This is a genomic window from Pantoea sp. SM3, from assembly GCF_000963995.1.
Classification (GTDB): domain Bacteria; phylum Pseudomonadota; class Gammaproteobacteria; order Enterobacterales; family Enterobacteriaceae; genus Pantoea; species Pantoea rwandensis_B.
This window is the reverse complement of sequence record NZ_JZRD01000016.1, coordinates 1-115343: the sequence shown is the minus strand read 5'-3', so window position 1 is coordinate 115343 and position 115343 is coordinate 1. Positions and strand designations below refer to the sequence as shown.

The following is a 115343-nucleotide window of genomic DNA, read 5'->3' as shown; positions in this document are numbered from 1 at the left end:
GACGCATTGGTCAGCGTCACGCCCTGCGGCAGATGTGCCAGCCACTGCTCGACGCCGGCTGACATCACCTGCACCCAGCCGAGGCGCGGTGCGCTGAAGGTATCGAGCGCCAGCTTGCGTCCGCTCCACAGAATGTCGCTGGTGGCGAGGAAGTCTGCGGTATGCGCGGCATGGCTGTTTTCGCTCAGGGTAAAGTGACCGCGCAGTTGCGGATGGGCATCCAACTGCTGTTGCAGATGCAGCATGCTCAGATGCAAGGCCTGCGGTGCGCTGGCGTCGTTTTCGATATGAATATGCATTAGCGCATCGCCGTGACTTCCATCTCGACCAGCAGGTCAGGATGGTTAAGTTGAATGCCGACGGTGGCGCGTGCCGGGAACGGGAACTGGAAAAACTCGCTGTAAGCCGCGTTCATCTCACTGAAGGTGCTGAGGTCGGTGAGATATATCGTCACGCGCACCACGTTATCGAAGGTCATTTGTGCTTCGCTCAGCAGGTCGCCGACGTTTTTCAATACCTGACGCGTCTGGCTGGCGATGTCATTGCCCTTGATCTCACCGCTGTAGGGGTCAATCGCCACCTGGCCGGAGATAAACAGCATCGGTTCGTGCAGTACGGCGGCGGAAAGCGGAGCCGGGCCCATGGGGCGGTCACTGGCGTTCATTCCTGGATAAGCAATCGCGGTCTTCATGGTGAAATTCCAAGCAAAACTGTTTCACCGCAATTTCGTATACGATTATACAAGTGTCAATGTGCGATTTTTGACCATCGGGTCGAAAAGGTGATGGGTGTCACGTAATAGGATTTGATTATAGTGTGGTTATTTTTATGAAATTTAAGGGTTAAATTAAGCGATGACGCGTTCGTGGCGGTGTTGGATTGAATCGTATACGATTTTCTTATCTCAAGGTTTTAGCCGGTTAAACCGTGGCAAAACCACTCCCCGGCACGCCAGGATTTCCGGCTGCACAATCCGCGGTCAAAGGGTATACTGTCGCACTCTTTTTTAATCGACCCTTATCGCGTACTCAACATGCAAAAGTTTGATACCAAGACCTTTCAGGGCCTGATCCTGACCTTGCAGGATTACTGGGCGCGTCAGGGCTGCACCATCGTCCAGCCGCTGGACATGGAAGTGGGCGCTGGCACTTCACACCCAATGACCTGCCTGCGCGCCATTGGCCCAGAGCCAATGGCTACCGCCTATGTGCAGCCTTCACGCCGTCCTACCGATGGTCGCTACGGTGAAAACCCGAACCGTTTACAGCACTACTATCAGTTCCAGGTGATGATCAAACCTAACCCGGACAATCTGCAGGAGCTGTATCTGGGTTCACTGCAAGAGCTGGGCCTGGATCCGACCGTGCACGATATTCGCTTCGTGGAAGATAACTGGGAAAACCCTACTCTGGGTGCCTGGGGACTGGGTTGGGAAGTGTGGCTCAACGGTATGGAAGTGACGCAGTTCACTTACTTCCAGCAGGTGGGCGGCATGGAGTGTAAGCCAGTGACGGGTGAGATCACTTACGGACTTGAGCGTCTGGCGATGTACATCCAGGGCGTCGACAGTGTTTACGATCTGGTGTGGAGCGACGGCCCATTTGGCCAAACCACCTACGGTGAAGTGTTCCATCAGAACGAAGTCGAACAGTCGACCTATAACTTTGAATACGCGGATGTGGACTTCCTGTTCTCCTGCTTCGAGCAGTACGAGAAAGAAGCGCAGCAGCTGCTGGCGCTGGAAAAACCCCTGCCGTTGCCAGCTTATGAGCGCATCCTGAAAGCGGCACACAGCTTTAACCTGCTGGATGCACGCAAGGCGATTTCTGTAACCGAGCGCCAGCGCTATATCCTGCGTATCCGCACCCTGACGAAAGCCGTGGCGGAAGCCTATTACGCGTCTCGTGAGGCGCTCGGTTTCCCAATGTGCAATAAAAACAAGTAAGAGGCAGCCATGACCGATAAAACTTTCCTGGTGGAAATTGGCACCGAAGAGTTGCCTCCGAAAGCCCTGCGTAGCCTGGCAGAAGCCTTTGCTGCGCACTTTACCGCAGAACTGGACAGCGCCGGTTTAGCACATGGCGAGGTGAGCTGGTTTGCCTCTCCACGCCGTCTGGCGCTGAAAGTGGCCCAATTGGCCACAGCGCAGGCCGATCGTGAAGTGGAAAAACGTGGCCCCGCGATTGCTGCCGCGTTTGATGCCGATGGCAATGCCACCAAAGCCGCCGAAGGTTGGGCGCGCGGTAACGGCATCACCGTGGATCAGGCTGAGCGTCTGAGCACTGATAAAGGTGAATGGCTGGTGCATCGTGCATCGGTGAAAGGCGAAAGTGCTCAGGCACTGCTGCCCGCGATGGTGGCAACCGCGCTAAGCAAGCTGCCGATTCCAAAACTGATGCGCTGGGGTGCAAGCGACGTGCAGTTCGTACGTCCGGTACATACTGTGACGCTGCTGTTGGGTGATGAGTTGGTCCCTGCGACGATTCTCGGTATTCAGTCCGATCGCGTGATTCGCGGCCACCGCTTTATGGGCGAGCCAGAGTTCACCCTCGACAACGCCGATCAGTATCCGCAATTGCTGCTGGAGCGCGGCAAAGTGGTGGCTGATTTTGCAACCCGTAAAGCCAAAATCAAAGCGGATGCGGAAGCGGCGGCGCAGCAGTTGGGCGGTATCGCTGATCTGAGCGACAGCCTGCTGGAAGAAGTGGCCTCGCTGGTGGAATGGCCAGTGGTGCTGACGGCTAAATTCGAAGAGAAGTTCCTCGCGGTGCCTTCTGAAGCGCTGGTTTACACCATGAAGGGTGACCAGAAGTACTTCCCGGTGTACTCCGCTGACGGTAAATTGCTGCCAAACTTTATCTTCGTCACCAACATCGAATCGAAAGATCCGCAGCAAATCATCTCCGGTAACGAGAAGGTGGTGCGCCCGCGTCTGGCCGATGCCGAGTTCTTCTTCAACACTGACCGTAAAAAGCGTCTTGAAGATAACCTGCCGCGTCTGGAGACCGTACTGTTCCAGAAAGAGCTGGGTACGCTGCGGGATAAAACGGACCGCATTCAGGCGCTGGCCGGCTGGATTGCTGCACAGATTGGTGCCGATGTGAACCACGCCACCCGCGCGGGCCTGCTGTCGAAGTGTGACCTGATGACCAACATGGTCTTCGAGTTCACCGATACGCAGGGCGTGATGGGCATGCACTATGCGCGTCATGACGGCGAAGCCGAAGATGTGGCGGTGGCGCTGAACGAGCAGTATCAGCCGCGCTTTGCCGGTGATGCGCTGCCATCGAACCTCGTGGCTTGTGCTGTCGCGATTGCCGACAAGATGGATACCCTTGCGGGCATCTTCGGCATTGGTCAGCATCCGAAAGGCGATAAAGACCCGTTCGCACTGCGCCGTGCTGCGCTGGGTGTGCTGCGTATTATCGTTGAGAAGAACCTGCCCCTCGATCTGCAAACCCTGACCGAGGAAGCGGTGCGTCTCTACGGCAGCAAGCTGAGCAACGGCAAAGTGGTGGATGAAGTGATCGACTTCATGCTGGGTCGTTTCCGTACCTGGTATCAGGAAGAAGGCCACAGCGTTGACACCATCCAGGCCGTGTTGGCGCGTCGTCCAACCCGCCCGGCGGACTTCGATGCGCGCATGAAAGCGGTTTCCCACTTCCGTACTCTGGAAGCGGCATCGTCGCTGGCTGCGGCTAACAAGCGTGTATCTAACATCCTGGCAAAAGCGACTGAAACCCTGAACGACAGCGTGCAGGCATCGTTGCTGAAAGAGAACGCCGAGATCCAGCTGGCGACCTTCGTGACGGCGCTGGGTGACAAACTGCAGCCGTACTTCGCGGAAGGCCGTTATCAGGATGCGCTGGTGGAACTGGCGCAGCTGCGCGAAGCGGTCGATAACTTCTTCGACAACGTGATGGTTAACGCCGATGAAGCGGAAGTGCGTATTAACCGCCTGACGCTGCTGGCGCAACTGCGCGCACTGTTCCTGCAGGTAGCGGATATTTCACTGCTGCAGTAAGTGATGTACTGAAGTGAACCGAAGGGACGAGAAATCGTCCCTTTTTGTTTTTAAAATGAGGTGTCCCAGGTGATATGGGATGGATAATCTTGAGAATGATGCAGAATACGAGCAATGACGATCTGCTCAGGCTCAATACGGTAAATGACGATATGTTCACTATGAATGATGGAGTAAAAATCGCGGCCATAATCTGAGCGGCGTCGTCCCAGATTATTTACCTGAAGGCTGGAAAATAATTTGTTTATTTTCAAGGCATAGCGATCAGCCTGAGTTTCTCCAAAATTCCAGCATCCATAAAGCCATATGGTCAGTAAATCTTCACTCGCTCTCGGTGTTATCACTATTTCTTTTTTCATAAATGCCTGCCCTGGCTTTCGCTCTCCGAAGAAAATCGTCTACGTCCCAGGGAATGGGTTCTCCACTGTCCATCCCCTCCTGAATCAACCTTCTTAAATTCTCCAGCTTCGACGCCGCCTGCTTCTCCCGCAGTAAACGCAGCGAGTCGCGCACCACTTCGCTTTGGGTTCGGTAGTCACCGGACGCCACCAGAGATTCAACAAACTCGCGCAGTTCATCACCTAAATCGATTGTCATGGTACGTGCCATCATCGTGTCCCAATGTAAGAAATATTCTTACATCCTGGCACATTTTTGAGCAATGCGGAATCGGCGTTGCAGCGCAGTTACAGTGAGAACTGCGAAGCAACGCGAAGGATTAAGTGCGGGTGTCGAACAGGCGGGCGTCGCGCAACAGGTGATCGTTGCCACGACGGCGGGTGAAGCCGCTGCGGTCGAAGAATTCCAGAATCTGTACCGCGATTTTTCGTCCGGTGCCGAGTTGGTTGCGGAAATCGGCGGCGCTGGTGCTGCCACCGTTGGCGTCACGCTGGCGAATCAGATCGGCGAAGATCTGGATCTGGTCGCTGCGGTAGTAGCGATCGCGGACGATCGCCGTGATATGACCGAGGCGCGCGGCGGTGAGCAGCAGGCTGCGAATGGTTTCTTCATCTTGCTGGGTCGCCAGTGCAATGTCGCGTACCCATAGCGGCTGGTCGCTGAACAGTGGGTCGACCTGCTGCCACAGCGTTTCTTCCTGGGGATTGAAGCGCGGTTCGAAGTCAGGCAAATGCAGCCAGCCTTGCCGGTGCTGCAACTGGCCTTGTGAAAGCAGCCGATCGATCAGTGCGATAACCTGTTCCGGCGGCTGGTGGGGGAGAGCCACGCGACGCAAGCGATCGCGACCAATGCCCGGCACTTCAGGGTGCTGCTGATGAAACGCGGTGAGCGCTGCCAGCAGTCGCTGCTGCCAGTCATTGGCCTGTTCTGCAGCCATGATGGCGCTGCCGAGCCGCACGGGCGCCACCTTGTCCAGCAGGTTGGTGAGTGCAACGTCACTCAACTGGCGTGCCCAACTCAACTCGGCCATGTCGACGGGTTGCTGTGCCAGGTGCGCCTGCAAACTCTCTTCATCGGCTTCCGCTGCCGCCAGCTGTTGCAGCCAGCCAAGATAATCAGGATGACGCTTGCCGCGTTTCTTGCTGTTCAGCAGCAGCACCCGTCCGCCACCGAGCGTGAGCTGTGCATTGCTGTCGCGGATAATCAGCCGATCGTTTTCCGCCACCCACAGCGGCTCGTTGAGCACCAGTTCCGCCAGTTCGCCTGCAATCAGATTCAGTCTGCCAGTCACATGGCTGGCGGCATGGTGAAGATGGACTGGCTGCGAGGGATTTTTTAACGGCTGTAGCAAACGCAGCGCCACGATCAGTCGCAGGGTGCCCGAGGGTTGTGGTTGTGCCAGCAGCCAGTCACCGCGCGCAATCTGGTCTTTCTCCACATCGCCAACGATATTCAATGCGATGCGTTCTCCGGCCTGCGCACGTGTGACTTGCTGATTCTGCGCATGCAGAGAACGCACGCGTACGGGTCGATTGAGGCTGCTGAGCCATAAGGTATCGCCCACGCTGACTTCACCCGAAAGGGCGGTGCCGGTGACCACTAATCCGCTGCCTTTGAGGGTAAATGCACGATCAATGGCGAGGCGAAAGCGGCGGTGCGTGTCGATAGACGGTGCGCATAGTTGACCCAAATGCTGGCGCAGCGCGTCGATGCCTTGCTGGGTGGTGCTACTGGTGACAAACTGCGGTACCGCCAGCCAGCCCAGCTGCTGCGTTAACTCCGCCACCTGGTGCTGTACTTCGGCTATGCGTACGGCGTCCACGCGATCTGCTTTGGTCAAGGCAACGCTGAGTGGAGGTTGCCCGGCCAGACTCAGTAGTTGCAAATGCTCACGTGTTTGCGGCATCACACCGTCATCGCACGCCACCACCAATAAGGCATGATGAATACCGCCGATGCCCGCCAGCATATTGGCGAGGAATTTCTCGTGTCCGGGCACATCGATAAAGCCCACAACGCGGCCATCCGGTTGCGGCCAGTAGGCGTAGCCGAGATCGATAGTCATGCCGCGCCGTTTCTCTTCAGGCAGGCGATCGGCATCGACACCGGTGAGCGCCTGTAGCAGCGCGGTTTTACCGTGATCGACGTGTCCAGCGGTGGCGATAATCATGTGGTTAAGGTCCGTATCAGCGCCGCTTCATCTTCAAGGCAGCGCAAATCCAGCCACAGTCTTCCTTCCTGGATGCGGCCAATCACCGGTTGTGATAATGCACGCCAGCGTTGCGCCAGTGCATCCAGCGAGCTGCCGTGAGATTCACGTGGGCTAAACGTGATGGCAAAACTCGGTAAGCGCTCAACGGGTAATGAACCGCTGCCGATTTGCGACGAACAGGCGGCGATATTAATGGAAAAATCAGCGCCATAGGCATGTTCCAGCGCAGGCATCAGTCGTTCGGCCTGCTGCAAAATCTCGTGTGGCGATCGCGTCAACAAACGCAGCGTGGGCAGCGCTTCGCGCAAAGTTTCCGGTTGGCGGTAAAGCTGCAAGGTGGCTTCCAGCGCGGCCAGCGTCATCTTATCCACGCGTAAAGCACGCTTAAGCGGATGCTGTTGCAGCCGATCGATAAGCGCCTGTTTGCCGACGATAATCCCTGCTTGCGGACCGCCCAGCAGTTTATCGCCGGAAAAACTCACCAGATCCACACCGGCGGCAATCAGCTGTTGCGGCATCGGCTCGGCGGGCAAATGAAAAGCGGTCATGTCGATGAGCGAACCGCTGCCTAAATCAGTGATCACCGGCAGCTGATGTTGCGCCGCCAACGCCACCAGCTCGGCTTCCGCAACCGCATGGGTGAAGCCCTGAATCTGGTAGTTGCTGGTATGCACCTTCATCAACAAACCGGTGTTGTCGCTGATGCCAGCACGATAATCTTTCAGATGGGTGCGATTAGTGGTGCCGACTTCAACCAGCTGGCAGCCCGCCTGGCGCATCACATCGGGGATGCGGAACGCACCGCCGATTTCGACCAGCTCACCGCGTGAGACAATCACTTCGCGACCTGGCGCCAGTGCTGCCAGCATCAGCAACACGGCGGCGGCATTGTTATTCACGATACAGGCCGCTTCAGCCCCCGTCAGTTCACACAGCAGCGCACTCACCGCACGATCGCGATGGCCACGTGACGCATCATCCAGCGCATATTCCAGCGTGACCGGCTGGCGCAAGCAGGCAGTGACTGCCTCAATCGCGCGCGCGCTTAACTGCGCACGGCCCAGGTTGGTGTGCAGCACGGTGCCAGTGAGATTGAACACCGGACGCAGCGCGCTTTGTTGCTGCTGTTGCGCGCGGCGCTGCGCTTCCTCTGGCCAGTTAAGATGCCAGCCGGGTAAAGTTTGATGCTGTTGAATATGCGAGCGTGCTTCTTGCTGCATGGCGCGCAGCTGACGGGTGGTAAACGCGGTGCCCGTTTGCAGCAGCAGCGGCTGCATCGCGGGATCGCGCAGCAGGCTGTCGATAGCAGGCAGTTGTGAATACAGTGTTTTCATCGGGTGGCTTAGCTTAGCTGGAAGGCGGAACGGTGCGGGCAAAACTCTCCCGCGCAAACAACGTATCGGCCAGCTTGATCAAGGCCGGGCGGTTCACGCACCAGTTAGGCAGCACCCGACGGAAGTTGAGATAACCGATCATGCAGCCAGTGGCGATGTCGGCCAGATTGAGCGTACCGCTGTTCAGCAGTTCACCCTGAGCCGCTGCCGTTTCCAGCGCATCCAACCCTCGCAAAATTTTCTCGCGATTACGCATTAGCACTTCTTCGGATTGCTGTTCGCCGGGGCGCATTTGTTCGCGCACAATCATCACGGCGGCATCGTTGATGCCATCGGCGAGCTTTTCCAGCTGACGTACCTGCAGAGCGAGCAGGGCGTCATCCGGCAACAGAGCAGGGGCGTCACCGCGTAGCTCAATGACCTGGGCGATAATCGAAGAATCAAACCAGGTGAGATGGTTATCGTCGACCAGTGCAGGTACTTTGCCCAGCGGGTTGTAGTGCGGCACGTGGCTGTCTTCTACCCAAGGCGACTGGTTAACAAATTCGAACACCAGGCCTTTTTCCAACAGGATCACCGAAATTTTGCGGACAAAAGGGCTGGTGTAGCTGCCAATCAGTTTCATCAGGCGTTTCCTTTGCGACAGTGATAGGTACGCAAATTGTAGCGGCGCGATGTATCGCACGTTGTTGTATGGCTCAAAATCAGCGCGATAAATCGTGCCGCGACAGTTCGTAGGACAGCGACAATTTGCTCAATCCCCAGGAAACATAAACGGATTCAGGCTGCTGCGCGCAAAGCCTTCCTGCTCCATACGCGCATCCAGCACCAGCGAGGCCAAATCATCGGCCACCGGTTCCACCGCCGGATCCTTCTCCTGATACAACATCTTCAAATAGGTGCCACAGTCACCACAGCTTTCGGCTTTCACCGCGGCTTTTTCGCTGTCGAGTGACCAGTAGTGCAGGTCGCGCGTTTGCTCGCAGTTGGAGCACTTGCTGCGCACCACATACCATTCACTTTCACACAGATTACAGTGTAGATAACGCAGCCCCTGCTGGCCCACATCCATATGCACCACGCTGGTCACCGGCACGCTGGCGCACACCGGGCAGAATTGACGATGCTCGCCGTATTCTGCGCGGGCTTTGCCGGGGATCAGCGCTGCCATCTGCGCCCAATAGATCGAAAGCGCTGCCCAAATAAACGGGGCTTTATCGCTGCTGACCTGCGCAAAATCCCCCTCCAGTAGCGCGCTGGCCAGGCCTTCCAGCTCGGAAGAGGAGGCTTTTTCCAGGTTCTCCAGCACCGCTAATGCCTGGCCGCTCATCTCGGGCTTCAGCTCGGCAATCAGCGAATGCAGCAGACGCTGCCAGTGGGCATCGCGGGGATAGGTGTGAATATCGAGCGGAGGTTTGCCCTGTTCGGCGCTTTCGGCCAAACGCTGGCGCAAATCGAGTTGCAGCGGGTGATCGTACAGCACGATGTCTTGCGCCTGCGCGATCACTGCAGCAAAACGCAGATAATCGCCCAGCGGATTCTTCGCTGCCAGCTCACGTAAACGCGCTGCACGGCGGCTGTACAGATTTTTCAGCCGAGGGAAAAGTAACGGCGGAACCTGTTCCGCCGTGTTTTTTTCGCCTTTCTCCAGCTGGTCCTGCGGGATAATGCGAATACTCATCAGGGACGTTTTTCCTGTTGTGTTTGGCGTTGGCGCTGCTCACGATACCAGCGTGGATGATGTTTCTTTGCCCACGCGGCCGGCACCCAGCCCTCAACCATGGCAGTAATAGTGCCTTTGACCCACAGGGCCGCATAAATGTGCACCATAATCACCACGATCAATGCCACAGCTGAGACCGAATGCACCACCAAAGCGGCGCGAATCAGCGGAATCGCAAAGGCCCCGGCGAAGTAAGGACGCCAGATAACAATTCCGCTCGCCAGCAGCAAGACTAAGCTGATGATAGCAGCCCAGAACACACACTTCTGCCCGAAGTTGTATTTGCCGGTATCACCCACCTCTTCATTGCGCACGATCTTATTGATGTTTTTCGCCCAGATCAGGTCTTCGCGATTGATCAGATTCTGTTTCCAGTAGCGCAAGAACATGATCAGAAAAGCGGCGAACATCACTACACCGACAAACGGATGCAGGATGCGCGCCAGTTGTGGCGTACCCAGCACGTGCATCAGCCAGTTAAAGGATGGGAAGAAGAAACCCAGCCCGCTCAGGGCTGCCAGAACAAAACAGAACGCCACAATCCAGTGATTGATGCGTTCCGGTGCGCTGTAGCGCACCAGACGATCGCGCTTTTTCATCATTCGCGCTCCTCTTTTTCGTGCAGGTTCTCGTCCTCATCCTCTTCCACCCGGTTCGGCCCGACGCCGACATAGTGGAATACCGAGGCAGCGAAGGTGGCGGCGAAACCGATCGCCGCCAGCGGTTTCCAGATGCCTTTCCAGAAAGTGACCGCCGGACTGATACTCGGGTTTTCCGGCAAACCGTGATACAGCTGCGGTTTGTTGGCATGGTGCAGCACATACATGACATGCGTGCCGCCGACGCCTTCCGGATCGTACAAGCCCGCATTGTCATAGCCGCGCGTATTCAACTCCGCCACGCGTTCTGCCGCCAGCGCCTGCATATCGGTTTTACTACCGAAATGGATGGCGCCGGTCGGGCAGGTTTTCACACACGCCGGTTCCTGACCCACATTGACACGATCGACGCACAGGGTGCATTTATACACGCGGTTGTCATCTTTATTCAGGCGCGGCACGTCGAACGGACAGCCGGCAATGCAGTAGCCGCAGCCAATGCACTGCTCGGACTGAAAATCGACGATGCCGTTGGCGTACTGAATAATCGCGCCTTCGGACGGACAGGCTTTCAGGCAGCCGGGATCGGCGCAGTGCATGCAGCCATCCTTGCGGATAAGCCACTCTAACTTGCCGTTCTCCTCCACTTCTGAGAAGCGCATCACCGTCCAGGATTTGGCGGTCAGATCCGCTGGGTTGTCATACACCCCAACGTTATGCCCAACCTCATCGCGGATGTCGTTCCACTCTGAACACGCCACCTGGCAGGCTTTGCAACCGATGCAGGTGGTCACGTCGATCAGCTTCGCCACCTCCTGCTGATGATTACGCGCCTGCGGGGCAGGCGTGAAACCATTGGTGGCGGAGCGGCGGATAATGTCTTGTGATTGATAAGCCATCTACGTTCTCCTACACCTTCTCAACGTTAACCAGGAACGCCTTGAACTCTGGCGTTTGCGTGTTGGCATCACCGACAAACGGCGTCAGGGTATTGGCGATAAAGCCTTTCTTCGCAATGCCCTGATAGCCCCAGTGAATCGGAATGCCGACGGTATCGACGGTTTTGCCATCCACATCGAGTGGGCGCAGGCGTTTGGTGACCACCGCTTTGGCTTTGATAAAACCGCGATTGGAGCTCACTTTCACCGTATCGCCCTGCACGATGCCCAGCTTGTTGGCCAGCTTCTCACCAATCTCCACAAACTGCTCCGGCTGCGCGATGGCATTGAGCAACGCGTGTTTGGTCCAGTAGTGGAAATGCTCGGTGAGACGATACGTGGTGCCGACATACGGGAACTGCTCGGCTTTCCCCATCGCCGCCAGATCGTCTTTGAACACGCGTGCTGCCGGGTTCGAAATGACGTTCGGATGCAGTGGATTCGTGCCGAGTGGCGTTTCAAACGGCTCGTAATGTTCCGGGAACGGACCTTCGGCCATTTTATCGAGTGCGAACAGGCGGCCCATGCCTTCTGGCTGCATGATAAACGGCCCGACATTGCTGCCCGGTGCGGCGGTGCTGTAGTCCGGAATATCCATACCGCCCCATTTGCTGCCATCCCATTTGAGGATTTGCCGTTTCGGATCCCACGGGTTGCCCTGTGGATCGGCCGATGCACGGTTGTAGAGGATGCGTCGATTGAGCGGCCATGCCCAACTCCAGTTCAGCGTATTGCCCAATCCACTCGGATCGGTGTTATCACGCCGCGCCATCTGGTTGCCATCTGGCGTCCAGCTGCCTGCAAATATCCAGCAGCCGCTGCTGGTGCTGCCGTCATCTTTCAACTGGGCAAAACTGCTGAGCTGCTGGCCTTTTTTCACCAGCAACGTGCCTTTGTCATCGAACACATCCGCCAGCGCTTTGCCGTTGCTCTCCATCGCCACTTCTTCCGAAGCCGGGTTATCAGGCGTCTGGTAGTTCCATGTCATGTTCAGCACCTGCTCCGGCAAGGCACCGCCTTCGCTGGCGTACATTTTGCGCAGACGGCTGTAAATACCGGAGAGTATTTCACCGTCATTCAGCGCTTCGCCCGGCGCATCCTGACCTTTAAAGTGCCACTGCAGCCAGCGTCCGGAGTTGACGATGGAGCCATTCTCTTCGGCAAAGCAGGTGGAGGGCAGGCGGAACACTTCGGTCTGAATCTTCGCCGGATCAACATCGTTGAACTCGCCGTGGTTTTGCCAGAAGGTCGAGGTTTCGGTGTTAAGCGGGTCGATGGTCACCAGGAATTTCAGTTTCGACAGCGAATCGATCACTTTGCGTTTGTTCGGGAACGACGCGACCGGGTTAAAGCCCTGGCATAAATAGCCGTTTACTTTCCCCTGCGACATCATCTCGAAGTACTGCAAAACGTCGTAGCCCTTGTCCCACTTCGGCAGCCAGTCGAAGCCCCAGCTATTCTCGGCCTGCGCTTTGTCGCCAAAGAAGGCTTTCATCATGCTGACAAAGAATTTCGGGTAGTTACCCCAGTAGTTCACCTGGCCGGGTAGCGTCGGTTTCGGCGTATTGGCCGCGAGATAGGTTTGCAGATCGGTCTGTTTCTCCGACGGCAACGTCATATAACCTGGCAAACTTTGCGACAGCAGGCCGAGATCGGTGAGCCCCTGAATATTGGAGTGTCCGCGCAGCGCATTGACGCCGCCCCCAGCCATGCCCATGTTGCCGAGCAACAGCTGGATCATCGCCATGGTGCGGATGTTTTGCGCACCGACCGAGTGCTGCGTCCAGCCCAGTGCATACAGGAATGAGGTGGTGCGATCGCGCGCGCTGGTTTCACCGATCAGCTCGCAGACATGCAGGAAGTCGTCTTTTGGTGTGCCACAAATACGTGACACCATTTCTGGCGTGTAACGGCTAACGTGCTGTTTCAGCAGATTCCACACGCAGCGCGGGTGTTGCAGGCTGTCATCGCGTTTGGCAAAGCCGTCATCGCCCAACTCGTAGTTCCAGCTGGTTTTGTCATATTTGCGATTGGCTTCGTCGTAGCCGCTGAACAGGCCGTCATCAAAATGATAGTCCTCGCGCACAATCAGGCTGGCGTTGGTGTACGCCTGCACATATTCATGCTGGATTTTGTCATTTTGCATCAGCCACAGCAGCACGCCCGACAGGAAAGCAATGTCGGTGCCGGAACGAATCGGCGTGTAAAAGTCTGCCACCGATGCCGTACGCGTGAAGCGCGGATCGATAACAATCAATTTGGCTTTGTTGTGAATCTTGGCTTCCATCGCCCAGCGGAATCCCACAGGATGCGCTTCAGCGGCGTTACCGCCCATCACAACGATCAGATTGGCATTACGGATGTCGACCCAGTGGTTGGTCATCGCACCGCGACCAAATGTTGGAGCAAGACTTGCTACCGTTGGTCCGTGTCAAACGCGTGCCTGGTTGTCGACCGCTAACATGCCGAGCGATCGGGTAAATTTCTGGGTTAAATAGCCGGTTTCATTGCTGGACGCGGAGGCGCACAGCATGCCTGATGAGAGCCAGCGGTTCACGGTAACGCCTGCAGCGTTTTGCGCGATAAAGTTGGCGTCGCGATCCGCTTTCAGCAGTTTAGCGATACGATCAAAGGCGTCATCCCAACTGATACGCTGCCATTTATCTGAACCTGGCGCGCGGTATTCGGGGTAGTGCAGGCGGCTTTCACTGTGGACAAAATCCAGCAGGCCAGCGCCTTTCGGGCACAATGCACCGCGGCTCACCGGATGGTCTGGATCGCCTTCAATGTGGAAAATGGTCTCTTTGGCGTTTTTCGCGCCGTCACCGAGGCTATACATTAATAAGCCACAGCCCACTGAGCAGTAAGTGCAGGTGTTGCGGGTTTCGCGGGCACGCAGCAGCTTGTACTGTCGCGTTTCCGCCAGCGCCACCTCTGGCGTAAAGCCGAGGAGTGCTGCCGATGTCCCTGCCATACCGCCAGCACAGATTTTGAAGAATTTTCTTCGGCTGACGTTCATGAATAATCCTTGAGTCGACATTGCTACAATTTGCCTGCGTCATCCAAATGGTCGCTGCATGACCTTCACCCATTCGTTTCTGTCGCTTACGGGTGTAAGCTCCCGACTTGAAAGGGCTTGCTGCCTTGTCACCATCCGAATGACGGGCAAAAATTTTTTTGTGATGCGTTGGGCCGAGGTTCACAATGACCCAACTAACAGTGTGAGAATAGCAGCAGAATAATACCACTGCTTTAATATGGTTGTTGTCCGAGGCGAGCAAAGTGAAAGTCAAAGCACAGGAAAGTCATCAGAGTGTGATTGAGATCTCAGGCGCAGTGCAGGCGCAGGTGCGTCAGCGGCGTGATATCAGCACGTCTGAAACCGACTGGCTGGCACAAGAGGTGCCGATCGCGCTGGTGTATAACGGCATTTCCCATGTGGTGATGATGGCCACGCCCAACGATCTCGAGGCGTTTGCGCTCGGTTTCTCACTCTCAGAAGGCATTATTGAGAAGCCTGATGAGATCTTCGGCATGGATGTGGTGCCCGGCTGCAACGGTATCGAAGTGCAGATCGAACTCTCCAGCCGCCGTTTTATGGCACTGAAAGAGCAGCGTCGTGCCATGGCGGGGCGCACCGGCTGCGGTGTGTGCGGCGTGGAACAGCTCGACCAGATTGGAAAACCGCTGCAACCGCTGCCGTTTACCCAAACCTTCGATCTGGCGAACCTCGATAGCGGGCTGGCGCAACTGCGCAATTACCAACCCATCGGCAATCTTACCGGATGCACGCACGCGGCGGCATGGATGTCGCCGCAGGGGGAATTGCTCGGTGGCTGCGAAGACGTGGGCCGCCATGTGGCGCTGGATAAACTGCTGGGGCATCGCAGTCAGCAGCCGTGGCAACAAGGTGCTGTGTTAGTCTCCAGCCGCGCCAGTTATGAGATGGTGCAGAAATCAGCGATGTGCGGCGTAGAGATATTATTTGCGGTATCTGCTGCGACCCAACTTGCCGTTGAGGTCGCCGAGCGTTGTCACTTAACGCTGATAGGGTTTAGTAAACCGGGACGCGCTACGGTGTATAGCCATCCACAGCGCCTGATTTAAACCACCTGTACCTGTGGCAGCGCCTGTTGGAGCGCGGCTAATGCGCCGGGTTTGGCGGGGCCGCTGTCGCAAATCAGCAAATCCACGTCTCCAATCGGCGCATATACCGTGCGACTGATCACTCCCAGCTTGCTGTGATCCGCCAGTAAAAAGGTGCGCGAAGCCTGCTGCACCATGGCGCGGGCGATCGCCGCTTCGTGTGGATGGAAACTGCTGGCACCATTTTTGGCATCAATGCCAACCGGTGACAGCAGGGCAACGTCGGCGCGATAGCGGTAAATCTCGTTGACCGTGATTTCACCGCGCGTCTGCTGTGCACCTGCCATCATCATTCCGCCCAGCAAAATCACCTGATTATTCAGCGTTTCATGTTCTTCGGCGGCGCTCAGCGCCAGCGCAGCCTGCAAACTGTTAGTGATAATGGTTAAGCCGGCCATGCTGCGCAGCTGCTCCGCCAGCATGGTGGTGGTGGTGCCGGCATCGAGAAACAGCGTTTGGCCCGGCTGCAAATGCTGCGCAGCCGCTATGGCAATCGAACGCTTCTCTTTTGCCTGGGCACTGCGGCGCACTTGCAGCGGTGCTTCCGGCTGGCTATCTACCGCTACTAAACCGCCATGCACCCGTCGGGCTAAACCCTGCGCTTCCAGCTCAATAATGTCTCGCCGTGCCGTTTCCCGCGAAATACCCAGCTCATTGATAATGCGCTCGGTGCTGACCTGATGCTGCGTGGTCAGCAGGGCTCGAATGCGGTGTAAGCGGGTTTCCTGCAGCATGACTTTTCCCTGTAGCGTAATAATCTGGGCCTAAGCTTACCTGAGTGTCATTATGGCGTCATGTGTATTTAGTTGTATTTGTGTATTTGGTTGCATTTCTCGTTAAAGCAGGCATGATGGTGACAACGGTCACACATCATGCACCCCTTTCACCTTCGCAACGGGAGTTACCATGGCTACACGTTCCACCATCATGGACACCAACAGTTTTCGTGCTGAGCACGCCGACGGTCTGGATGCAGCAACCCGCCAGCTGACGGACAAGCGCAGCAAAGTGTTGGGCGAGTCGTATCGCCTGTTTTATCGTAAGCCGGTGCATCTGGTGCGCGGTGAAGGGCAGTATCTGTGGGATGCCGCAGGTAACAAATATCTCGATGTGTACAACAACGTGGCCAGCATTGGCCACTGCCATCCGGCGGTGATCGAAGCGGTAAACCAGCAGATGAAGATGCTGAATACCCACACCCGCTATCTGCACGAACGCATTCTTGATTACACTGAAGAGCTGCTGGCAACCACGCCAGACGCTATCGACCGTGCCATGTATATGTGCACCGGATCAGAAGCTAACGATTTGGCCATTCGCGTGGCGCGTGCTTTCAGCGGCGGTACAGGCATCATCGTGTCGCAGGAAGCCTATCACGGCACCAGCGATCTCACCTCTGGCGTCTCTCCGGCACTGGGCAGCGGGCAGCCACTGGCGGCCACGACACGCCTGGTTTCGCCGCCGGATGCTTATCGTGTCAATACACCGGATCTCGGTGAATGGTTTGCCAACGAAATTCAGAAACAGATTGATGACATGAAAGCGCACGGCATTAAGTTTGCTGGCTTCCTCGCCGATTCAATCTTCTCTTCCGATGGTGTTTTGCCGAACCCTCGCGGTTTCCTGCAAAAAGCGGTGGATGTGGTGCACGCTAACGGCGGTATTTTCATTGCCGATGAAGTGCAGCCAGGCTTTGGTCGTACCGGTGATGCATTCTGGGGCTTTGCCCGTCACGGCGTGGTGCCGGATGTGGTCACCACCGGTAAACCGATGGGTAACGGTATTCCGGTTTCCGGCCTGCTGGCGAAGAGTCATGTGCTGGCGGCGTTTAGTGACGATATCCCTTACTTCAATACCTTTGGCGGCAACCCGGTTGCTATGGCGGCGGCGCAGGCGGTCCTGACGGTGATTAAAGAAGAGGGCTTGCAAGAGCACAGCCGCGTGGTCGGAGCTAAACTGCTCGCCGAGTTGCAGAAGCTGATGGATCGCCATGAAAGCATTGGCGATGTGCGCGGAGCAGGGCTGTTTATCGGCTTTGAACTGGTGCAGGATCGGGAGAGCAAAACGCCGGATAAAGCGCTGGCGCTGGACCTTACCGAGAAGCTGCGCGATCACCATGTATTGACGTCGGTGGCCGGGCCGTACGGCAACGTACTGAAGCTACGCCCACCATTGGCGTTCCAGGAATCGGATATTGATTGGCTGGTGGGTGCGCTGGATAAGTCACTGACTGAGCTGGGTCGGTAAACCAGGACGGTTGGCTTAAGGCGGTTTCAGGATGATGAACCGGGTCGCCATTCATGGCGACCCGGCTGATAATCAGCACAATTTACTCCGGGTGCATACCTGCAAAGAGTCAGGCGGCTGCGGTCTCGGTCGCAAAAATGCTTTCCATCTTCTGCCATGCCTGTGCGACATCGTCATCCAGATTGAACAAACCTGATGTGCCAACGATAAACACATCCACCCCTGACGCGGCAATCTGCTTAAAGGTGCGCGCATTGCAGGAACCATCAATCTCGGTCAGATAGTGATAACCGTGCTCTTCGCGCAGGGCAATCAGCTGGCGAATCTTGTTCAGTGTTTCCGGGATAAATTTCTGCCCCGCAAAGCCAGGGTCCACCGACATCACCGTAACCTTATCCAGCAGATGTGCATACTCACGAATGCTCTCGGCAGGTGTTGCCGGATTTAATACCACGCCGCAGCGACGGCCCGCTTCTTTGATCTGATTCAGCAGACGGAATATTTTGTTATTCGCTGTTTCTGGATGGAAGCTAATAATATCCGCACCCGCTTCGATACACATCGGAATAATATCTTCCGGGTGGTTCACCATTAAATGCACATCAATCGGCACATCGGTGATCTTACGCAGATTCTCGATAAAGAACGGCGATAACGTAATATTTTTAACGTAGCTGCCATCCATAATATCGACATGATAAAAAGCCGCAGTGCTATTCATCGCTTCGATCTGTTCACGAAAGCGGGTGAGATCCATGCACATTAATGACGGTGAAAATTGAGCGTTCATTGTTTATTTCCTCATTACATAATCCAGCGCCCGCAGGCGCTGTTTATGACATCAATGGAAGAATGAAATAATGTGGCCGAGTACGATGCCGACAATACCGAAGTCCGCGTCGCCAAAGGTGGTGGAAGCAAAGCCCAGGTCGCCCATCAGCGGCAGCAGAATCGCAGGCAGGAAGGAGATCAGCAGCCCTTGTACAAAGGAGCCGACCACCGCGCCGCGACGTCCACCCGTAATGTTGCCGTAGACACCCGCGGTGGCACCGCAGAAGAAGTGGGGCACCAGACCAGGAACAATCACGCTCAGACCAAACAGTGGGCACAGGAACATGCTGATCAGACCGGCGGAGAAACTGCACAGGAAGCCGATGATCACCGCATTCGGCGCAAACGGGAACACCGTTGGGCAGTCCAGCGCCGGTTTGGCGTTAGGCACTAACTTATCCGCGATGCCTTTGAAGGCGGGCACGATCTCGGCAATCACCATACGCACACCGGCGAGAATGATATAAACGCCCGCCGCAAAGGTGATGGACTGAATAATCGCGAACACGATGAAGTTCTGACCGCCGCTCACCTGACTTTCGGTGAACTCTTTACCCGCCACCAACACCAGCGCGATAAACAGAATCATCATGGTCAGCGAAATCGCGACCGAGGAGTCACGCAGGAAGTTGAGGGTTTTCGGCACCTTCAACTCTTCGGTGGATGGACTGCCTTTGCCCACCGCTTTACCGACCAGCGCAGACAGCAGGTAACCGGTCGAGCCGAAGTGGCCGAGCGCCAAATCGTCCGAATTGGTGATTTTACGTGTGAACGGCTGCAGAATCGCCGGGCACACCACCATCATGGTGCCGAGAATCAGTGAGCCGATGAGCACCAGCCAGAAGCCATGTACGCCGCCGACGGAAAGAATCACTGCCAGCATCGCCGACATATAGAGCGTGTGATGACCGGTCAGGAAGATGTACTTCAGCGGGGTGATACGCGCCAGCAGGATGTTCACCAGCATACCGAACACCATGATCATCGCGGTTTCAGTGCCGTAACTCTTCTGCGCCAGCGCGGCCATCGCATCAGTATTCGGCACGACACCCTGAATATTGAACGAGTGCTCAAACAGCTGGCTGAAAATAGTCAGTGTTGCCGCAATCAGGTTGGCCCCGGCGATAAGAATCACAAAGCCCATGATGGTTTTCAGCGTGCCGGAAATCACATCCGACACCGGTTTCTTTTGCAGTAATAAACCAATCAGGGAAAAAAGGCCGACAAGTATTGCGGGTGTTCCGAGAACATCCTTGATGATAAATTGCAGCATAATTACTCCATGTGAGTAAAATCGGGCTATTACAGATTTTCCGCCAGGATTTCTTTAATTTTGGCGTTATCTAATAAATTCGTCAGACCAAATACCTGCGCGCTATGCCCGGATAACTGATCGGCAATATCTTTGGCGCTGATGATTAAATCAGCCTGCTCAGATTTCGCCGTGGTTAAATCGGTATGGCCCACTTCAGCCTCTTTACCTAATTCCGCCACAATTTTCTTCACGTTCATTTCCACAATAAAGCTGCTGCCTAAACCATTACCGCACACAATCAGGACTTTTTTCATAATAGGATTCTCTGGTGGTTAATTTGTAATAACAGCTTCAATCGCTGGTAGGGTTGCCGCCGTCAGCAATTGCTGCAGGCGAGATTCGTCACTGAATACTTCGGCCAATGCTGTGATCATCTGGATATGATCGTCGCCGGAAACGGCGCACAGCATAATCACCACATGCACCGGATCGTTTTCATCCGCTGCAAAACTCACACCGTTCTTCACATGCAGCAACGATAAGCCGTTCTTACGCGCGCCCTGTTCTGGACGGGCATGCGGCATCGCCAGCCCGGGTGCCAGTACATAGTAAGGCCCCAGTTCGGCATGCGAAGTGAAGATGGCATCGAGGTAAGCCGGGGTGATCGCCCCTTCGGCCAGCAGCGGCTCAGCGGATAAACGTACCGCGTCCTGCCAGTCGCTGACCTGTTCTACGATGCGAATATGTTGCGGTGTCAGCCATTGAGTGAGCATCAGTAATTCCTGGTTATTCGTCGATGGAGTGCACTTTAGGTGATTTTATCACCGCTTTTCTGTGATGATTGTCGCAAAAGTTAGCGCTAACACCGGTGTTGTTAAAAAATGTGTTATCGCTAACATTTTTGTGCAGCCCATTTGTCATCGTTGCAAGCACCTGACATGCTCGGAGATTCTGAAAATACTCAGCAGGTGAGGCGTGCCCGAATCTGTGGTGATTAACGTGGCACGTTGGCGCATTTGGTTTTAAGCTGCGTGCGGGTAATGGTGGTAAGTCAGCTAGGAGAAGGCATGGCAGAGAAAAAACGGCGCGGTACCGGCAAAAGCACACTGGCCGATGTTGCCCGTTTGGTCGGCGTGAGCACCATGACGGCATCACGTGCGTTACGCATGCCGGAAAAAGTCTCGCCTGAAATCCGCGCCAAAATTGATGCGGCCGTCGCCGAACTGGCCTATGTGCCAAATATTCAGGCGCGTAATCTGGCGTCGGCATCGTCTAAGCTGATCACCATGGTGGTGCCTTCGTTCGCCACGCCGGGCAGTGCAATTGTGTCGGAAGCGCTGCAAGAGATTCTGCGTCCGCAGGGTTACAACATGATGCTGGCGGAAGCCAACCACTCGGCGGCGGAAGAGAGCGAGTTGATCGAGATGCTGCTCTCCTATAATCCGGCGGCGATGGTACATTTCAACTTCGACAATGCCGCCGAAGCCCATCGTTTGTTGAGTAATTCCGGCCTGCCAGTGATGGATATCGGCGGTGTGCATCAGGAATCTGCGGGAATTAGTATCGGCGTGGATTTTGCCAAAGCGATTCGCCAGCTGGTGCAAAGTTTGGTCGAGCGCGGCTATCGTCATCTCGGCTTGTTGTGCACGCAAACCAATACCACGATTTTCCGCCAGCTGCTGAATGGCTGGCACAGTGGCATGCTGGCAGCGAATCAGGCGCCGCACCGCGTGGTCACCTCGCCGAAAATGCCTACCTTTGCCGCCGGGCATAGCCTGCTGGCTCAGATCCGGCTCACCTGGCCTGAGCTGGATGTGCTGATTTGTACCAGTGACGAAGTGGCGTGTGGCGCCATCATGGCTTGCCACGCCGCAGGCATCTCAATTCCCAGCCAGCTGGCGATCGCCAGCATCGGTGGTGGCCCACTGGCGGCGGTTTGCTCGCCGCCGCTGACCAGCGTTGTACTGCCCTATGAAGAGATGGGGCGCATGGCAGGCAAGCGCTTACTCGCCGCATTGAAGGGAGATGAGCCACCCGCCCTCAACGAACTGCCGGTGCAGCTGAAGTTGCGTGCCAGTACGCACAAGATTTAACCCTGCGGCCCAGCTAACAGACGATGTCACGCTATGTGCGGTGCTTTTCCCAGATTGATCAAATCCTTATCATTACTAAGGCATTGATAACCCTTTTACCGATCATGATTTTAACTATAATGATCCGACTGCTTACGCGGCACCCTGTTGAGGTGATGCTGCAAAACACTAAATGGAGAGGAAGAACATGAGTTATTCACTGCCATCCCTGCCTTACGCGTACGACGCACTGGAACCACACTTCGACAAGCAGACGATGGAAATCCATCACTCTAAACACCACCAGGCTTACGTTAACAACGCGAATGCAGCGCTGGAAGGGTCCGAATTCGCTAACCTGCCGGTTGAAGAACTGATCGCTAAACTGGATCAGCTGCCAGCAGACAAAAAAGGTCCACTGCGTAACAACGCGGGCGGCCACGCAAACCACAGCTTCTTCTGGAAAGGCCTGAAACTGGGCACCAGCCTGCAGGGCGAACTAAAAGCTGCTATCGAAAAAGATTTCGGCAGCGTTGAAGCTTTCCAGGCTGAGTTTGAGAAAGCCGCTACCACTCGCTTCGGCTCAGGCTGGGCGTGGCTGGTGAAAAAGGGCGACAAGCTGGCTGTGGTTTCAACCGCTAACCAGGATAGCCCGCTGATGGGTGAAGCCATTTCTGGCGCATCCGGTGAGCCAATCATCGGTCTGGATGTGTGGGAACACGCTTACTACCTGAAGTATCAGAACAAACGTCCTGATTACATCAAAGCATTCTGGAACGTGGTGAACTGGGACGAAGCGGCTGCACGTTTCGCTGCTGCTAAGTAAGTTCAGGCGAGAGCCAACGCACAAAACCGGTGAAGCTGCTTCACCGGTTTTTTTCTTTACGAAAGTTAAACACTTCTTAAACCACTTCAAGATTATCTCTTCTGACAATACCGTTACGGTCGTTATTAACCTGCCGTTGATAATTTGGGGCATACAGTAGCCGCAGTTGATCACACGAAAGTAAAATAATTATGTCTACTATCACTACCCCTGTGGCGAATAAAGATTCGTCGGCATCTCTGTTTTTGCCGTTAATTAGCGGAAAAGTCAGACCTGATAAGTTATGGAATAGCAGTATGTTCCGCTTTAAATTTGCTTTAAGGTCTTTAATCTTTCCCGTTACAACATTTAATTACCTCAACGCATTAGCGAAACTGCCATTTCTACCCCAACTGCTGAAAATGCAGGGTTTGCTGCCGGCTAAACCGCATCGCCCTTACCTGCGCGCAGGCTTTAGCGTGGCACAACGTGCGCAGGCACTGCTTGACCATTACACGCTGATGGATCAACTGGATAATGCCAAACTGCGCCAGTTACTGCTGAGTCCGGTGTTAAATGTGATTGCCACCTTTAACGGAAAAAATGATGAGGTGTTTGCTATTAATTGCTGCCCAGGACATTTTGACCGCGAAGGTGAAATAACCCTGACACTGCATTATCAAACTCTGAATATTGCCTCGCTCTCATTTTCCATTATTCAGGAAAAGGGCAAGCGCACATTATTGATTGGTGGATTGCAGGGGCCGCGAAAACACATCTCAAATGATGTGATCCGCGATGCAACCAAAGCCGCACATGGCGTATTCCCGAAACGTCTGTTAATGGAAGCGGTATTTATTCTGGCGCAACAATGTGGCGTGCAAGCGATTTGCGCGGTAGGAGATACCACGCATGTGTTCCGCAGCATGCGTTATCGCCACAGTAAAGGTGATAAGTTCTTTGCCAGCTACAGTGAGTTCTGGCTGTCACTGGGCGGTGAAGCCCGTGCCGACGACCTGTTTACGTTGCCGCTGCAGATGGAAAGGAAAGCTCTGGAAGAGATCGCCAGTAAGAAACGCGCGGAGTATCGCCGTCGCTATGCACTGTTGGATGCGTTGAACACCCAGGTATTGCTGGCAGCAGGGGTTGAACCCGTGGCAGGGGCTGAACCAGTGCAGGAAGAGAGCGTAGAACGCGACGTATCACACGCCGCGTAATCGGGTATCAGAACGGCTGCTTCGCGTAGCCGGTCATCACCTTCAGCCCCATCTCACGCCCCAGCGCGGTCATTGGATGCACCACCACCAGGCCGCGCACGCTCTTCTTAAATGCGCCCATGTTGGCTTGTTCTTTCTTGGTGATCTCACGGCTGAAACCCAGCTTCTGCAGCTGTTGCGCTTCTTTGCTCAGCTTCTCATCGCGAACACTGCGCAGACGTTCAATTTCCTGCACCAGCTTCTCTTTTTCACGCAGCAACTCGCCGAGTTTTTCGGCATCGCCAGATTCCAGCAGCTGGGGTTCTTTGCGATTCAATGCGTCCAGTTGATCACTGAGCAGTTTGATCTCGGCTTTTTCTTGTTCTTTCATCAGGGGAAACTCGTTAAGGAAAACAGGCAAAGGATACATCAAAACGGGGCGATTTTGCAGCGGGGCGGATTCGACCGCGACAGTGCCCCTAAACGGCCGGCTTCTTAAAGGCTTGCTTGTGGGAGATGCGCGATATCAGCTCGGTGAGCGATAGCACCATGGTCGAGCGCACCATCTGCAGATAGCGCTGTTGCTGCATACTGCGTAATGCCTCGTCGTCTCGGGTGAAGTCAGGTTGTGGCGGCCATGCTACGACGCAGTGCAGTTCACCAAACGGCCCCAAAATCTCATCGTCAGTAAAGCGGTAGTCGCTGGTGTCGTGATCGAGTTCTTCACGCAGCGCCAGCAGCAGCTCACAATCTTCATATTCATGGCGATTAATCACGCCCAAGCCGTAAATCAGTTTCAAACGCACCGACAGCTCGCCCAGCGGACCGTCGCCGAGCAGCAACGGCTCAACCGCGTATTTCACGGCATAATCGTCTTTACGGAAAACCTGCAACACCAGCAGGTTGACCGCTTCAGCCAATAGCTCAACGGCGGCGATCAGGAAGCTTCTCACCGATCGACCGGCGTTCAGGCGCTCAAGCACCCGGTTTTCAAAAGCTTGCTTCTCTTCCATTATTGCCTGCATCGTTCCGCTACCGCCGACGGGCACGGTTGGCACCGCGCCCGAGTGAGCTATTAAAAGGTGCGCATTATGCCATAGCGTTGTAAGCACTCACCACTGAGGTGACCACTTCGCTATTGGCTTCCAGTCCAGAGATCTCGGCCAGTGTTGCCTGTGGGCCTTTCTCAGCCAACAGGGCAGCCAGTTCCTGTGCCTGTGGATCGGCTTCGCTGCGGTAGTGCATCGCGGCAGCGATACCCTGCACCAGGTTGGCGTGTGGCAAGTGGTACTCAAGGGTGCCGAGCGTGGGTTTGATCAGACGATCGCCCGCGCTGAGTTTACGCAGCGGCTGGCGGCCAACACGTTCAACATCATCTTTCAGGTATGGATTTTCAAAACGAGTGAGGATTTTCTGGATGTAAGCGGCGTGCTTGTCGGCATCAAAGCCATAGCGCTTGATCAGCACCTCGCCGCTCTCCTGCATCGCACCCTGCACCACGGCACGCACTTTCTCATCCAGAATCGCATCACGGATGGTAGCGTGGCCGGCTAACTGGCCAAGATAGGCGGTGATGGCATGGCCGGTATTCAGTGTGAAGAGTTTGCGCTCGACAAATGCCATCAGGTTGTCGGTCAGCTCCATGCCAGGAATGTTTGGCAATTCACCTTTGAACTGAGTTTTATCCACAATCCATTCGCTGAAGGTTTCGACTGTCACTTCCAGCGGATCGTTGCTGCCGGCCTCAGAAGGCGGCACGATGCGGTCAACGGCGGAGTCGACGAAGCCAACGTGCTCTTCAACCCACGCGTGATACTGCTCTGGCAGCGCTTTCAATACGTGCTGCTTCAACTGACTGGTGCCGCGCACCATGTTTTCACAGGCGATGATATTCAGCGGACGGACATTACCGTTGTCGCTGCGTTTGGCCAGACCTTTCGCCACACCGCCTGCGATGCGCTCCAGAATTTGCGGACCAACCGCCGTGGTAACGATATCAACCTCAGCAATCAGCGTGACGATGTCGTCGCTGGTGCTGTTCACTGCGCTAACGCCGGTAACGATTTCGACCTTTGCCTGCTCGCCAACTACATGAACCGGATACTCATGACGGGCGTTAAGGGCATCCAGAACCACCTGATTCACATCCGCGAAAACCAGTTCGATACCGGCATCAGCCAGTAACTTACCGATAAAACCGCGACCGATGTTACCTGCTCCAAAATGTAACGCTTTCATAAATTTGACCCATATCAAATGACGAAAGGGCGGGCAAATCCGCCCCGGAAATGTGGGACGGGCTTGCCCGCCCCAGGGAAGTTAAAACGTGGTATTACGCTTTCGCGGTGTTACCTGACAGCAGATCCAGCACATCCTGAACGCTGGTGGTGTTCGCCAGCTTCTCAATCACGCTGTCATCATCCAGCGCGTTGGTCAGGCTGGTAATCACCTGAATGTGTTCGTTATTGCGAGCGGCAATACCAATCACCAGGCGCGCTACATCATCGGCTTCTTCACCAAACAGCACACCTGCTGGGTACTGGCAGAACACCACGCCAGTTTTCAGCACGCGATCTTTGGCTTCCACGGTGCCGTGCGGCACAGCGATAGACTCACCGAGATAGGTCGGGGTCAGCTTTTCACGTTCCAGCATTGCTTCAACGTACTCTGGCTGGACATAACCGCCTTTCACCAGCTGCTCACCAGCAAAACGAATCGCCTGCTCTTTGTTGCTGGCGCTCAAGCCGAGGAACACGTTGTCCGCGCCCAGTTTGAACAAGTTAGCGCTGCCATCGTCATAGCTGTCTGCCAGCGTGGTCTGCACGGTTTCACGATGTGCTTCACTGCGGTTAGCGGCGATCAGACGTTCAGTCAGATTGCTGTACAGCGCGCTATCGAGGAAGTTATTCAGTGAAATATGCTGCGCCTGCGGTGCCTGACGCATCGCACGTTCCGTCAGATCGCGGTGGGTAATCACCAGATCCACATCGCCCGGCAGTGAGTTAATCGCACTGTTGGTTACCGAGATATTGCTCAGGCCAGCATCCTGCACTTTCTTACGCAGCACACCTGCACCCATGGCGCTGGAACCCATACCGGCATCACAGGCCACGATGATTTTACGCACGTGGCTCACATCAACACTGTTGGCATCGGCGATAACCGGAGAACCCGCAACGGCCTGACCTTTCGACTGCGCTTTCATATCACGCATACGCTGAGTCGCAGCTTCGATATCGTCATCTTCTTTCACTTTGCTGGTTTTCAGCAGGATAGAAGAGACCACGAAGGAGACGGCAAACGCCGCGATGATGGCCGCGATGTTAGCGAAGTATGCGCCTTTTGGCGTCATCGCCAGTACTGCGAGGATTGAACCCGGAGACGCTGGAGACACCAAACCGCCGTTCAGTACGGTCAGGGTGAACACGCCTGTCATACCACCGAGGATCACCGCCAGCAGCAGACGTGGCGCCATCAGCACGTACGGGAAGTAAATTTCGTGGATACCACCAAGGAAGTGGATGATGGCCGCACCGCCTGCAGACTGCTTGGCGCTACCGCGACCAAAAATCATGTAGGCAACCAGCACACCCATACCTGGGCCTGGGTTAGCTTCAATCAGGAAGAAGATAGATTTACCGGCTTCGCTGGCCTGCTGGATACCCAGTGGCGAGAAGATACCGTGGTTGATGGCGTTATTGAGGAACAGGATTTTCGCCGGTTCAACAAAGATAGAGGTCAGTGGCAGCAGGTTGTTCTGCACCATCAGATTTACGCCCGCCGCAAGGATGTGTGACAGACCTTCAACCAATGGACCGATGCCGATGAACGCCAGCAGCGCCAACAGCATACCGATGATACCGGCTGAGAAGTTGTTAACCAGCATCTCAAAGCCGCTTTTGATTTTACCATCAACCATACGGTCAAAGGTTTTGATCGCCCAGCCGCCCAGTGGACCGGCAATCATCGCGCCGAGGAACATCGGCATATCTGCACCGACAATCACACCCATGGTGGTAATGGCACCGACCACGCCGCCGCGATCGCCGCCCACCAGACGTCCACCGGTGAAACCGATCAACAATGGCAGCAGGTAAGTGATCATTGGGCCGACTAGTTTCGCCAGCGTTGCGTTTGGAATCCATCCGGTTGGGATGAACAGTGCTGTGATGATACCCCAGGCGATAAACGCACCGATGTTTGGCATCACCATGTTACTCAGAAAGCGACCAAAGCTCTGGACCTTGACCTTCGCTGATGAGGACATAAACCCACCCCTTATTGAGACGCGCTGCAATAAGAGCGCGGTTGTTTTTGTTAAGACTTTTATTGAGCCGTTCCGGCGCGGGCCGTGGCATCACTGTATGCACGCGGACTCTAGCACTAGTTTATTACGCTGCGTAGCATCCGGGATAAGTGTGATGCAGATCACTCAAAATTGGGGTGGTCAGGGTGCTATAAGGTGATGAAGATCACATAAATAGAGTGTAAGAAAAGTACGAAGGCGAAATTTCAAGCAAAACAACGGGATAAATGTGACTTAAGTCACCTTTGAAGCGCTGTGGTTTGTTTCATAAGTGTGATTGAGATCACAAATTATTTTTGGTCGAAAATGCGCCAGATCACACAATAGCGATGCAGATAAGTGAGGTGTAAGGAAGTGACGAAAAATCTGAAAGGTGCAATAAAGAGTATGTCAGGAAAAGGGCGACCTTTAGTCGCCCCTGAACGCATTAAAAACGAGGTTACAAACCACCCTGCACAGCATTCTGTGCCTGAGTCAGGGCTTGAGCATTGCTGGAAAGGTTGCTCATCAGGGTGTTGTACTGCGTGGCCTGATCCTGCGTTGGGAACTGAACGCCACCGTCATTGAAGGTCACACGCGTGCCCTGCGACTGCAGATAATCACCGGTTTGCACCGCCGCCTGGCTCAACGCCTGCAGCTGAGGCAGCAATGGAATCAGCGTACCTGCCGGCTGCGTCACCACTTTGGCGTAGACGCTGTCATACACTTTCTTCAGATCGTCTGGCTGCTTCAACGTGGCTTTGCTGCTGTCGGCCTGCATTTTGGCGCTCTGAATCTGCTGTGACAGCACACTGAGGTTGCCGCTCGCCTGACGCAGACTGTCGCGACGGGTCAGATAATCTTGTGGCACACGAATCGCGGCCAGTTCATCAACCACAGGGCGCATGCCTTGCTCAACCGCCTGATTGGCCTGCTGAGAGAAGCCATACAGAATGGCGTAGTCGCCCGCGTAGTTACCGAAGGTCTGCTTCTGGTTTTCGCTCAGGCTAGGCAGATGCTCGCCGCTGCGCATCGCGGTATTCTGCAGGAAATCGGTGAAAGCTTTGCGCTGATCGCCTTCTTTATCGCCACAGGCGGTAAGTTGCAGCACAACCAGTGCGCTGACCATAAGCATGCCGGTACGCATCCAGATGCGGGATAATCCTGACGCCATGTTGAACTCCTGTTATGGCTAATTTCGATTCGGTGGGAATGGTCCTAAAGGATAGTGCAATGGCCTGGTGTGTACAACGGGTTGAGAGGCGGCAAACTGTGGCAAAGCGCGCACCCTGGTGCGCCGGATAGAGGTAATGAAAGAAATGTGCTGGTGGTCAACCCTAAAGGTTGTGCTCCACCGACACCAACGAACGCAGGCAACAAACTGAACCTAAAGGCCGAAATCGCCTGGCGGCATCAGGCAGGCCGCACTGATGCCGCCAGGTTGTGATTTAAAACACCAGCGCCTGCCCATCCTTCCGGCTTTCAGTGGCGGCAATGTAGAAGCCTTGCGGGTCACGCACAATCGCCTGCGCACCGCCGAAATTGTAGCTCTGTAACGGATCTTCTACCGTAATCTGGTGACCCATTTCGCGCAGTTTCGCCAGCACATTACGATCGATACCCGGTTCCACTACAACCGCGCGACCTTGCTCAACACGCCAGCGCGGTGCATCTATCGCCGCCTGCGGATTCTGCTTGTGCTGCATGATGCGGAGCGCCAGTTGCAGATGTCCCTGCGCCTGCATTGGGCCACCCATTACGCCAAACGACATCAATGGCTGTCCCGCCGCATCCAGCGCAAATGCCGGAATAATGGTGTGGAACGGGCGTTTGCTGCCGGCCACCACATTCGGATGCTGCGGATCGAGTGAGAAGCCGCAGCCGCGGTTCTGCAAGCTGATGCCAGTATCCGGCACCACCACGCCCGACCCGAAGCCCATATAGTTGGACTGAATAAACGAAACCATCATGCCGCTGGCATCGGCAGTCGAGAGATACACGGTGCCGCTCTGCTGCGGGGATCCGAAGGTAAAATCACCGGCCTGATCAGGATTGATGAGCTGGGCGCGCTGTTTAAGATAGCTGTCGCTCAACAGCAGTTCTGCCGGGAACTCCAGATGGTCGTAGTCGGTGACGTAGCGATCCAGATCGACTAACGCCAGCTTCATCGCCTCAATGGATAAGTGCAGCCACGGCACGGAATCCGGCGTGTAGCTGCCGATGTCCCACTGCTCGAGAATTCCGAGCGCAATTAAGGTGGCGATGCCCTGACCGTTGGGTGGCAGCTCCTGCACCGAACCGTTGGCAAACGGGCGTGATAGCAGATCCACCCAATCGGCACGATGGTTGTTGAGATCGGCCATGCTGAGTGCTGCGCCGTGCTGTTCGGCAAATGCCACTATTTTCTCGGCTAGCTCACCCCGATAGAAGGCTTCACCCTTGGTTTCGGCGATTTTCTGTAATGTCTCGGCCTGCGCCGGGTTACGGAACAGCTCACCGGCACGCGGCGGTCGGCCGTCTGGCGCAAAACACTCAACAAAACCCGGCTGAGACTTCAGTTTGTTGTAGCCGCGCTGCCACAGATGGGCGATCAGCGGCGAAACCGGGAAGCCGTCACGGGCGTATTCGATAGCCGGTTGTGCCAGCGTGGTCAGCGGCAATGTGGCAAAGCGCTCGGTCAGCGTCACCCAGGCAGAAACCGCGCCCGGCACGGTCACCGCTTCCCAACCGATTTCCGGCATGGCGCTGTGTCCGGCAAAGCGTTCTGCATTCCAGCTGGCGGGGGATCGGCCGGAGGCATTTAAGCCATGCAGCTCTTTGCCATCCCAGATAATGGCAAACGCATCGCTGCCAATGCCGTTGCCAGTGGGTTCCAGCACCGTCAGCGCCATCGCGCTGGCAATCGCTGCATCCACGGCATTGCCGCCCTGTTGCAACATGCGCATCCCCGCCTGTGCCGCCAGCGGCTGTGACGTGGCGACTGCATTGCGGCCCATCATTGGGGCACGGTGCGAGGCATAACTAACGTTGAAATCCAAATCGCTCATAACGGTTCCTTAATGTGAGTCATTGCGCGGATCAAGCGCGTCGCGCAGTCCATCGCCCAGCAGATTGAAGCCCTGCACGGTGAGAAAAATCGCCAGCCCAGGGAAAATAGACATCCAGGGTGCCTGCTCCAGGTAGCCCTTAGCGGTGTTCAGCATCGCGCCCCAGGAAGGTGAGGGCGGCTGTTGGCCGAGTCCGAGGAATGACAGGCTGGCTTCGGTAATAATGGCGGAAGCAATCGCCAGCGTGGCCTGCACCAGAATCGGTGATAGCACGTTGGGCAACACATAACGCAGGATGATCCAGCGGTCCGGCAAACCGATGGCGCGCGCCCCGTCGATATACTCTTCATGGCGGATGGCAATCACCTGGCCGCGCGTCAAACGGGCAAAGATCGGCATGGCGGAAAGCCCAATGGCGATCATCGCATTGGATAAACTCGGTCCAAGAAACGCACCCAACGCAATCGCCAGAATCAGAAACGGGCAGGCAAGCAGCGCTTCGATAAAGCGCGAGATAATGCCATCGCACCAGCCCTGCCAGTAACCGGCAATCAAGCCCAGCGGCACACCAATCAAAATGGCAATCATCACGGAGATGCAGCCTGCCAGAAGTGAGGTGCGCGCCCCCCAAATCAGACGCGACAGAATATCGCGGCCCAGCTCATCGGTCCCCAACCAAAACAGCGCGGAAGGGACTTTGCGCACGGCAAGGAAGTTTGCCTTGATCGGATCGGCCGGTGCCAGCCAGGGGGCCAGCAACGCCACGGCTACAAACAGCAGCACGATCACTGCGCCGATCAGCGCACTCTTATTACGCAGAAATTTCTTCAGCACCCGGCGGTTGGGCTTTGCAACTGCAGGCACTGCGCCTGCTGTTAACACCTCGCTCATGGTTAGCCTCGCATTTTCGGGTTGATTAACAGATAGAGCACATCCGCCAGCAGGTTCAGTAGCAGGAAGCCGATCGCCACCACCAGCACCACGCCCTGTACCACCGCGTAATCACGGTTAAACACCGCATCGACAATCATCTTGCCGAAACCGGGCAGGGTGAAAACCTGCTCGGTTAACACCGCACCGCCCAGCAGCTCACCAAACAGCAAGGTGGTGAGCGTGACGATCGGCATCAGTGCGTTACGGAAGGCATGCTTCAGCACCACTTTGGGGGCCAGCAGACCTTTGGCGCGCGCGGTGCGGATGTAATCGGCCTTTAGCACGCTGATCATTGATGCCCGCGTATGGCGCATCAGTGTGGCAGCAAGACCCGTCCCCAGCACTAAAGCGGGCAGCAGCAGGGTTTTCAGGTTCTGCGCGACATCTTCACTGATGGGTACAAAGCCGGAGGCCGGTAACCATTGCAGATGCACCGAAAACAGCAGGATCAGCAGAATGCCCAGCCAGAAATGCGGCACCGATATGCCGGAGAGCGCGACAAAATTGGTGGTGTGATCGACCCAGGTGTCTTTGCGCACCGCCGCGATAATGCCCATGCTGATGCCAATCCCCAGCGCAATCACCATCGCCAGCAGCGACAGCTCCAGCGTTACCGGCAACTTGCTGGCGATCAGCGAAGTCACCGGCTCTTTGGTGCGCAGTGACATGCCTAAGTCACCCTTCAGCGCATTGCCGATCCACGCGAAATACTGCGTGGGGATCGGGTCATCCAGATGATATTCCGCCCGCAGCTGCGCGATGACCGCGGGATCGCGCTCCTCACCCGCCATCGCCAGCACCGGATCGCCCGGCAGCAGCTTTTGCAGCGCAAACACCATGATGCTCACCAGCAGCAGCGTGGGGATCGCCAGCAACAAGCGTTTAACAATCAGTTCCAGCATCATCGCTCCTCAGCGGTTTACTGCGCCAGGCTCACACCCGCGAGGCGTACTAAGCCATCAGGCCAGGCTTTAAAGCCCTGCAGTTTTTTCGTCATGCCGAAGATGCGCGGCTCGAAGTAGAGATAGGCAATCGGCATATCGGTTTGCAGCTGATTCACCACCTTGGTGTACAACGCCTGGCGCTGCGCCTGATCGTTGGTGAGGCGTGCGGCGCTCAACCACTCATCAACCTGGGCATTGCTGTAGCGACCGTCGTTGAGCGTGCCTTTGCTGTTGATAAATGAGTAGATGCTGCCATCGGGATCGGGACGGCCGGACCAGCCGGATAAGCTAAGCTGGTAATCGCCACGCTGCTGACGATCCAGCAAGCTGGCGAACTCACTCATCTGCAAGTTGAGGTTTATGCCCGCTTCACCGACCATTGCCTGAATCACCTGACCAACCTGCTGTGCGGTTGGGTTGTTGGTGACCAGCAGCGTTAGATTGAGCGGCGTGGTGACGCCCGCCGCCTTCAGCAATGCTTTGGCTTTCTCCACATCGCGCGTACTGACTGGGGTGTTAACGTGATAGGGACTGACCGGTGAGAACGCCTGGTTGGACGGGGTATATAACCCTTCAAACGCCACCTGATTCAGCGCGTCGCGGTCAATCGCCAGCGAAAAGGCTTCGCGTACACGCGGATCTTTCAGTGGACTGTTGGCGTCTACCTTGCCGTTATTGATATTGAAAGTGATGCCCTGATAGCCGAGGCCGGTGACTTTGGCCAGCGCCAGCTTGCTGTCGCCTTCTACCGTTTTCACATCGCTGGCCGCGACGCCTTCCGTCAGGTCGAGATCGCCTGCGCGCAGGTTGGCGAGACGCACCGAGGCATCCGGAATCGGCAGGAAAATCACTTTATCGAAGTGATAAGCGCTCTTATTCCAGTAGTTTTCAAACCGCGTCAGCACGATACGGTCCTGCTGTACGCGGCTGGCGAATTGATACGGGCCGGAGCAGACCGGATGCGTCGCGAAATCTGGTTTTTTGGCCGCTTCCGGTGCCAGCATGGCGCCCGCACGGTCGGTGAGCTGGCTGAGCAGCGCGGCATCGGGCGTTTTCAGGTGGAACTTCACCTGCATTGGCCCACTCACTTCCACGCTGTCGATAGAGGAGATTTCGCTTTTACGCAGCGAACCCGGCAGCGTTAGCGCGCGCTCGATATTAAACTTCACCGCGTTGGCATCAAACTTCTCGCCATCCTGGAAGGTCACGCCCTCGCGCAGGTTCATGGTCAGGGTTTTGCCGTCATCGCTCCACGCCCAATCGGTTGCCAGGCCGGGCACCACTTTCAGGTTCTCATCCACATCTACCAAGCGGTCACACATGGCGGCAAACACAAAACGTCCGTAATAGGTGCGCGCCAGATGTGGATCGAGCATGTCCGGGTCGGCACCGAGGCCAATACGAATCACGCTTTCCGCCTGACTGTGTGCACTGGCACCGAGCAAGAGCAGGCCGCTTAAGGCCGTGATTAACGTAATACGAGCTTTCTTCACAGGCGAATCTCCAGAGGGTTAGGCTTGTTGTTTGACCGCCTGCTCAAACAGCGCGCGGCGACGTAAAAAGGCGGCAGAAGGGGGGGCAATCACGATGACGCTGCGATCGCGGTTAATCTCCTGCCAGCGATGACAGGCAATCTGGCGGCCACCGCTCAGCACCTGGTTAATCGGTTCAAACTGACGGCAATCCGATGTCGCCCATGGGCAGCGGGTGTGAAAACGACAGCCACTGGGCGGATTCGCTGGATTGGGCAAATCGCCCTGCAGCATCGGAATCTGGCGGCTGACACCCGGTTGCATCTGCGGCGCGGAGGCGATCAGCGCTTGGGTGTAGGGGTGCAGCGGCGCGTCAAAAATCTCGTCCACGGTGGCGACTTCAACTATCTGTCCGAGATACATCACCGCCACGCGATCGCTCATATGGCGAATCACCGCCAGACCGTGCGCCACGATGATCATCGTCAGGCCAAACTGCTGTTTCAGGCTTTCCAGCAGATTCACCACCTGCGCCTGCACGGAAACGTCTAAGGCGGAAACCGGCTCATCGCCCAGCAGTAGCTTAGGTTGGGAGGCGAGGGCACGGGCGATGCCGATACGCTGACGCTGACCGCCGGAGAATTCGTGCGGATAACGTTCTGCCCAGGCCGCAGGTAAACCCACGGTGCGAAGCAGTTCCGCAACACGAGCATGGCGCGCCTCTCGGCTCAGTTTTTCATGCAGCCACAGCGGCTCGCCGACAATCTGTTGCACCGTCATGCGTGGATTCAGCGAGGCAAAGGGGTCCTGAAAGATGATTTGCAGCTCACGGCGTAGTTGATTAAGGCGTGCGCCGCTGGCATCGGTAATGCTTTCACCCTGGTAGAGTACTTCCCCGGCGCTGGCGGCCAGCAGACGCAGCAGCAAACGTCCCAAGGTCGATTTGCCTGATCCTGACTCGCCGACAATGGCCAGCGTTTCGCCCGGCATCACCTGTAACGAGACCCGATCCACCGCCGTGACGCCGCGATTGCGTTTGAATAAGCGGTTGGGCCCGGCGAAGGTTTTGCTTAAATCGCGGCACTCTAAAATCGGTTTCATGCGGTCTCTCCCAGCGTGACATGCTGTTCCAGTGGGGCGCGGAAACAGGCGACCTGATGATCGTTCGCCACTGCACGCAGCGCTGGGCGGTTGTGCTGACAGCGGAGTTCGGCAAACGGGCAACGATTGGCAAAGCGGCAGCCCGCAGGCATGTTATCCGGCAGCGGAACCTGGCCGGGAATGGTCGCCAGTGCGCCGCTGCGCGCGCTCAGGCTAGGGATCGACCCCATCAGGCCAATGGTGTATGGATGTTGGGGATCGTTGAAAATCGCTTCCACGCTGCCGGTTTCCACCACCTGGCCGGCGTACATCACCGCGACGCGCTGCGCGACTTCGGCCACCACACCAAGGTCGTGGGTGATCATTAATACGGCGGTACCGGTTTCCTGCTTCAGGGTGTTCAGCAGCGCCAGAATCTGTGCCTGAATGGTGACGTCGAGTGCGGTGGTCGGCTCATCGGCAATCAGCAATTTTGGATTGTTAATCAATGCCATGGCGATCATCACACGCTGGCGCATGCCACCAGACAGTTGATGCGGATAGGCTTTCAGGCGCATCTCCGGCGCGGGGATTTGCACTTTTTGCAGGATGGTCAGTGCCGCTTCCATCGCGGTGCGGCGATTAACATGGCGATGGCGCATCACTGCTTCACTCAGTTGGTCGCCCAGGGTAAAGGCCGGGTTGAGCGAGGTCATTGGCTCCTGGAAAATCATCGCCAGCTGATTGCCGCGCAGGCTGGCGTAGTCGCTGGCGCTGAGATCGCGCAGGCTGCGCCCGTCGAACTGCATCTCGCCCTGTAAGATCTCAGCACTGGCAGGTTGCAGGCCCATCAATGTGAGTGAGGTGATGCTTTTGCCGCAGCCCGATTCCCCAACCAGTGCCAGCGTTTCACCGGCATGCAGCGTCAGAGAGATATCGTCCAATACCGTGACGGGCGAACCGCGAAACTGCACGCGCAGGTTGCGAACGGCAAGCACCGGGTGATCGTTCATGGCGTCTCCTCTTGATGGCTGTACAGTGCTTCAAGCAGCGCCTGTTGCAGCGCCAGTAAGTGTTCGCGCATTGCGGCAGCGGCTTCATGCGGCTGGCGTTGCGCGATGTGATTCACCAGGCGCTGGTGATGGTCGTCGTAATTGTTGAGGCGGGCGGGCGTGCGCGCCTGCACACGCAGATGCTGCCAGCCCGGATCGCGGCGTACGGCGTCTACGGCGTCGAATAATCCCAGCATCAGGCGATTCCCGGCGGCTTCGGCGATGGCGCGATGAAAGGCGCTATCCCACAGTTCGTGCTGATCGCCATCCTCCGGGGCTGTGATGCCATTCATGCGTTCCAGCAGGCGCTTCATCAGTGCGATCTGCTCTTTACTGGCGCGCAGGGCGGCCAGCCGCGCCAGTCCGGGTTCCAGCTGCAAGCGGGCTTCCATCACCTCCAGCAGGTTCGACTGCTGCGGCAGATCGTGCAGCGCCAGCGGCTGTACCGGTGCCGCCGGGCCAACAAAGGTGCCTTTGCCCTGCTTGCGCCAGATGCGTCCCTCCTCTTCCAGCACATCAAGCGCGCGTCGGATCTCACGACGCCCAACGCCAAAGCGCTCCGCCAGTTCACGCTCGGTAGGCAACGCGCGATCGGGCTGCTGCTCGTGTTGCTGGATCAGTTGACGCAGTTGCTCCAGAGCGGAGCTGGAGTTGCGGGCGTTATCTGACGTGTGACTCATGATTGGTTCGCCTGTTTAAGCATCAGAAAAAGATCGGTAATCCCGGATTAACCAGCAATTTTACTGATGAAAGGCTGAGCAACCGGCTTTCTCAGCTTAGGCAAGAAGTGAACCAATATTGAATTGGTTCAAAGATGACAACCACGCGACAGAAATAACCCTTTGAAGAGTAAGTAAAAGTTTTTTCGGGCTTCGTTTAAATCTGAGAGGTGCATCAATATTCGCCCTAGGGTGTGCGCTTCAAGTTGGTGCGCCTACGCTGCATGACTGTGCAATACACAAGAGGGAAAAGGAGTCGTTCAGCTAAATAGTGTTAAATTTCAATTTCTTGAAATATTGGCACTTTTTTTGAATGTGCAAAAGCAGATGCAGGAGCGATAGCGGGTAACCGACGTCGCCAGACAATTTGCAATGGGTCACTAGGGTTCCGGTCGAAAGATGCTGGTCCGAGAGTGACCGACCGTCCTCTGACGGTTACACGGCGGGACAAAAGCCCGGGAGGAAAGCGAGATCGTTGCTCGCCGCCTCCTGCTTGTTTTCGCCCGTTAACGCCAGAGGAACCATCATGATCAAAGCCTGCCTTCGCTTGCTGTTGCTTTGCACCGTCGCACTGTTCAGCGTCAATACGCTGGCTGCCGACAAACCCTCCTTCAAGATCTGTTGGTCCATTTACGCGGGCTGGATGCCATGGGATTACGCCCAGCAAAGCGGCATCGTGAAAAAATGGGCCGACAAATACGGCATCGACATTCAGTTAGTGCAGGTCAACGACTACATCGAATCGGTGAACCAATACACCGCCGGAGGGTTTGACGGCTGCACCATGACCAACATGGATGCGCTGACGATTCCTGCCACCGGCGGCGTGGACAGCACGGCGCTGATTGTTGGCGACTATTCCAACGGCAACGACGGTATTCTGCTGAAAGGCAAAGGCAACATTGCCTCGCTGAAAGGCAAACCGATCAATCTGGTCGAACTCTCTGTGTCTCACTATCTGCTGGCGCGTGCACTGGAGAAATCCGGCATGAGCGAGAAGGATGTCAAAGTGGTGAACACCGCGGATGCCGATCTGGTGGCGGCGTTTGGCACCTCGGACGTGCACTCCATCGTGACCTGGAATCCGCTGCTGGCGGAAGCTGAGAAGCAGCCGGACAGCCATTTAATTTTCTCTTCAGCACAAATCCCCGGCGAAATCCTCGATCTGCTGGTGGTGAATACCGCCACCTTGAAAAAGTATCCGCAGCTGGGCAAGGCGCTGACCGGTGCCTGGTATGAAACCCTGAAAACCATGTCCGGTGCGAGTGACAGCGCCAAAGCTGCCCGCACGCAAATGGCGCAGGCTTCCGGCACCGATCTGGCGGGCTTCGATCAGCAGCTGGCCGCCACTCACTTGTTCAGCGATGCCAAAACCACCCTCGATTTTGTCGACAGCCCGCAGCTGAAAGCCACCATGCAGCTGGTCGCAGAGTTCTCCTTCAAGCATGGATTACTGGGAGAAGGCGCACCAAGTGCTGATGTGGTGGGCGTGGAAACGCCAGCAGGCAACTGGGGCGATACCAATAACCTGAAACTGCGCTTCACCGATGAGTTCACCAAACTGGCCGCTGCGGGTCAGCTATAAGCGAGACGATGCCGATGCGTAAATTGATCAACTACCAACCGCTGCCGCTTGGTCGCCTGCTGCTTGGCATCCTGCCGCTGCTGGCGCTGCTGCTGGTCTATCTGTTCGCGTCGGATGCGCGTCTCAGCCTGAACGCCGCAGACAAACTGTTGCCGGGGTTTAACGCGATGGGGGACGCCATCAGTCGCATGGCGTTTCAGCCCAGCCCGCGTACCGGGGAATACCTGCTGTGGACCGACACCGCTGCTAGCCTGATGCGTCTGCTGAGCGGCGTGGCGATCAGCGCACTGCTGGCGCTGGCGATTGGCCTGTTCACCGGCGCGCTGCCGGTGGTGCGGGCAGTGCTGGCACCGCTGGTGACGGTCGTCGCGCTGGTGCCACCGCTGGCGATTCTGCCGATTCTGTTTATCTGCTTTGGCCTGGGAGAAGTGTCGAAAGTGGTGCTGATCGTGATCGGCATTACCCCGCTGATTGCACGCGATTTACAGCTGCAGGTGGAGAAAATCCCGCGCGAGCAGTTGGTGAAAGCGCAGACACTCGGTGGGCACAGCGCGCAGATTTTGTGGCGCGTGATCCTGCCGCAGCTGATGCCGCGTCTGCTGGATGCGGTGCGTCTGTCGCTGGCGTCGGCGTGGCTGTTCCTGATTGCTGCCGAAGCGATTGCCGCCACTGAAGGGTTGGGTTACCGCATCTTCCTGATGCGCCGTTATCTGGCGATGGATGTGATTTTGCCGTACGTGGCGTGGATCGCGCTGCTGGCCTTTGTGCTCGACCTGCTGCTGCGGCTGATCAGCCGTCGCTGCTGGCCGTGGTATCACGCGAAATAACGGGAGATCGAGCGATGCCATTACTGCAACTGAAAAATCTGGAAAAACACTACGGCGAACAGGTGGTGCTGGAGCGACTCAATATCGATGTGGAAGAGGGAGAATTTGTGGCGATTGTCGGGGCATCCGGCTGTGGCAAAACCACTTTTCTCAACATGCTGCTCGGCACCGAATCGCCCACCAAAGGGCAACTTCTGCTGGACGGCGAACCGATCCCCGATGAACCCGATGCCCATCGCGGTGTGGTGTTTCAGCGCTACTCGGTGTTTCCCCACTTGACGGTGCTCGGCAACGTGATGCTGGCGGAAGAGTTCAGCACCGCCCGCTGGCTGGGACGTGTGTGGGGTAAAAAGCGCCAGGTGATACGTCAGCGTGCGCAGGCAATGCTGGCGCAGGTTGGCCTGGAGCATGCGCAAAACAAATACCCGCACCAGCTCTCGGGCGGCATGCAGCAACGCCTGGCGCTGGCACAGGCGCTGATGAAACAGCCGCGTATCCTGCTGCTCGACGAACCCTTTGGGGCGCTCGATCCCGGCATTCGCAGCGAGATGCACCAGCTGATTACCCGCCTGTGGCAGCAGCATAACTTGACCATTTTTATGATCACGCATGATTTGAAAGAGGGCTTCAGCCTGGCTTCGCGCCTGCTGGTGTTCGACAAACTGCGTCATGACCCGCACGCGCCGCAAGCCTGGGGCGCGACTATCACTTACGATCTGCCACTCGACCGCGACCAGCCCGCTGCTGGCCTGCCGTCTGAGCCGCAGGTGGCTTAAAGGAGCACCACATGAATGCTTATCAAACCCTGTTACCGGCGGGATCGCATTGGTCGCTGGTGATGCGCAGCGGCACCGCACTGACACTGACCGATATTGAAGGCGGCGCCAACGTCGGCATGCTGTTCTACAACCCGGAAAATCTGCTGGAGCGCTACAACGCGCCCGATACGTTGAAGTGCCAGCACACCTTCCGTCTGACAGCCGGGCACTGCCTTTATTCCGATATGGGGCGCATTTTTTGCGGCATCGAAGAAGACAGTTTCGGCTGGCATGAGAGCGTTTGCGGCACCTTAAATGCTGAGCAAACTGCCGCACGCTTCGGCACCAGCGACTATCAGCAGGCGCGCAATCTGCGCCATCAAAACGGCTACGACAGTTTCCTCGTCGAGCTGGCGAAATACGGCCTCGGCCAGCGTGATATGGCCTCTTGCCTCAACCTGTTTGCCAGGGTGCGCGCCGATGATAACGGCGCGCTGCAACTGGAGCAGCAGGGTGCACCTGGCGCACAGGTGCGGCTGCGCTTCGCCATGGACACGTTAGTGATCCTGCACACCTGCCCGCATCCGCTGAATGCCAGCAGCGAATATCCGCGCCAGCCGGTGCAGATCGCACTGAACGCCCAGCGCGCGCCACTGCCGGAAATTTGCCTGGCGCGTGGTGAGAACCAGCGCGGTCTGCGCAACAACGCGCTCTATCAGCTGCAAGGAGAAATCTGATGATCACTGAAAGCTTACTCAATCCCGCCGAAGCGCCATTCCAGCAGCAGGTGAATGCCGGTGATTACTGGTTGCAGCGTATCGAAGCGGGCCAGACGTTGCGTATCACCGATCTGGAAGGTAATCAGGCTGCCGATACACTGTTTTTCAATGCCGACGACACTGCCGAACGCTACAGCATGAGCGATACGCTGCGCGGGCAAAAAAATGTGTTTCTGAGTGCAGGCAGCGTGCTGCGTTCCAACTTAGATCGTCCGATGCTGACGATCACCGCCGATACCTGTGGCCGCCACGATACGCTGGGCGGTGCCTGTTCCTGTGAGAGCAACACCGTGCGCTACGACCTGGAGAAGCGTCATATGCACTCCTGCCGCGATAGCTGGATGCTGGCAGTGGCCGAAAAACCGGAATTCGGCCTGACGCGCCGTGATATCACCCACAACATCAACTTCTTTATGAACGTGCCGGTGACGCACGACGGCGGTCTGACCTTTGCCGATGGCATTTCTGCACCGGGCAAATACGTCGAGATGGTGGCGCAGATGAACATCCTGGTGCTGATCTCAAACTGCCCGCAGCTCAACAATCCCTGTAACGGTTACAACCCGACGCCGATCTTAGTCAGCGTGTGGTGAATCTTTGACGCAACGGGACGACCCGTTTTAAAGCCGTCATTGTCCCTGCAGGACGACCTGCCGTAATAAGAGATTTTACTCATGATTAATCGCGTATTGATTGCCAACCGTGGCGCGATTGCCGTGCGCATCATCCGTACCTTGCAAGCCATGAACATCCGCGCGATTGCGGTGTATGCCGAAGCCGATCGCCACGCGCGCCATGTGCGACTGGCCGATGAAGCCTGGTCGCTGGGCGAAGGGCAGGTGCGAGACACTTATCTCAATCAGCAAAAAATACTGGAAATTGCCGCACAGAGCGGGGCGCAGGCAGTGCATCCCGGCTACGGTTTCCTCAGCGAAAATCCCGAGTTTGTGACGCGCTGTGAAGCGGCCGGCGTGCAGTTCCTCGGGCCGAGTGCCGGGCAGATGGCCGCGTTCGGTTTAAAACATCGTGCACGTGCGCTGGCACAGGAAAATCAGGTGCCGCTGTTGCCCGGCAGTGGTTTGCTGACTTCGCTGGACGAAGCGCGAGTGATGGCGGAACAGATTGGCTATCCGGTGATGTTGAAAAGCACCGCCGGTGGCGGCGGAATTGGCATGCAGCGCTGTGATGATGTCGAACAGCTGAGTGCGGCATTTACGCGTGTTAAACGTTTAGCAGGCAATAATTTCGCCGACGATGGCGTATTTTTAGAGAAGTTCATCGCCCGCGCGCGCCACATTGAAGTGCAGATTTTTGGCGATGGGGCCGGCAACGTCATCGCCCTCGGCGAGCGTGATTGTTCCGCCCAGCGCCGCAACCAAAAAGTGCTGGAAGAAACACCCGCGCCGGGACTGAGTGCGGCCGTTCGCGCCGAACTGCAAGCCACGGCGGTGCGTCTGGCGTGCGCGGTCAATTATCGCAGCGCAGGCACCGTGGAGTATGTCTACGATGATGCCAGCCAGCAGTTCTGGTTCCTCGAAGTGAACACCCGCTTGCAGGTTGAACACGGCGTCACCGAAATGGTGTACGGCGTGGATTTGGTTCGCTGGATGGTGGAGCTGGCGCAACAAACGTTGCCGCCGCTGCACACCTTAACGACTGAGGCGCAGGGCCATGCGATTCAGGTGCGCCTGTACGCCGAAGATCCGGCCAAACAGTTCCAGCCCAGTGCCGGTTTGCTTAGCCACGTTAAGTTCCCCGCAGAGATTGATGATGCCACGCTGCGCATCGACAGCAGCGTGGAAACCGGCATGGAGGTGTCGCCGTTCTACGATCCGATGCTAGCGAAGGTGATTGTGCATGCGGCTAACCGTGAAGTGGCATTGCGCAGCATGGCGCAGGCGCTGGACGCCACCGAGCTGTACGGCATCGAAACCAATCTGCTGTGGTTGCGCCATCTCTGTTCCCTGTCGGAAGTGCAGCAGGGCCGCATCATCACCGCCACGTTGGGCGGCGTGCAGTGGCAACCGCCTACGCTGGATATCCTCAGCGGCGGCACTTTAACGACGGTGCAGGATGCGCCTGGCCGCGTCGGCTATTGGCATGTCGGTGTGCCGCCGTCGGGCCCGTTTGACAGCCGCGCGTTCCAGTTAGGTAATCGCTTATTGAAAAACGACGCGCAGGCGGCAGGGCTGGAGATCACCCTGCGCGGCCCCACGCTGCGTTTTAACCAGGCGTGCAGCTTTGTCATCACCGGGGCACCGATTGCCGCGCAGCTGGATCAGCAGACATTAACGATGCACCAGATTGTCACCGCACAGGCCGGGCAAACCCTGACCTTGGGCGATGTCAGCGAAGGGTGCCGCAGCTATCTGCTGCTGGCGGGCGGCTTGAATACGCCGCGCTATCTCGGCAGCCGCAGCACCTTTACGCTCGGCAAATTTGGCGGTCATGCCGGGCGCGCTTTGCGTGCGGGCGATGTGTTGCATCTTGCCGATCCGCAGGTGCTGGCAACGGCAGACTTGCCTGGTGAGTTGGTGCCGGAACTCAACGGCGAATGGCAGCTGCGGGTGATTTACGGCCCGCACGGCGCACCGACCTTCTTTACCGATGATGACATCGCGGAGTTCTTTGCCGCCGAGTGGCAGGTGCACTACAACTCCAGCCGCACCGGCATCCGCCTGATCGGACCGAAACCGACCTGGGCACGCAGCGACGGCGGCGAAGCGGGTATGCATCCGTCCAATATCCATGACAACGCTTATGCCTTTGGCACGGTGGATTTTACCGGCGATATGCCGGTGATCCTCGGTCCGGATGGTCCCTCACTCGGTGGCTTTGTCTGTCCGGCCACGGTGATCGAAGCCGATCTGTGGAAGCTCGGACAGCTCAAAGCCGGGGATCGCGTGCGCTTCCTGCCGATCGATCTCAGCAGTGCGGATCAACTGGCGCAGGCAGAGCGTGAAGCGATCATCAAACTGCAATCCGTACCGCTTACAGTGAACGCTGCGCTGCCCCTTATTGATCCACTATTGCACCATCAGGCGGCAGAAAATGGCCGCCCATCGCTCAGTGTGCGTGCGGCAGGTGACCGCTTCCTGCTGGTAGAGTACGGCGATTTGATGCTGGATATCGCCCTGCGTTTCCGTGTGCACGCGTTGATGCAACAGCTGCAAGCCCATCCGCTGCCGGGACAGCTGGAATTAACACCGGGCATCCGTTCGCTGCAGGTGCACTACGATGCACAGCGCTGTGCAAGAAGTGAGGTGTTGGCGCAAATTTTGCACATTGATAGAGAGCTGGGCGATCTCAGCGAGGCCGCCGTGCCATCGCGTACCGTGTGGTTACCGCTCAGCTGGGATGATGCGGCATGCCGTGATGCCATTACCCGCTACAGCCAGTCGGTGCGACCTGATGCACCCTGGTGCCCCAGCAATATTGAATTTATCCGCCGCATCAATGGCCTTACCAGCATTGATGAGGTGAAGGAGATCGTGTTCAGCGCCGCCTATCTGGTGATGGGGCTGGGCGATGTCTATCTCGGTGCACCCGTGGCGACGCCGCTCGATCCCCGTCATCGCCTGGTGACCACGAAGTACAATCCGGCGCGCACCTGGACAGCAGAAAACTCGGTAGGTATTGGCGGCGCTTACATGTGCGTCTATGGCATGGAAGGGCCGGGCGGTTATCAGTTTGTCGGGCGCACCATGCAGATGTGGAACCGCGATCGACAAACCTCGGCCTTCACACAGCCGTGGCTGCTGCGCTTCTTTGATCAAATCCGTTTTTATCCGGTCAGCGCCGAGGAATTGCTCAGCATTCGCGAGCGTTTCCCGTGGGGTGACTATCCGCTGCGGAGCGAAGAGGGCGAATTCCGCCTTGCAGATTATCAGGCGATGCTGGTGGAGCAGGCGGAGGAAATCGACGCCTTCCAGCAGCAACGTCAGCAGGCTTTTGACTGTGAACTGGCGTGCTGGCGAGCAGAAGGGCAATTCACCTTCGACAGTCAGCTGCAGGAACAGAGTAGTGAAGAGATTACGGTGCCTGCAGGGTGTAGCCCGGTAGAGAGCCTGGTGGCGGGCAGCGTGTGGCAATGGTTGGTTGACGAAGGCAGTGAGATTGAAGCGGGTGCCACGGTAGGCATTCTCGAATCTATGAAGATGGAAATCCCGATCGTGGCGCCAGTCAGTGGAAAAATCCATAGTTTCTATCGGCAGGCTGGGCAGCAAGTGCAGGCGGGTCAGTTACTTATGGTGATCGATCCTTCTGCGGCATAAGTAAGAATAAAAAATAATCAGTAATCAGGGAGCAAAGCCGGGGATTTGACCCATAATTAGTAACCCGGCTGATTGTTGCATTGCCATGACATCTTTTCGCAGTGTGCAACAGGCTGTGTCCCGTAACGGTTTAATAAAAAATCGAAAAGACCGCTGCGGGATACAGCCTGACTTGGCCGGGTTTCAGCGCCTGGTGGCGCTTACCTCTCTACTTTCACGTGCTTCATAGTGAGTTTTTAAGGAGTTCTCTATGGAAATAAAAGATCCAATGGTCGAGTTATTGAGTAGCCTTGAGCAGATTGTTTTGACACGTGATGCACAGCCTTCCGTATCAGAAATTACACTCAACGCAGTATCCGTTCCCGAGCCACAGCGTTTACGCGAAATGACCGGCATGCAGGTGGATGAGTTCGCCCGCGTGATGGGGGTGAGCGTTTCATCTGTAAAAAGTTGGGAGGCGCAACGCACGCGCCCATCCGCTACGGCACGTAAACTGATGAAACTGCTGCAAGCGAATCCCTACCTGGGGCGGCAGTTGCTCGAGTAAAAAGACTATCGGTTCTCTGACCCGCCTGCACGGCGGGTTTTTTTTAGCTCAATCCGCCGTATTTTGCCGCCTGTTTCACAAACCAACTCTCTGGCACGCTGTGTGGTGGCTGCGCCAACTGATCAATGCCTTGCTGAATGATCTGCTCTGCCTGCTGCCACAATTGCGGATCGCCTTGATTCAACAACTGAATCTGGATCTGTTTTTCAATCAGGTAGATACGTGCAAAGTCGGGATCGAAATGCACAATGGCGCGGGTGTTGTCGATGATATCGGCCAGCTTGATGGTTTGCGCATCGGGACAGGCTTCGGCGGTATGGCGGAAGTGCGCCAGTTTGCGGGCGGCGCGGTTTTTCGCCTCGGGCTGCGCGCTGTCAGTCAGCATGTCGACCAACTGCGCGACGCGCTGTCCAAAATGGCTTTCAATGTCCTGTAACGTGCTCGGGGTATCTTCCACGGTGTCATGCAGCCAGGCGGCGGCAATCATCTGTTCATCATCGGTGACGCTGCGCACCAGTTCGGCCACCGCAGCCGGGTGCACGATGTAAGGCTCATCGGTGTATTTGCGACGCTGACCCGCAGCAGCATGTGCCTGCGTGGCATAACGGCGCGCTTGCTCTTCCAGTGAATCACGCATCTTTAACACTCCGGAATAAAGTTGCTTGCAATTATCTAGCGCGCTATCTATATTGAATCGCATGAACAGTAATCAAGATGACAAAAAAGTGCAGCAGACGCCACTCCAGGTTGATCAACACCTCTGCTTCGCGCTCTATTCGGCGAATCTGGCGATGCACAAAGTCTATCGCCAGCTGCTGGCTGAGCTGGAGATTACCTATCCGCAATACCTGGTGATGCTGGTGCTGTGGAATCAGGATGATGTGACCGTAACGGAGATTGGCGAGCAGCTTTTCCTTGATTCAGCCACGCTGACGCCGCTGCTGAAACGCTTAGAAGCCGCGGGTTTGTTACGCCGTCAGCGTTCGCGTCGCGATGAGCGCCAGGTGGTGGTGACCCTGACAGATGAAGGTCGTGCGCTGCGTGAACGGGCACAAAGCATTCCCGAGGCGGTGCGCTGCGCCACTGCCTGCGACGATGACACATTGATTGCATTAAAAAATCAGCTCGACGAATTGCGCGCCAATCTCAACCGCGCCAAATAAAGTATGCCGGATGTCGTCAAGGCGGCATTCTGACTGTCAATGTCAAAAACTGCGTATATATATAGTGCGCGATTATATAGTGAATAGTGAGGTTATCATGTCTTTAGATAAAGTTGTTTATACCGCAAAAGCCAAAGCCACTGGCGGCCGTGATGGTCGTGCGACTTCTTCTGACAATGTGCTGGATGTGAAACTGGGCGTGCCAAAAGAGATGGGCGGCGCAGGCGGTGAAGTCACTAACCCAGAGCAGCTGTTCGCTGCGGGTTACTCAGCGTGCTTCCTGGGTGCGATGAAGTTCGTAGCGGGTCGCGACAAAATCACCATGCCGAAAGATGCGTGGATTGAAGGGGAAGTGGGTATTGGCCCAATCCCAACCGGTTTTGGTATTGAAGCCAAACTGAATATCCATCTGCCAGAAATGGATGCAGCAGAAGCGCAGAAGCTGGTGGATGCGGCACACATTGTTTGCCCGTACTCTAACGCGACCCGTGGCAATATTGATGTGACCCTGAACATCATTCGCTAAGGTTGCAGCCAGTTGAAAAAAGAGGCTCCGTCAGGGGCCTTTTATCATTTTATGGGGTCAGATCAATTATTGTCTGGTCTTACCATTGGTTAAATGTTCTACTTCTGCGCTGCATGCGCCTTCATTGCCGTTCCGGTTCAGATTCGTCCCGTTCCTGCTCGCTGCTTGCGCTTTTCTCGCTCACGGACGAACTCTATTGACTTTAAATAGTCACATTTAAGGTTGGTTTATTGACACCGGGTCAGGAATGAATAAGTAAATGAATTATATCAAAACGTTAACGCAGCAAAAGCTGTCGCTGTTGCTTGCGCTCTATCTCGGCATCTTGTTGAATTTGCCCATTTTTTATCGCCGATTTGACGGCTTCTTAACGAAATCCACACTCTCTAACTGGCTCTCTGCGGTAGCCGAAGTGACGGCTGCGGTGCTGCTGACGTTTTTCCTGATGCGTCTGCTATCGCTGGGCGGTAAGTGGGTTTATCGCATCCTTGCCACGTTAACCGTGGTGATTTCCGTGGCTGCCGCCTATTACATGGCTTTCTTTAATGTGGTGATCGGCTACGGCATCGTGGCCTCAGTGATGACCACTGATGTCGATCTCTCTAAAGAGGTGGTCGGCATGCGTTTTGTGATGTGGATGGTGCTGGTCAGCGCGCTGCCGCTGCTGATGATTTGGCGCAATAACCTCAGCCAGACGTTGATTGAGCAATTAAAAACGCCGGGTCAGCGTCTGAAGCCAGCGGTGATTATGCTGCTGAGCGTCGCGCTGGTGTGGTTGCCGATTCGCTATTTCGACAAACTGCAAAAAGTGAATGAAGAGATCACCAATATCGATCTGCCAAGCTACGGCGGGGTGGTGGCACATTCGTATCTGCCTTCCAACTGGATTGCGGCGCTGGGGCTGTTTGCCTGGACCAAAGTTGATGAAGAGGTGGATGGAGCGGAGCTGCTCGATCCAGCGAAGAAGTTTACTTACGTGGCACCGCCAGGCATTGATGATACCTATGTGGTGTTTGTGATTGGCGAAACCACGCGTTGGGACCACATGGGTTTGCTGGGCTATGACCGCGATACCACGCCGAAGCTTTCCAAAGAGAAAAACCTGGTGGCGTTCCGTGGTGAGTCTTGTGATACCGCCACCAAATTGTCGCTGCGCTGCATGTTTGTGCGCGAAGGCGGCACTATGGATAACCCTGGCCGCACGCTGAAAGAGCAGAACGTTTTTGCAGTGATGAAGGAGCTGGGCTTTACTTCTGAGCTGTTCGCCATGCAGAGTGAAGTGTGGTTTTACGATAACGCCGATGTGAATAATTTCTCGTTCCGTGAGCAGATTGGTTCTGAGAAACGTAATCAGGGTAAAGCGGTGGATGACATGCTGCTGGTGCCGGAACTGCAGGCCTCGCTGCAACGTTTCCCGAAAGGTAAGCATCTGGTGGTGTTGCACACCAAAGGTTCGCATTATCTTTATTCTCAGCGTTATCCGCGCAGCTTCGCACGTTATCAGCCGGAATGTATGGGCGTAGATGAGACCTGTAGCAAAGCGCAGTTGATCAATGCTTATGACAACTCGATTCTGTACGTCGATACTATGCTGGATAGCGTGCTCGATCAGCTACGTGATAAGAAGGCAATTGTGTTTTATGCCGCTGATCATGGTGAGTCGATCAGCGATAATATGCACTTGCACGGCACGCCGCGTGAGATGGCGCCGCCGGAGCAGTTCCGCGTGCCGATGATGGTTTGGGCCTCTGATAAATATCTTGAAGATCCCACTAACCGCAGTAACTTCGAGCGTTTGCAGGCGCAGCAGCGCGTAGGGAAAACCCATCGTCATGTTGAGTTGTTCGATACCATTTTAGGCTGCCTGGGTTACAGTTCGCCGGATGGCGGGATTAAAGCGGCGAATAACTGGTGTCAGGCACCCGCGGCGACGCCTGCTAAAGCGTTGTAAGGGTTTTCTGGAAGGTGTTGAGCGGCAGGGCTTTTTGCGGTGCTGCTTGCTTTCCAGGCGATCGGGCGGATTTTACGGAAAAGGGATTGACGCTCTCCGGGGGGAGCAGTAATATTCGCCCCCATCGGCGAGTAGCGCAGCTTGGTAGCGCAACTGGTTTGGGACCAGTGGGTCGGAGGTTCGAATCCTCTCTCGCCGACCATATTTGAAGAAACCTGCTTGAAAAAGCAGGTTTTTTTTCGTCTGTCGATCATGGAATCGGTGCTATCAGGATGGAAGATGGTTCTGCGTATGGTTTCAAAGGCGAAGTTGTTGATTCTTTACTGGATTTAAAAGCGGAACCGGTGCAGTCAGGAGTGAATACGGGGCCGCTGCGTAAAGTCGCTGTCTCGTCCCTGATCGCTCGACACACGCCATCCCTGGCGTGTAACGCTTTACTCCGCGGCCCCGCATTCCCTCCTTCGTTAGATTCTGTGCGCGTTTTGGGAAGCTGATATTCGGTTTTGTGTTTATTTCTCGTGGCGAGGTTGTTGATTCGGTGCGGGGTTTAAAAGCGGAACCGGTGCCGCCAGGAGTGAATACGGGGCCGCTGCGTAAAGTCGCTGTCTCGTCCCTGATCGCTCGACACACGCCATCCCTGGCGTGTAACGCTTTACTCCGCGGCCCCGTATTCCCTCCTTCATCTGATTCTGTGCGGGCTTTTGGAAGAGAACATTCGGTTCAGTGCGAGCTGCAAAAAGAAAACATGATGCCGCTTAGGCGCGTGCTGCTTCTCAAAACAGCGGCACCCTTGCTGATGAGCGATGGGAAGGCGGTTCGGGGAGCAAAGCGTCCGCCGCAGGGATGCGGCGGCCGAGGCTACAGGGATGTATTTACGCCGTCTTTGCGATCGAACCGCCTCCCCTGAGCAACGCACCGTTTAAAAGCGATGATGTTTATACCTAACCTTCTAATTCACCCATCCCATCCAACAAATCATATTTACCCGCCATTATTCCAACTTTACCGACTCGACCCCTCGCGCAATCAACCCTGCACGCTTAATTCGCGACACATTCTTCTTATGACCGATTAATGCTTTTTGCTGATTTCTTATGCCATTACACCAGCATATTTCGCTGCCTGAACGTCATAACGCACGACGAATCGTTCAGTTATTCGACGTTTACCAATAACTTTTGTGTGTTTTTTAGCGGTGATAATCACTGTCATTTGGCTGCATAGCCAGACAATCACACGGCATTGCGCGCTTTATCACCTTTTTAAATTTTGGCTCAGCGCCATAACCCTGTTTTTTATCGTTGCTTGCACTTACTCACACTCTGTGTAAATAACCCCACCTTGTATTGACGTTCTTTGCAACTGTTGACAAATTGATGCGTCAATAACATGCAGAGTAGGGCGATTCTGAGGAGCCGTTGGCTACCGGATGACAAAATAAACCACTCGCATGCTGCCCGAACCGCATAAAAAAATTCAGAGGTCGGGCGACGCACACAACATCACATCACAATGGAGCAAAACATGATCAACTCCCTGGCTAAATCCAGGATGCTGAAGGTCGGTCTTAGCCTGATTGCTATGACTGTTGCCGCGGGTGTCCAGGCGAAAACCCTCGTATATTGTTCAGAAGGTTCGCCGGAAGGCTTCAACCCACAGCTCTTCACATCGGGTACCACTTACGATGCCAGCTCCGTGCCGATCTACAACCGCTTGGTTGAGTTCAAAACCGGTACTACCGAGCTGCAGCCGGGTCTGGCAGAAAAATGGGACGTTAGCGAAGATGGTAAAACCTATACCTTCCATCTGCGTAAAGGCGTGAAATGGCAAACCACCAAAGACTTTAAGCCAACTCGTACCTTCAACGCTGACGACGTCGTGTTCTCCTTCGAGCGCCAGCTCGACAAAAACAACAAGTACCACGGTGTTTCGGGCGGCAGCTACGAATACTTCGAAGGCATGGACATGCCTAAGCTGATCGAGAAAATCGAAAAAGTTGACGACTACACCGTACGCTTCACCCTGAGCCGTCCTGAAGCGCCGTTCATTGCCGACCTCGGCATGGACTTCGCCTCAATCCTGTCAAAAGAGTACGCTGACAACATGCTGAAAGCCGGCACGCCAGAGAAGCTGGATCTGAATCCAGTGGGCACCGGTCCATTCGTGCTGCAGCAATACCAGAAAGACTCGCGCATTCTGTATAAAGCGAACCCAGACTTCTGGGGCACCAAGCCGAAGATTGATCGTCTGGTGTTCTCTATCACCCCTGATGCTTCTGTGCGTTACGCCAAATTGCAGAAAGGTGAGTGCCAGGTGATGCCGTATCCAAACCCGGCTGACATCGCGAGCATGAAAAAAGATGACAAAATCAACCTGATGGAACAGCCTGGTCTGAACGTCGGTTACCTGTCATTCAACACCGAGAAAAAGCCGCTGGATAACGTGAAAGTGCGTCAGGCACTGACCATGGCGGTGAACAAACAAGCCATCATCGACGCTGTGTATCAGGGCGCTGGCCAGGCCGCGAAAAACCTGATCCCACCAACCATGTGGGGCTACAACGATGCGGTGAAAGACTACGCTTATGACCCTGCCAAGGCGAAAGAACTGCTGAAAGAAGCCGGCATGCCGGATGGTTTCTCCATCGACCTGTGGGCGATGCCGGTACAGCGTCCTTACAACCCGAACGCCCGTCGCATGGCGGAAATGGTTCAGGCTGACTGGGCGAAAATTGGCGTGAAAGCCAAGATCGTCACCTTCGAGTGGGGCGAGTACCTGAAACGCGCCAAAGCCGGTGAACACCAGACTGTCATGATGGGCTGGACCGGTGACAATGGGGATCCAGACAACTTCTTCGCCACCCTGTTTAGCTGTGCCGCCGCAAAAGACGGTTCTAACTACTCACGCTGGTGCTACAAGCCGTTTGAAGATCTGATTCAGCCTGCACGTGCTGAAGCCGATCACAACAAACGTATTGAGCTCTACAAACAGGCTCAGGTCGTGATGCATGACCAGGCTCCGGCGCTGATTATTGCTCACTCTACCGTGTATGAGCCGGTGAGCAAGAAAGTGACTGGCTATGTGGTTGATCCATTAGGTAAACATCACTTCGAAAACGTCGATATCCAGGAATAACCTTTCGGATTATCGCGGTCTGGGCCAGCGCTGCTGGCCCTCGGGCGGCACCTTTGCCGCCCGGTCTCCGCACTTTTTTTCCGGTTAATTTCTTATATACCCTCAATAATTCACGCTGTAGCAAGGCGGCAATTTCGTGAATATCCTGGAGCTTACTCAAGTAAGTGACTGGGATGAGCGAATGCAGCCAACGCAGATGCAGCATGAAGTATGACGGGGATTTTGAAGCGCTTCTTGCGTCGCAAACGACGTTGTCGATTGCGTGTTGTGAGCAATGTAGTCCCTGGCGGTAACGCCACGGGAAATGACTGAGAATCCGGCTTATGCTGCAATTCATACTCCGACGTCTGGGCCTTGTCATCCCAACGTTCATCGGTATTACCTTACTGACCTTTGCGTTTGTCCATCTGATCCCCGGTGACCCGGTGCTGATCATGGCGGGTGAACGCGGTATCTCTCCCGAGCGCCACGCCCAGTTGATGGCCCAATTTGGCCTCGACCAGCCGATGTGGAAACAGTACATCACCTACATTAATGGTGTGCTGCACGGCGACCTCGGTATCTCGCTGAAAAGCCGCATCCCGGTCTGGGATGAGTTCGTCCCCCGCTTCAAAGCCACGCTGGAACTCGGCATTTGCGCGATGCTCTTCGCCATTGCGGTGGGCATTCCGGTGGGCGTGCTGGCGGCAGTTAAACGCGGTTCGGTGTTTGACCACACCGCGGTGGGTATCTCGCTGACCGGCTACTCGATGCCGATTTTCTGGTGGGGCATCATGCTGATCATGCTGGTATCGGTGCAGCTCAACCTGACGCCGGTTTCGGGGCGTGTCAGTGACACCATTTTCCTCGACGATAGCCACCCACTCACCGGTTTTATGCTGATTGATACGCTGTTGTGGGGTGAAGAGGGCGATTTCAAAGATGCGGTGATGCACATGATTTTGCCGGCCATCGTGCTGGGGACTATCCCGCTGGCGGTGATCGTGCGTATGACGCGCTCTTCAATGCTGGAAGTGCTGGGTGAGGATTATATCCGTACCGCGCGCGCTAAAGGCCTGACGCGTATGCGCGTCATCGTGGTGCATGCGCTGCGCAACGCCATGCTGCCAGTGGTCACCGTGATCGGCCTGCAAGTCGGCACTTTGCTGGCGGGCGCGATTCTGACGGAAACCATCTTCTCGTGGCCGGGACTCGGTCGCTGGTTGATCGAAGCATTGCAGCGTCGTGACTATCCGGTGGTGCAGGGCGGCGTGCTGCTGGTGGCGATTCTGATCATCGTGGTCAACCTGCTGGTTGATCTGTTGTACGGCGTGGTGAATCCGCGCATTCGACATAAGAAATAAGGGGGGCATCATGACAACTGTTGATCCCGCAAGCGTAAGCGCTGCACCTAAGCCGATGACCCCGATTCAGGAATTCTGGCACTACTTCAAACGTAATAAAGGCGCGCTGATTGGCCTGGTTTACATCATTTTGATGCTGCTGATCGCCATCTTCGCCGATGTGCTGGCGCCGCACGCGCCGTCAGAGCAGTTCCGTGATGCGCTGCTGCATCCGCCGGTGTGGCAGGAAGGCGGCAGCTGGAAATTTATTCTCGGCACCGATGACGTAGGCCGTGATGTGCTGTCACGCCTGATGTTCGGTGCACGTTTATCGCTGCTGGTCGGCTGTCTGGTGGTGGTGCTGTCGCTGATCCTTGGCGTGGTGTTTGGCCTGATGGCGGGTTACCTCGGCGGCGTTGTCGATGCGGTAATCATGCGTCTGGTCGACATCATGTTGGCGCTGCCGAGTCTGCTGCTGGCATTGGTGCTGGTGGCGATCTTTGGTCCGTCGATTGTCAACGCCTCGCTGGCGATTACTTTCGTCGCGCTGCCGCACTATATCCGTCTGACGCGTGCAGCGGTGCTGGTGGAAGTGAACCGCGACTACGTCACCGCCTCCAGCGTGGCGGGTGCCGGCACGCTGCGCCAGATGTTCGTCAATATTCTGCCTAACTGCCTGGCACCGCTGATCGTGCAGGCATCATTAGGCTTCTCCAACGCCATCCTCGATATGGCGGCGTTGGGCTTTCTCGGAATGGGGGCGCAACCGCCAACGCCGGAGTGGGGCACCATGCTCTCCGACGTGTTGCAGTATGCGCAAAGTGCCTGGTGGGTAGTGACGTTCCCTGGTGTCGTCATCCTGCTCACCGTGCTGGCATTCAACCTCATGGGCGATGGTTTGCGTGATACACTCGACCCGAAACTCAAGCAGTAAAGAGGCACCGAGATGGCACTATTAAATGTAGAAAAACTGTCGGTGCACTTCGGCGACGAAAAGACACCGTTCCGTGCAGTAGACCGTATCAGCTACCAGGTTGAACAAGGCCAGGTGGTGGGAATTGTGGGTGAATCCGGCTCTGGTAAGTCGGTCAGCTCGCTGGCGATCATGGGACTGATTGATTATCCCGGCCGCGTAATGGCGGAAAAGCTGGAGTTCAACCAGCGCGATTTGCAGAAGATCTCTGAGAAAGAGCGCCGCCAGTTGGTGGGCGCGGAAGTGGCGATGATCTTCCAGGACCCGATGACCAGCCTCAACCCGTGCTACACCGTGGGCTTCCAGATTATGGAAGCGCTGAAGGTGCATCAGGGCGGTAGCAAAAGCACGCGCCGTCAGCGTGCGATCGACTTGCTGGATCAGGTCGGTATTCCCGATCCGGCCTCTCGTCTGGATGTTTATCCGCATCAGCTGTCAGGCGGCATGAGCCAGCGCGTGATGATCGCCATGGCGATTGCCTGCAAACCCAAACTGCTGATTGCCGATGAACCGACGACAGCGCTGGATGTGACCATTCAGGCGCAAATCATCGAACTGCTGCTGGAGTTGCAGAAGCAGGAGAACATGGCGCTGATCCTGATTACCCACGATTTGGCGCTGGTGGCAGAAGCCGCGCAGCACATCATCGTGATGTACGCCGGCCAGGTCGTGGAGAGCGGTAAAGCGGTAGATATCTTTAAAGCGCCGCGTCATCCGTACACTCAGGCGTTGCTGCGTGCGCTGCCGGAGTTTGCCGCAGATAAAGCGCGTCTGGCTTCGCTGCCGGGTGTGGTGCCGGGCAAATATGACCGTCCAACCGGCTGTCTGCTCAATCCGCGCTGTCCGTATGTGACCGAACGCTGCCGTCGTGAAGAACCTGAACTGCGTGACATTCCGGGTCGCCAGTCTAAATGCCATTTCCCACTGGATGATGCCGGGAGACCGACTTATGAGTCTTAATAATACTCAGCAGGATTACCTGCTGCAGGCAATCGACCTGAAAAAACACTACCCGGTGAAGAAAGGGCTGTTTGGTCAGGAACGCCTGGTGAAAGCGCTGGATGGCGTGTCGTTTAACCTTGAACGCGGTAAAACGCTAGCGGTGGTGGGTGAATCGGGCTGTGGGAAATCCACGCTTGGCCGTTTGCTGACCATGATTGAGACGCCGACCGAAGGCCAGCTTTACTGGCACGGTCAGGATTTGCTGAAACACGATCCACAGGCGCAAAAACTGCGTCGTCAGAAAATCCAGATCGTGTTCCAGAACCCGTATGGCTCGCTTAACCCGCGCAAAAAAATCAGCCAGATTCTCGAAGAACCGCTGGTGATTAACACCTCACTGACTAAAGCGGAACGTCGCGAGAAAACACTGGAGATGATGGCGAAGGTGGGCCTGAAAACCGAGCACTACGATCGCTATCCACATATGTTTTCTGGTGGTCAGCGCCAACGTATCGCCATCGCGCGCGGTTTGATGCTCGATCCGGACGTGCTGATCGCCGATGAACCGGTTTCTGCGCTCGACGTTTCCGTGCGTGCGCAGGTGCTCAACCTGATGATGGATTTGCAGCAGGATTTGGGTTTGTCCTATGTGTTCATTTCTCATGATTTGTCGGTGGTGGAGCATATCGCTGACGAAGTGATGGTGATGTATTTAGGTCGCTGCGTTGAACGAGGCAGCAAAGAGGCCATTTTCAGTCATCCGCGTCATCCTTATACGCAGGCATTGCTGTCAGCCACGCCACGTTTGAATCCAGATGAGCGCCGTGAAAGGATTAAATTGACCGGTGAACTGCCCAGTCCACTTAATCCGCCGCCGGGCTGTGCGTTTAACGCGCGCTGCCGCCGCCGTTTTGGTACCTGCGTCCAGTTGCAGCCCAAACTGAAGGAATATGGCGAACAGCAAATTGCCTGTTTCGCGGTGGATCAGGACGAGAATCAGCCTGTGGGCGTGTAATTAACAACGCCAAAAATGAATAAAGGCTCCTGCGGGAGCCTTTATTTTTTCCTGCGTTATACTTCAGGGATGCTAACGCGAAAAATGTTTCTGCCGGAAGCGCCTGGAAATGTATTACTCCAGTGCATCAGTAATCGATTGGTCCTGATTAAGGGTTAAATCGTTAAGGCAAATTCTGAATAGCGTCAGGATTATGTGAGCATAATCACGCACCTGTTAAATCCGTAACTTGAACCATATTCGCTTCATATCAGTAGTTTAGGTGAATGTTTTGCCGTTACTATTTCAGTTAATCGATATTAATAAATCTCCGGCCTTAAATAACTGCACACTTTTTGCATTGCCAGATTTTCAATCATATTGATAAAAGTCTTTTGTTGAATACGCCGTTTTTGTAATCAGAATTCCCTCACTCTCTTTTAGTGTGTGTGATATATTCGCGGAAAATTCCCTCCCGCTTTTACAGGCTCTGATCATGAAGAATTACGACGATCTGCAGCGTTTTAAAGAAAAGACCAAAACGCTCGATATCGCTTTTAAGGATATGTCTGGGCAATCGCAGGAAGCGGATCACAGCCAGTGGGCGATCATTCGCCAATTAGCGACCGATAATGAGCCTGAGTTAGGTAGCGGCCAGCGTATTGACCTGCCACAGCCGCAGCCGATTCGCGGTGATGAGTTCAGCGCACCCGCTGCTGCACCGGCGGCCAGCACTTCACGCGGTTCGATTCTCGATAGCCTGGCGGCCACTGCGCCTGCAGAACCTGCACCAGCCACGCCGCCTGCGGGAGTCTCGTCTCTCTTCCCGCCTGCACCAGCGGCTAAACCGGCGCCCTCTGTGATCTCACAGGCACCGAAAGCGACCCACGTTGAGCGTCAGGCCACGACGTCGCTGTTTCCACCGCCGCCAGCGAAACCGGCTGCTGCACCTTTATCTGCATCCGCACCTATCGCTGCGGTACCTGCAGCGACGCCGGCTCCCGCACCTGTAGCAAACTCTGCTCCAGCGCCTTTAGCCGCACCGATTGCCGCGACATCGGCTGAAGCGCCGCAGGCTGCAACAACGTTCAGTGCACCCGCGTCTACCTTTGCCGCTCCGGTTGAACCGGCGCGTCCGGCCGCTTCTGCACCCTCTCGTTTTGGTGCCCTGTTCCGTTCGCGTGCAACGGAACCTGCTAATCTATCGAAAGAAACACCCTTAAAACCGCTATTGGAGAAGATTGCGCTATGCCGTTAGTTTGTGTGTGCTCGCCAAAAGGGGGAGTAGGGAAAACCACCATGGCGGCCAACCTTGCATGGAGTCTGGCTCGCGCTGGCAGCAAGGTGTTGGCAATCGATTTCGATGTCCAGAACGCATTGCGCCTGCATTTTGGTGTGCCGCTGCACGATGGTCGCGGCTTTGTTGCGCGCTCCGAAGAGCAGGCCGACTGGAGCCAATCCATCCTCACCACCGGCGGTAATATTTTCGTCATGCCTTATGGCGATGTGACCGAAGCTCAGCGTGAGCGTTTTGAAGAGAACCTGATTAAAGATCCACATTTCCTGCGCCGCGGTCTGGACACGGTTTTAAATTATCCGGGACTGGTCATTATTGCCGATTTCCCGCCAGGCCCAGGTCCGGCACTTAAAGCCATGGCCGCTTTGGCCGATATGCATTTAGTGGTGATGCTGGCAGATACCGCCTCGGTCTCTTTACTGCCACAAATTGAAAATGACCGCATGATAGGTCAGCCACTCAATAATAAGTGTGGTCATTATTTCGTACTTAACCAAAGTGACAATCGCCGCAATATTAGCCGTGAAGTCACTGGCTTTATGCAGCAGCGTTTGGGCGAGAATTTATTAGGCGTGGTTCATCGTGATGAAAGCGTCGCGGAAGCCAATGCTTCACAACAATCAGTTTATGATTTCAGCCCGGCATCAGCCGCAGCCTTTGATATCGAACTGGTGGCGAAGCGCGTAGCCAATATCCTGAATATTACCGTGGGTAACGGTGAAGTTCAGGCACCTATCCGCAGCCATTATTAATCGCCAGGCATTTGCCTGGCGGTATTAGCAATAATAACAACACAGCTTCTTTAGGGTGAATCATGAGTAAACTCGGGTTTTACCTGCTGCTGCTGGTGCTTGCACCTGTGGCTGCGGTAATCGTCATCACGCCTATGGACAGCCAAAAACAATATATTTTTGGCTTAATCAGCATCGGGATGATGTTTTTACTGGGCTTCAGCAAAAGCCGCAAAATAACCGTCATCATGGTTATCCTTTCTGCGCTGATGTCGACCCGATATATCTGGTGGCGCACCACGGAGACGCTACAGTTTAATTCCGAGATTGAAGCGATTCTCGGTATCGGCTTATATCTGGCCGAACTGTATGTCTGGCTGATTCTGATTCTCGGCTTCCTGCAAACTACCTGGCCATTAAAACGCACCATTGAACCGTTGCCGGACGATACCAGCCTGTGGCCCACTGTCGACGTCTATGTCCCGACTTATAACGAAAGCCTCGACGTTGTCCGTGATACCGTGCTGGCGGCCCAGTGTATTGATTATCCGCGTGACAAACTCAAGGTCTATTTGCTGGATGATGGCAAGCGCAGTGAGTTTGCGGTTTTTGCCGCCGATGTGGGCGTGGGCTATATCACCCGCGACGACAACAGCCATGCGAAAGCCGGTAACCTCAACCATGCGATGAAAATCACCAAGGGTGAGCTGATCTGCATCTTTGACTGTGACCACGTCGCCACGCGTACTTTCCTGCAGGCGACCGTCGGTCCGTTCCTGAACGATCCCAAGCTGGCGCTGTTGCAGACGCCACACTATTTCTATTCACCGGACCCGTTTGAACGTAACTTGCGTGCGGCACGGACGATCCCGAACGAAGGGGCTTTGTTCTACGGCCCGGTTCAGCAGGGTAACGACAACTGGAACGCGACCTTCTTCTGCGGTTCCTGTGCGGTGATTCGCCGTAGCGCACTGGAAGAGATTGGTGGATTTGCGGTGGAAACCGTGACCGAAGATGCGCACACCGCATTGAAAATGCAGCGTCTGGGCTGGGGGTCTGCCTTCCTGGCGATTCCGCTGGCTGCGGGTCTGGCAACTGAGCGTCTCGGTCTGCACGTGGTTCAGCGTAACCGCTGGGCACGTGGCATGACGCAGATCTTCCGTGTGGATAATCCGCTGTTTGGCCGTGGTCTGAAATGGCAGCAGCGCCTCTGCTACCTCAACGCCATGCTGCACTTCCAGTTCGGTCTGCCGCGCGTGGCATTCCTGACCGCGCCGCTGGCGTACCTGCTGTTCAACCTGAACATCATTCACTCGTCGGCGTCGCTGATCTTCGCCTACGTATTGCCGCATTTGGTGATGTCGCTGTACGTCAACTCCCGCATGAACGGCAAGTTCCGTTACACCTTCTGGGGTGAAATCTACGAAACCGTGATGTGCTTCCACCTCGTGATCCCGACGTTGCTGACCATGCTGGCACCTAAGCGCGGTAAATTTAACGTAACGGATAAAGGGGGCTTGCTGGATCAGGGCTTCTTCGATTTCCACATCGTCCGCCCCCATGTGATTGTCGCGGTACTGCTGACCATTGGTATCGTCGCGGGCGTCGTACGTGCAACGGCACATGATTACTTCGGTGTTGACCCTTATGTTATCGCCCTCAACGTCGGCTGGGCGGTGTTCAGCCTGATCATCCTGATGGCGGCGATTGCCGTGGCGCGCGAAACCAAACAGGTACGTAAAACCATTCGTATCGACGTGCAGATTCCGGCGGTGATTCACTACGCCAGCGGTATCTCATCACGCACCCAAACCAGCGACCTGTCGATGGGCGGCGCGCAACTGGATGCGCCGGACAATCGTCATGAGCATGATGAAATTGAAGAGATTGACCTGCTGCTGAAATCCGGTGCCATCACTATTCCGGTGAGCAAAATCTCCGGCGATGAAGAGACCATTCGTCTGCGCTTTGGTGATATGCCGCTATCGCGTCGTCGTGAGCTGGTGCGTGTGGTACTGGCGCGCGCCGATGCGTGGATCCAGCCGGAGTATAAGCAGGACAACCCGCTGGTATCGCTGGGCACCATTATTCGTACCGTATTTGAGCTGTTCTGGCTGACCTGGAAAGATCGCCGTGAGAAGCGTAAGCGTAACAACCAGTCGGCAGTGAAAGAGGACAGCGCAGTATGAAGAATTTGACGCAAACGTTGCTGGCAAGCTCGCTGGCGACGGCGCTGATGCTCGCCCCGGCCTGGGCAGAAACTCCTGCGGTAACGCAGGATAGTTCGGCCTTGTCCAACGTGCCGCCACCGCAAGGCATCCAGAGTGAAGCGGATGCCCAGTTGCAGCAGGCGGCGGGTGCAACACCTTATGCGCCCACTGAAAATGCACCAGCGACTGAAAATAGTGCCCCGGCTGCGATGGATATGCCAGCAGCCAACGCCACAAACCCGGCTGCACCAGAGGCGGAGCTGCCTGCTACCACGCCAGCGCCAGAGAGGGTGCTGCCTGATGTGGCACCTGCGGCATCAGTCGCCGCACCCGTGGTTTCCGCTTCTGCGATGCTCAATCAACCTATCAGCAGCACCATTTCCGTGGCGCAGATGGGCCAGCCGCAGGGCATCACCTTAACCGGCGGTCAGCTGCAATCGGGTATCATGTTTACTCTGCCGAGCGATGAAGTGATCACCAACGCGCGCCTGAATTTGTCGCTGCGCGTTTCAGCAGCACTGGCGGCGCGTAATACCTCGTTGCAGCTGATGCTAAACGGTCAGCCGCTGGGCACCTTGCCACTGGGATCGAGCGACAGTGATGTCAGCGACTATCAGCTGGATATTCCGGCAGCGATGGTGGTTTCAAGCAACAACCTCAGCTTCAAAATTAACGATGCTGACAAACTGCTGTGCGAAAAAGAGAGTGCGCAGCAGTATCAGGTCTCCATCTTGCCGAAAACCACGCTGAGCCTCGAAGGCCAGCAGTTGAATATCGGCACCAGCCTGCGCAACTTCCCGCGTCCGTTTATGGATGCGCAGCGTATGACGCCAGCCAGCGTGACCTTCGGCTTTGCCGCCAATGCCACGCCGGACAGCATCAGCGCGGCGGCGTTAGTGGCATCATGGATGGGTATTCAATCGGACTATCGCGGCATTCGTTTCCCGGTGGTACGTGGCGATCTGCCTGAGCACAACGGCATTTTGATTGGCCATCCCGGTGAGAAGATCGGTTCTGTGACTTTGCCTGCCACCAACGGACCGCTGTTGCAGGTGATTGATAACCCGAACAACCCGGTTTACAAACTGCTGTTAGTGGTCGGCGCGGATGATGCTCAGCTGCGTCAGGCGGCCAACCGTTTGACCACGCAACCGCTGGCGACCGATGCCAGCAGTCTGAACGTGCAGCCGCAGCCGATTGGCCTGCGTAAGCCGTATGACGCGCCGCGCTGGATCAACACCACCCGCCCGGTGCGGTTGAGCGAGCTGCTGCGTAAAGATCAGAGTCTGACCACCACCGGCATCTGGCACGATGCGCTGAGCGTGAACTTCCGCGCGGCACCCGATTTGTTCATGTGGGATGGCGACACCATTCCGGTCGAGCTGCACTACCGCTTCCCGTCGGAAAGCTGGATTGATGAGAACAAATCGTTCCTCAACGTGATGCTTAACGGCACCTTCCTGCGCAACCTGACCGTAAACAAAGTCGGCTTGCTGGAGAGCGCCTGGCATCGTCTGGGCGGCGACGCCCGTCAGGAGCACTACACCCTGAAGCTGGAGCCGTATCTGATTTACGGTGATAACCAGCTGGCGCTGTACTTCAACATCAAACCGAAAGCGGACGCGCCCTGTGGTGTGTTGCTCAACAACAACATCAAGAGCCGCATCGAAGATGATTCGTGGATCGATCTGAGCCACACGCGTCACTTCACCATGCTGCCGAACCTGTCGTACTTCGTTGGCGCATCGTTCCCGTTCTCGCGTCTGGCGGACTTCTCGCAGACCACCTTGCTGCTGCCAGAAAAACCGACCGATGCGGAGATCTCCACGCTGCTGGATATGTCTTCACGTGCGGGTAACGCGACCGGTGTACCGCTGGTGCAGAACCAGGTGCTGTTTGGCTTGCCAAATGGTGGCACTAACCTGACACGCCTGCAGGACAGCGATCTGCTGGCGGTGAGCACCACACAGAACAGTGAATTCAATCAGCAGATGCTGGCTAACACGCCTTATCAGACCAGCGGAAATACGTTGGGCGTGAAAGATCCGACGGCCTGGGACAAGCTGCGTGGCTGGCTGACCGGCGACTGGAATCTTCAGCAGTTGGATGCCGATCGTTACTTCTCCTCCAACGAAGCGTGGCGTGGCTTTGTCAGCTACCGCTCGCCGTGGAATGCCGATCGTCTGGTGGTGATGACAGTGGCAACCAGCGATCAACAGCTGCTGCGTTTGCATGAAGATCTCAACTCGGCGCGCATTAACGCGGGCATTCGTGGCGATACCGCCATCATCACCGATGAAAACGGTATCCGCAGTTTCCGCGTCGGCCCACAGTTCCCGAGTGGCGAAATGCCGTGGTACATGATGGTGGTGTGGTATGCCAACCAGCACTCGGTGCTGATGGCGCTGGCGGCTCTGTTGCTGGCAACGCTGGTCGGCGGTAGCGCATGGGCGATGCTGAAGCGTCATGCATGGCGACGCCTCAACCCGAAAGCTGATAGCAAGTCCGGCAAGAAGTAAGGATAAAAACAATGAAAAAAAATCTGTTGAGTGCCGGTATTCGTCATGCCCTGATTCTGGGTGGGGCACTGGCGTTCTCTCAGCCGCTGCTGGCGGCGGAGAGCACCAATCCTGCGTTACAAGCGTTGTTTGATCAGGCGGCTTACTGGCATCAGAAAGCGCATGACGATTTGGCCAAATCTTCGCTGCAAAAAGTGTTGATGGTGGAACCCAACAACACTCAGGCGCTTTATTTGCTGGCGCTCTATTCCCAGCAAAGCGGCAGCAGCGCGGAAGCGGCGCAGTGGCGCGCGCGCCTGAGTGCCGCATCGCCGAACGATCCGCACCTCACCGAACTGGATAATGCGCGTCAGCTGCAAACCATTCCGCAGGCGCAGCTGTCGTTAGCGCGCCAGCAGGCCCGCAGCGGCAATATTGCGGCTTCGCTGCAGACCTGGCGCAATACTTTTAATGGTAATGAGCCACCACCGAGCGTGGCGGCGGAATATTACCTGACCATGGCCGGAGACCGCTCGCTGCTGCCGCAGGCGGTCGAAGCGCTGCGCCAATTCGCGGCCGATCATCCACAAGATACCGGCGCGAAGCTGGCACTCGGCAAAGCACTGACCTATCAGGAATCAACCCGTCGTCAGGGTATTGATCTGCTGGGCACGCTGGCGGATGGCAATAAAGACGCTGACCGTTCACTGCGCCAGGCGCTGCTGTGGCTCGGGCCGCAGGCGTCCGATGCTTCCCTGTACCAGACCTGGCAGCAGCGCCATCCGCAGGACAATGCGGTGATGGATTACTACCGTAAAAATGTCGGTGGTGCTGAGAAAGGGGCGGGCTTTACCGCACTGAACAGTGGTGACGTCAGCAACGCACAGAACAACTTTGAGAAAGTGCTGCAGGCAAACCCTCAGGATGCCGATGCACTGGCAGGGATGGGCTATGTGGCCCAGCGTGCCGGACGCTATGCAGAAGCGGCGGATTATCTGACGCGCGCCGCGCAGATGGGCGGCGATCAGAGCGAGACGCGCCAGAAGCAGGCAGCCGATGCGCGCTTCTATGCCCAGTTGGCCACCGCGCAGCAGGCGCTGAAAAACGGTGACAGCGCGCAGGCATTAGCCTTGAGTGAACCCCTGGCGCAGGCCGATGGCGAGAAAGGTGTTTCAGCTAAGCTGTTCCGCGCGGACGTGCAGCGTCGCAGCAATCAACTCGACCAGGCGGAACAAACCTATCGTTCTATCCTGCAAGGCGACCCGAATAACCGTAACGCCAAAGAAGGCCTGTTCTACGTGCTGCGTCAGCAGAACCGCAGCGCCGAAGCGAATACGCTGCTGGCATCACTGCCGGACAGCGTACGCCAGAGCGTGGCACCGCGCGGCAGCAGCACCGATCCGATCCGTGCGCAGGCCAGGCGTGAGCTGGCGGCAGGCAACAACAGCGCGGCGATTGCAACGTTGAACAGCGGGATTCAGCGTTATCCCAACGATGGCTGGCTGCGACTCGACCTGGCGCGTATTTATCGTGCTCAGGGCGATAGCATGATGGCCGCCAATATCATGCAGCCGTCAATGCGCAGCGGCGCCAGCACGGCAGAGCTGTATGCCGGCGCATTGAACGCCAGCGAAAGCGGCGCCTGGCAGCAGGCGAGTTTGCTGTTGTCACGCATACCGAACGGCAGCAAGAGCAGCGATATGCGCGAACTGGCGCAGCGTGTGAACTTCAACCTGCAGATGACCACCGCCGATCAGTATCTGGCGCAGGGCTCGAATGCTGCGGCGGCGAATACCCTGCGTGCGCTGGCCTCGTCACCTCCGTCCAACCCGGTGGATGCCGGTAATCTGGCACAGAAGCTGGCGAAAGCGGGCGATCTCACCACCGCTGTCTCGGTGGTGCGCAGCAATATGCAGCGCGGTATTCAGGGGAACGCCGGTGATTACGCTGCACAGGTCGCGGTACTCAACCAGGCGGGTCTGAATACCGAAGCGCAGAGCTTCCTCAGCAGCCCGGAGTTGCAGGCGCGCAGTACGCCCACGCAGCTGGCGGGTATTCGCAACGGTTACGTGATCAACGAAGTGGATCGTCTGCGTGAGCAGAAGCAGTACGCCGCGGCTTACGACAAGCTGGTGGGTGCATTGCAGCACGATCCACAGAACCGCGATCTGATGTTCGCCATGGCGCGACTGTATCAGTCCGGCAAGATGAACAAAGAAGCGGGTGTGGTGTATGACTACCTGATGACCCAGGATACGCCAACGCAAGATGCGCGTACCGGCGCCATCAACGTGGCACTGGCCAACAATGACGTCAATAAAGCCAATACCCTGACACGCGGCCTGAACAATGAGCAGTCACCGGATCGCCAGTTGTTACTGGCGCGCGTGGCCGAAGCCAACGGCAATCACAGCCAGGCCATGAGCTATCTGCGCAGCGCGCGCGGCCAGTTGATTGGTCTGCAGGGCGCCACCAATGGTGATACGCCAAGCGTGGGTGGTCTGGCATTGGCGGATAACCCGTTCATCAACCGTGGTACTTCGCCGGTGGGACGTTCTCCGTCTGCCTATGGCGCGGTGATGCCATGGCAATCGTCACCGGATGTCACCAGCAGCGCAACGGGGACCACGCTGGCCAGCAATACCCCCGCTATCCAGCAGAGCCAGACGCTGCGCCAGATCGACAGTATGATGGACGATCTGCAAGAGAAAACCGGCACCTGGATTCAGGGCGGCATGCAGGTACGTGGTCGTGACGGCGAATCGGGTCTGAGCAAACTGACCGAAGCCAAAGCGCCACTGACTTTCTCCACCGTCCCGTTTGGCGAATCGCGCTTTGACTTTACTATGACACCTGTCTCGCTCACGGCGGGCAGTGCGGCGGGCGATGCGTGGCGTCGTTTCGGCACCAATGCCCTGGTGCAGGGTAATGTGGTGGCGTCAGGCGATGCCAAAATTGACGATGTCCCGTCTTCATCCACTGATTCGCAGAAAGCTACGGGTGTTGAGCTGAACCTGGCATTGAAAGGCGACAGCTACAAGATTGACCTCGGCAGTACGCCACTCGGACAGGATTTGAGTACCCTGGTGGGAGGCGTGCAGTGGTCACCGAAACTCACTGACTTCCTGACGCTGATCCTCACCGGTGAACGTCGCGCGATGACCGACAGCCTGCTCTCCTATGTGGGCGTGGAAGATAAAACCAGCGGTAAGCGCTGGGGTCGCGTGACCAAAAACGGCGGTAATGCCCTACTGAGCTACGATAACGGCGATGCTGGTTTCTATGTCGGCGGCGGCGCGTACAGCTACATCGGCGAAAACGTGGCGAGTAACAACAGCGTGCAGGCGACTGCCGGTGCGTATGTGCGTCCGTTCCACTACGACGACCGCGAGCTGAAAGTGGGCATGAGCCTGTCGTGGATGGATTACTCGAAAAACCTGAGTTACTTCAGCTACGGTCAGGGCGGTTACTTCAGCCCGCAGAACTATGCATCGGTCTCGTTCCCGATCGAGTTCTCCCGCAAGTTCGACGATCTGAAAGTGAACGTGGGTGGTTCGGTGGGTTATCAATCCTACAGCCAGGATAAGAGCGCCTACTTCCCGAACGATCCGACTTACCAGGCACAAATGCAGAGCCTGGCCGATCAGGGTTATGTGAAGAGCGCGTATTACAGCGGCGAGAGCAAGAATGGCATTGGCTATAACTTGCACGCCGGTGCGGATTATAAGATCAACAAAGATGTCACTGTGGGTGGGCAATTAGGCTACGACACCTTTGGCGATTACAACGAAAGCACAGCGAATCTGTACTTCCGTTATCTGTTCGGAGACAACTAAATGAGTGAGCAGGCAACCGCGCGCGTCAGCCATCCGCATCAGCCGGGTTGGTTTGATCTGGTCAGCGTGATGATTGAAGGGATGCTGGACAACGCGGGCGAGGAAGCCGAAGGCTTTCTCAACAATGTGGGCGCATCGCTGGCAGCGCGCTATCCTTTAGCGGAAGCGCGCACCGTGCAGGATCTGGAACGCGAGATGAATCTGCAACTGGCGCGCTTTAGCTGGGGTTTTACCCAGCTTCAGCCGCTGGAAAATGCCATTCTGATTCAGCACCATGCGCTGCCGCAGGGCGACAGCAAGGTGGGTGCAGAGCGCTGGCAGCTGGCGATGAGCGCCGTGCTGGCCGGTGTTTATTCACAGTGGCTGCAGGCACAGGGCGGCAGCGCTGCGGTGCCGGTCACCTTCGAGAAGAATGACGGCAACACGCTGCATTACCGATATCAATAGGATTGTTTGATGAGAGTCATGCGCTTCTGGCGTCAATGGATGCTGTGTTTCATGGTGATGTTTTTCAGCGCCCAGGCTGCTGCAGATGGCTGGAGCACCTTCAAAGGCCGTTTTATGAGCGGCGATGGACGTATCAGTGATACGGCCAACAACAATGTCAGTCATACCGAAGGTCAGGGTTATGGCATGCTGTTGGCGGTCGCGAACGACGACCGAACCACGTTTGATCTGCTGTGGAAGTGGACGCGCACCCATTTGCGTAATCCGCAAAACGATCTGTTCTACTGGCGTTACACGCCGGGTGCTTCAGACCCGATTGCCGATAAGAACAATGCCTCTGATGGCGATGTGCTGATTGCGTGGGCACTGCAGCGCGCAGGCCAAAAGTGGGGCGGTGATTATCAGTCAACTTCTGACCGTATTCAGCGCGCCATCGTCAAACAAAACGTCATCACGTTTGGCGGCCACACGGTGATGTTGCCTGGAGCACAGGGCTTCAACAAAAACAGCTATGTGGTGCTGAATCCCTCTTATTTCCTGTTTGCCGCCTGGCAGGCGTTTGCCGATCGTAGCCATCTGCGCGTATGGAATAACCTGATCGACGACGGCATGGAACTGCTCGGTGATATGCACTTTGGCAAAACCGGTCTGCCGCTGGATTGGGTGGCGTTGAATGCCGATGGTTCAGTGGCACCGGCGGTGGGTTATTCCAATCGCTTTAGCTACGATGCGATTCGTATTCCGCTCAATATCTGGTGGTATGACCCGCAAAGCCTGCGCCTGGTGCCATTCCAGCGCGTCTGGCAGGGCTATGGTCGCCAGACGACACCGGCCTGGTTTGATGTACTCGCCAACACCCCTGCGCCATACAATATGGACGGCGGCTTGCTGGCGATTCGCGATCTGACCCTGAATCAAACCGGTTATCTCAGCGATCGTCTGGCGCCGGATCAGAACTACTTCTCCGCCAGCTTGCAGTTACTGACCTGGCTGGCGTATCAGGAAAAGCGTTAGCCAATTTCGGGTTGCGTCGCGACGACGCACATTTTAAAAGCTGTACTTCATTGATGGAGTGCGGCTTTTTTTATGTCTAAATTTCACGTAGCAGCTCACATTGTTTATCTTTTTCAAGACAATAACCTGAAGCGCGTTGATCTTGATCAATGCTGAGCCATAAACAAACATGTGAATTTGTCATGCTAAAATGTATAGACAAAAGTGTATGCTAAAATGCAAACGGAATTGGAGTTTGAATGGGATACCATCAAAGCGGAAACCAACATCCGCAAGCATGGCATCAGCTTTGAAATTGCAGCCAGAGTCTTTGATGACCCTTATCACATCGCCAGTCAGGATCGCGTTGAAAACGGCGAATATCGCTGGCAGACGTTGGGTAGTGTGTCGGGTTATCTCATCGTATTGGTTGCCCATACGGTCAGATTTGAACAGGGTACCGAGATTGTCAGGATCATCAGTGCCCGTTCTGCAACGCGAAATGAGAGGAGGCGATATGAGCAAAATCAGAGTTAAGCGCAGTGAACTGCCGCCGCTTACAGATAAACAGCAGTTGGACCTGGAAGCGTTGAGTCAAAAAGCGGACAGAGACATTGATTTTGAGGACATTGCGCCGTTAGACGACGCCTTCTGGAGCACAGCTACGCGCGGCCGCTTCTATCGTCCGGTAAAAACGCAAGCCTCGGTGAGGATTGATGCCGATGTTCTGGAATGGCTGAAAGCGCCAGGGAAAGGTTACCAGACGCGCTTGAATGCGATTTTGCGCGCAGCCATGATGCGAGAGCTGCAAAGCAAATAGCCACGCGATGGATTCGGCACATCATGGTGGTGAACTTTAGTCACCCCCATGATGGCTACCGAACCGGGTGCATCATTCAGTCAACATTGAGTCGGGTCAACTATTTAAAATCCGCATACGGCTCAAGCGGTTGTGGTGGCATATCCATATCGCCATTCCAGCCGCCCATTGAATAACGCATGTAGATCAAGCCGTGGCTCGGGGTGTAATCCTTGGCCTGCTGAATATCCATGGCGAGACCGACTGACCAGTGCGGCGTGATGCGGCGTTCTACCACGGCTTGCAGGGTGTAACCGAAACCGTTGCCGGAGCTGCTGTCGGAGGTCGGGTTGGTAGCCAGCGTAAAGCCAGGATTGACCGGATATCGCTGCTGGCCGTCGGTTTGCGATTGTGACCAGGAGACCGAGCCGCCCAGATCAAACGACCAGTTCTCGGTGCGCTGGCGATAAGTGACCGGCACCGCCAGCGAGAAGTACTGCTGCGGGCTGTAGTAGCCACCCTGGCCGAAGGTGTAGTCGCTAAGGTCTTTTTGGTAATGCCACAGCATGCTGTTCAGGCCGACGGTGGCACGGCGATTATCTTCGTTGATCAGTTTGTAGTAATAGCCTGCCATCAGGCGTTCACGACTGTTGTCTGCGACATTTTCCCCGGTAATTTGGTGGGCGCTGATATCGGCCCATACGCCATTCGCGCCGCCCTGATCGTAACTCAGCCCCACTGAACCACCGGTTGCCACTACGCCGCCCCAGGTTTTACCGCCTCCTGCAGAAGGGTCGCGAGCGCCTACGTAGGCCAGTAACGAACTGGAAATTGGTCGGCGGGAAGCGGTAAATGTTACGCCAAGATCTTTGACATCGGTATTCCAGCTAATGCCTCCCACCCAGTTGGTGACTTCAAAGCCCAGTGGTGTGGTGCCAATATCACCTGACCAACGTTCATTGTGCCAGCCCACCCCAATGGCAGTGCCTTCGTCTCGTTGTTTAAGATCCTGGCTACAGCCATTGGTGAGGTTATCAGCACAGCTACCAAATAATTCTTTATGAACGTTATTACTGGTAGAGAAGGTGCCCGCTGATACCAGCACATGATCGACGCGCACAAAGCTGCGCCCGTCGGCCAGCGGTGTCTCCGCCTGCATCATGGTGGTATGTGCGGTGAAATCGGAGATACCGCCGGTGCCTTTATCGCGCGAATAATCCTGTTCAAGCGTGAAGGTGGTGTCCTGCTGGCGATAGAGATCGGCGGCATCGCTGCGAATACCGCGCTTCAGCCAGTCATCGCTGGCGTCGTTACGCGTCAAACGGGTGTAGCTGTCATTATCTTGCGGCGCGTCGGCGCTGATACCGCTGGCCGTCATTGCCAGACGATAGTCCTGCTGCGCCGCATCAGGCTGTTGCTGCTGAGTTTCCAGACGTGCCGCATCGCGATAGACCAACGCTTTGCTTTGCGAGGGGGCTTCTTTGGCGGCGCGCGTTTTTAAATCATTGAAAAGCTGCTGCGCATGCGCCGTGTCGCCGCTGTTTTGCCATGCCAGCGCCACGCGGCGTCCGCTGTTGATATTTTGCTGCGCCACACTGGAGGGTAAAGCCTGCAACGCCTGACGAGCTTCGTCTGGGCGTTTCAGGGCGATCAGTGCTTCGATACGGCCCAGTGCTGCATCATTGTTGGTCGCATCCTGCTGCAGTACACGTTGGTAACTCGCCAGCGCCGCTTTCGCGTCGCCGCGTTCCAGTGCCCAATCCGCCAGGGTGATATCACGTCGCGTTGAGGCCGGTTGCTGTTGCAACAGTGCCAGCGCGGCAGATTCATTGCCGTTGGCGCGCAGCTCGCTGGCACGGGCGTACACTTTATCCTGCGTTAAACGGTCCGCCAGCTCATGCATATTGCTGTCCCAACGCGTTTCCGGCAGGCGATGCAGTGCCGCCAGCGCAGCATCATCCTGATCGCCGGACGAGAGCCACAGCGCCCAGGCATAGAGCGCGGCAAGTTCCTGCGCGTGCTGACGCACCATAGCATCCATCACCTGAGCGCCTTGTGCTTCTTCGCCGCTGCTGCGTAGCGCGCCGGCTAAACGGTAAGAGAGCCAGATATCGTTGGGGTTGTCCTGAGTGGCCTGGCGGTATTTCACTACCGCCTGATGCCATTGACCTTGCTGCGCCAGCGCATCCGCTTCAGCACGCAGGCTGTCGCTGCGCAGCGATCGCAACGTCCCGGCCAGTGACCGCTGTTGCGCGGCGGGCAGGGCATTGATAAACGCCATGGCGCGGGCAGGGGACTGCTGCTGATACAGCGCAGCCAGTCGGCGCACGGCGGTGGTATTGCTGCGATCAAGGCGCAGTGCCTGTTGCCAGTACTGTTCTGCCTGCGCGTCATTTTTTCGCGCCTGAGCGACGTCACCGAGGCCAATTAACGCCCAACTGTCGCGATTATCAATGGCCTGCGCGCTACGATACTGGCGTTCCGCGCTCGCCAAATCGCCCTTTTTCAGCGCATCGTCGCCGTTATTGATCGCCAGCCAGTAACGATTGGTTTGCAACAGCGACTGCCATTTGCCCACTTGTGTACTGGCCTGCCCGGCCTGAATCGCTTTCTGCAGCCAGCTGATCGCCGCTGCGCGGTTATTCGCTCGCGCCTGAGCCTGACCCATCGCGCCCATCAGCTCGGCATCATTCGGGTTGGCTTTGAGTGCGGCGTTGAGTGACGCAATGGCACCCGCGCCACCGCCGGCATCCACCAGCGCCAGCCCGCGCATGCGCTGACGATAGGCGGGATCGGCCAGCAGCTTCTGCTGTCTTGCCAGCTCTTCCTCGCCGCGCTGTTGCGCATCACCAGAAGTAAACACCTGCAAATACTGCTTCAGGCTGGCCACCGTGCCTTCTGACACCGGCTGATTTTGAATCTGCTGCAGCCAGAGTTCTGAGGCGGCATCACGTCCGCCGTCACGATTGGCCAGACGACGCAGCTGCACCAGCGCCTCGCCGGGCTGATTGTTATCAAACGCCATGCGCGCCAGCTGCAGTTCTACACCGATGTTGCCGGGATAACGTGCTTCCAGTGCCTGCAGCTGGCGATAAGCGATGGGCTGCTGACCGGGTAAACGCGCCACCAGCCGCCAGTATTCCAGTTCGGTATTCACATCCGGGAACACGCCGTGGAACAGGTCATCCCAGGCTGTTTTGGCTTCTTCTACGCGGCCTGCCGTAGCCAGTAAACGCGCCTGCTGCAGTTGCTGGCGCCCTTCAGCGCTCATCAGCCGCAGGCCGGTTTCCGATTCACGCGTCGCCGCGTCATTGGGCGCCACTTTCTTCAGTTCATCGAGCAGCGTCTGCGCTTTAGCCTGATCGCCCTGACGCAGCGCCATGCGGATTTGTGCGGCCAGCACCTGCGGGTTATCAGGATCGATTTTTTCCAGACGATAAAGCGACTGCTGCACCAAATCATACTTGTTGGTGGATTCACCGGTGCGAATCTGCATCAGCAGCCATGCCACCGGTGACACCTGCGGACCCTCGGCAGCTATGCCGGAGCCCGCCAGGATACTGGCAATCAGCAGCCCGAGTGGCAGTTTATTCATCGTCTTCCAGCTCGGCCAGGCGGCGACGGCTCACCATGCGCATCAGGCGCCATGCCATCAGAGCAAACAGAATCACCACCACGACGGCACAAATCGCCAGCCATACCGGGTGGGTCGCCAGCAGGTTCCACAAACGTTCCCACCATGGCAGATGGCCGACGAAGTAGGTATCGCCGACGCGCACGCTGGTGACGCCCGATTCACGCACGATGGTGGCAGACCCGAACACAGCGGCGCGCTTGCCACTGTCGAGCAGGGCATTGTTCAGCAAATCCCAGCCACGCGGGCTGTCGGCTAACAGTGCGACCACGCTGCGCTGATCGTTAAACGGCGACTGGAAGCCAACTATCGCCCCCATCGGCCCGCGTGAGCTGATACCGGTCTGGCTTTCAACTGCGCGATCGCCGGCGGACACCGGCACGTTCTGCGCGGTAATCGGGCGCGATGGCATGTTGATCCAACTGCGCGCCGCGTTCACCAGCAGGTTGATCTTCTTATCGTCCTGCAGATCCTGCGGAATGCCGCCGATCATCAGCAGGTCAGCGTCTTGGTCTTTTGCCTGCCTCCAGTCATCGCTCATCTGCACGCGCAGCGCTGGATAGCCGGTCTGAGCGCCGATGGCACCCAGTGCGTTCAGCATGGTGCTGACTTCACCGTTGGCGGGTTTCGGCTGCACTAACACCAGCGTCTGCGCCAGATCGGCGTAGCGGCTGTAAGGGAAACCGGCGTTGGCGTACGCACCCAGCGATGGCATTTCGATGTAGTGGCGATAGCCGGAGAAGTCGATGCTGGAGTTGTCATCGATCACCACGTGATGGCCCACAGCGGTGACGGTCTCGCAGCGGCCATCGGCGGTGCCGCCGATAAAGGTGTTTGCGTAATCAAAGCTGAAGCGCAGTTGGTTGACGACGCCGAGGCGCAGCGCCGGGATGGTCAGCTGGCGGTTGCTGTCTTGCAGGCCCTGCATCAGCGGAATGTGCATGATCTGCTGACCTGCCGTGTCTTTCGGCGTCAGCGGGTAATCCTGCATGAACTGATTGTTCAGATGCACCGCCAGGCGCGAGCCATCTTGCTGGATCGGCGAGGTGTAGCGGTAAATCAGATCCATGTCGATGCCGCGCGCGCGCACCAGGAACAGATCCGGCGGCAGGTTCAGCGTCAGGCTGATGGGATTCGGCTGTAAACCATCGGCCTGCAGCTGGTTCTGATACTGCGTCAGTTCAGCAAAAGTGGTGCGGCGATCGGTGCGCACCCAGTTAGGCGCATCATAGGCCTGACGCGGTGCCAGCATTTTCACGCTGTCGATGGTCGAGGTATCACCTCGCAGCAGCAGTTCGCCCTGGGCAATGCCTTCGACGGCGGTCAGCAGATCGTTGTCATCCCGGCCGAGGATCAGCAGCATTTTTTCGTAGGGATTGTCCGGCTGGCTCACCATTTCCACCGTGGGTTTCTCCACCGGTGGCAGATCTTTCAGGAAGTCCGGACGATGGTCGTTGGTGGCAAACACCACCGCATGCTGCTCTTTCGGCAGCTGGTTATACAGTACCGGGAAGGATTGACCACGCCACTGCGCTTTGCTGCCGAACCACGAAGCCAAAATCCCTGCGGCACGCTGCTGCACCAGGTCAGGTTGATTGCTGAACACCATCGGTAACTGCAACGGGCGGCTGTCACGCGCATCAAAGAACGGTTCCGGGAAGTGCGACAGGTCGTTCTTCAGCGGCAGTTTTTGCAGCGTCAGATCGAGCTTGCTCTCTTTACCGATATCCATCCAGATGGTGCTGTTGGCCGGGTTCTCACACACGTTGGCGTAGTGACCCACCAGTTCGAGGCGCACGCGGTTAAAATCGCCAATAAAACGCGGATCGATCGGCAACTGGGTTTGATTCTCTTTGCCCAGCTGATCGGCGGTGACGGTGACCAGCCCCACCAGTTCATCGTTGAGATAGACCTTGAGCTGCGACAGCGTCGGGATCAGCGCGGGTGAAGGGCGATAGCTGAGCGTCAGCAAGGCGCGAGTCACCACTTCATCACTGCGCACGCCGAACTCAATCTGGCTGGTGGGCTCCGTGCCGCGCAGTGTCATGCTGCCTGGCGGAGGCGCGACCTGATTAAACAGCAGTTGGCTGTCGCGCAGCGGGGCATTGGCATCCAGCGGCTGGCTGACTGTTGGCAGCGGTATCTGTGCACTGGTGCGCGGCGCTTCAGGAGCGGAAGGCTGTGGCGCGGCCTGTGCCAGCGTTGCGGTGCCCAGCAGCAGGGCAGTAAACCAGCTCAGTTTTCTCGTCATGGTCATATCATCAACTTATGAAAAATCGGTTTTGATTGCCGTAGGTGCGCGGCCAATGCCCTGTGGCAGCAGTGTCGCCAGCCAGCTCACCAGGGAAGTCAGTGCCCGGAAAAGACGGCGCAGTGGGACAGGGCCATACTCCGCCAGACGCAGGTAACCTTTGAAACCCAGCACCATAATATCGGCCAGGCTTTGCACCGGTTTATCTTCCGGGAAGCCGTCCTGCCACAGCGCCCAGGTATCGGCGCGGGCGAAGGTACACTGGATAAATTCAATATGCTGGCGAGTGGAGAGCTGATGCAGGCGAATACCGGCGCGACGGCCAAATACACGCTGTACCTGGCACGGGAAGCTGAATTCCTGCTGGCCACGGCGCAGCAGCAGCCACACGGGCTCATCCTCTTTCAGCGCATCCGCTTCACGCAGTTCGACACCCACGCCGCCATCTGAATAGTCGCGCAGGGTGCACGGCACCATATGGCCATCTTCACGTGCAATGGCGGCGGGCATGGCAATCTCGACGCGATGCGCTTCGCGAATCTGGCGCGCTTCCACTGAAACCGCCACGGCGCCGCCGAGAATAATCATGTTGTACACCACCCACACCAGGCTCACCCAGATGGTGAGCATCTCGTTGGCCGGGCCATACGCCATGCGCCAGAACGCCATGCCGATACCCGCAATATTCAACAGCACCAGCATCATATAAGGCTTGGTGATCACCCAATCGAGATGACGCTCTTCGACCAGGCCGCCTTTGGCCGTGACGTTGAACTTGCCTTTGTGCGGGTTAAACAGCGCGACGGTGGTGGGACGCGCGATATACCACGCCAGCACCGTTTCATACACTTCACTCCAGAATGAGTGACGCCAGCGTCCCTGAATGCGTGAGTTAGTCAGGCTGGTGTGCACCATGTGCGGCAGCACATAGATCGCAATCGCCAGTGCGGGCGCGTAGATGATGTAGGCGTGGCACAGCAGAAACGCCAGCGGCGCCAGCAGGAAGATCAGGCGCGGAATCCCGGCGAGGAAGTGCAACATGGCGTTGGCGTAGCACAGTCGCTGTACCAGCTTTAAGCCCTTACCCATCAGCGGATTGTCGAGGCGGAAAATCTGCACCATGCCGCGCGCCCAGCGAATACGCTGGCCGATGTGCGCGGACAAACTCTCGGTGGCAAGGCCCGCCGCCTGTGGAATACGGATGTAGGCAGAGGTGTAACCCTGACGATGCAGACGCAGCGAGGTGTGCGCATCTTCGGTCACGGTTTCAACCGCAATGCCGCCAATCTCATCCAGCGCGGTGCGGCGCAATACGGCACAGGAACCACAGAAGAACGCCGCATCCCAGGTGTCATTACCGTCCTGCACCAGGCCGTAGAACAGCGAGCCTTCATTCGGCGTCTGACGGAAGCGACCGAGGTTACGCTCAAACGGATCGGGCGAGAAGAAGTGGTGCGGCGTTTGCAGCATCGCCAGGCGGTGGTCTTTAAGGAACCAGCCCATGGTCATCTGCAGGAATGAGCGTGTCGGTACGTGGTCACAGTCAAAAATCGCCACGTAATCGCTGCGGCAGGCCACTTTCAATGCGTGATTGATGTTGCCCGCTTTGGCATGCTCATGAGTAGGGCGCACCACATAATTGATGCCCACGCTGGCGGCAAATTCGCGAAACTCCTCGCGGCTGCCGTCATCCAGCAGGTAGATGTTGAGCTTGTCCTGCGGCCAGTCGATGCCCATCGCGGCATAAATGGTCGGTTTCACCACGCTCAGCGGTTCGTTGTAGGTGGGCACCAGGATATCGACGCTGGGCCAGGAAGTGATCTCGGGTGGCATGGAGACTGGCTGGCGATTGAGTGGCCACAGCGTCTGGAAATAGCCCAGCACCAGCACCGTCCACGAATAGGTTTCAGCGCCAATCAGCAGCAGACCGAAAGTCAGACTCAGCGGATCGTCCCAGTTCAGGGTCTCAGTGTAGCGCCACCACAAATAGCGGCAGGATATGGTGAGTGACAGCACAATCAGCATGATGGTGGAGAGGCGGCCCGGCACGCGGCGTACCATCATCGCCAGGCCCCACAGCAGCAGCACGAAGACAAATTGCGTGGTGATGCCAAACGGCTGTGAAATACACAACAGCGCCAGCAGGCTGGCGACAATCGCCGCGACAATAAACAGCAGCTGGCGTACACGCGGTGGCAGTTTCTGCAACTGCTGTTCGGTTCGCAGATGAATGCCCGTTTTCGCCATGCGCGCGGGAAGCGCTCCCAGCCATTGATAACACTGCTGACGCCAGCGGAACAGTGGGCCAAACGCGTTAAACCGTTTGCGCTCGCTGCGTGCGCTGTTGTCGAGCGGTAACACCAGCATCAGCCACAGGCTCTGCATGGCGTAACGCAGAACGTCTAACGGGCGAGGACGCAGCGGTGAGATTTGCGGATAGTATCGCTGATGCTGTTGCAGCAAGCGCTGCCAGCCGGGCGTTTCCAGCCGCAGCAGCGACCAGGCGAGCACGCACCAGAGCAGATGCAACATCACGGTTAAGCGGCCCGCGCCGTGCTGGCGAGCCACGCGGGCACGGCTTTGCAGCGCCTGCCAGGCCTGAGGAACCAGCAGCCAGCGCAGCGGATTCACGCCGCACCGCCCGCAACGTTCAGTATTAGCCAGTTCGCCAGCGTATTGATTTCTTCGCTCGCCAGCGCATGAGGACGATATTCGCCCACCGGTTGTTTCATCATCAGGGCTTCTGCCAGTGCTTCATCGCGGTGAATCACCTGCGGAATCAGATTCTTCAGCGTGCGCAGCCACAGTTGATGCAGATCCTGTTGCAGCTGGCTGTTGGCGTTGAATTGATTAATCAAAAACAGCGTATGCGGCAAAAAACGCGGATGGTGCAACCGCAACTGGCAGTTGGCATCCAGCGATAGTACTTGCAACAGACGATCGGCGTGAATGGCGAAGGATCGTTGCCACGGCAGCAGATCCGCTGGAAGGTCGAAGATCACCCAGCGATAGTGTGATTTCAGGGCCGGCAGCGCCTTCAGCAACGGCGCAGCAAGCTGTTCGTCGGCGTTTTGCAGACTTAAGGACTGCTGAGGGGTTAGCGCGCCGAACGGCAGGAAATCGAGACCGGTTTGATAGCGCTGCGCGCACTGCTGCCACGGCTGCTGTTCCAGCAGTGCGGGAACCCAGCCCTGGGTGTGATTGAGCGCTAGATTAAAATGGGCGGCCAGTTGATTCGAGGCGGAAAAATCAATGACCAGCACCGACTCCTGTAAGGTATTGAGCGCCCAGCCAAGCGCCGCACAGAGTGATGTTGCGCCACAACCGCCGCGCAAACCTTGTAAGGCAATAACCGGCATTAGCGTTCCGGCTCCTGATCGGCAGATAATTCACGCAGCAGCGGCCAGCGTGTCAGCAGACTATTCAGTCGCTCTTCGCGGGCAATATCAATGTAACGAAATGCCTTAAGGGAAAAGGCTTCGCTCAGGGTATTAATGTCATCCTGATCTTCAGTAGTTGACGCGATCAGCGAAAAGGCATTCTCTGTTTTCATTACTTTTTGCCACCAAAAAACAGCAATGGATGAATTGTGGTTCTATTTTTTGTAAAGTTTAAACCCGGAAAAATGCGCAGACTATGCAAAAATCGATATCATTTGAGATAGCGCAGGTTTTAATTATTTCAGCAGTTCCAATCGTTGCCGTCTATATTAAACTAGCCTGGATTGTTCTGATCGCGAAACAAATATGAAAAATCGCTATGCGCTTGGCCTACAACAGGTTCAGCAGGAATTAGTTACCCTGCAAAATCCGGGGTTTTATTGGATTACCAGTCAGCGTCAGGAAGACGCGCGGGTACTGCTGCGTCAGGTGGTGAGCCATCAACAGGCGGCAACCCTGGTCAGCTCAGATGAGAAACCTCAGTCATTACTAACGCCGGACCCACTGACAGGACCGGCGCGCATTCCCTTATTTTCGCTGCCGGCCAATAAAGCCAGCTTGCAGCATCTGGAGAATGATTTCGCGCGTGTACTGAATGGCCGCAGTGGTTTAGTGCTGTTTTACAGCAACGCTGCGCAGTGGAGTAAATTATCCGAGGATGAGCTGACGCTCTGGGTGAAACGCATGCGGCGGTTGTTGATCAAAAAACAAATCACGCTGCTATTGATCACCTCGGGGGCGTCAATTATTCATCTGCGTAACCATCTACAGCGTTATTTTCGCCAACTTGATGGTGTCGCACATTTAGAATTTCAGCAGGATAGTTGGCAATATCGAATTAACTGGTGGTACTCCGCAGACAAATTACTGGCTGACCGTGCGATTCGCTTGAGTTGTAATGAGAATCAATTCATTGCCATTAATGACGTTGAACAAACCACCCCTCTTAGCCTTAATGATGAAAATCAGTTTCTGGCACAAGAAGGGGTGCTGGAAGGCGCACCGCCACTCTCCAGCCAGTGGCAACTGTTTAGCGATAATGAAAGCGTATTCTCGCGTGCACAACAGGCCAACGCCGCCACGGTCATTTTTAGTCTGGCCCATAACCAGGACATTAATGCCCTGGCAAAAATGGTCCACAGTTTGCGCCGTTCGCGTGGCAACGCATTAAAGATCGTGGTGCGCGAAATCAGTACCAGTCTTAGGTATAGCGATGAGCGATTGTTGCTGGCGTGTGGCGTGAATGCCATCGTACCCGGCGCTCAAACGCTGTCACGCTTTCTCACCACGCTGGAAGGGATTCAGGGCCAGCAGTTTACGCGTCATGTTCCGGCCAACTTGCCCGCGCTGATGCAGGCACTCCAGCCGCTGCAGCAAAAAGGGTATCTGCAGTTGGAGTCTTTCTGCGCGGCGGTGCAGCAGCTGATGAGCAATACGCTGCTGCCGGAAAACGACAAAGGGCTGATGGTGGCATTGCGTCCGGTGCCACAGCTGAAACCCGAGCAAATTTTGACGCTGTGCAAACCGCGTCGTTTCGGTGATTTGGTGACGCTGATTAACGATCGCATCTATCTGTTCCTGTCATCTTGTCGCTTCAACGATTTGGATATTGCGCTGAAATCGATTTTCTCGCTGCCGCACGATGAGCTGTTCAGTAATCGCGTGGTGTGGTTTGAGGACAACCAGATTTTGTCGGAAGTGCACAAGATTCGTCAGCTGACGCCCGTGGCGCAGCGTGAAGTGCCGATGGCGCCCATTGAAGCCCCTCAGGCGAATAAGGTGTCCGCTGCTGACCTGCGTGGGGCGCAAACTCCGCAGCCCATTATTCTCAACCTCGATGGAGATCGCCGCTAATGACACTGATGGATTGGGTGCAGGTGGCGATCCTGCTGTTATTAATTTTACTGTTCCTGAAATCGTTGTTCGTGCGCTGGTTACCGCGCAGTAGCACCAGCCTGCTGATGCGTCTGCTGCCACCGCGTGCGCTGAAGTCGGAAGGGCAGTGGCAACGCAAATCTGCGAAAACGGATACCAAACCGTAATGAGTGATAACAAACCTTCGACGCTGCACGCTTCGTGGTGGCGCGGTCTCGGCGGCTGGAATTTCTACTTCCTGATCAAATTTGGTCTGTTGTGGTACGGCTACCTGAATTTTCATGCGCTGAGCAATCTGGTGTTCCTGGCCTGGCTGCTGTTCCCGCTGCCGTCACGTCGTTTGCACCGTGTGCGCCATTGGGTTTCGCTGCCGATTGGCTTCGCGCTGTTCTGGCATGACACCTGGCTGCCGGGGCTGGAATCGATCATGAGCCAGGGCAGCCAGGTTGCGGGTTTCTCCTCTGCTTATCTGCTCGATCTACTGGAGCGCTTTATTAACTGGCAGATGATCGGCGCAGGCTTTGTCTTGCTGGTGCTGTACCTGTTTGTCGCCCAGTGGATTCGCATCACAGTGCTGGTGTCACTAATGCTGATCTGGCTTAACGTGCTGACCATTGCCGGGCCGGCGATGAATCTGCTGCCAACCAAAGCGGCGACCCCGGAAGTGGCACTGAGCAACCCACCTGCGGCAACCAAAGCACCGGATGGCCTGGACCAGTCAGCACCGCCGACCAGCGCCAATCTGACGTCCTGGCTCAATCGCTTCTACGACAGTGAGCGCCAGCGCGCGACCCATTTCCCGGATGCGCTACCCGCGGACTCGCAGCCGTTTGATATTTTAGTGATCAACATCTGTTCGCTGTCCTGGTCAGATATGGATGTGGCCCAGCTGCGTGATCATCCCTTGTGGAAACACTTCGATATTCTGCTGAACAACTACAACTCTGCCACCGGCTACAGCGGTCCGGCGGGGATCCGTTTATTGCGTGCCAGCTGCGGCCAGACTTCACACTCCAATCTGTATAAGGCCACCGACCAGCGCTGCTATCTGTTTGATAATCTGGCGAAGCTGGGCTTTAAGCAGGAACTGATGATGGATCATACCGGTGTGTTTGGTAACTATCTCAAAGAGTTACGTGAAGAGGGCAATTTGCAGGCACCGCTGATGTCACAAGCGGGAATAGCACCAGAATTGACTTCGTTTGATGGTTCGCCGGTGTTTAATGACGGTCAATTGATGCAGCGCTGGCTCGACGATCGCACCAAAAGCAGCGATGCGCGCAGTGCCACCTTCTACAACCTGATTCCGTTGCATGACGGCACGCGCGAGCTCGGCAGCACGCGTACCGCTGACTGGCAACCGCGCGCTAAAGTACTGTTTGATCAGCTGGATACGTTCCTGACCAATCTGGAAAAATCGGGTCGCCGCGTGATGGTGTTGGTGGTGCCGGAGCACGGTGCTGCACTGCAGGGCGATAAAATGCAGATGTCCGGTCTGCGTGATATTCCCAGCCCAAGTATTACGCATGTACCGGTGGGCATTAAATTTGTCGGGATGAAAGCGCCGCATCAGGGGCAGCCGTTGAACATTGATACGCCAACCAGCCTGCTGGCGATTTCCGAAATCATTTCCCGTGTGGTGGATGGTCAGGTGTTTAACGCGCCGAACGTCAATATGTCAGTGTTAGCGGATAATTTGCCGCAATCACCGGTGGTGTCCGAGAATGATAATGCGGTGGTGATGATGTATCAGGGTAAGCCCTGGATTCGTCTGAACGGCGGCGATTGGGTGCCTTATCCGCAATAGTTGGGGTCGCGGCGCAAACTTTGCGCCGCGACTTTAACGAGCACAATTCCTAATCACCACTTTATCTCGCCCTTCCTGCCTTTTTTCGACTTTATCCCGGCGCATAACAATGCTCACCTGCGATATACTCGCTGCGCATTTCATCTATACCCGTCATTCTTCAAGTTGCAGGTGCGTTGGCTGTGCTCATTCACCCCAGTCACTTACCTGAGTAAGCTCCTGGGGATTCATCCCCTTGCCGCCTGCCTGCACCTTGAATAATTTAGGGTATACATAGTCGATTTAAGTGGTCGGGAGAGGGTTTTGTTGCGCGTTAGTCGCTCGTTAACGATAAAACAGATGGCAACGGTGTCCGCTGTGGCAATGGTGACCATCAGCATTTTTATCGTCATCCAGTTATTCCACTTTGTGCAGCAGCGCAGGATTGACTACGCCCAGCAGATGGAAAATATCGCGCACACGGTGCGCCAACCGCTGTCAGAAGCCGTTCTGAAAGGCGATATTCCGCAAGCCGAACGCATCCTTAATACACTGAAACCGGCGGGCATCCTGTCTCGTGCCGATGTGGTATTGCCGAATGCGTTTCAGGCGCTGCACGCCGATTTTGTGCCGGAAAAACCGGTGCCGCGTTTTGTGGCGCGTCTGTTTGAGCTGCCGGTGCAAATTACCCTACCGCTCTATTCAGTTGAACGCACCGGGCTGCCCAAACCGATTGCCTATCTGGTGCTGCAGGCTGACTCGTCGCGCGTTTATCAGTTTCTGCTGAGCACGTTATCGACGATGATCACCACCTATTTGCTGCTGGCGCTGATCCTCTCGGTGTCGATTAGCTGGTGTATCAATCGCTTGATTGTTCACCCGTTACGTAATCTGTCGCGTGATTTGCAGGAGTTGCCACCGCAGGCCATCCTCACGCACAAGCTCGATTTGCCGAATAATCATCGCGACGATGAAATCGGTATGCTAATTCGCAGTTACAACCGCAATCAGCAGGTACTGGAGTCGATTCATGATGAAATGAGTCGCATGACCACCCATTTTGCTGTGACCGACCTGCCCAACCGTGCCCTGTTCCTTGCGTTACTGGATCAGCACGCCAGCCATCGCCATAGCCGTCAGCCATGGGGATTGATGGTGATCCGTATCGAAACACTGCAGGAAGCCAACGGCGTACTGAGTGATGAGCAGCGCGATACGCTGATGCTGACGCTGGTAGAGAAAATTCGCAGCACCGTTGACGATCACACGTTACTGGCACAAACCGGGCCGAGCGATTTCGCGCTGCTGATGAAGCGCGCGCACAACCCGTTCCGCGCCATGCGTCTGGCGCGCAACCTGATGATTCGCATTAACCAGCCGGTGAACCTGCATCAACTTCAGCTGCGTCCAAACGCCAGTATTGGCCTGGCGCTGCATGATGACAGTGTCGTCAGTGCCAGCGAGCAACTCGACCGCGCGACCTCGGCAATGATGTCGGCGCGTCATCAGGGCAAAAACCAGATTCTGTTCTTTGATCCGGCGCTGACTGAGCGGGCGCAAAAACGCCTGACGCAGGAGCACGATATCCTGCAGGGGTTGCAGGATGGTCAATTTGCACTTTATCTGCAGCCGCAAATCAATATGCAAACCGGTGAGCTGGCGGGCGCGGAAGCGCTATTGCGTATGCGTATGCCGGATGGCAGCTATGGTTTGTCAGAAGAGTTTATCGCCAGCGCGGAAGAGATTGGGGTGATTTCCGCGATTGGGCGCTGGGTGTTTGAAGAAGCCTGCCGCATCCTTGCCGCGTGGCAGAATCTCGGCATCAATATTCCGCTGAGCGTCAATATATCGGCAGTTCAGTTGCGTGACCCCAGCATGGTGAGCCATTTGCAAGGCTTGCTGGAGCGCCATCGTATTGCACCCGGCAATTTCGTGCTGGAAATTACCGAAACCGCGCAGATTGGCGATGCCGAGCAAGCGATTTCGCTGCTGCGTTCACTGCAGCAAACCGGCGTGGCCGTGGCGCTGGATGATTTTGGCATGGGTTACTCCAATCTCAATTACCTGCATCAGTTTAAAGCGCTGCCGGTGAACAAGCTGAAGATGGACCGCAGTTTTGTCGCGGCGCTACCGGATGATGACACCATGGTGCGTATTGTCGCGGCGATTGCGGACATCATTCATCTGGATGTTATTGCTGAAGGCGTGGAAACCGATGAGCAGCGAGACTGGCTGCTGGCACGCGGAATTACGATAGGGCAAGGCTACTTATACGCTGAAGCGCTCCCTCTTAACGTCTTCAACCAACGCTGGCTTGACAGCTCGTCACATCCTGAATAATCACATTGTTTATTGATTTTCCTCACGAAATTGCAGTCAGATAGTTTGCTGAAGCGTTTCAGTTCATAGTTAGAGTTTTGTAACTTTTGTAAGGAATGTAAGGGTATATTAATCCTGTTATCGGAGTGTTATTTTCCCGCAATCGGTAAGGTTTTTCGCTTCCAGGCGGCTTGCCGCATGCGTTCTCCATAATAACGGCGGTGAATTCCGTCTATACCTGGACACCTGTTATGAAACTGTTCAAAAGCCTCTACTTTCAGGTGCTGGTTGCCATCGGCATCGGCGTTCTGTTGGGCCATTACTATCCTGAGTTAGGCGCGCAAATGAAGCCGCTTGGCGATGGTTTCGTTAAGCTGATCAAGATGATCATCGCCCCCGTGATTTTCTGTACGGTGGTGACCGGTATTGCCGGCATGGAGAGCATGAAAGCAGTTGGACGGACTGGCGCAGTCGCGCTGCTCTATTTTGAGATTGTCAGCACCATCGCGCTGATTATTGGCCTGGTGGTGGTTAACGTGGTGCAGCCGGGTGCGGGCATGAACGTTGATCCCGCGACGTTGGATGCCAAAGCCGTGGCGGTTTACGCCCAACAGGCGCAAGAACAGGGTGTTGTTGCCTTCCTGCTTGATATTATCCCGGGTAGCGTGATTGGCGCCTTTGCCAGCGGCAATATCCTGCAGGTGCTGCTGTTCGCAATTCTGTTTGGTTTTGCCCTGCATCGACTGGGTAACGCCGGTACCGTGATGTTCAACGTCATTGAGAGCTTCTCGAAAGTGATCTTCGGCGTTATCAATATGATTATGCGTCTTGCGCCCATCGGTGCTTTCGGTGCCATGGCGTTTACCATCGGTAAATACGGCGTGGGCTCACTGGTGCAGCTCGGTCAGCTGATCATCTGCTTCTACATCACCTGCGTGCTGTTTGTGGTGGTGGTGTTAGGTTTGATTGCACGCTGGGCCGGCTTCAACATCTTCAAATTTGTTGCCTACATCAAAGAAGAGCTGCTGATCGTGCTGGGTACCTCTTCATCTGAATCTGCGCTGCCGCGTATGCTCGACAAGATGGAGAAGCTGGGTTGTAAGAAATCGGTGGTGGGTCTCGTTATTCCAACGGGTTACTCTTTTAACCTTGATGGCACCTCGATTTACCTGACCATGGCGGCGGTATTCATTGCCCAGGCCACCAATGCGCACATGGATATCTTCCACCAGATCACGTTGTTAGTGGTGTTGCTGCTCTCCTCAAAAGGCGCAGCGGGCGTGACCGGCAGTGGCTTTATCGTGCTGGCGGCCACCTTGTCTGCAGTCGGACATTTACCGGTAGCAGGTCTGGCGCTGATTCTGGGTATCGACCGCTTTATGTCTGAAGCGCGTGCATTGACCAACCTGGTGGGTAACGGTGTGGCGACGGTTGTCGTGGCGAAGTGGGTCGGTCAGCTGGATGAGAAGCAGATGAAAGCGACGCTTTCTTCAGCGAAAAAGGTCAATAACGCCTCACAAACCAGCGTCTGATCGCCTATTTGCGTTAATTTCCCGAGAAATGCCCGCTGTCGCTTGCCCTGACAGCGGGCATTTGCATAATAAACCCCATTGATTTTTTTCCCGATTTTTTACCTCGTTGCGCGACATCCTGACCTTCCTGTGGTCAAAGAGTCTGTTCTTCATTAAACGTGGCGGCTAATCGCCGCGCCGGTCACCAAAGATGTGACCGCAAATGTCGCGATAACGAGCGTTGATCTGTTTATGTAGGGGTTCACATGCAGGGCACCAGAATTCGACTTTTGGTTGGCGGATTAATCCTTGCGGCATCCGGCTTTGGCGCGCACGCCGAGACACTCCAGCCCGATCCCGCGTGGCAGGAAGGCAAACTGGACAATGGTTTTAGCTGGCAGTTACTCACCACGCCACAACGTCCAAGCGATCGCATTGAATTACGTCTGATTGTTAACACCGGTTCACTGGTGGAGAGCGCTCAGCAAACCGGTTTCAGCCATCTGATACCGCGTCTGGCAATGGTGCACAACACCGCGCTGGATACCAATCAGCAGCGTGCACTGTGGCAGCAAGCCATGGATCCGCAACGCCCGTTGCCGCCAGCGATCTCGTCGTACGATTACACCCAATACAACCTGAGCTTGCCTAACAACCGCCCGGAGCTGCTGAAAGAAGCGCTGAACTGGCTGGCGGCAACCGCAGGGAAAATGACCATCAATGAGCAGGTGGTATCAACCGCGCTGACCGCGACCGATCCTATCGCCACCTGGCCGCCAAATACCCAGGATGTCTGGTGGCGTTACCGTCTCAAGGGTTCCGCGATGCTGGCGCACGATCCGGGCGAACAGCCGCGCGCGCCGGTCGATATTGCACAGCTCAACAGCTTCTATCAGCAGTGGTACACGCCGGATGGCATGACACTGTATGTGGTGGGCAACGTTGACAGCCGCAGCATGGCAGAACAAATCAACAAAACCTTCTCCGTGCTGAAGGGTAAACGGGTGGCGCCTGCAGCGCTGCCTACGTTGTCTCCTTTGCCACATCAGCCCGTCAACCTGGTCAATGGCGGGATGAGTCAGGATCGCCTGTCGCTGGTGTGGGATGCGCCGTGGCAACCGATTCGTGACTCGCAAAACTTACAGCACTATTGGCAGAGTGATTTGGCGCGTGAAGCGCTGTTCTGGCATGTGCAACGCGCACTGGCGAACAGCAAAGCACAGAGCGTGCAGGTGGGCTTTGATTGCCGCGTGCTTTACCAGCGTGCGCAGTGCTCCATCAACATGGACAGCCCGAACGCATCGCTGGCACAGAACATGAACCAGGTGGCGAAAGAACTGGCGGCAGTGCGAGATAAAGGTTTACCGCAGGATGAGTTCGATGCGCTGATGGCGCAGAAGCTGCTGGAACTGAATAAGCTGTTCGCCACCTATGCGCGCACGGATACCGATATCTTGATGGGGCAGCGTCTACGCTCGCAGCAGAACGCGGTGGTGGATATCGCGCCGGAGCAGTATCAAAAGCTGCGTCAGGCGTTTCTCAGTGGGTTGACACGTGACCAGCTGAATCAGGAATTGCGCCAGCAGCTGACGCAGGAACTGACGATGGTGCTGATTCAACCACAAGGTGAAGCTGAGACCAACGTGAAGATGCTGCAGGACGGCTGGGATAAAGTGATGAAGGTACCGGATGCTCCTGCAGCACCGGCGGCTTCTGATGAAGCTAAACCGGAAAGTAACGGCAGCGCGAGCGCGACAGACCCGGCGCAACCATCGTCATGACACAGGGCTTATGATTCATGACCCTGGTATCAAGTCTTATGATTCATGGCACATGGCAAGTGGCATATGAGATCTCCAAAATAATTTGAGTTGCAGCAAGGCGGCAAGTGGATAAGTCCCCCGGAGCTTACGTCAGTAAGTGACTGGGGCGCATCCACGCAGCCAACGCAGCTGCAGCTCAAAGTATGAAGGAGATCACTTGGCGCGTAGCCATTCGGTGACGAGCATCGGCCAACTGGCGAGGGGCAGATCGGCGACGCCGCGAATGCCAAATCCATGGCCGCCTTTCTGATAAAAGTGAATTTCCACCGGCACCTTGTGTTCACGCAGGGCGCTGAAAAACACCATGCTGTTGTTCACCGAGACCGCTTCATCATCGGTAGCGTGAATCAGCAGCGTTGGCGGTGTCTGCGCATGCACACGCGTTTCCATTGAATACGCATCAATCAACCTCTGATCCGGCCATGCGCCGAGCAGGCGAGTGCGCGAACTTTCGTGTGCCAAACCCTCGCGCATGCTGATCACCGGGTAGAGTAGCACCATGGCATCCGGGCGCGGCGAGAAGCTGTCGGCCTGATCCTGCACCGGATAAATTTTCTCACCAAAGCGCGTCCCCAGACTGGCAGCCACATGCCCACCCGCTGAGAAGCCCATCATCACAATATATTTACCGTTCATGCCGCGCTGCGCACGATCGCGCAACACGCGCACCGCACGTTGTGCATCGGCCAGCGGGGCATCGGGGCCTTCGTGATGGCCATCGTAGGGCAGGCGATAAGTCATCACTGCCAGCGTATAACCCATCGATGTGAAGAACGTGGCGAGGGCACTGCCTTCACGGTCAATCAGCACTCGCTGATAGCCGCCGCCGGGCGCGACCAGCAGCGTAATGCCGTTGGAGGTTTCCGGGTGCCAGATCGCCATTTCAGGGCAACGCACGCCGGTCGCGGCGCGGTCATAGGGTTCGTACTCTTTAGCGAGATCGACGATTTGCGGCTGAGCGCGCGAATCACTCGCGCCTGGCGCATCACCGTGTGGCCAGATATTAATGATTTCTGTGTGCATAAATCAGTCCTGAGCGAGTCGTGTTGTCATTATTTTGTTCGCGGCCGGATAAACAGCGTCCTGCTGTTATTGATTAAAACATGGTCTGTTTTCGCGCTGGCGTCCAGCCGAAAACCCACCATTTCTGCAGTTTCGGACTATGCCTGGCGGCCCGATTTCTGTCCGTAATCTATTGAATTTAAATTGATATGATAAGAGTTGCTAAACTGGCGTGGGCGGATATGAGCCAAAGATGCATCGCTGGCGAGGTTAGTCAAAATTCGCAGTGTAATGTCGGGGTTTAAGACAAATTATCCTGTGCATTGCGTAAGTCGTGATTATCAAATCAACAGCGGCAAAGTGAACGCCTGGCGCCAACAGATATCCCGCGGCGCCAGGCGTTGTGCCTGAAATAGCGCCGCTGGAAAATGCTGTCAGGAGGGTTACTGCGGCATAGCGCTTAAAGGGATAATGGCTCCACGATGTTGGATCACCGTGCTGGCGGTGAGATGACCGCGCGCGGCCGCATCTTCTGCACTCCCTCCGGCTAAACGCACGGCCAGATAACCGGCGCTGAAAGAGTCGCCTGCGGCCGTGGTGTCGATCACCTTCTCTTTAGCCAGCTTGATGGCGGGCACTTCACGCAGCGGCTCATCGCCTATCGCCACTAAACAGGAATCGGCACCGCGTTTGATGGCAATCTCCTGCACACCGGCTTCGCGCGTGCGTGCAATCACTGCATCCAGCGGCTGCTCACCCCACAGCAGGTGCTCATCATCCAGCGTCAGGAAGGCGATATCGGTATGATGCAGCATCTCGGCATAAGCCTGTTGCGCGCTAGATTTGTCTGCCCACAGACGTGGACGGTAATTGTTATCGAAAATGACCTTGCCACCGTTCTGGCGACAGGTGCTGAGCAGTGCCATCAGCTTCTCTCGGCTGGTCGCCGGCAGAATCGCCAGGCTTATACCGCTGAGATAGAGGTAATCGTAGTGGGCCAGCTGGGCGCAAATCGCGTCAGACTCTGGGCCATCCAGCCAGAAGCGTGCAGCGGCATCATTGCGCCAATACCAGAAGGTGCGCTCGCCGTGTTCGTCGGTTTCAATGAAGTAGAGGCCCGGCATTTTATTGTCGAGGCGCTGAATGAGCTGGGTGTGAACCTGCTCCTGCTGCCAGGCAGCGATCATCTGGTCACTGAAACTGTCGGTGCCCAGCGCGGTGACATAGTCCACCCGAAGTTGCTGGCTATCTGACTGGCGTGCCAGATAAACCGCTGTGTTTAGCGTGTCACCGCCAAAGCCACGTTTGATGTTCTCACCTTTTTCGGATAGCTCAATCATGCATTCGCCAATGATGGCAATGTTCTTCTGCGTCATGGTCTTCGGCCTGTAGTGAATTCTGCCCTCGAGTCTCGCGTCTGGTATGGCAGCTGTCAATGGTTTTTAAAACGATGTTTTAATTTAACTTAAGGTGCCTGAACCCTCTCTCTACGGCGATTTAACGGACAAAGCGCCGCTTGTTTTGCCGATTAAGCCTGAAACGCGCTGATACACTCAACTGCTCGTGAGGTGGCTGAGACCAATAAAGTTATCGTGTTACTCGCCGATACTTGCCGCTGAGAAACAATTTGCAGGCACCCACCACCTACCAGGAAAAAACCATGGTGATGAACAATTTAAGTCATCGGCTGCCTATTTCAATTGAACTGGAGCAACAACAGGAAACGCGTTTCTTCTGGCAGCAGTGCCAACGATTCTATACTTTCCAGCCGATTTACCAGGTCTCCGGCCGTTTACTGGCTATTGAATTACTGACTGCGGTGACACACCCCTCCGCACCAGAGAAAAGGTTGTCGCCCGAAACCTATTTTGATGCGCTGACTATCGCGCAGCGCCTTGATGTCGTCGAGGAACAGCTTGAGCTGTTATTACAGTGGTCACACTTTTTCAGCCAGCGTCAGCTGGTGGCCTCGGTGAATATTGATGGTCCGACGCTGTTATCCATTGAGCAGCATGACAATATCCGCCAGTTGATTACGCAGCTCCCCTGGGTGCGTTTTGAACTCACGGAGCACCATGCATTGCCGCAGGAAGAGATGGTAGCGAAGATGCCTGAACTGGGGCCGCTGTGGCTCGATGACTTTGGATCAGGCATGGCAAACTTCTCTGCGCTGACTGAGCTGCGCTATGACTACATTAAACTGTCGCGCGAACTGTTCATGCTGCTGCGCTCTACCGATGAAGGTCGCTCGCTGTTCTCCATGCTGCTGGCGTTGATCAATCGCTATTGCAACGGCGTTATTGTTGAAGGCGTGGAGACCGAAGAGGAGTGGCAGCAGGTGCGTAATTCGCCTGCCATGGCGGCACAAGGCTATTTCTTCTCGCGCCCTGTTCCCTTCAGCACGCTGGAATCCCTGGCGCTCGAGCTTCCCTGATCCCGATCCGCAACGTCTCGACTACAGTTATGTGAGACGTTGAGGGCAAGGAGGAAGCAGAATGTCACGTACGGGAAAAGTCCTGAGTTGGGTGTTCGGGATTTTATTGTTGTTGGTTGTGGTGGTGGTGGTGATTATCGCCACGTTTGACTGGAACCGCCTGAAGCCAACCATCAACCAAAAAGTCTCCACTGAGTTAAACCGGCCGTTCGCCATTCGTGGCGATCTGGGTGTTGCCTGGGTGCGCAATCGCGAAGAACCCGGTTGGCGCAGTTGGGTGCCCTGGCCGCAGGTGCATGCCGATGACATTATGCTGGGCAATCCGCCGAATATTCCCGATGTCACCATGGTGCATTTGCAGCGCGTTGAAGCCACGCTTGCGCCGCTGGCGCTCCTGCATAAACAGGTTTATCTGCCATGGATTAAAATGCAGCTGCCCGATGCGCGGCTGGTGCAGACGGCGGATAAAAAGAATAACTGGACCTTCAACTTAGCCAGCAGCGAGAACAGCGATGCCAATGCGCCGCCTTCTGCCTGGTCTTTCCGCCTTGATAATATCCTGTTCGATAAAGGCCAGATTCGTTATCGCGATGCCATTAATAAGGCCGATGTAACCGTCACCCTTAATCCACTGGGCAAACCGGTGCCTTACGCGCAGGTAGCGGGCGGTAACGACCAGCAGAAAGGCGCGGGCGATTTTGTCTTTGGCTGGCAGGCGGATGGAACCTACAACAATCAGAAACTGACTGGCGACGGTAAGATCGGCGGCATGCTCTCGTTGCGCAGCAAAACCACACCGTTCCCACTGCAGGTGGATGTGCGCAACGGCACCACGCGCGTGCGCGTTGACGGGACGTTGCAGGATCCTTTAAATCTCGGCGGGCTGGATGTGCGTCTGCGCTTTGCTGGCGATACGCTGGCGAATCTGTACGGTTTAACTGGCGTGCTGCTGCCTGATACGCCGCCGTACGAAACTGACGGCCATTTGATCGCGCGCTTCAATGAAGAGAAAGGGCCGCTGTTCCGCTACGAAAACTTCAATGGTCATATTGGCGATAGCGATATTCATGGTTCGCTGGCTTATCACCAGGTGAAACCGCGCCCAACGTTGACCGGAGAATTAACCTCGAACCAGTTGCGCATGGCGGATTTAGGCCCGTTGATTGGTGTGAATTCGGGCAAGGGCAGTGAGAAAACCCAGCAGGCTAAAGCCCAGCGTGGTGACGCTTCGACTCAACCGGCCGATCGCGTGCTGCCGCATGACAAGTTTGATACCAAAAGCTGGGACGTGATGGATGCGGATGTGAAATTCAGCGGAAAACGCATCGAACACAGTAGCAAGCTGCCGCTGAGCGACCTTTATACCCATCTGCAGTTGAAAAACGGTGACTTGCTGCTCGATCCGCTGCGCTTCGGCATGGCGGGCGGCAGTATCAACTCCACCATTCATCTGGAAGGGGATAAAAGCCCGATGCGCGGTCGCGCGGATTTGCATGCGCGTAAGCTGCAACTGCGTCAACTGTTCCCGAATGTCACGGCGATGCAGCGCAGCCTGGGTCAGTTAAACGGCGATGCCAGCCTGAGCGGTACCGGCAACTCGGTAGCGGATATTCTGGGGACCAGCAACGGTGAACTGAAACTGCTGATGAATGATGGATTGATCAGCCGTAGTCTGATGGAAATTGCCGGCCTGAATGTCGGTAACTATGTGGTCGGCAAACTGTTTGGCGATGATGAGGTGCGCATCAACTGTGCCGCCACCGACCTCAATATTCGTCAGGGGCTCGCCACGCCGAAAGTGTTTGTACTGGATACGGAGAATGCGGTGATTAATGTCACCGGCAACGTTAACTTTGCCAATGAAGGGCTGGATTTATCTATTAATCCAGAGAGCAAAGGCATTCGTATCATCACCTTGCGTTCGCCGCTGTATGTGCGTGGCACGTTCAAAAATCCGGATGCCGGAGTGAAAGCCGGGCCGCTGATCGCACGTGGCGCCGCCGCAGTAGCGCTGGGCGCGGTGGTGGCACCGGCCGCAGCACTGCTGGCACTGATTTCACCCAGTGATACTGATGCCAATCAGTGCAGTAATGTGCTGCAGCAGATGAAAAGTAAAAAGTGATCAGTTACGCCACAGCACTTTGATGATGTGATACCCAAAGGCGGTTTTCACCGGCCCGTAAGGCTGCAGCAGCGGGCAGGAGAACACCGCCTTATCAAAGTCGGGCACCATCTGGCCTTTGCGGAATTCGCCCAGATCGCCACCGTTACGCCCTGATGGGCAGGTGGAGTGTTTTTTTGCCAGCTGCTGGAAGTTTGCGCCCTTTTCCAGCTGGGCCAGCAGGGATTTGGCCTGCGCTTCATCCTTGACGAGGATGTGCAAAGCTGCCGCGGTTTTCGCCATGTTGGTGTCTCTGTATGTATGTATAATGTTCGGCGCATTATATCCCCGTCCTACTTCAAATTGCAGGTGCGTTGGCTGCGTATGCTTGATACGGTGACTGATTGAGTCAGTTTCCGGGAGTCGCTCACCTGTCCATATTCCTGCCATGCGAAATCGTCAGGGGATCTCCTTTTCATTAGTTGAGTGATATTCCGTTATGCGTTTAAACCCCGGCCAACAACGTGCTGTCGAATTTGTCACCGGTCCCTGCCTGGTGCTGGCCGGTGCAGGCTCGGGTAAGACCCGCGTCATCACCAATAAAATCGCCCACCTGATCCGCGAATGTGGCTATCAGGCGCGCCATATCGCTGCAGTCACCTTCACCAATAAAGCCTCGCGCGAGATGAAAGAGCGTGTCGCGCAAACGCTCGGACGCAAAGAGGCGCGAGGCCTGATGATATCCACCTTCCACACATTGGGACTGGAGATCATTAAACGTGAATACAAAGCGTTAGGAATGAAAGCGAGCTTCTCATTGTTCGACGACCAGGATCAGCTGGCGCTGTTGAAAGACCTCACGAAACAGTGGCTGGAGGAAGACAAGACGCTGTTGCAGCAGCTGATTTCCACCATTTCCAACTGGAAGAATGATCTGGTCGATCCGCAGGGTGCGGCTGGCCTGGCCAAATCCCAGCGCGACCAGATTTTTGCCCACTGCTATCAGCTGTATGACCAGCATCTGAAATCCTGCAACGTACTGGACTTCGACGATTTGATTGCGCTGCCGACGCTGTTGCTGCAACGCAATCAGGAAGTGCGCGAGCGTTGGCAGCAGCGTATTCGCTATTTATTGGTGGATGAGTATCAGGACACCAACACCAGCCAGTATGAGCTGGTGAAACTGCTGGTGGGCGCGCGGGCGCGTTTCACCGTGGTAGGCGACGATGACCAGTCAATTTACTCCTGGCGTGGCGCGCGACCGCAAAACCTGGTGTTGCTGAAAGAGGACTTTCCGGCGCTGGAAGTGGTGAAACTGGAGCAGAACTATCGCTCAACCCAGCGCATTTTGAAGTCAGCTAACATCCTGATTGCCAATAATCCGCATGTGTTTGAGAAGCGCCTGTTCTCCGAGCTGGGCGAGGGCAGCGAGCTGAAGGTGCTGAGTGCCAACAATGAAGATCATGAGGCCGAGAGGGTGGCCGGTGAGTTAATTGCCCACCACTTCGTCAACAAAACCGCCTACAAAGATTATGCGATTCTCTATCGCGGCAACCACCAGTCGCGCGTCTTTGAAAAGCAGCTGATGCAAAACCGCATCCCCTATCGTATTTCTGGCGGCACCTCGTTTTTCTCGCGCCCGGAAATCAAAGATTTGCTGGCCTATCTGCGCGTGCTGACCAATCAGGAAGATGACAGTGCCTTCCTGCGTATCGTCAATACTCCGCGCCGTGAGATTGGCCCCGCCACGCTGCAGAAGCTGGGTGAATGGGCCAACCTGCGCAATAAAAGTCTGTTCAATGCCAGCTTCGATATGGGACTGGAACAGACGCTGAGCGGACGCGGACTGGAGCATCTGCAGCGTTTTACTCAATGGCTGAATGAGATTATCCAGCTGACAGAACGCGAACCGGTGAATGCGGTACGCGATCTGATTCGCGGTGTCGATTATGAAAGCTGGTTGTTTGAGACCTCGCCTAGCCCCAAAGCCGCCGAGATGCGCATGAAAAACGTCAACACGCTGTTCCAGTGGATGACGGAGATGCTGGAGGGCGATGAGCTGAATGAGCCGATGACGTTGGCGCAGGTGGTGACGCGCTTCACGCTGCGCGACATGATGGAACGCGGTGAGAGCGATGAGGAGAGCGATCAGGTACAGCTGATGACCTTGCACGCCTCCAAAGGGTTGGAGTTCCCGTATGTTTATCTGGTCGGTATGGAAGAGGGGTTGTTACCGCATCAGAGCAGCATTGATGAGAACAACATCGAAGAGGAACGCCGTCTGGCCTATGTGGGCATTACCCGCGCGCAAAAAGAGCTGACCTTTACCTTGTGCCGTGAACGTCGTCAGTATGGCGAACTGGTCCGCCCGGAACCGAGCCGCTTCCTGATGGAGCTACCTCAGGATGATGTGGTGTGGGAGCGCGAGAAAAAAGTGATCAGCGCCGAGGAGCGGGTGAAAACCGGGCAGACGCGCGTCGCGGGTTTACGTGCGATGCTGGAGAATGCGAAGAAGGGGTAAATCCCCCGCCGTTCGTTCAGGCCAGGCCTCTGGCGAGAACCGTGGCGAGCGAAGCGGAGGCAAGGCGAGAAGTTCCCGGCAAAGCGGCGTGTACAGGCCGTAAATGAGCATTTGACGGGAGCTTTTCAACGCAGCATCAGCAAGCGCAGCAGGTTTGATCAAGAGATAGTCAGCAACCAGTGCACATAAGACTGGTAATGACTCTCTTGCTCCAGCAACTCGGCACGCAGCGGATGCGCGTCCAGCCAGCCTGCGGGGAGTGTCAGGTGCAGCGCATCATCATCCGCCTGTAAACGTACCGCAGGCAGCGTGTCATCACGACGTCGGCTAGAGAAGATAAGCGCCAGACGCAGTAAACGACTTAAGCGTTCCGCCATACGTGGTGGCACAGCGTTCTGCTGCGTCAGTAAAGCGAGATCGATACTGCCACTCTGATTCTGCAGCAGGCAGGCGAGCATTTTTTTCTGTGCAGGCGTAAAGCCGGGAAGATCGAGATGGCGAATCAGGTAAGCGGCGTGCTGCGGTGCCTGGCGGAAATCAACGCTCAGGCCAATTTCGTGAATCGAACAGGCGCTCAGTAGCAGATCGCGACATCGGTTATCCAGCTTCCAGGCCGTGCTCACCTGGCGGAAAAAGCTTTCAGCCAGCTGACGCACGCGGCTTGCCTGCTCCACATCGATAGAGAAGCGGCGCTGGACGTTTTGCAACGTGCGGCTGCGAATGTCGCGGTCAATCGGCAGATGCAGCATGCCGTACACCAACCCCTCACGCAGTGCGCCACCGGCCAGCGTCATGCTGTCGATGCTAAGTTCATGGAAGATAGCGATCAGAATCGACAGGCCGCTGGGAAACACCAGCGCGCGCTCGAGTGTCAATCCTTCGATTTCCAGCTCTTCCAGCTTGCCGCACTGAATCGCACGCTGTTTTAGCTGCTGCAGCTTGCTCAGGGTGATGCGTTCATCCATGCCCTGTGCAACCATAATTTCCTGCAATGCCTGCACGGTGCCTGAAGCGCCGACGCAGATCTGCCAGCCTTTTTCGCGCAGTGCAGCCGCGACCGGACGAATCATGTCGCGGGCCGCTAATTCAGCCTGCTCGAAATTTTCTTTCGCCAGGTGACGATCGCCAAAGTAGCGTTCCAGCCAGGTGACGCAACCCATCGACAAACTAAACAACGTGGTCGCGTGCGAACCCTCGCCGGTGACCAGCTCGGTGCTGCCGCCGCCGATATCCACCACCAGGCGCTGATCGGAACCCCCAGTGGTATGAGCAACACCTTGATAAATCAGGCGTGCTTCTTCCTCGCCGCTGATGACATTCACCGGGCAGCCAAGGATTTCTTCAGCGTGAGTCAGGAAGTCCTGGGCATTTTCAGCAATACGCAGCGTAGCCGTGGCGACCACGCGGATTTGCTCGGGGGGGATATCTTGCAGCTGTTCAGAGAAGAGCTTCAGACATTGCCAGCCACGCTGCATCGCCTCGGCGGAGAGGTGATTGGCTTTGTCCAGACCGGCAGCCAGACGCACTTTGCGCTTTATACGCGCAATGGTCTGAATACTGCCGGACACTTCGCGCACCACCAACATATGAAAGCTGTTAGAGCCTAAATCAATCGCAGCATAAAGTGACGATGCACTCAGCATGGTGTGCTTAACTCGAACGTTTACGGTTGTTATTGCGCGGCGCACCGCTACGACGGTTGCTGTTGTTCCCGCCACGGCGTGGGCCGTTTCCAGAACGGCTGCGCTGCAGACGTTTCGGCGGAGGCAGCTCACTCATCAGTGCTTCGCTGCTGTACTTACTCACCGGAATACCGTGACCAATGTACTCTTCAATCGCTGGCAGGTTGAGTGCGTACTCTTCGCACGCCAGGCTGATGGAGTGTCCGCTGGCACCCGCGCGGCCGGTACGACCGATGCGATGCACGTAGTCTTCACGGTCGTCAGGCAGATCGTAGTTGAACACGTGGGTCACGGCAGGAATGTGCAGACCTCGCGCTGCAACGTCGGTCGCGACCAGAATATCCACATCACCTTTGGTGAAGTCATCCAGAATACGCAGACGTTTTTTCTGTGCCACATCGCCCGTCAGCAGACCTACACGGTGACCGTCCGCGGCCAGATGGCCCCAGATATCTTCACAGCGGTGTTTGGTGTTGGCGAAGATGATGGCGCGGTCGGGCCACTCTTCTTCGATCAAGGTTTGCAGCAGACGCATCTTCTCTTCATTCGAAGGGTAGAAAAGTTCTTCTTTGATGCGATGGCCGGTTTTCTGCTCCGGTTCCACTTCCACGTATTCAGCGTTGTTCATATGTTCAAACGCCAGTTCACGTACGCGGTAAGAGAGGGTAGCCGAGAACAACATGCTCAGACGCTGGGTGGCCGGCGGCATGCGGCGGAACAACCAACGGATATCTTTAATAAAGCCAAGATCGAACATGCGATCGGCTTCATCCAGAACCACGACCTGAATGGCGCCGAGGTTGATGTGATTTTGTTTCGCATAGTCGATGAGGCGACCGGTGGTGCCCACCAGGATATCGACGCCATCGGCCAACACTTTCAGCTGTTTGTCGTAGCCGTCACCGCCATAAGCCAGACCCAGTTTCAGACCCGTGACTTTCGACAGCGGCTCTGCATCGGCATGGATCTGCACAGCAAGTTCACGCGTCGGGGCCATGATCAGCGCACGTGGCTGATTAATCTGGCGGCCTTCAGCGGCTGGATGAGAAAGAAGATGATGAAACGTTGACGTCAGGAACGCCATCGTTTTGCCGGTACCGGTTTGCGCCTGACCCGCAACATCACGCCCTGAAAGCGCAAAAGGCAGTGCCAACGCCTGAATAGGCGTGCAGTTAGAAAAGCCTTTGGTATCAAGGGCTTCAACCACCTGTGGGTGCAGGGCGAAGTCGGAAAACTTCTGTTCAGTTAAGTGTGTTTTGCTCATAGTGTGGTAGAATATCAGCTTACTAGCGCTTTACGAAAGCGTATCCGATGAAATAAAGTCAACCTACGTTGGTATATTTTACGCCAATTCGCCAGGCACAATCTTTGGAGTTAAACATGAGCAGCGATAAAATCGTTCACTTGACCGATGACAGTTTCGACACTGACGTGCTGAAAGCCGACGGTGTCACTCTGGTAGATTTCTGGGCTGAATGGTGTGGTCCTTGCAAAATGATCGCCCCAATTCTCGACGAAGTCGCAGAAGAGTACGACGGTAAGCTTACCATCGCCAAGTTGAACATTGATGACAACCCGGGCACTGCGCCTAAATATGGCATTCGTGGTATCCCGACACTGCTGCTGTTCAAGAACGGTGAAGTGGCTGCGACCAAAGTAGGCGCCTTGTCTAAAGGTCAGCTGAAAGAGTTCCTGAACGCTAACCTGGCCTAAGCCCGGCGCGGTGTTGTTCCGCAGTGGTGAATTTTTTCGCCACTGCTGGACGTCTCCATTCAGGCGTGTTAAGTTGACCTCACTGCATTACGCACTTACCTTGTAGTTTGCATCTAAAGTTTTCCCTTGTCAGACCCTGCTCGCATTGAACGTTATCGTGGTTTGGCAATCTGATGACTAGCACATTCGGCATCACCTTTCGACCATCTCTTCGTTTCCTATCGCCACATCAGACGATAATCGTCGAGCAGAGTTGAAAAAGAGCCATTAACGGCATGGAATTTTTGCCATACCACCCACGACAATCATTTCGAGAATTACCCCGAGTTTAAGAACCCTCACTATGAATCTTACCGAATTAAAGAACACGCCGGTTTCTGAGCTGATTACCCTCGGCGAAAATATGGGTCTGGAAAACCAGGCACGTATGCGTAAACAGGATATTATTTTCTCTATCCTTAAACAGCATGCGAAAAGTGGCGAAGACATCTTTGGTGATGGTGTGCTGGAGATATTGCAGGACGGATTTGGTTTCCTCCGCTCTGGAGACAGCTCCTACCTCGCCGGTCCCGATGATATCTACGTTTCTCCCAGCCAAATCCGCCGCTTCAACCTCCGCACTGGTGACACCATTTCTGGTAAAATTCGCCCGCCAAAAGAGGGTGAACGTTACTTTGCGCTGTTGAAAGTTAACGAAGTTAACTACGACAAGCCGGAAAACGCGCGTAATAAGATTCTGTTCGAAAACCTCACGCCACTGCACGCAAACAATCGTCTGCGTATGGAGCGCGGTAATGGCTCAACCGAAGATTTGACCGCTCGCGTACTGGATCTGGCATCGCCGATTGGTCGCGGTCAGCGTGGTCTGATCGTGGCACCACCGAAAGCCGGTAAAACCATGCTGCTGCAGAACATCGCACAGAGCATTGCGTACAACTATCCGGATTGCGTGCTGATGGTGCTGCTGATTGACGAGCGTCCGGAAGAAGTGACCGAGATGCAGCGTCTGGTGAAAGGCGAAGTCATCGCATCCACCTTCGACGAACCGGCTTCACGCCACGTTCAGGTCGCTGAGATGGTGATCGAGAAGGCTAAGCGCCTGGTCGAGCACAAGAAAGACGTTATTATCCTGCTTGACTCCATCACTCGTCTGGCGCGTGCTTACAACACCGTGGTACCGGCTTCCGGTAAAGTATTGACCGGTGGTGTGGACGCCAACGCCCTGCATCGTCCGAAGCGTTTCTTCGGTGCAGCACGTAACGTGGAAGAGGGCGGCAGCCTGACCATCATCGCAACTGCGCTGGTTGATACCGGTTCGAAGATGGACGAAGTGATTTACGAAGAATTTAAAGGTACAGGTAACATGGAACTGCACCTGTCGCGTAAAATTGCTGAAAAACGCGTATTCCCAGCGATCGATTACAACCGCTCCGGTACCCGTAAAGAAGAACTCCTCACCACGCAGGAAGAGCTGCAGAAAATGTGGATCCTGCGCAAAATCATCCATCCAATGGGTGAAATTGATGCGATGGAGTTCCTCATCAATAAGCTGGCGATGACCAAAACCAACGACGAATTCTTCGATATGATGAAGCGTTCGTAAGTTGGCGAAATTGAATCGCTAAGCGAAGCGATTCTTTAGCACAATTTGCCAGGATTTATTGCTAACGCCACGTCTTAACGTGGCGTTTTTCATTTATGGGCATTAGGATTAGCCCAGTCAGGAAGCATTATAATGATTGTGCCAGATGGGTGCTGCTTTTTTCAGCAGGCAGTCTATTCTGAAGCAGAATTCGGACTAAGGATATACGGCAATGGCAAGAATCTTGCTTATTGTTGTCGATGATTTTAGCTGAGAGCGTTAATGTGAATTTACTCACTATGAGTACTGAGCTTGGTTTTGTTTTTCTGTTTACTTTAGTGTTCCTATTTTTTGCCCGTAAAGCCGCTAAAAAAATTGGGCTGGTTGACACACCTAATTTAAGAAAACGACACCATGGCGCCATTCCGTTAGTGGGTGGAATCTCCGTATATGCGGGGATCTGCTTTGCTTTCGCTATTTCAGATTATTATTTGCCTCACGCGGCACTTTTCCTCTGCTGCGCAGGGGTGCTGGTGCTGGTGGGTGCACTGGACGATCGGTTCGATATCAGCGTTAAAATCCGCGCATTAGTACAAGCGGCGGTGGCCATCGTGATGATGGTCGGCGCAAAACTGTATCTGCTGAGCCTCGGATTTATCATTGGTCCGGTGGAATTGGTTGTTGGGCCATTTGGCTACGTACTTACACTGTTCGCCGTTTGGGCGGCCATTAACGCCTTTAACATGGTGGATGGTATCGATGGCTTACTGGGTGGATTGGCCAGTGTGACCTTCGCCGCCATGGGCATCATCCTCTATTTCGACGGTCAGACCAGCCTCGCTATGTGGTGTTTTGCCATGATTGCCGCCACCATCCCCTACATTTTGCTTAACCTGGGTCTGATTGGTCGCCGCTACAAGGTCTTTATGGGCGATGCCGGCAGCACCATGATTGGCTTCACCATTATCTGGATCCTGCTGGAAACCACCCAAGGTTTGAGCCATCCGATTACGCCGGTCACGGCACTCTGGCTGATCGCCATTCCGCTGATGGACATGGTGGCGATTATGTATCGCCGCCTGCGGAAGGGGATGAGTCCGTTCTCTGCTGACCGCCAGCATATTCACCATTTGATCATGCGTGCCGGCTTCACCTCCCGCCAGGCCTTTGTACTGATCACCGTGGCTGCTGCGCTTTTAGCCGGTATCGGCGTGCTGGGCGAGTACCTTGCTTTCATCCCCGAGTGGGTGATGCTGGTGTTATTTCTGATGGCTTTTTTCCTTTACGGCTACTGCCTGAAACACGCGTGGCGTGTGGCGCGCAAAATCCGTCGCATTAAACGCCGCTGGCAAGGCAGTGGCGAAGATAAAAAATAAGTTACCCCAATCAGTACCCTGATAAGGACTTTTGTTATGACCTCTGTCGTTGTGGAGAACGAACTGGATGTGCGCGGCCTGGGCTGCACGCTTTGGCGCGGTAAGCGTTGGATTATCGGCTTTGCTTTGCTGTTTGCCTTACTGGCATGGCTCGCCTCGATGCTGATGAAACAGGCATGGAGCACCACCGCCGTTACCGATCGTCCCACGGTGAATATGCTGGGTGACTTCTTTGTACAGCAGCAATTCCTTAATAACCTTGATGTGCGTAACAACACGCTCAATCTCAACACGCCCGCACCCACCGTGATGGATGAGGTCTATCAGGAGTTCACCATGCAACTGGCCTCCTGGGACACGCGCCGTGATTTCTGGCAGCAGACCGATTATTTCAAAAGCCGCAAAAGTGGCAATACACACAACGATGCGGCTTTGCTGGACGATTTAATTACCAATATTCAGTTCACACCCGCGGATGCGGCGCATAACACACTGGATAACATAAAGCTGATTGCCGAAACCGCTGGCGACGCGAATAACCTGCTGCGCCAATATATCGCCTATGCCAGCGAGCGTGCCGCACGCCATCTGAATGCGGAACTAAAAGGCGCATGGCAGGCGCGCAGTGCGCAGCTGCTGGCTCAGGTTCATCGCCAGCAGGAAGTGGCACAAGCGGTGTTTGATCGCCAGCGCCAACGTATTGAACAAGCTTTAAAGGTGGCAAGCCAGCAGGGCATCCAGGAAAACCGTGCACCGGCCATCGGCGAAGCGCTACCTGACAGCGATCGCTTCCTGCTCGGGCAGCAAATGTTGCAGGCTCAGCTCGATACATTGCAGGCCAGCGGGCCCGCTTACGATTTGAGCTATGATCAGAACAGAGCGATGCTGGGCACGTTGCAGGCAGGCGCGCAATTGGATAAGCCATTCCAGACATATCGCTATCTGCGTACGCCTGAAGAGCCGGTGTCGCGCGACAGTCCGCGCCGAGTGTTTATGATGATCATGTGGGGCGTCATTGGCGCGCTGGTGGGTGCAGGTGTGGCGCTGGTGCGCCGTCCTCGTCCAACGTCACCAACGAGCCATTAAAGAGAAGCCACGTGAAAGTTCTGACCGTATTTGGCACGCGTCCTGAGGCGATCAAAATGGCCCCGCTGGTGCAGGCATTGGCGCAGGACCCGTCGTTTGAATCACGCCTGTGCGTGACCGCGCAACACCGTGAAATGCTTGATCAGGTGCTGAGGCTGTTCAAGCTGCAGCCCGATTACGATCTCAATATTATGCGCCCGGAGCAGGGGCTGACGGAGATCACCAGTCGCATTTTGCAAGGAATGAAAACGGTGCTCGCCGATTTCCAACCCGATGTGGTGCTGGTGCACGGCGATACCACCACCACCTTTGCCGCTAGCTTAGCCGCTTTTTATCATCAGATCCCTGTGGGGCACGTCGAAGCAGGATTGCGCACGGGCAACCTGATGTCGCCCTGGCCGGAAGAGGCTAACCGCACCTTAACTGGTCATCTGGCAAGCTACCATTTCACTCCAACCGAGAGTTCGCGGCAGAATCTGCTGCGTGAAAATTTGCCGGATGACTGTATCGTCGTTACCGGCAATACGGTGATTGATGCGCTGCTATGGGTGCGCGATCGGGTGCTGGATGATGGCGACCTGAATGCGCGTCTGGCAGCGCGTTATCCGTTCCTTGATGCAGATAAAAAACTGATTCTGGTCACCGGCCATCGTCGTGAAAGCTTTGGCGGCGGTTTCGAACGCATTTGCAGCGCGCTGGCGCAGATTGCACGTCAGCATCCGCAGGCGCAAATCGTCTATCCGGTGCACCTCAATCCCAACGTCAGCGAGCCGGTCAATCGTATCCTGAGTGGGATCGAGAATATCATTTTGATTGAGCCACAGGAGTATTTGCCGTTTGTCTGGCTGATGAACCGTTCCTGGCTGATCCTCACCGATTCCGGGGGCATTCAGGAAGAAGCGCCATCGTTGGGTAAACCTGTTCTGGTCATGCGTGATACTACTGAGCGTCCGGAAGCGGTGGATGCGGGCACCGTAAAACTGGTCGGTACCGATATCAACCGGATTGTCGAAGAAGTCGGCCTGCTGCTGCAGGACGAAGAAGCCTGGCAGAGGATGAGTCGCGCGCACAATCCGTATGGCGATGGACAAGCCTGCGCGCGCATCCTGCAGGCACTGAAACAACACAGAGTATAATCATGCGTTTTGAAACCATTTCCGTTATCGGACTGGGCTACATTGGGCTGCCAACGGCGGCCGTTTTTGCCTCCAGGGGAAAAAAAGTGATTGGCGTGGATATCAATGTTCGCGCAGTCGAGACCATTAATCGCGGCGATATTCACATTGTTGAGCCGGAGCTGGGTGACGTGGTGCGCAACGCCGTTCAGGCAGGACATCTGCGCGCCACCACGCAAGCCGAAGCCGCGGATGCCTTCTTAATCGCCGTACCCACGCCGTTTATCGGCGATCATCAGCCGGATCTGAGCTACGTACAGGCGGCAGCATTGTCGATTGCACCGGTATTGAAAATCGGCGATTTGGTGATTCTTGAATCGACCTCACCGGTTGGCGCTACCGAGCAGATGGCCATCTGGCTGGCGGAGGCGCGTCCTGACCTGCGTTTCCCGCAGCACGGTGATGACTGTGACGTGTTTATCGCTTACTGCCCGGAGCGCGTGCTGCCCGGCAAAGTGATGGTAGAACTGCTGGAAAATGACCGTGTGATTGGCGGCATGACGCCTGCGTGCTCAGCACGGGCCAGCGAACTGTATCGCATCTTCCTGCGCGGCGAATGTGTGGAAACCAACGCGCGTACTGCGGAGATGTGCAAACTCACGGAGAACAGCTTCCGCGATGTGAATATTGCGTTTGCCAATGAGCTATCGCTGATCTGTGCGGAGCAGAAGATCAACGTGTGGGAGTTGATTGCGCTGGCGAACCGCCATCCGCGCGTCAACATTCTGCAGCCCGGGCCGGGCGTCGGTGGGCACTGTATCGCTGTCGATCCCTGGTTTATCGTGGCGCAAAATCCGGAGCTGGCGCGGCTGATTCGCACCGCGCGGGAAGTGAATGATGCGAAACCGACGTGGGTGTTAGATCAGGTCAAACAGCAGTTGGCAGATTGCCTGACTGTCAGCGGCAAACGTGCTTCTGAGGTCACGATTGCCTGCTTCGGCCTGGCGTTTAAACCGAACATCGATGATTTACGTGAAAGCCCGGCGATGGCGGTGGCACACCTGATTGCCGAGTGGCACAGCGGCAGCACGCTGGTGGTTGAACCGCATGTGGCAGAAATTCCTGCGCGACTGGCAAATGAAGCAACACTGGTTTCCACTGAGGATGCGTTGCAGCAGGCGGATATCATCGTGATGCTGGTGGATCACACGCCGTTCCGCGCGATCGATGCCAGCCAGATTACGCAGCCGTGGATTATCGATACTAAAGGTGTCTGGCGATGAAACAATTCCTCATCACGGGTGGTGCTGGCTTTATTGGTTCCGCACTGGTGCGCTTCCTGATTGAGCAAACAGACCATCAGGTGGTGGTGGTGGATAAACTCAGCTACGCTGGCAACTTAGCCTCTTTGGCTTCAGTACAGAATGATGCGCGCTATGCCTTTGAGCAGGTGGATATTTGCGACAGAGCCGAACTGGACCGCGTCATGGCCCAGTATCAACCGGATTGCATTATGCATCTGGCCGCAGAAAGCCATGTGGACCGTTCGATCGATGGGCCAATTGCGTTTGTCGAAACCAACATTGTGGGCACCTATCAGCTACTGGAAGCGGCTCGCCACTACTGGAATGGCATGGTGGATGAGCGTAAAAAAGGCTTCATCTTCCATCATATTTCCACTGACGAAGTGTTTGGCGATCTGCATGGCAGTGATGATTTCTTCACTGAAACCACGCCTTATGCGCCCAGCAGCCCTTATTCAGCGACGAAAGCCAGCAGCGATCATCTAGTGCGGGCCTGGTTACGCACCTACGGCTTGCCAATTATTGTCACCAACTGTTCGAACAATTATGGCCCGTGCCACTTCCCGGAAAAACTGATTCCGCTCACCATCATTAATGCCTTAGCCGGAAAACCGCTGCCGGTGTATGGCAATGGCAGTCAGATCCGCGATTGGCTGTATGTCGAAGACCACGCCAGAGCGCTTTACTGCGTGGTGAGCAGCGGCAAAGTCGGCGAAACCTATAATATTGGTGGTCACAACGAACGCCGTAATATTGAGGTGGTGGAAACCCTGTGTGATCTGCTGGACGAACTCGCACCGCAGCAGCGCGCGGCGCACCTCGCGTGCTATCGTGATCTGATTACCTTTGTCACCGATCGTCCCGGTCACGATCTGCGTTACGCCATTGACGCCAGCAAAATTGCGCGTGATTTAGGCTGGACGCCTCTGGAAACTTTCGAAAGTGGCATTCGCAAGACCGTGCAGTGGTATCTGGCAAATCCACAATGGTGGCAGGCGATTCTCAACGGCAGCTATCGTGGCGAGCGGTTGGGTTTAGCTACGCCGCACTGAGGCATAATACAGGAGCAGCAACGATGAAAGGTATCATCCTCGCGGGTGGTTCAGGCACGCGCTTGCACCCTATCACCCGTGCTATCTCAAAGCAGCTACTGCCGGTGTACGACAAGCCGATGATCTACTATCCGCTGTCGGTGCTGATGCTGGCGGGGATTCGCGAGATTATGATTATCACCACGCCGGAAGATCGTGCGCACTTTGAGCGTCTCCTCGGCGATGGCAGCGAATTCGGCCTGCAGTTGCAGTATGCCGAACAACCCAGTCCCGATGGTCTGGCGCAGGCGTTTATCATTGGTGAGTCCTTTATTGGCAATGACAGCTGCTGTCTGGTGCTGGGCGACAATCTCTATTTTGGTCAGGGCTTCAGCCCGAAGCTGAAAAAAGTGGCCGCGCGCAGCCGTGGTGCCACGGTATTTGCTTATCAGGTGATGGACCCTGAGCGGTTTGGTGTGGTGGAGTTTGATGACGACTTCAATGCGCTTTCCATCGAGGAAAAGCCGCTGCAACCCAAATCGCGCTGGGCGGTTACCGGCCTCTACTTCTACGACAACCGCGTGGTGGAGTTTGCCAAACAGGTACAGCCTTCAGCTCGGGGCGAGCTGGAAATCACTGCGATTAACCAGATGTATCTTGAGCAGGGTGAACTCTCCGTCGAGTTACTGGGACGTGGTTTTGCCTGGTTGGATACGGGAACTCACGACAGCCTGATAGAAGCGAGTATGTTCGTCCAGACCGTGGAAAAACGTCAGGGCTTTAAAATCGCTTGTCTGGAAGAGATTGCGTGGCGTAACGGCTGGTTGACTGATGATCAGTTGCTGGCTGCGGCGCAAGCACTGACCAAAACCGGCTACGGCCAATATCTGCTGGATGTTCTCCATGCCCGTCCGCGTCAGTATTAACCCCCTTGCGTGGGAAAGCGATTTCTTTGGCGTGAACAGTGCGCGTATCGATCTGGATGGCGACTTCACCCTTGCCGACGCGCTGCAGCGGCCAGATACGTTGTGGCAGGCCAAAGTACCCGCCGAGCGTACTGACGCCATTGATGCCTTGAGCCAGCACGGTTTTCAGCTGGTGGAGGGTGAGGCCGATCTGGCCATTAATATCAAACGCACCGAGCGCCAGGTTGGCGTGCGCATCGCGCGTGAAGCACAGATCCCGGCATTGCGTGAGGCGGCATCGCATGCCTTTCGCCAAAGCCGTTTTCGTGCGCCCTGGTTTAACGCCGATGACAGCGGTCGTTTCTATGCGCAGTGGATTGAAAACGCGGTTCGCGGCACCTTTGATCACCAATGCCTGGTGGCCAGCGACGAATCCGGTCAGTTACAAGGCTTTGTCTCGATGCGTGAAGTGAACGGTGATGCGCGTATCGGCCTGCTCGCCGTGCTGCCCGCAGCGCAAGGGCAGGGCATTGGTCAACGCTTGCTGTTGGCGGCAGCGGATTGGGGCCGCGTGCGGCAACTTGAACGACTGCGCGTCGCGACCCAGCTTAGCAATCTTACGGCGATGCGCCTCTATTTACGCAGCGGTGCTCGCCTTGAAAGCACCGCCTACTGGTTTTACAGGACAGCCTCATGATCCCATTTAATGCGCCGCCAGTCGTCGGCAGCGAAGTTGAATATATGCAGTCGGCGATGGCCAGCGGCAAACTCTGCGGTGACGGTGGATTTACCCGCCGCTGTCAGCAGTGGATGGAGCAGCACTTTGGCAGCAAAAAAGTGCTGCTGACACCCTCTTGCACTGCCTCACTGGAAATGGCCGCACTGTTAATTGATATCCAGCCCGGTGATGAAGTGATCATGCCGAGCTACACCTTTGTTTCCACTGCCAATGCCTTCGTGCTGCGCGGTGCTGTGATCGTGTTCGTCGATGTGCGCCCCGATACGCTGAATATCGATGAAACGCTGATTGAAGCCGCGATCACTGAGAAAACCCGTGCGATTGTGCCGGTGCACTACGCGGGCGTCGCTTGCGAGATGGATAGCATCATGGCGCTGGCGGCGAAGCATCAATTATTTGTGATTGAAGATGCGGCGCAGGGCGTTATGTCGCAGTACAAAGGGCGTGCGCTGGGCACCATTGGCCATATTGGCTGCTTTAGCTTCCATGAAACCAAAAATTACACCGCCGGCGGTGAAGGTGGAGCGACGCTGATTAATGACGCGAAGCTGGTGGAGCGTGCGGAGATTATCCGCGAAAAGGGCACCAACCGGAGCCAGTTCTTCCGTGGTCAGGTGGATAAATACACCTGGCGTGATATCGGTTCGAGCTATTTGATGGCGGATCTGCAGGCTGCCTACCTGTGGGCGCAACTCGAAGCGGCTGAGCGCATTAATCAGCAGCGTTTGCGCCTGTGGCAGCGCTATTATGATGCGCTGAAACCACTGGCAGCCGCTGGACGTATCGCATTGCCGATGGTGCCGGAAAACTGCCGTCACAACGCGCACATGTTTTACATCAAACTGCGCGACAGCGACGACCGCCAGGCGCTGATCAACTGGATGAAAGAGGCAGAAATCCTCACGGTGTTCCACTACATTCCCTTGCACTCTTCGCCAGCCGGTGAACGTTTTGGTCGCTTCCACGGCGATGACCGCTTCACCACCAAAGAGAGTGAGCGCCTGCTGCGCCTGCCGCTGTTCTATAACCTGTCGGATAACAACCAGCGTACCGTGATCAGCTCGCTGTTGAGTTTCTTTGCCTGATGTCGTTAGCCAAAGCCTCAGTCTGGACGGCCTCATCGACGTTAGTGAAAATCATTGCCGGTCTGCTGGTGGTGAAATTGCTGGCGGTCAGCTTTGGGCCGGAAGGGGTTGGCCAGGCCGGTAACTTTCGCCAGCTGATTACCGTTTTAGGTGTATTGGCCGGCGCGGGCATTTTCAACGGTGTAACTACCTACATCGCACAATTTCAGCAGCAGCCCGAGCAACTGCGTGCCGTGACGGGTACGGCATCCACCATGGTGATCGGCTTCTCCACACTGGTGGCGCTGGTGTTCTTGCTGGCGGCGGGGCCGATAAGTCATGCGCTATTTGGTCATGACGACTTTGCCAATGTGGTGAGGATCGTGGCCTTTCTGCAGTTCGGCATTGCCTGGGCCAATCTGACGCTGGCATTACTAAAAGGCTTCCGCGATGCGCGCGGCAATGCGCTGGCGCTGATTATCGGTAGTCTGGTGGGCGTGCTAGGTTATGTGTTGTGCTGGTGGCTGGGCGGATATGCTGGCGCGTTGGTGGGTTTAGCGCTGGTGCCTGCACTGTTGGTGTTTCCGGCACTGCTGATGCTGCGCCGTCATCGTCAGGTGCTACCGCTGCGCTGGTTAAAACCGAACTGGCAGCCGGAACTGGCGCGAAATCTGGCAAAGTTCACCTTGATGGCACTGATTACATCGGTCACCTTGCCGGTGGCGTGGGTGATGATGCGAAACTTGCTGGCAGAACAGCAGGGGTGGGCGCAGGTAGGCCTGTGGCAGGGGGTGACCAGTATTTCCGATGCCTATCTGCAATTTATCACGGCGACTTTTAGTGTCTGGTTACTGCCGACGCTGGCGCGACTGGAAAGCAAACCGCAGATTGCGCGTGAAATTGGGCGTGCGTTGCGTTTTGTGTTACCTGCCGTGGCGGCTGCGAGTTTCTGCGTGTGGTTACTGCGTGACATTGCCATCTGGCTGCTGTTTTCACCGCAGTTTACCGCGATGCGAGACCTGTTTGTCTGGCAGTTGTGCGGTGACGTCTTTAAAGTTGGCGCCTATGTTTTCGGATATCTGGTGATCGCTAAAGCCTCACTGCGCTTTTATATTTTGACGGAAATCAGCCAGTTTGTGCTGTTAACCGCGTTCTCACATTGGCTGATTCCGTTAAACGGAACCGCCGGAGCCGCACAAGCCTATATGGCGACTTACGTGCTCTACTTCGCCCTTTGCTGTGGCGTCTTTATGATTTATTGCCGAAAAAAATGACTTTATTTCACGTGCTGGGATCGGATATCCCACATCATAACCAAACGGTGTTGCGCTTCTTTGATGAGGTGATGAGCACCGAATTGCCGGGTGCTGGACCGCGCCAGTTTATGGTGGTGACTTCAACGCCTGAAGCGCTGCAAGCCTATACCGCGCTGCAAATCGAAAGCTATCCCAGCAAGCGCGCACTTGCACAGGCGGTAATTTCCCGTGCGGCTGATCGTACGCAACGCTTCTTCTTTCATGGACAGTTCAATCCGCAAATCTGGCTAGCGTTGCTCAGGGGTAAACTGTGGCGTCAGCAGGCCTACTGGCATATCTGGGGTGCGGATCTGTACGAAGAAGGGCGTGGGCTGAAGTATCGGCTGTTTTATCTGCTGCGCCGCATGGCACAGCATCGCATTGCCCATGTGTTCGCGACGCGTGGTGATTTACACTGTTTTCAGCAGCGCCATCCGCGCGTGCCGACATCGCTGCTCTACTTTCCAACGCGTATGCCCAATGCCGCAGTGCCCGGCGGCAACGCGAGCGGTGATTTCACCGTGCTGCTGGGCAATTCCGGCGATCGCAGCAATCGCCATATTGAAGGCTTGCAGGCGATTCACGCTCAGTTTGGCGATCGCGTGAAAGTGCTCATCCCACTGGGCTATCCGGAAAACAATCAGCCGTATATTGACGAGATCAGCGCGGCTGCACAGCGCCTGTATCCGCAAGGCCAGGTGACTTTACTCCGCGATAAGATAGATTTTGATACCTATCTGCAATTGCTCAGTGACTGCCAGCTCGGCTATTTTATGTTCGAACGTCAACAGGGTATTGGCACGTTATGTTTGCTGATTCAGGCCAACATTCCCTTTGTGCTGAACCGCAAAAATCCGTTCTGGCGCGACCTCAGCGAACAAGGGTTGCCGGTTCTTTTCAGTGAAGATGCACTGGATGCGTCGAGTGTGGCTGAAGCTCAGCGTCAGCTGGCACAGTGTGATAAATCCGCGATTGCCTTTTTCGCCCCTGGTTATCTGGCTGGCTGGCGCAACGCGTTGAGCCTGAGTGAAAGGGAGAGAACATGAGCCTGATGCAGTTTAGTGGTCTGCTGGTGGTTTATCTGTTCTCGCTAGGTTTCATTTTGACGCTGACCTGGCGGGAATTTAAACGGGTGCGTTTTAACTTCCACCTGTTCTTCACCATCCTTTTTTTACTGACCTTTTATTTCGGGTTCCCCCTCACCAGTGTGCTGGTATTCCGCTTTAATGTTGAAGTGGTGCCACCGGAGTACCTGTTACAGGCGTTGCTGGCCGCGACCAGTTTTTATGCGATTTATTACGTCAGTTATAAAGTCCGGCTAAGGCCGATCAACGCTGCACCGCGCAAACCCTGGTTGCATATGAACCGAGTCGAAACCCATCTTACCTGTCTGTTACTGGCGCTGGTGGCGATTGGCACGGTCACGGTGTTCTTCATGCACAACGGGTTACTGTTGTTCCGACTTTCTGCGTATAACCAGATTTTCTCCAGCGAAGTATCCGGCGTAGCGCTCAAACGATTCTTCTACTTCTTTATTCCGGCGATGCTGATTCGCTATTTCCTCAACCCCACACAGCGCCAGTGGCTATGGTTTTTGCTGTTGTCGGTGGCATTTGGTTTGCTGACCTATGCGCTGGTGGGCGGGACGCGCGCCAATATCATCATCGCTTTTGCCCTGTTCCTGTTTATCGGTATTACGCGCGGTTGGATCACCTTGTGGATGCTGGTGGGCGCAGGCGTGATGGCGATTGCTGGCATGTTCTGGCTGGCACTGCGGCGCTATAACCTCGATGTGGTGGGCGATGAAGCGTTTTACACCTTCCTGTATTTAACGCGTGATACCTTCTCCCCCTGGGAAAATCTCGCGCTGTTATTGCAGAACTACGACAAAATTGATTTCCAGGGCTTAGCACCGATCTGGCGTGACTTTTATGTCTTCATCCCGAGCTGGCTCTGGCCGGAACGTCCGTCGATTGTGTTAAATAGCGCCAACTACTTTACCTGGGAAGTGCTGAACAACCATTCAGGACTGGCGATTTCGCCCACGCTGCTGGGTTCGTTGCTGGTAATGGGCGGCGTGTGGTTTATTCCTCTGGGTGCGATTGCCGTCGGCTGGCTGATGAAAGGATTCGATAACCTCTATCTGCAAGGCCGTGATGCTTCGAACCGTTATAGTGGGGCGATTCTGCAGAGCTTTTGCTTCGGTGCGGTATTCAACATGATCGTGCTGGCGCGTGAAGGGCTGGATGCTTTCGGTTCGCGCGTGGTGTTCTTTTGCATTATTTTTGCTGCCTGCATGGCGGTGGCTAAATTGCTGTACTGGCTGTTAGCGCGTGCGGGGTTGATTCGCTCGCGTAGCAAGCCAGTGGTTCACAGCCTGTCTTAACCTTTGGGAACATGATTCATGAAAACCGATAAGCCGCGCTATAACTTGCGCGGTGTCGATCTTCACGCGTTTATCGACATGGACAGCTTCCTGCACTTCTTGCTGCCGGGTGGCCAGCCGCGTTGTGGCACGCTGGTGGCGATGAATGCAGAAAAGATGCTGACGCTGGAAGAGGATGCGCAGCTGCGGGCGCTGATTGCTGAAGCGGAATTTAAATATCCGGATGGCATTAGCATTGTGCGCTCCTTACGCAAAAAATATCCGCAGTTGCAGGTTAGCCGTATTGCTGGAGCCGATCTTTGGGAAGCCCTGATGGAGCGCGCGGGCCGCAGCAGCATTCCGGTATTTCTGATCGGCGGTCGTCAGGCGGTGCTGGATGAAACCTGTGACAAACTGCGTCGCCAGTGGAATGTGAACATCGTCGGCAGTCAGGATGGCTATTTTGCCCCGGCAGAGCGTGAGGCGTTGTTTGCGCGCATTGCGGCCAGCGGTGCACAGATTGTCACGGTGGCGCAGGGTTCGCCGCGTCAGGAGTTGCTGATGCGGGATTGCCGCGCGCACTGGCCGCATGCGCTCTATATGGGCGTGGGCGGTACCTATGATGTTTTCACCGGCCACGTCGCACGTGCACCGCGAATCTGGCAGAAATTAGGGCTGGAGTGGCTCTATCGTCTGATTCGGCAGCCTTCGCGTTGGCGCCGCCAGTTAAAACTGCTGAAATATTTGCGCTATCATTGGCGTGGCGATCTCTGATGTCGCCGATTTTTTCAGCAATATCATCAGTGCAGCCAGTAAAACTGCATTAATAATCGACGGAATGCACAAAGCGTAATCAAACGCGTTTTTTTTATAAAAAAGCGCTGGACAGTATGAGGTCAAGCCCGTAGTATGCCCATCCGCAACGGCGCTACGCGCCCGTAGCTCAGCTGGATAGAGCGCTGCCCTCCGGAGGCAGAGGTCTCAGGTTCGAATCCTGTCGGGCGCGCCATTTAGTTTGTGCGCAAGAGCTTCGGTGGTTGGTTTAACCGCGTTATGCAGTGAAAATAGTAGGCAGAGATGCTTACGTACCAGAATTATGGTGGCTATAGCTCAGTTGGTAGAGCCCTGGATTGTGATTCCAGTTGTCGTGGGTTCGAGTCCCATTAGCCACCCCAAATTTTGCTGGGCACGCGATGGTGGCGGAATTGGTAGACGCGCTAGCTTCAGGTGTTAGTGTTCTTACGGACGTGAGGGTTCAAGTCCCTCCCTTCGCACCAGGCAAAATTACGCGGTAGCGTGAAGAAATAAGATACAGAAAAAATCGGCGAGTAGCGCAGCTTGGTAGCGCAACTGGTTTGGGACCAGTGGGTCGGAGGTTCGAATCCTCTCTCGCCGACCATATTCGAAAAGCCTGCTTGAAAAAGCAGGCTTTTTTCGTTTTATCTTTCCCTTGATTGATTTTATCCTTCTCAGCTTCTCAGCTTCTCAG

Annotated in this window: 93 protein-coding genes, 5 tRNA genes and 1 riboswitch (1 of these 99 running past the window's edge); of the genes, 59 read left to right on the top strand and 39 right to left on the bottom strand. The window is 55.7% G+C overall.

Features of this window, described 5'->3' with window-relative positions:
• Together VI01_RS10285 and VI01_RS10280 are read right to left on the bottom strand one after the other, a co-directional pair.
• Positions 1-299: the start of a D-2-hydroxyacid dehydrogenase gene (locus VI01_RS10285; protein ID WP_045815047.1), read on the bottom strand. The gene continues 673 nt to the left of window position 1, outside the view; 299 of the gene's 972 nt are visible here — the first part of the coding sequence; its start codon is at positions 297-299; the stop codon falls past the left edge of the window.
• Positions 299-691 (bottom strand): RidA family protein, encoded by a 393-nt coding sequence (locus VI01_RS10280; RefSeq protein ID WP_038643895.1) that lies wholly within the window; start codon positions 689-691, stop codon positions 299-301. Before VI01_RS10280 ends, VI01_RS10285 begins: the two co-directional genes overlap by 1 nt.
• A 342-nt stretch (positions 692-1033) precedes the next feature.
• On the opposite strand from VI01_RS10280, the gene glyQ reads away from it, so the two are divergent.
• Both glyQ and glyS read left to right on the top strand, forming a co-directional pair.
• Positions 1034-1945 carry a glycine--tRNA ligase subunit alpha gene (gene glyQ / locus VI01_RS10275; protein ID WP_034827699.1) on the top strand — a complete coding sequence of 304 codons (912 nt, stop codon included), beginning with the start codon at positions 1034-1036 and terminating at the stop codon, positions 1943-1945.
• A gap of 9 nt (positions 1946-1954) precedes the next feature.
• Positions 1955-4024, top strand: coding sequence for a glycine--tRNA ligase subunit beta (glyS, locus tag VI01_RS10270; protein ID WP_045815046.1), 2070 nt, complete (start codon positions 1955-1957; stop codon positions 4022-4024).
• A gap of 50 nt (positions 4025-4074) precedes the next feature.
• Here the strand turns inward: glyS and VI01_RS24895 are convergent, their stop codons facing one another.
• From VI01_RS24895 to fdnG, 9 genes are all read right to left on the bottom strand, one after another.
• Positions 4075-4383: a type II toxin-antitoxin system RelE/ParE family toxin gene (locus VI01_RS24895; RefSeq protein WP_075564097.1), complete on the bottom strand. Its 309-nt coding sequence runs from the start codon at positions 4381-4383 to the stop codon at positions 4075-4077.
• Positions 4346-4633, bottom strand: a complete 288-nt coding sequence (locus tag VI01_RS10265) for a type II toxin-antitoxin system ParD family antitoxin (RefSeq protein ID WP_045815104.1) — start codon at positions 4631-4633, stop codon at positions 4346-4348. Before VI01_RS10265 ends, VI01_RS24895 begins: the two co-directional genes overlap by 38 nt.
• A gap of 109 nt (positions 4634-4742) precedes the next feature.
• Entirely contained in the window at positions 4743-6593 is a 1851-nt protein-coding gene (selB, locus tag VI01_RS10260; RefSeq protein WP_045815045.1) for a selenocysteine-specific translation elongation factor, read from the bottom strand.
• Positions 6590-7969, bottom strand: coding sequence for an L-seryl-tRNA(Sec) selenium transferase (gene selA, locus VI01_RS10255; RefSeq protein WP_045815044.1), 1380 nt, complete (start codon positions 7967-7969; stop codon positions 6590-6592). Before selA ends, selB begins: the two co-directional genes overlap by 4 nt.
• Positions 7970-7982: 13 nt before the next feature.
• A complete protein-coding gene (locus VI01_RS10250; RefSeq protein ID WP_045815043.1) occupies positions 7983-8594 on the bottom strand; it encodes a glutathione S-transferase in 612 nt (203 codons plus the stop codon).
• 129 nt (positions 8595-8723) lie between these two features.
• A complete protein-coding gene (gene fdhE / locus VI01_RS10245; protein ID WP_045815042.1) occupies positions 8724-9650 on the bottom strand; it encodes a formate dehydrogenase accessory protein FdhE in 927 nt (308 codons plus the stop codon).
• Positions 9650-10291: a formate dehydrogenase cytochrome b556 subunit gene (fdoI, locus tag VI01_RS10240; RefSeq protein ID WP_045815103.1), complete on the bottom strand. Its 642-nt coding sequence runs from the start codon at positions 10289-10291 to the stop codon at positions 9650-9652. The genes fdhE and fdoI overlap by 1 nt, the downstream gene beginning before the upstream one ends.
• Entirely contained in the window at positions 10291-11190 is a 900-nt protein-coding gene (gene fdxH, locus VI01_RS10235) for a formate dehydrogenase subunit beta (protein WP_045815041.1), read from the bottom strand. Before fdxH ends, fdoI begins: the two co-directional genes overlap by 1 nt.
• 10 nt (positions 11191-11200) lie before the next feature.
• Positions 11201-14248, bottom strand: coding sequence for a formate dehydrogenase-N subunit alpha (gene fdnG / locus VI01_RS10230; RefSeq protein ID WP_156149350.1), 3048 nt, complete (start codon positions 14246-14248; stop codon positions 11201-11203).
• A gap of 305 nt (positions 14249-14553) precedes the next feature.
• On the opposite strand from fdnG, the gene fdhD reads away from it, so the two are divergent.
• Positions 14554-15336, top strand: coding sequence for a formate dehydrogenase accessory sulfurtransferase FdhD (fdhD, locus tag VI01_RS10220; RefSeq protein WP_231638497.1), 783 nt, complete (start codon positions 14554-14556; stop codon positions 15334-15336).
• Here fdhD and VI01_RS10215 read toward each other — a convergent pair.
• On the bottom strand, positions 15333-16109 hold the full coding sequence (locus tag VI01_RS10215; protein WP_045815039.1) for a DeoR/GlpR family DNA-binding transcription regulator: 777 nt from the start codon (positions 16107-16109) through the stop codon (positions 15333-15335). The genes fdhD and VI01_RS10215 overlap by 4 nt on opposite strands.
• Before the next feature lie 172 nt (positions 16110-16281).
• On the opposite strand from VI01_RS10215, the gene VI01_RS10210 reads away from it, so the two are divergent.
• Entirely contained in the window at positions 16282-17622 is a 1341-nt protein-coding gene (locus VI01_RS10210; protein ID WP_045815038.1) for an aspartate aminotransferase family protein, read from the top strand.
• 109 nt (positions 17623-17731) lie between these two features.
• On the opposite strand, the gene alsE is transcribed toward VI01_RS10210, so the two are convergent.
• From alsE to VI01_RS10190, 4 genes are read right to left on the bottom strand one after another with little or no spacing between them, the layout of a single operon-like run.
• A complete protein-coding gene (gene alsE, locus VI01_RS10205) occupies positions 17732-18412 on the bottom strand; it encodes a D-allulose 6-phosphate 3-epimerase (RefSeq protein ID WP_045815037.1) in 681 nt (226 codons plus the stop codon).
• A 51-nt stretch (positions 18413-18463) separates the two neighbouring features.
• Positions 18464-19726 carry a PTS ascorbate transporter subunit IIC gene (locus VI01_RS10200; RefSeq protein WP_034827723.1) on the bottom strand — a complete coding sequence of 421 codons (1263 nt, stop codon included), beginning with the start codon at positions 19724-19726 and terminating at the stop codon, positions 18464-18466.
• A gap of 29 nt (positions 19727-19755) precedes the next feature.
• The gene (locus VI01_RS10195) at positions 19756-20022 is read right to left on the bottom strand and encodes a PTS sugar transporter subunit IIB (RefSeq protein ID WP_034827725.1); all 267 of its coding nucleotides are present in this window, start codon (positions 20020-20022) and stop codon (positions 19756-19758) included.
• A gap of 18 nt (positions 20023-20040) precedes the next feature.
• Positions 20041-20481, bottom strand: a complete 441-nt coding sequence (locus VI01_RS10190) for a PTS sugar transporter subunit IIA (RefSeq protein ID WP_034827726.1) — start codon at positions 20479-20481, stop codon at positions 20041-20043.
• A 294-nt stretch (positions 20482-20775) separates the two neighbouring features.
• On the opposite strand from VI01_RS10190, the gene VI01_RS10185 reads away from it, so the two are divergent.
• From VI01_RS10185 to VI01_RS10175, 3 genes are all read left to right on the top strand, one after another.
• Positions 20776-21801, top strand: a complete 1026-nt coding sequence (locus VI01_RS10185; RefSeq protein ID WP_045815036.1) for a LacI family DNA-binding transcriptional regulator — start codon at positions 20776-20778, stop codon at positions 21799-21801.
• A 187-nt stretch (positions 21802-21988) separates the two neighbouring features.
• A complete protein-coding gene (gene sodA / locus VI01_RS10180) occupies positions 21989-22606 on the top strand; it encodes a superoxide dismutase [Mn] (RefSeq protein WP_038643878.1) in 618 nt (205 codons plus the stop codon).
• A 191-nt stretch (positions 22607-22797) separates the two neighbouring features.
• A complete protein-coding gene (locus VI01_RS10175; protein ID WP_045815035.1) occupies positions 22798-23802 on the top strand; it encodes a VirK/YbjX family protein in 1005 nt (334 codons plus the stop codon).
• 7 nt (positions 23803-23809) lie between these two features.
• Here the strand turns inward: VI01_RS10175 and VI01_RS10170 are convergent, their stop codons facing one another.
• The 12 genes from VI01_RS10170 to VI01_RS10115 form a co-directional block, all read right to left on the bottom strand.
• Positions 23810-24172: a YibL family ribosome-associated protein gene (locus tag VI01_RS10170; protein ID WP_038643877.1), complete on the bottom strand. Its 363-nt coding sequence runs from the start codon at positions 24170-24172 to the stop codon at positions 23810-23812.
• 88 nt (positions 24173-24260) lie between these two features.
• Entirely contained in the window at positions 24261-24806 is a 546-nt protein-coding gene (mtlR, locus tag VI01_RS10165) for a mannitol operon repressor MtlR (protein WP_197079585.1), read from the bottom strand.
• A 64-nt stretch (positions 24807-24870) separates the two neighbouring features.
• Positions 24871-26019, bottom strand: a complete 1149-nt coding sequence (mtlD, locus tag VI01_RS10160) for a mannitol-1-phosphate 5-dehydrogenase (RefSeq protein WP_034827736.1) — start codon at positions 26017-26019, stop codon at positions 24871-24873.
• A 94-nt stretch (positions 26020-26113) separates the two neighbouring features.
• On the bottom strand, positions 26114-28048 hold the full coding sequence (locus VI01_RS10155; protein ID WP_034827738.1) for a PTS mannitol transporter subunit IICBA: 1935 nt from the start codon (positions 28046-28048) through the stop codon (positions 26114-26116).
• 478 nt (positions 28049-28526) lie between these two features.
• Entirely contained in the window at positions 28527-29240 is a 714-nt protein-coding gene (locus VI01_RS10150; RefSeq protein ID WP_038643872.1) for a DUF3053 domain-containing protein, read from the bottom strand.
• Positions 29241-29514: 274 nt separating this feature from the next.
• The gene (locus tag VI01_RS10145; protein WP_045815034.1) at positions 29515-31113 is read right to left on the bottom strand and encodes a gamma-glutamyltransferase family protein; all 1599 of its coding nucleotides are present in this window, start codon (positions 31111-31113) and stop codon (positions 29515-29517) included.
• A gap of 9 nt (positions 31114-31122) precedes the next feature.
• The gene (locus tag VI01_RS10140; RefSeq protein WP_045815033.1) at positions 31123-32004 is read right to left on the bottom strand and encodes an ABC transporter permease; all 882 of its coding nucleotides are present in this window, start codon (positions 32002-32004) and stop codon (positions 31123-31125) included.
• Positions 32005-32006: 2 nt separating this feature from the next.
• Positions 32007-32948, bottom strand: coding sequence for an ABC transporter permease (locus tag VI01_RS10135; RefSeq protein ID WP_045815032.1), 942 nt, complete (start codon positions 32946-32948; stop codon positions 32007-32009).
• 17 nt (positions 32949-32965) lie between these two features.
• A complete protein-coding gene (locus VI01_RS10130) occupies positions 32966-34483 on the bottom strand; it encodes an ABC transporter substrate-binding protein (RefSeq protein WP_045815031.1) in 1518 nt (505 codons plus the stop codon).
• Between the two features lie 18 nt (positions 34484-34501).
• Positions 34502-35563, bottom strand: coding sequence for an ABC transporter ATP-binding protein (locus VI01_RS10125; RefSeq protein ID WP_045815030.1), 1062 nt, complete (start codon positions 35561-35563; stop codon positions 34502-34504).
• Entirely contained in the window at positions 35560-36555 is a 996-nt protein-coding gene (locus VI01_RS10120) for an ABC transporter ATP-binding protein (RefSeq protein ID WP_045815029.1), read from the bottom strand. The genes VI01_RS10125 and VI01_RS10120 overlap by 4 nt, the downstream gene beginning before the upstream one ends.
• Positions 36552-37274 (bottom strand): FadR/GntR family transcriptional regulator, encoded by a 723-nt coding sequence (locus VI01_RS10115; protein ID WP_045815028.1) that lies wholly within the window; start codon positions 37272-37274, stop codon positions 36552-36554. The genes VI01_RS10120 and VI01_RS10115 overlap by 4 nt, the downstream gene beginning before the upstream one ends.
• Before the next feature lie 408 nt (positions 37275-37682).
• Positions 37683-37777, top strand: a riboswitch (guanidine-I (ykkC/yxkD leader).
• 62 nt (positions 37778-37839) lie between these two features.
• Between VI01_RS10115 and VI01_RS10110 the strand changes: the two genes are divergently transcribed.
• From VI01_RS10110 to VI01_RS10080, 7 genes are all read left to right on the top strand, one after another.
• Complete coding sequence (locus tag VI01_RS10110; protein ID WP_045815027.1) at positions 37840-38898, top strand: putative urea ABC transporter substrate-binding protein; 1059 nt, start codon at positions 37840-37842, stop codon at positions 38896-38898.
• 14 nt (positions 38899-38912) lie between these two features.
• Positions 38913-39725 (top strand): ABC transporter permease, encoded by an 813-nt coding sequence (locus VI01_RS10105; protein WP_034827756.1) that lies wholly within the window; start codon positions 38913-38915, stop codon positions 39723-39725.
• Positions 39726-39739: 14 nt separating this feature from the next.
• Positions 39740-40501 (top strand): ABC transporter ATP-binding protein, encoded by a 762-nt coding sequence (locus VI01_RS10100; protein WP_045815026.1) that lies wholly within the window; start codon positions 39740-39742, stop codon positions 40499-40501.
• A gap of 11 nt (positions 40502-40512) precedes the next feature.
• Entirely contained in the window at positions 40513-41220 is a 708-nt protein-coding gene (locus VI01_RS10095; RefSeq protein WP_038643859.1) for an urea amidolyase associated protein UAAP1, read from the top strand.
• The gene (locus VI01_RS10090) at positions 41220-41855 is read left to right on the top strand and encodes an urea amidolyase associated protein UAAP2 (RefSeq protein ID WP_038643857.1); all 636 of its coding nucleotides are present in this window, start codon (positions 41220-41222) and stop codon (positions 41853-41855) included. Before VI01_RS10095 ends, VI01_RS10090 begins: the two co-directional genes overlap by 1 nt.
• A gap of 81 nt (positions 41856-41936) precedes the next feature.
• Positions 41937-45536 (top strand): urea carboxylase, encoded by a 3600-nt coding sequence (uca, locus tag VI01_RS10085; RefSeq protein ID WP_045815025.1) that lies wholly within the window; start codon positions 41937-41939, stop codon positions 45534-45536.
• A gap of 250 nt (positions 45537-45786) precedes the next feature.
• Positions 45787-46083 (top strand): HTH-type transcriptional regulator, encoded by a 297-nt coding sequence (locus tag VI01_RS10080; RefSeq protein WP_034827767.1) that lies wholly within the window; start codon positions 45787-45789, stop codon positions 46081-46083.
• 43 nt (positions 46084-46126) lie between these two features.
• On the opposite strand, the gene VI01_RS10075 is transcribed toward VI01_RS10080, so the two are convergent.
• Positions 46127-46720 (bottom strand): HD domain-containing protein, encoded by a 594-nt coding sequence (locus tag VI01_RS10075; protein ID WP_045815024.1) that lies wholly within the window; start codon positions 46718-46720, stop codon positions 46127-46129.
• A 61-nt stretch (positions 46721-46781) separates the two neighbouring features.
• Here VI01_RS10075 and VI01_RS10070 point away from each other — a divergent pair, with 61 nt between their 5' ends.
• From VI01_RS10070 to VI01_RS09985, 18 genes are all read left to right on the top strand, one after another.
• Entirely contained in the window at positions 46782-47246 is a 465-nt protein-coding gene (locus tag VI01_RS10070) for a MarR family winged helix-turn-helix transcriptional regulator (protein WP_045815023.1), read from the top strand.
• A 97-nt stretch (positions 47247-47343) separates the two neighbouring features.
• Positions 47344-47772, top strand: coding sequence for an organic hydroperoxide resistance protein (locus VI01_RS10065; RefSeq protein ID WP_038643852.1), 429 nt, complete (start codon positions 47344-47346; stop codon positions 47770-47772).
• Positions 47773-48031: 259 nt separating this feature from the next.
• On the top strand, positions 48032-49723 hold the full coding sequence (gene eptB, locus VI01_RS10060; RefSeq protein WP_038643851.1) for a kdo(2)-lipid A phosphoethanolamine 7''-transferase: 1692 nt from the start codon (positions 48032-48034) through the stop codon (positions 49721-49723).
• Between the two features lie 125 nt (positions 49724-49848).
• Positions 49849-49925, top strand: a tRNA-Pro gene (locus VI01_RS10055).
• A 1322-nt stretch (positions 49926-51247) separates the two neighbouring features.
• A complete protein-coding gene (gene dppA, locus VI01_RS10050) occupies positions 51248-52858 on the top strand; it encodes a dipeptide ABC transporter periplasmic-binding protein DppA (RefSeq protein WP_045815022.1) in 1611 nt (536 codons plus the stop codon).
• A 323-nt stretch (positions 52859-53181) separates the two neighbouring features.
• The gene (dppB, locus tag VI01_RS10045) at positions 53182-54201 is read left to right on the top strand and encodes a dipeptide ABC transporter permease DppB (protein ID WP_034827777.1); all 1020 of its coding nucleotides are present in this window, start codon (positions 53182-53184) and stop codon (positions 54199-54201) included.
• A gap of 10 nt (positions 54202-54211) precedes the next feature.
• A complete protein-coding gene (gene dppC / locus VI01_RS10040; RefSeq protein ID WP_045815021.1) occupies positions 54212-55114 on the top strand; it encodes a dipeptide ABC transporter permease DppC in 903 nt (300 codons plus the stop codon).
• 12 nt (positions 55115-55126) lie between these two features.
• Positions 55127-56113 (top strand): dipeptide ABC transporter ATP-binding protein, encoded by a 987-nt coding sequence (dppD, locus tag VI01_RS10035; RefSeq protein ID WP_038643846.1) that lies wholly within the window; start codon positions 55127-55129, stop codon positions 56111-56113.
• Entirely contained in the window at positions 56103-57110 is a 1008-nt protein-coding gene (gene dppF, locus VI01_RS10030) for a dipeptide ABC transporter ATP-binding subunit DppF (RefSeq protein WP_045815020.1), read from the top strand. The genes dppD and dppF overlap by 11 nt, the downstream gene beginning before the upstream one ends.
• Positions 57111-57585: 475 nt before the next feature.
• On the top strand, positions 57586-58347 hold the full coding sequence (gene bcsO / locus VI01_RS10025; protein ID WP_045815019.1) for a cellulose biosynthesis protein BcsO: 762 nt from the start codon (positions 57586-57588) through the stop codon (positions 58345-58347).
• A complete protein-coding gene (gene bcsQ / locus VI01_RS10020) occupies positions 58338-59138 on the top strand; it encodes a cellulose biosynthesis protein BcsQ (protein WP_045815018.1) in 801 nt (266 codons plus the stop codon). Before bcsO ends, bcsQ (VI01_RS10020) begins: the two co-directional genes overlap by 10 nt.
• A 62-nt stretch (positions 59139-59200) precedes the next feature.
• Positions 59201-61306 (top strand): UDP-forming cellulose synthase catalytic subunit, encoded by a 2106-nt coding sequence (gene bcsA, locus VI01_RS10015; protein WP_052059330.1) that lies wholly within the window; start codon positions 59201-59203, stop codon positions 61304-61306.
• Positions 61303-63846: a cellulose biosynthesis cyclic di-GMP-binding regulatory protein BcsB gene (gene bcsB / locus VI01_RS10010; protein ID WP_045815017.1), complete on the top strand. Its 2544-nt coding sequence runs from the start codon at positions 61303-61305 to the stop codon at positions 63844-63846. The genes bcsA (VI01_RS10015) and bcsB (VI01_RS10010) overlap by 4 nt, the downstream gene beginning before the upstream one ends.
• Positions 63847-63857: 11 nt before the next feature.
• Entirely contained in the window at positions 63858-67661 is a 3804-nt protein-coding gene (locus VI01_RS10005) for a cellulose biosynthesis protein BcsC (protein WP_045815016.1), read from the top strand.
• Positions 67662-68108 (top strand): cellulose biosynthesis protein BcsD, encoded by a 447-nt coding sequence (gene bcsD / locus VI01_RS10000; RefSeq protein ID WP_034827794.1) that lies wholly within the window; start codon positions 67662-67664, stop codon positions 68106-68108. It abuts the gene before it with no gap.
• Between the two features lie 9 nt (positions 68109-68117).
• Positions 68118-69122 (top strand): glycosyl hydrolase family 8, encoded by a 1005-nt coding sequence (locus VI01_RS09995; protein WP_045815015.1) that lies wholly within the window; start codon positions 68118-68120, stop codon positions 69120-69122.
• Between the two features lie 216 nt (positions 69123-69338).
• The gene (locus VI01_RS09990) at positions 69339-69638 is read left to right on the top strand and encodes a BrnT family toxin (protein ID WP_038643836.1); all 300 of its coding nucleotides are present in this window, start codon (positions 69339-69341) and stop codon (positions 69636-69638) included.
• The gene (locus VI01_RS09985) at positions 69619-69921 is read left to right on the top strand and encodes a BrnA antitoxin family protein (RefSeq protein WP_045815014.1); all 303 of its coding nucleotides are present in this window, start codon (positions 69619-69621) and stop codon (positions 69919-69921) included. The genes VI01_RS09990 and VI01_RS09985 overlap by 20 nt, the downstream gene beginning before the upstream one ends.
• A gap of 100 nt (positions 69922-70021) precedes the next feature.
• On the opposite strand, the gene bcsC is transcribed toward VI01_RS09985, so the two are convergent.
• From bcsC to bcsR, 5 genes are read right to left on the bottom strand one after another with little or no spacing between them, the layout of a single operon-like run.
• A complete protein-coding gene (bcsC, locus tag VI01_RS09980; protein WP_045815013.1) occupies positions 70022-73495 on the bottom strand; it encodes a cellulose synthase complex outer membrane protein BcsC in 3474 nt (1157 codons plus the stop codon).
• Positions 73488-75785, bottom strand: a complete 2298-nt coding sequence (bcsB, locus tag VI01_RS09975) for a cellulose biosynthesis cyclic di-GMP-binding regulatory protein BcsB (RefSeq protein WP_045815012.1) — start codon at positions 75783-75785, stop codon at positions 73488-73490. Before bcsB (VI01_RS09975) ends, bcsC begins: the two co-directional genes overlap by 8 nt.
• 15 nt (positions 75786-75800) lie before the next feature.
• On the bottom strand, positions 75801-78416 hold the full coding sequence (gene bcsA, locus VI01_RS09970; protein WP_045815011.1) for a UDP-forming cellulose synthase catalytic subunit: 2616 nt from the start codon (positions 78414-78416) through the stop codon (positions 75801-75803).
• Positions 78413-79144 (bottom strand): cellulose biosynthesis protein BcsQ, encoded by a 732-nt coding sequence (bcsQ, locus tag VI01_RS09965; RefSeq protein WP_045815010.1) that lies wholly within the window; start codon positions 79142-79144, stop codon positions 78413-78415. The genes bcsA (VI01_RS09970) and bcsQ (VI01_RS09965) overlap by 4 nt, the downstream gene beginning before the upstream one ends.
• Positions 79144-79338 (bottom strand): cellulose biosynthesis protein BcsR, encoded by a 195-nt coding sequence (bcsR, locus tag VI01_RS09960; RefSeq protein ID WP_034827811.1) that lies wholly within the window; start codon positions 79336-79338, stop codon positions 79144-79146. The genes bcsQ (VI01_RS09965) and bcsR overlap by 1 nt, the downstream gene beginning before the upstream one ends.
• Before the next feature lie 193 nt (positions 79339-79531).
• On the opposite strand from bcsR, the gene bcsE reads away from it, so the two are divergent.
• The 6 genes from bcsE to VI01_RS09930 all read left to right on the top strand — a co-directional run bounded on the left by bcsE (position 79532) and on the right by VI01_RS09930 (position 88497).
• Positions 79532-81079: a cellulose biosynthesis protein BcsE gene (gene bcsE, locus VI01_RS09955; protein WP_045815009.1), complete on the top strand. Its 1548-nt coding sequence runs from the start codon at positions 79532-79534 to the stop codon at positions 81077-81079.
• Positions 81079-81267 (top strand): cellulose biosynthesis protein BcsF, encoded by a 189-nt coding sequence (gene bcsF, locus VI01_RS09950; protein ID WP_038643825.1) that lies wholly within the window; start codon positions 81079-81081, stop codon positions 81265-81267. The genes bcsE and bcsF overlap by 1 nt, the downstream gene beginning before the upstream one ends.
• Positions 81267-82907 carry a cellulose biosynthesis protein BcsG gene (gene bcsG, locus VI01_RS09945; RefSeq protein ID WP_045815008.1) on the top strand — a complete coding sequence of 547 codons (1641 nt, stop codon included), beginning with the start codon at positions 81267-81269 and terminating at the stop codon, positions 82905-82907. The genes bcsF and bcsG overlap by 1 nt, the downstream gene beginning before the upstream one ends.
• A 306-nt stretch (positions 82908-83213) precedes the next feature.
• Positions 83214-85226, top strand: a complete 2013-nt coding sequence (hmsP, locus tag VI01_RS09940; protein WP_197079584.1) for a biofilm formation regulator HmsP — start codon at positions 83214-83216, stop codon at positions 85224-85226.
• A gap of 230 nt (positions 85227-85456) precedes the next feature.
• Positions 85457-86737, top strand: a complete 1281-nt coding sequence (locus VI01_RS09935) for a dicarboxylate/amino acid:cation symporter (protein WP_034827821.1) — start codon at positions 85457-85459, stop codon at positions 86735-86737.
• A gap of 245 nt (positions 86738-86982) precedes the next feature.
• The gene (locus VI01_RS09930) at positions 86983-88497 is read left to right on the top strand and encodes a pitrilysin family protein (RefSeq protein WP_045815006.1); all 1515 of its coding nucleotides are present in this window, start codon (positions 86983-86985) and stop codon (positions 88495-88497) included.
• A gap of 195 nt (positions 88498-88692) precedes the next feature.
• On the opposite strand, the gene VI01_RS09925 is transcribed toward VI01_RS09930, so the two are convergent.
• Together VI01_RS09925 and VI01_RS09920 are read right to left on the bottom strand one after the other, a co-directional pair.
• On the bottom strand, positions 88693-89562 hold the full coding sequence (locus tag VI01_RS09925; RefSeq protein ID WP_045815005.1) for an alpha/beta hydrolase: 870 nt from the start codon (positions 89560-89562) through the stop codon (positions 88693-88695).
• Between the two features lie 422 nt (positions 89563-89984).
• Positions 89985-90917 carry a sugar kinase gene (locus tag VI01_RS09920; RefSeq protein ID WP_038643819.1) on the bottom strand — a complete coding sequence of 311 codons (933 nt, stop codon included), beginning with the start codon at positions 90915-90917 and terminating at the stop codon, positions 89985-89987.
• 284 nt (positions 90918-91201) lie between these two features.
• On the opposite strand from VI01_RS09920, the gene pdeH reads away from it, so the two are divergent.
• Positions 91202-91975, top strand: coding sequence for a cyclic-guanylate-specific phosphodiesterase (gene pdeH, locus VI01_RS09915; RefSeq protein ID WP_045815004.1), 774 nt, complete (start codon positions 91202-91204; stop codon positions 91973-91975).
• Between the two features lie 61 nt (positions 91976-92036).
• Positions 92037-94097 (top strand): AsmA family protein, encoded by a 2061-nt coding sequence (locus tag VI01_RS09910; protein WP_045815003.1) that lies wholly within the window; start codon positions 92037-92039, stop codon positions 94095-94097.
• On the opposite strand, the gene ppiC is transcribed toward VI01_RS09910, so the two are convergent.
• On the bottom strand, positions 94098-94379 hold the full coding sequence (gene ppiC, locus VI01_RS09905; RefSeq protein WP_045815002.1) for a peptidylprolyl isomerase PpiC: 282 nt from the start codon (positions 94377-94379) through the stop codon (positions 94098-94100).
• A gap of 196 nt (positions 94380-94575) precedes the next feature.
• Between ppiC and rep the strand changes: the two genes are divergently transcribed.
• Entirely contained in the window at positions 94576-96597 is a 2022-nt protein-coding gene (rep, locus tag VI01_RS09900; protein WP_045815001.1) for a DNA helicase Rep, read from the top strand.
• 158 nt (positions 96598-96755) lie between these two features.
• Here rep and gppA read toward each other — a convergent pair whose 3' ends face one another.
• Both gppA and rhlB read right to left on the bottom strand, forming a co-directional pair.
• Complete coding sequence (gppA, locus tag VI01_RS09895; RefSeq protein ID WP_038643815.1) at positions 96756-98240, bottom strand: guanosine-5'-triphosphate,3'-diphosphate diphosphatase; 1485 nt, start codon at positions 98238-98240, stop codon at positions 96756-96758.
• Between the two features lie 7 nt (positions 98241-98247).
• On the bottom strand, positions 98248-99543 hold the full coding sequence (gene rhlB, locus VI01_RS09890) for an ATP-dependent RNA helicase RhlB (RefSeq protein WP_038643814.1): 1296 nt from the start codon (positions 99541-99543) through the stop codon (positions 98248-98250).
• Between the two features lie 116 nt (positions 99544-99659).
• Between rhlB and trxA the strand changes: the two genes are divergently transcribed.
• The 18 genes from trxA to VI01_RS09800 all read left to right on the top strand — a co-directional run bounded on the left by trxA (position 99660) and on the right by VI01_RS09800 (position 115253).
• Positions 99660-99992 (top strand): thioredoxin TrxA, encoded by a 333-nt coding sequence (gene trxA / locus VI01_RS09885; RefSeq protein ID WP_003851963.1) that lies wholly within the window; start codon positions 99660-99662, stop codon positions 99990-99992.
• Positions 99993-100335: 343 nt separating this feature from the next.
• The gene (rho, locus tag VI01_RS09880) at positions 100336-101595 is read left to right on the top strand and encodes a transcription termination factor Rho (RefSeq protein ID WP_034827837.1); all 1260 of its coding nucleotides are present in this window, start codon (positions 100336-100338) and stop codon (positions 101593-101595) included.
• Between the two features lie 278 nt (positions 101596-101873).
• On the top strand, positions 101874-102950 hold the full coding sequence (wecA, locus tag VI01_RS09875) for a UDP-N-acetylglucosamine--undecaprenyl-phosphate N-acetylglucosaminephosphotransferase (protein WP_045815102.1): 1077 nt from the start codon (positions 101874-101876) through the stop codon (positions 102948-102950).
• 36 nt (positions 102951-102986) lie between these two features.
• Entirely contained in the window at positions 102987-104036 is a 1050-nt protein-coding gene (gene wzzE, locus VI01_RS09870; RefSeq protein WP_045815000.1) for an ECA polysaccharide chain length modulation protein, read from the top strand.
• Between the two features lie 11 nt (positions 104037-104047).
• Positions 104048-105172 (top strand): non-hydrolyzing UDP-N-acetylglucosamine 2-epimerase, encoded by a 1125-nt coding sequence (wecB, locus tag VI01_RS09865; protein WP_038643812.1) that lies wholly within the window; start codon positions 104048-104050, stop codon positions 105170-105172.
• A 2-nt stretch (positions 105173-105174) separates the two neighbouring features.
• Positions 105175-106434, top strand: coding sequence for a UDP-N-acetyl-D-mannosamine dehydrogenase (gene wecC / locus VI01_RS09860; protein WP_045814999.1), 1260 nt, complete (start codon positions 105175-105177; stop codon positions 106432-106434).
• On the top strand, positions 106431-107507 hold the full coding sequence (rfbB, locus tag VI01_RS09855) for a dTDP-glucose 4,6-dehydratase (protein WP_045814998.1): 1077 nt from the start codon (positions 106431-106433) through the stop codon (positions 107505-107507). Before wecC ends, rfbB begins: the two co-directional genes overlap by 4 nt.
• A gap of 23 nt (positions 107508-107530) precedes the next feature.
• Positions 107531-108412 (top strand): glucose-1-phosphate thymidylyltransferase RfbA, encoded by an 882-nt coding sequence (gene rfbA / locus VI01_RS09850; protein ID WP_045814997.1) that lies wholly within the window; start codon positions 107531-107533, stop codon positions 108410-108412.
• Positions 108390-109088, top strand: coding sequence for a dTDP-4-amino-4,6-dideoxy-D-galactose acyltransferase (rffC, locus tag VI01_RS09845; RefSeq protein ID WP_045814996.1), 699 nt, complete (start codon positions 108390-108392; stop codon positions 109086-109088). The genes rfbA and rffC overlap by 23 nt, the downstream gene beginning before the upstream one ends.
• Positions 109085-110215: a dTDP-4-amino-4,6-dideoxygalactose transaminase gene (gene rffA, locus VI01_RS09840; RefSeq protein WP_045814995.1), complete on the top strand. Its 1131-nt coding sequence runs from the start codon at positions 109085-109087 to the stop codon at positions 110213-110215. The genes rffC and rffA overlap by 4 nt, the downstream gene beginning before the upstream one ends.
• Positions 110215-111468 carry a lipid III flippase WzxE gene (wzxE, locus tag VI01_RS09835; protein ID WP_045814994.1) on the top strand — a complete coding sequence of 418 codons (1254 nt, stop codon included), beginning with the start codon at positions 110215-110217 and terminating at the stop codon, positions 111466-111468. The genes rffA and wzxE overlap by 1 nt, the downstream gene beginning before the upstream one ends.
• Positions 111465-112535: a TDP-N-acetylfucosamine:lipid II N-acetylfucosaminyltransferase gene (locus tag VI01_RS09830; protein ID WP_045814993.1), complete on the top strand. Its 1071-nt coding sequence runs from the start codon at positions 111465-111467 to the stop codon at positions 112533-112535. The genes wzxE and VI01_RS09830 overlap by 4 nt, the downstream gene beginning before the upstream one ends.
• A complete protein-coding gene (wzyE, locus tag VI01_RS09825) occupies positions 112532-113875 on the top strand; it encodes an ECA oligosaccharide polymerase (RefSeq protein ID WP_045814992.1) in 1344 nt (447 codons plus the stop codon). The genes VI01_RS09830 and wzyE overlap by 4 nt, the downstream gene beginning before the upstream one ends.
• Before the next feature lie 18 nt (positions 113876-113893).
• Positions 113894-114628 carry a lipopolysaccharide N-acetylmannosaminouronosyltransferase gene (gene wecG / locus VI01_RS09820; RefSeq protein ID WP_045814991.1) on the top strand — a complete coding sequence of 245 codons (735 nt, stop codon included), beginning with the start codon at positions 113894-113896 and terminating at the stop codon, positions 114626-114628.
• 158 nt (positions 114629-114786) lie between these two features.
• Positions 114787-114863: transfer RNA gene (locus VI01_RS09815), tRNA-Arg, on the top strand.
• Positions 114864-114953: 90 nt separating this feature from the next.
• Positions 114954-115029: transfer RNA gene (locus VI01_RS09810), tRNA-His, on the top strand.
• Positions 115030-115044: 15 nt separating this feature from the next.
• Positions 115045-115131: transfer RNA gene (locus tag VI01_RS09805), tRNA-Leu, on the top strand.
• Between the two features lie 45 nt (positions 115132-115176).
• A tRNA-Pro gene (locus tag VI01_RS09800) sits at positions 115177-115253 on the top strand.
• Positions 115254-115343: the final 90 nt, after the last annotated feature.

Bases quoted from the DNA above. Each gene is read 5' to 3' on its own strand.
- VI01_RS10280 (WP_038643895.1), bottom strand. From the start codon at position 691: ATGAAGACCGCGATTGCTTATCCAGGAATGAACGCCAGTGACCGCCCC.
- glyQ (WP_034827699.1), top strand. From the start codon at position 1,034: ATGCAAAAGTTTGATACCAAGACCTTTCAGGGCCTGATCCTGACCTTG.
- glyS (WP_045815046.1), top strand. From the start codon at position 1,955: ATGACCGATAAAACTTTCCTGGTGGAAATTGGCACCGAAGAGTTGCCT.
- VI01_RS24895 (WP_075564097.1), bottom strand. From the start codon at position 4,383: ATGAAAAAAGAAATAGTGATAACACCGAGAGCGAGTGAAGATTTACTG.
- VI01_RS10265 (WP_045815104.1), bottom strand. From the start codon at position 4,633: ATGGCACGTACCATGACAATCGATTTAGGTGATGAACTGCGCGAGTTT.
- selB (WP_045815045.1), bottom strand. From the start codon at position 6,593: ATGATTATCGCCACCGCTGGACACGTCGATCACGGTAAAACCGCGCTG.
- selA (WP_045815044.1), bottom strand. From the start codon at position 7,969: ATGAAAACACTGTATTCACAACTGCCTGCTATCGACAGCCTGCTGCGC.
- VI01_RS10250 (WP_045815043.1), bottom strand. From the start codon at position 8,594: ATGAAACTGATTGGCAGCTACACCAGCCCTTTTGTCCGCAAAATTTCG.
- fdhE (WP_045815042.1), bottom strand. From the start codon at position 9,650: ATGAGTATTCGCATTATCCCGCAGGACCAGCTGGAGAAAGGCGAAAAA.
- fdoI (WP_045815103.1), bottom strand. From the start codon at position 10,291: ATGAAAAAGCGCGATCGTCTGGTGCGCTACAGCGCACCGGAACGCATC.
- fdxH (WP_045815041.1), bottom strand. From the start codon at position 11,190: ATGGCTTATCAATCACAAGACATTATCCGCCGCTCCGCCACCAATGGT.
- VI01_RS10215 (WP_045815039.1), bottom strand. From the start codon at position 16,109: ATGCTGCAGGAAACCCGCTTACACCGCATTCGAGCCCTGCTGACCACG.
- VI01_RS10210 (WP_045815038.1), top strand. From the start codon at position 16,282: ATGGCTACACGTTCCACCATCATGGACACCAACAGTTTTCGTGCTGAG.
- alsE (WP_045815037.1), bottom strand. From the start codon at position 18,412: ATGAACGCTCAATTTTCACCGTCATTAATGTGCATGGATCTCACCCGC.
- VI01_RS10200 (WP_034827723.1), bottom strand. From the start codon at position 19,726: ATGCTGCAATTTATCATCAAGGATGTTCTCGGAACACCCGCAATACTT.
- VI01_RS10195 (WP_034827725.1), bottom strand. From the start codon at position 20,022: ATGAAAAAAGTCCTGATTGTGTGCGGTAATGGTTTAGGCAGCAGCTTT.
- VI01_RS10190 (WP_034827726.1), bottom strand. From the start codon at position 20,481: ATGCTCACTCAATGGCTGACACCGCAACATATTCGCATCGTAGAACAG.
- VI01_RS10185 (WP_045815036.1), top strand. From the start codon at position 20,776: ATGGCAGAGAAAAAACGGCGCGGTACCGGCAAAAGCACACTGGCCGAT.
- sodA (WP_038643878.1), top strand. From the start codon at position 21,989: ATGAGTTATTCACTGCCATCCCTGCCTTACGCGTACGACGCACTGGAA.
- VI01_RS10175 (WP_045815035.1), top strand. From the start codon at position 22,798: ATGTCTACTATCACTACCCCTGTGGCGAATAAAGATTCGTCGGCATCT.
- VI01_RS10170 (WP_038643877.1), bottom strand. From the start codon at position 24,172: ATGAAAGAACAAGAAAAAGCCGAGATCAAACTGCTCAGTGATCAACTG.
- mtlR (WP_197079585.1), bottom strand. From the start codon at position 24,806: ATGCAGGCAATAATGGAAGAGAAGCAAGCTTTTGAAAACCGGGTGCTT.
- mtlD (WP_034827736.1), bottom strand. From the start codon at position 26,019: ATGAAAGCGTTACATTTTGGAGCAGGTAACATCGGTCGCGGTTTTATC.
- VI01_RS10155 (WP_034827738.1), bottom strand. From the start codon at position 28,048: ATGTCCTCATCAGCGAAGGTCAAGGTCCAGAGCTTTGGTCGCTTTCTG.
- VI01_RS10150 (WP_038643872.1), bottom strand. From the start codon at position 29,240: ATGGCGTCAGGATTATCCCGCATCTGGATGCGTACCGGCATGCTTATG.
- VI01_RS10145 (WP_045815034.1), bottom strand. From the start codon at position 31,113: ATGAGCGATTTGGATTTCAACGTTAGTTATGCCTCGCACCGTGCCCCA.
- VI01_RS10140 (WP_045815033.1), bottom strand. From the start codon at position 32,004: ATGAGCGAGGTGTTAACAGCAGGCGCAGTGCCTGCAGTTGCAAAGCCC.
- VI01_RS10135 (WP_045815032.1), bottom strand. From the start codon at position 32,948: ATGCTGGAACTGATTGTTAAACGCTTGTTGCTGGCGATCCCCACGCTG.
- VI01_RS10125 (WP_045815030.1), bottom strand. From the start codon at position 35,563: ATGAAACCGATTTTAGAGTGCCGCGATTTAAGCAAAACCTTCGCCGGG.
- VI01_RS10120 (WP_045815029.1), bottom strand. From the start codon at position 36,555: ATGAACGATCACCCGGTGCTTGCCGTTCGCAACCTGCGCGTGCAGTTT.
- VI01_RS10115 (WP_045815028.1), bottom strand. From the start codon at position 37,274: ATGAGTCACACGTCAGATAACGCCCGCAACTCCAGCTCCGCTCTGGAG.
- VI01_RS10110 (WP_045815027.1), top strand. From the start codon at position 37,840: ATGATCAAAGCCTGCCTTCGCTTGCTGTTGCTTTGCACCGTCGCACTG.
- VI01_RS10105 (WP_034827756.1), top strand. From the start codon at position 38,913: ATGCGTAAATTGATCAACTACCAACCGCTGCCGCTTGGTCGCCTGCTG.
- VI01_RS10100 (WP_045815026.1), top strand. From the start codon at position 39,740: ATGCCATTACTGCAACTGAAAAATCTGGAAAAACACTACGGCGAACAG.
- VI01_RS10095 (WP_038643859.1), top strand. From the start codon at position 40,513: ATGAATGCTTATCAAACCCTGTTACCGGCGGGATCGCATTGGTCGCTG.
- VI01_RS10090 (WP_038643857.1), top strand. From the start codon at position 41,220: ATGATCACTGAAAGCTTACTCAATCCCGCCGAAGCGCCATTCCAGCAG.
- uca (WP_045815025.1), top strand. From the start codon at position 41,937: ATGATTAATCGCGTATTGATTGCCAACCGTGGCGCGATTGCCGTGCGC.
- VI01_RS10080 (WP_034827767.1), top strand. From the start codon at position 45,787: ATGGAAATAAAAGATCCAATGGTCGAGTTATTGAGTAGCCTTGAGCAG.
- VI01_RS10075 (WP_045815024.1), bottom strand. From the start codon at position 46,720: ATGCGTGATTCACTGGAAGAGCAAGCGCGCCGTTATGCCACGCAGGCA.
- VI01_RS10070 (WP_045815023.1), top strand. From the start codon at position 46,782: ATGAACAGTAATCAAGATGACAAAAAAGTGCAGCAGACGCCACTCCAG.
- VI01_RS10065 (WP_038643852.1), top strand. From the start codon at position 47,344: ATGTCTTTAGATAAAGTTGTTTATACCGCAAAAGCCAAAGCCACTGGC.
- eptB (WP_038643851.1), top strand. From the start codon at position 48,032: ATGAATTATATCAAAACGTTAACGCAGCAAAAGCTGTCGCTGTTGCTT.
- dppA (WP_045815022.1), top strand. From the start codon at position 51,248: ATGATCAACTCCCTGGCTAAATCCAGGATGCTGAAGGTCGGTCTTAGC.
- dppB (WP_034827777.1), top strand. From the start codon at position 53,182: ATGCTGCAATTCATACTCCGACGTCTGGGCCTTGTCATCCCAACGTTC.
- dppC (WP_045815021.1), top strand. From the start codon at position 54,212: ATGACAACTGTTGATCCCGCAAGCGTAAGCGCTGCACCTAAGCCGATG.
- dppD (WP_038643846.1), top strand. From the start codon at position 55,127: ATGGCACTATTAAATGTAGAAAAACTGTCGGTGCACTTCGGCGACGAA.
- dppF (WP_045815020.1), top strand. From the start codon at position 56,103: ATGAGTCTTAATAATACTCAGCAGGATTACCTGCTGCAGGCAATCGAC.
- bcsO (WP_045815019.1), top strand. From the start codon at position 57,586: ATGAAGAATTACGACGATCTGCAGCGTTTTAAAGAAAAGACCAAAACG.
- bcsQ (WP_045815018.1), top strand. From the start codon at position 58,338: ATGCCGTTAGTTTGTGTGTGCTCGCCAAAAGGGGGAGTAGGGAAAACC.
- bcsA (WP_052059330.1), top strand. From the start codon at position 59,201: ATGAGTAAACTCGGGTTTTACCTGCTGCTGCTGGTGCTTGCACCTGTG.
- bcsB (WP_045815017.1), top strand. From the start codon at position 61,303: ATGAAGAATTTGACGCAAACGTTGCTGGCAAGCTCGCTGGCGACGGCG.
- VI01_RS10005 (WP_045815016.1), top strand. From the start codon at position 63,858: ATGAAAAAAAATCTGTTGAGTGCCGGTATTCGTCATGCCCTGATTCTG.
- bcsD (WP_034827794.1), top strand. From the start codon at position 67,662: ATGAGTGAGCAGGCAACCGCGCGCGTCAGCCATCCGCATCAGCCGGGT.
- VI01_RS09995 (WP_045815015.1), top strand. From the start codon at position 68,118: ATGAGAGTCATGCGCTTCTGGCGTCAATGGATGCTGTGTTTCATGGTG.
- VI01_RS09990 (WP_038643836.1), top strand. From the start codon at position 69,339: ATGCAAACGGAATTGGAGTTTGAATGGGATACCATCAAAGCGGAAACC.
- VI01_RS09985 (WP_045815014.1), top strand. From the start codon at position 69,619: ATGAGCAAAATCAGAGTTAAGCGCAGTGAACTGCCGCCGCTTACAGAT.
- bcsC (WP_045815013.1), bottom strand. From the start codon at position 73,495: ATGAATAAACTGCCACTCGGGCTGCTGATTGCCAGTATCCTGGCGGGC.
- bcsB (WP_045815012.1), bottom strand. From the start codon at position 75,785: ATGACGAGAAAACTGAGCTGGTTTACTGCCCTGCTGCTGGGCACCGCA.
- bcsQ (WP_045815010.1), bottom strand. From the start codon at position 79,144: ATGCCGGTTATTGCCTTACAAGGTTTGCGCGGCGGTTGTGGCGCAACA.
- bcsR (WP_034827811.1), bottom strand. From the start codon at position 79,338: ATGAAAACAGAGAATGCCTTTTCGCTGATCGCGTCAACTACTGAAGAT.
- bcsE (WP_045815009.1), top strand. From the start codon at position 79,532: ATGAAAAATCGCTATGCGCTTGGCCTACAACAGGTTCAGCAGGAATTA.
- bcsF (WP_038643825.1), top strand. From the start codon at position 81,079: ATGACACTGATGGATTGGGTGCAGGTGGCGATCCTGCTGTTATTAATT.
- bcsG (WP_045815008.1), top strand. From the start codon at position 81,267: ATGAGTGATAACAAACCTTCGACGCTGCACGCTTCGTGGTGGCGCGGT.
- VI01_RS09935 (WP_034827821.1), top strand. From the start codon at position 85,457: ATGAAACTGTTCAAAAGCCTCTACTTTCAGGTGCTGGTTGCCATCGGC.
- VI01_RS09930 (WP_045815006.1), top strand. From the start codon at position 86,983: ATGCAGGGCACCAGAATTCGACTTTTGGTTGGCGGATTAATCCTTGCG.
- VI01_RS09925 (WP_045815005.1), bottom strand. From the start codon at position 89,562: ATGCACACAGAAATCATTAATATCTGGCCACACGGTGATGCGCCAGGC.
- VI01_RS09920 (WP_038643819.1), bottom strand. From the start codon at position 90,917: ATGACGCAGAAGAACATTGCCATCATTGGCGAATGCATGATTGAGCTA.
- pdeH (WP_045815004.1), top strand. From the start codon at position 91,202: ATGGTGATGAACAATTTAAGTCATCGGCTGCCTATTTCAATTGAACTG.
- VI01_RS09910 (WP_045815003.1), top strand. From the start codon at position 92,037: ATGTCACGTACGGGAAAAGTCCTGAGTTGGGTGTTCGGGATTTTATTG.
- ppiC (WP_045815002.1), bottom strand. From the start codon at position 94,379: ATGGCGAAAACCGCGGCAGCTTTGCACATCCTCGTCAAGGATGAAGCG.
- rep (WP_045815001.1), top strand. From the start codon at position 94,576: ATGCGTTTAAACCCCGGCCAACAACGTGCTGTCGAATTTGTCACCGGT.
- gppA (WP_038643815.1), bottom strand. From the start codon at position 98,240: ATGCTGAGTGCATCGTCACTTTATGCTGCGATTGATTTAGGCTCTAAC.
- rhlB (WP_038643814.1), bottom strand. From the start codon at position 99,543: ATGAGCAAAACACACTTAACTGAACAGAAGTTTTCCGACTTCGCCCTG.
- trxA (WP_003851963.1), top strand. From the start codon at position 99,660: ATGAGCAGCGATAAAATCGTTCACTTGACCGATGACAGTTTCGACACT.
- rho (WP_034827837.1), top strand. From the start codon at position 100,336: ATGAATCTTACCGAATTAAAGAACACGCCGGTTTCTGAGCTGATTACC.
- wecA (WP_045815102.1), top strand. From the start codon at position 101,874: ATGAGTACTGAGCTTGGTTTTGTTTTTCTGTTTACTTTAGTGTTCCTA.
- wzzE (WP_045815000.1), top strand. From the start codon at position 102,987: ATGACCTCTGTCGTTGTGGAGAACGAACTGGATGTGCGCGGCCTGGGC.
- wecC (WP_045814999.1), top strand. From the start codon at position 105,175: ATGCGTTTTGAAACCATTTCCGTTATCGGACTGGGCTACATTGGGCTG.
- rfbB (WP_045814998.1), top strand. From the start codon at position 106,431: ATGAAACAATTCCTCATCACGGGTGGTGCTGGCTTTATTGGTTCCGCA.
- rfbA (WP_045814997.1), top strand. From the start codon at position 107,531: ATGAAAGGTATCATCCTCGCGGGTGGTTCAGGCACGCGCTTGCACCCT.
- rffC (WP_045814996.1), top strand. From the start codon at position 108,390: ATGCCCGTCCGCGTCAGTATTAACCCCCTTGCGTGGGAAAGCGATTTC.
- rffA (WP_045814995.1), top strand. From the start codon at position 109,085: ATGATCCCATTTAATGCGCCGCCAGTCGTCGGCAGCGAAGTTGAATAT.
- wzxE (WP_045814994.1), top strand. From the start codon at position 110,215: ATGTCGTTAGCCAAAGCCTCAGTCTGGACGGCCTCATCGACGTTAGTG.
- VI01_RS09830 (WP_045814993.1), top strand. From the start codon at position 111,465: ATGACTTTATTTCACGTGCTGGGATCGGATATCCCACATCATAACCAA.
- wzyE (WP_045814992.1), top strand. From the start codon at position 112,532: ATGAGCCTGATGCAGTTTAGTGGTCTGCTGGTGGTTTATCTGTTCTCG.
- wecG (WP_045814991.1), top strand. From the start codon at position 113,894: ATGAAAACCGATAAGCCGCGCTATAACTTGCGCGGTGTCGATCTTCAC.